Origin of the sequence: Flavobacterium aestuarii (assembly GCF_040049115.1) — a bacterium.
In the GTDB taxonomy this organism is placed as follows: Bacteria; Bacteroidota; Bacteroidia; order Flavobacteriales; family Flavobacteriaceae; genus Flavobacterium; species Flavobacterium aestuarii.
This window is the reverse complement of the sequence record NZ_JBDLZZ010000009.1, coordinates 1-115,343: the sequence shown is the minus strand read 5'-3', so window position 1 is coordinate 115,343 and position 115,343 is coordinate 1. Positions and strand designations below refer to the sequence as shown.

Genomic DNA, 115,343 nt, shown 5'->3' with positions numbered 1-115,343 from the left:
TTTCTCCTTTTATTTCCTTAATAATATGAGGCGTGTAATAATAGCCGTGATTGGCCACAGTTGCCATCATATTGGCTAATTGAATAGGAGTTACCAATACTTCCCCTTGGCCTATAGCGTTAGAAATAATCGTTTTCCCGCTATAACCCCATCCTGGATACATTCTTTTATAGGTTTTGGAAGTCGGGATTTTTCCTCTTCTGCCCGTTGGCAAATCATATCCCATAAACTCCCCGAGCCCAAAACTTTTAATATGATTACTCCATACATCCACAGAGTAAGGGGTGCTTTTATATTTTCCAATCGTCCTCAAATACACGTTCGAAAAATAGGCATTGCACGATTTATAAATTCCCACATGAAGATCCAATACACCGCCACCGCAATGACAACGCTGAAATCGGCCAGGAGCATAAGAAAAACCGTGATTACATACAAATTTAGTCTCTTCGTCTACGACTCCCTCTTGCAATCCAACAAGACCAGTCATTATTTTAAAAGGAGAGCCTGGCGGATATTCTGCCAATAACCCTCTATCATAAAGTGGTTTTGCAATAGAGTCACGATATAATTTGGTGTAATTCTTAGAACGCTGTCTGCCTACCAAAATTCCAGGATCATAGGAAGGAGCCGTAACAAGTGCTAAAATTTCTCCACTTTGAGGCTCAATAGCAACTATTCCTCCACGTTTATTTATCATTAACTGCTCGCCATATTTTTGAATTTCGGCATCAATGGTAAGATTTATATCCTCACCTGGTTTTGCAATTGTATCATATTTCCCCTCTTTGTAGGAACCTATTTCTCTATTAAATTTATCTTTTTGAAAATATTTAACTCCTTTAATTCCACGAAGAATTTCCTCGTAACTTTCTTCTACCCCTTGTCTTCCAATCAAATCTCCACTTTTATAATAGTGATTTTTTTCAATCTGCTTATCATTAACCTGAGTAATAGATCCAAAAATGTTGGCTCCAAAATTCACCTCATAATCACGCAAAGAACGCTTTTGAAAATAAAATCCCTCAAATTTTCTGATTTTTTCCTGAAAGGCCGCAAACTCAGTCTTATTTAATTGTGCCAAAAATACTGAGGGCAATCTTGGACTATATACTTTGGCTTTTTCTATCCTTTTGATAAAATCGTCTTTGGTAATATTCAATAATTTACAAAACTCAAGCGTATCTGTTTTATTTAATTCCCTCGGAATAACCATGATATCATAAGAAGGCTGATTGGCTACTAACAACACGCCATTTCTGTCATAAATATAACCTCTCTCGGGATAATCATATTTTATTTTTATGGCATTATTTTCTGATTTCAGTTTAAACGAATCATCAATAATCTGCAAATAAAAGACACGTATGATTAACAAAGATGCACCAATAATAATTAAAGCTGGCAACAAGACTTTTCTCATCGTTTATTTGGCTTTATAAGATAAATAAGAATAATACAGATTAAAATGGTAAATAATGTACTTAAAAGTGTCCTAAGCAAAACATCCAAGATAAAAGAGATCTGAAAAGATTCCAGTAAAAACATTGTGCTGTTATGCGTTACAACTGCTAACAAAATAAAAGTGAATCGCTCTGGCGTTAACACATCATTTAATTTAACAGTCTGATACTCATAACTGAGCCCGAATGAAAATTTAAAAAAAGAAGGTCTTAAGTAAGCCAAAAGAACACAGGCAGCAGCATGAACACCACCAGAATTACAGAACAAATCCATTATCAGGCCTAAAAAAAAACTGGCAATCAAAAGATTGAACTTATTGCCATTTACTGGATATAGAATTATAAAAAGGATATATGGAAATGCACTTACATAGCCTCCAAAATTCATATTATTAAAAACTAGAATCTGCAAAGCCAATAAGAGCACAAACCGAAAAATATTCACCAACAACGTGCTATTCATCTTTTCTCTGGTTTTCTAAATTTTTAATTTCTTCGCTGTTTTCCGTCTTAATGATGTATACATGACCTAGATTAGTCATATCATTAAATAATTTTACATTTATTCTGTAATAATGATTTTTATCACTTGGAATATATATTTTATCGATGACTCCTATACCAATGTTTTCCGGAAAAATAACTGATTGTCCGCCAGTAACAATGGTATCCCCTTTTTTGATACTAGCTAATCTTGGCACATCAATAAGCTGTACAAAACCTGCATTTTTTCCATCCCAATTCAAGGTTCCAAAATGATCTGAATTTTTAATTTTTGCATTTATCTGCGACTGTGTATTAAGAATACTTATTACTGTTGCATAATTAGCAGAAACATTATCTATAATCCCAACAATTCCTAAACTATTAATCACTCCCATATCAGGCTTGACTCCAAGCTTAGATCCAGAATTAATAGTCAAGAAATTCTCATGTACGTTATACGAATTACGAATTACTTTAGATACAATGATATCTTTTGGCAAAACTCCTTTGAGGCTATCAAGATTAGGAATTTTAGCAGAATCCTGCATTTTGAACAGCAGGCTTTTTAAGTTGGCATTCTCTCTGGCAAGCTCGTCATTCTGCTCTCTTAAATGCAGATATTCCTCAACCGAATTAATTTTTTCGTAAACATTTCCACTTAAAAAATTAGCTGAACTAATTATTTTGCTCCTATGAAAAGAATGGGATTGAATAGTAAGAGATAATGAAATACCCAAAAGCAGCAAAAACAGTATTCGATTACTGTTTTTTATAATAAAAGAAAATATTTGCTGCATTTCTTATCTGTATAATAAATGTTAAATAATCGCAAGATCCCGTTTATTGGAATATTACTTGATTAATATATTTTTAAATTTTGAAATGTTTTTTAGAGCCATTCCAGTTCCTCTTACAACCGCTCTCAATGGATCCTCAGCAATATAAACTGGCAAATCTGTTTTTTGAGAAATTCTTTTGTCCAGTCCTCTTAACATAGATCCACCACCTGCAAGATAGATACCCGTATTATAAATATCTGCCGCTAATTCGGGAGGAGTCTGCGACAACGTTTCCATTACAGCATCTTCAATACGCTGAATTGATTTATCCAGCGCTTTAGCAATCTCTCTATAAGATACTTCTACTTGTTTTGGCTTACCTGTCAATAAATCTCTTCCTTGAACAGACATATCTTCTGGAGGAGTTTCTAAATTTTCGATAGCGGCACCAATTTGGATTTTTATTTTTTCTGCTGTACTTTCTCCAACAAATAGGTTATGCTGGGTACGCATGTAGTAAACTATATCATTTGTAAAAACATCCCCTGCAATTTTAACCGATTTATCACAAACAATTCCGCCCAAAGCAATTACAGCAATTTCGGTAGTACCACCACCTATATCCACAATCATGTTTCCTTTTGGCTGCATGATATCGATTCCGATACCGATAGCAGATGCCATAGGTTCATGAATTAAGTATACTTCTTTTCCGTTTACTCTTTCACAAGACTCTTTTACCGCTCTCATCTCTACTTCGGTAATACCTGATGGAATACAAACTACCATTCGCAGAGCAGGTGTAAACATTCTTTTTTTCAATGCCGGAATGCTTTTGATAAACATATTTATCATTTTCTCAGAAGCATCAAAGTCAGCAATTACACCATCTTTCAAAGGCCTGATAGTTTTTATGTTTTCATGCGTCTTTCCCTGCATCATATTGGCTTCCTTGCCAACTGCAATAATCTTGCCTGATATTCTATCACGCGCAACTATAGACGGACTGTCAATTACGACTTTGTCATTGTGAATGATTAAAGTGTTTGCTGTACCAAGGTCTATCGCAATATCCTCAGTCATGAAATCAAAAAATCCCATATGCCTTTTAAGGGTTAAAAAGTTATAAATAAATTACGCACAAAGTTAAACAAATTAATGTTTAAAATGACGAGTTCCTGTAAATACCATTGCAAGATTGTTTTCGTTGCAATAATTAATGCTCAATTCGTCTTTGATTGATCCTCCAGGCTGAATTACAGCGGTTATTCCTGCCTTATCTGCTAATTCTACACAGTCTGGAAAGGGGAAAAAAGCATCACTTGCCATTGAAGCTCCTTCTAGACTAAATCCAAAGGCTTTTGCTTTTTCAACGGCTTGCATTAATGCATCTACTCTCGATGTCTGTCCTGTTCCAGAAGAAATCAAGGTTCCATTTTTTGCAAAAACAATTGTGTTAGATTTGGTGTTTTTACAAATCTTTGAAGCAAAAATCAAATCATCAATTTCCTGCTCTGTAGGTGCTTTAAGGGTAACGGTTTTTAAGTCGGCTTTAGTATCTGTAATGTTGTTTCTTTCTTGAATTAACAAACCATTAAGACAAGTCCTGACTTGTTTTTGAGGCAATTCGACCTCGTTTTGAATTAATATAATTCTATTTTTCTTTTCCTGTAAAATTGCAATTGCTTCAGCATCATACGACGGAGCAATAACTACCTCACAAAATAATTTATTGATTTCAGCTGCAGTTGCAGTATCAATTGTAGTATTAGCTATCAATACCCCTCCAAAAGCAGATGTTGGATCACACGCCAATGCAGCATTATAAGCTTCACAGATTGTTTTTCTTGTTGCCAATCCGCATGCATTATTGTGTTTCAGAATAGCAAATGTTGGACCGTCATTTTTGAATTCATGTATTAAATTAACTGCAGCATCAACATCAAGCAAATTGTTGTATGACAATTCTTTTCCGTGAACCTTAGTAAACATTGCTTCAAAATCACCAAAATAGAATCCTTTCTGGTGTGGGTTTTCACCATATCTTAATACTTGACCGTTTTCAATGCTTGCTTTATAGATAGTCTCATCAGTATTAAAATAGTTAAAAATTGCTCCATCATAATGTGAAGAAACATGAAACGCTTTAGTAGCTAATAATTTTCTATCAGCCAATGTTGTAGCACCGTTTTGAGCAGAAATCAAATCTAAAAACAAACCATATTGATCCATTGAAGAAACAATGACAGTGTCTTTGAAATTTTTTGCAGCAGCACGGATTAATGAAATACCGCCAATATCTATTTTTTCGATAATATCTTCTTCACTTGCTCCAGATGCTACCGTTTTTTCAAAAGGATATAAATCAACAATTACCAAATCAATCTGCGGAATATCATATTCCTTCATTTGCTGTACATCGCTTTCGTTGTCTTGACGATTCAGGATTCCTCCAAAAACTTTCGGGTGCAATGTTTTTACTCTTCCTCCAAGAATAGATGGATAAGAAGTAACATCTTCAACTGGAATTACAGGGAAACCTAATTTTTTAATGAATTCTTCAGTGCCTCCTGTAGAATAAAAAGTCACATTTTGCTCGTGCAATTTTCTAACAATTGGCTCAAGACCATCTTTTGAAAAGACTGAAATTAATGCTGATTGGATTGTTTTTGTTGTGCTCATTGGGTAGTTATTGTTTTTAAAGTGCAAAAGTAGTTTTTTTTGATTATATAATTCAATAAAAAAGATGTAACAATCTCTTAAAATATCATACCTATTGTTAAATATTTTTTTTTAGGATTTTGAAATTAAAAGATCGAATTTTACAGTAATACAAATTTTAAAAATATGCTAGTTTACCTACGGTTATTAAAAGAAAGCTTTGGTTTTGCCATGAATGCTTTACGAAGCAATAAATTAAGAACATTTCTTTCTTTACTGGGTGTAACTATTGGTATATTCTCAATTATAGCAGTACTTGCAGCGGTTGATTCTTTAGATAAAAAAATCTCAAAAGATTTGAGCAGCATGGACAAAAACACAATCTATTTACTGAAATTCCCTTTTGGTCCATCTGACATTCCTCAATGGAAAAGAGAACAGTTCCCTAATGTAAAATATTCCGAATATATTTATCTGAAAGATGCCATGACTAATACAGATGAATTGGGATACCGCATATTTACCCGAAGCGAATCTATAAAATATGGCGCTAATATTGTAAGTGATGTACAGATAATGCCCGTTTCGCATGAATTTATAGACATTGAAGGGCTGACATTTGCCGAAGGAAGATTCTATAATGAGTCCGAAGCAAATTCTGGCGCAGCGGTAATTGTTTTAGGTGATGATATTGCGAAATCCCTTTTTGAAGGCACAGAAGCTATCGGCAAAAATGTGAGGTTATACGGCCAGCGGTTTACCGTTATTGGAGTCTTGAAAAAAGAAGGATCTACTTTTGGAGGAAGTAATGACTCAGCTGCTTATATTCCCGTTAATTTTGTCCGCAAAATGTACGGAGACAACAATCCAAACTTGACAAATGTTATCATATTTAAACCCGAAAAAGGCGTGGATATGGAAGAATATAAAGGTGAAATTTCACAAAAACTAAGGAACTTCAGAGGATTGAAAGCTGGAGAAATCGATAATTTTTTTATTAATGTATTTGCTGGATTCCTGGATTTTATAGATGAGATTTTGGGTTCACTCCGCATTGGAGGAATTTTTATAAGTTTCTTTTCTTTTCTGGTAGGCGGTTTTGGTGTTGCCAATATTATGTTTGTTTCTGTAAAGGAAAGAACAAATCTAATTGGAATCCAGAAATCATTAGGAGCCAAAAACCGATTCATATTGTTTCAGTTTTTGTTTGAAGCCATAATCCTTTGTGTAATAGGCGGTTCAATAGGACTTTTTATGGTTTGGATTATATCCATAATTCTAACAAATATATTGGAATTTGAATTTGTATTAAGTTTCTGGAATATTGTAATTGGTTCCGGATTATCGATTATTGTAGGTGTAGTATCTGGCATTATACCAGCGATTACTGCTTCTAAGCTGGATCCGGTAGAAGCTATCAGGACTGGAATGTAATTTTTGCTATATTATGCAACTGTTATTTTAGTGTAAATTTGGAAGGGTATAAATATTTAATTAGTTTTGGGTAAATATCCCAATAATTAAACCTTTTTAGATGAGCTTTATTTTAAAAAATGTAGATATTGTTGACTATATTACAAGAGAAGATTTTAAAAAAAACTATTTAGACAAAAAAAAACCTCTAATCATAAAAGGTCTGACAAAAGATTGGCCAGCCCGAGAAAAATGGTCAACTGATTATTTCAAAGAGATAGCAGGCAATATAGAAGTAAAGCTGGTAGATAATTCCAAGGCAGATCCTACCAAAGTAATTAATGCATCGATTGCCAGCATGAAGTTTGGCGAATACTTGGATTTAATAAAAAGAGAACCCACAGATCTTCGTATATTTTTCTTTAACCTTTTCAAGCACAGGCCAGAATTAGTTAATGATGTGAAAGTTCCCAAGGATTTAATGGGAGGTTTTATAGAAAGTATGCCAGCCATGTTTTTTGGCGGATCCAAAGCAATTACATTTCTTCATTACGATATTGATCTGCCACATCTTTTCCATACTCATTTTGGAGGCCGAAAACACATTATATTATTTGATTATAAGTGGAAAAAAAGACTGTATTGTGTCCCCAATACTACTTATGCCCTAGAAGACTATGATGTTACCAATCCCGATTTTGAAAAATTCCCAGCCCTTAAAGGAGTTGAAGGTTATGAGGTTTTTCTGGAGCACGGTGATACTTTGTTTATGCCAGCAGGAATGTGGCACTGGATGCGATATATAGATGGTTCCTTTTCGTTGACACTACGCGCATGGGATCAATCCATTTCCAGAAAAATAGCCAGTGTCTGGAGCCTGTTTATGCATGGTGCTGTTGACAGTGCTATCAAAGTAATTTTCAGGGAACGATATGCCAAATGGCGAGAAAAATTAGTTTTTAAAATTGCTGAAAGAGAACTCAAAAAAGGAAAGCCTAACAATTAAAGAAGATTGTATAACAAAAAAATCCCGATTGCTCGGGATTTTTATTTATCTAATAGGATTATTTTGAATCAAATCAAGATATAAATTAATCTTATCTTTTAACTCCTTTCTTGGTGTAATAAAGTCTAAGAAACCATGTTCAAGCAAGAACTCGGCGGTTTGAAATCCTTCTGGCAAATCTTTACCAGTCGTATCTCTTACTACACGTGGTCCGGCGAATCCAATTAATGCGCCTGGTTCAGAAATATTGATATCTCCTAACATTGCATAAGATGCTGTAGTTCCTCCTGTTGTCGGGTCGGTACAAAGAGAAATATAAGGAAGTTTTGCCTCAGATAGCTGGGCTAATTTTACAGATGTTTTTGCTAACTGCATCAAAGAATAAGCAGCTTCCATCATTCTCGCTCCACCAGATTTGGAAATCATCACAAAAGGCAATCTGTTTTTGATTGCAAAATCAATTCCTCTTGCTATTTTTTCTCCAACTACTGCTCCCATTGATCCACCAATGAAAGCAAAATCCATACAGCAGATCACAACTTCTTTTCCTTTGGATTTTCCAACTCCTGTACGCACAGCGTCTTTGAGTTTTGTTTTTTCCATTACTTCTTTCAATCGGTCTGCATATTTTTTTGTATCTACAAAATGCAAAGGATCTTTTGAAGTCATGTTTTTGTCTAATTCGACAAACTCATTATTGTCAAATAAAATATCAAAATAAGCTTCACTTCCAATTCTAACATGGAAACCATCTTCGGGACTTACAAATAAATTACGAGCCAATTCTTCAGCATCAATAATTTTTCCTGTAGGTGATTTGTACCAAAGTCCTTTTGGAATATCCATTTTGTCTTCGGTAGCCGTTGTGATTCCTTTTTCTTTTCTTTTAAACCAAGCCATTTTTTTGTAATTATGAATTATAAATTATGAATTATGAGTTGAACCCATAATTCATAATTGGTAATTTGAAATTTGAAATTTACAATGTATTCACATTGTTCAGGTCAGCAAATGCCTGCTCAAGTCTTGCTGTGAAAGTTACTTCACCTTCACGAAGCCATTTTCTTGGATCATAGAATTTTTTGTTTGGAGCATCAGCACCAGTTGGGTTACCGATTTGAGTTTTAAGGTATTCAATATTGTTTACCATAAAATCGCGGATACCTTCAGTGAAAGCAAACTGTAAGTCAGTATCGATATTCATTTTCACAACACCATAGCTGATTCCTTCTCTGATTTCTTCTAGTGTAGAACCAGATCCTCCGTGGAATACAAAGTCAACTGGATTATTTCCTGTATTGAATTTAGCTTGTACGTAATCTTGAGAATTTTTTAAGATTTTTGGAGTCAATTTTACGTTCCCTGGTTTGTATACACCGTGTACGTTTCCAAAAGCAGCAGCAATTGTGAATTTTGGACTCACTTTAGAAAGTTCTTCATAAGCATAAGCTACTTCTTCTGGCTGAGTGTATAATTTTGAACTATCAACATCAGAGTTATCTACACCATCCTCTTCACCACCAGTGATTCCAAGTTCGATCTCCAGAGTCATTCCCATTTTACTCATTCTTTCTAAATATCCTTTGCAGATTTCGATATTTTCTTCGATTGGCTCTTCAGATAAATCAATCATGTGTGAAGAGAATAATGGTTTTCCAGTAGCTGCAAAATGTTCTTCTGAAGCGTCTAGTAATCCATCAATCCAAGGTAATAATTTTTTTGCGCAGTGGTCAGTATGCAAAATAACAGTTGCTCCGTATGCTTCTGCTAATGTATGAATGTGTTTTGCTCCAGCAATACCACCAGCAATAGCAGCTTTTTCTCCAGCATTAGAAAGTCCTTTTCCTGCATTAAATTGTGCCCCTCCGTTTGAAAATTGAATAATAACCGGTGCGTTTAGCTTAGCAGCAGTTTCTAGTACCCCGTTAATTGTGTCAGATCCTATAACATTTACAGCAGGAAGTGCAAAACCTTTTTCTTTTGCATAATTGAAGATTTCCTGTACTTGATCGCCTGTAGCTACTCCGGGTTTAATATTGTGTGCCATTGTAATTTTCTTTTAATTGTTTTTTTTTTAGTTTATAGATTATAATCTGCAAAAATAAGAATTAATTAGCATTTAAAAAGGGTAATTGATACCAAAATTATATACAACGTTTGCGAAGTTATATTGCTTAAACCATCTTTCACCTATTTCCTTAGCAGGATTATAGGTTTTAAATCCTAAGTCCAATCGTATTACAAAAAAACTTAAATCATATCTTATTCCAAATCCGGTGCCCAGTGCTATTTCACTCAAGTCTTTTATGTCATCAAATTTTGCTGGTTCGTAGGTAACAGCATCCAGGACATTCCAAATATTTCCAGCATCTGCAAAAAGAGCCCCGCCCCATTTGCCAAAAATTGGGAAGCGGTATTCTCCACTAATGGCAATTTTCATGTTTGCTTCGTTAAAATCATTTGAAAAAGAACTGCTTCCTGGCCCAAGATTATATGGCTGCCATGCGCGATTATCATTTGATCCCCCAGCAAAGTAACTCTTAGAAAAAGGGATAGAATTTGAATTTCCGTATGGTATTGCAATCCCAAAAAACGATCTCATAGCAAATATTCCAGATTTGCCAACACTCCAATGCTTTATAAAATCAAATTCTGTTTTAATATATTCTGAGTATTCGAGATTAAAAATCTCATAATTTCCGTTCTGGTTTTTAGGGATATTTCCAATTGCAGATACAGCTGACAGTACAGTTCCTGCCGATTCAAGCTTGGTTCTAAAAGTATAAAAGTCATTATCCTGCAAATCCCTTCTGCTTGTTTTGGTAAAATTAAAATTGGTTGCTAAAATAAAATCATTATCCGACAACCTGATTCTCTGCTGTTCAATACTATTAACATCTTGAAATTCGGAATCCTCTGGCCTCAAGTCAGTCTTGAATGTTAAAACATCATTTGTAAATCCTGTTGTACCGCTTTCTATAATCAGATCCCCTGTTGAAGTATCTACATATGACGGTTCCTTATTATGAGTTTTGGCAATATCATTTAAGGCGTCATAAGAACTGGTATAAACATTGAAATAATTACTAGGATTTAAATTGCGGACAAATTGAAAATTTAAAAGATCCAATCGGGTTGTTGTATTTCTCTTTGGTGTCCAATTGTATGAAAAAGAACCAGTGAAATTTTCTTTATCCAATCCAATATTGGTTTGTTTTGAAAGACCCAGGCTCACAACTGTAGAAGGAATCATACTTTTGGGAATTATTTTTTCTGTCTTGAAAGGAAATAACACACGAGGAAAATTCAGTTTAGCATCTACTCCATATTCTGAAACATTAAAAAAACTATCATTCGAATTAGCAATATCATTGGAAGCCCCAATGTTTCCTCTTGCAGAGATTTCCAATGTTTCGGCACCATTAAATACATTTCGCACGGTCTCAGTAATGCTTGCAGTAATACCAAAATCTTCAATATTTGAATGTGTAAAATCCAGAGTGTAGCCAAAACTGTATTTTTTTCGAGGAGTCAGATAAATTTTGGCCACTAATGACTGATCTGTTGTATCTTTTTTATCAATTTCATATTGTATGGCTGGATAATTAAATGTTTTTAAATTATTTAAATATCTAGTAGACAATACCGTCCGAGTATCACTGAATAATTCTCCTTTAGTAAGAAATATAGCATCTGTTATTGCATGTGGAGTATACTTTATTTTTTGAAAACCATACAAGGTCATGTTGTTGTAGGTCACACTATCCTTGATGGCTTTATTGTGATTTGCAGTCGAATAATCCGTATAAATTTTAATATCACTTATTTTGTACAGCTTAAAAGGCTCTGTTTTAGTAGAGTCATTTTCCAGATAAGAATATTTTTCAATATTTAAAACTACTGTTGCCTTGTCTTTTTTATTAATTGTATCTATATCAAAATTAATATAATTGGGCTGGAAGCGATAAGCGCCATGATTTCGAAAATAAGTACTGATATGGCTTTTTTCATTCTCAAAATCCTCCAGTTTGTATTGTTTTCCAACAACTAATTCCGACTTGAGTTTTTTGTAAAGTGAGTCTAATGCAGGGCTTTTTATATTTGTCCTGACAGAATCAATAAAAAAAGGATTTCCTGTCGTCAAGAAGTATTTCATCTGAGCTTTTTTTGGTGCCAAAGAATCTATCTGAAACGATGCTTTAACATTAAAATAACCATTATTAAAATAATAGCTCCTGAGTCTAACCAAAGATTTTTTTGCTTTTAACGTATCGGCAATAACTGGAGCCTCCCCTGTTTCTTTTAAAAATTGATGAATACCATAATACCAGAATGATTTACGGAGTCCTTGAACCTGTTTTGCCGAAAGCCATTTGACTTCTCTATCGTACTTTTTCTGGTTGTTTAAATATTTTAGGTTAAAAGTAGAATCAGGGTTAGGATTCGCTATGCTATAAATATTTAACAGCATGCGGTAACCTAAGATACTGCTGTTGGGCTGCTGATATAACTGATCATATATGGTTTGATTCTTGAGCAGTTTATCATTCTCAAAAATCTCGTTTTTAACAAGGAGCTGTTTTCTAGGAGGAATTCTTTTTTCTGAATTACAGGCATAGAAAAAAACGCTAATTAGGATAAATACAGCTATTTTTGCAGCATTCTTTTTCCCTTTAAAAAATATAGACCGACTATATTCAGCAAAACTATTTTTTATTTTAAAAGGAAAAAAAAAATTATACATGTGGAAATTCGTGTTATGGAATATTTAATTCAAAAATACATTTTTTTATGCTTAGTAAAAACCAAATAAAACTTATATCCAGCTTACAACAAAAAAAATATCGTTTTGCTAATCAATTGTTTTTTGCCGAAGGTGTAAAAGTAATTCAAGAATTAGTAAAATCAAATTTTGAACTGGAGCATCTTTATACGACTAAAGAAGATTTTAATGAAATTGACTCCCTCAAAAAAACACTTATTACCGAAAATGAATTAAAAAAAATAAGCGCTCTGGCTACGCCCAATACCTGTTTAGCCGTATTTAAAATCCCTACAGAAATCCCAATAATTGAATCAGGGCTGGTTGTCGCTCTCGATTCTATTAGAGATCCCGGCAATATGGGAACCATCCTTAGACTATGCGATTGGTTTGGAATTCAGCAGTTAGTATGTTCAAAAGAAACTGTTGATGTTTTCAACCCAAAAGTTGTTCAGGCCACAATGGGATCTATTACTAGAGTAAACGTTAATTATGTCGATTTAGTTTCTTTCCTCCAAAAAACTACACTTCCAGTTTTTGGAACTTTTATGGATAGTAACAATATTTACAAAACAAAACTGCCTCAGGAAGGAATTATTGTTATGGGAAATGAAGCAAATGGAATCTCTGAAGATATAGAAAAACTGATTTCAAAAAGAATCACTATCCCCCGTTTTGGAGAAATTCAGATTACGGAAAGCTTAAATGTAGCTACCGCTGCCGCTATTATTTTGAGCGAATTTAGAAGACAGAATTAAAACTTTTAATGAAAAGTAAAATTAATTAAAAAGCCTCTTGATTTCATAGATTCTATATTGCCAGTCCAAGGACTGTTTGGATCTTTATCACGGATTAACTCATCCGAAATTCCAAATTGTCCTCTTATAGAAGGCGAGAATATAAAATATTCTGAAAAAATATCAATCCCAAAACCTATTTCATAATTAGTCGTCCAGGTTTTTACTCTAAATCGTTCTTCAAGATTATCATCAAAGGATTTTGCGTTGCTTGACAAATTTAAATTTGCCGACAGCCCGCCTAATAAATATGGACGTATATTGCCTGTCCTTAAAGCCGAAAACTTTAATAATAGCGGAAAATTTACATACGTACTGTTAACTTCTCTGACAGCATCACTGGGAGAATTAAAAGCTGCATTTGGAGGATAATGCAGTGTTCTGTCTGAATAATAAAGCCCTGGCTCAAACCTTAAATCTAAATATTCCTGTAATCTAAAGTTAGTTACCAAGCCCACATTGAAACCTCCAGATTTATCTACTTGTATATCTGGACCTACAGTTTTATAATCAATTTTGAAATCATAAGAGTTAAACCCTAAGAAAAAACCAAAATAGAGTTTTTTCTTTTGCCAATTTTCCAAGTTGATTATTGGATCCTTACTGAAAATACTTTTAGAATTCTGCGCGTTCCCTTTTACAGCAATACTCAATAGAATCAATACAATTATTTTTTTCATATTATGCTGCATATTTCAATATTACTTTTTCGAAGCTGTATAAATTGTTGCAACGCCAAATGTCTGAGGCAGTGCTTTTACTGATATAAACCCAGTTTTTCTTAAAATATTGTTTAACGCTTCACCATATGGAAAAGCCGCAGCAGATTCAGATAAATATCCATATGCCACATCATCTTTCGAAAATATTTTTCCAATTAAAGGCAGAATATTTTTAGTATAAAAATTATAGCCCTGCTTGTAAGGAGTTTTATCCGGTACCGATGTCTCTAGAATAACAAATATTCCGCCAGGTTTTAAAACCCTCAAGATCTCTGAAAGCCCTTTTTCAAGATGCTCAAAATTCCTGACACCAAATGCCACCGTTATTGCATCAAAATAACCATCTTCAAAAGGCATGCTCTCGGAGTCTCCCAACACCATTTCGATAGTTTTCGCAAGATTTTTTTCTTGGATTTTCTTTGTGCCTATTTCCAGCATTCCTGCAGAGATATCTAGTCCAATAATTTTTTCTGCCTTGGTTTGCGCCATCAAAATAGCCAGATCTCCAGTTCCTGTAGCAATATCTAATATAGTTTTAGGATTAGTTTCTGCAACCAGTTTCAAAACTTTTTTTCTCCATTTGACATCAATTCCAAACGAAATAACTCTATTCAGGCTATCGTAGTTTCCTGAAATAGTATCAAACATTTGGGCAACCTGTTCTTTTTTACTGAGAGAAGAATCTTTATAAGGGGTGATTTCTTTTGGCATTTTTTTAATTTCTACAAATATAAACAAACTGCATAAACTATAAATGCGTTTTTTTATACCAGGCAAAATTTTATCCAAATTGAATGATTATAGAACAATTTCAGAATTATCTGTGTTTTTTGAGTGAAAATAATTGAAATATCACTAAAAGTGGGTATTGTGGAAACTGTTTTTATTACTGATGTTTGTACTTTAAAATTTAAATATTTTTAAAATGATTAGACGGGAACTAATGACCCAAACCAAATGGATGCTTCTTGCGCTATTTATCTCATTTGTTCTTGTACTGTTTTTTGAAGGTACTATCACTAGTGGTAGTATTATTTTAAAAGCGCAAAATACGTTCTTAGGATTAAATTTGTTTTTGGAAATTTTAATTTTCTTCACCTTTAGTACCTTTGTGGTATTTGGTACTAAAGGTTTTTTTGAGTTGTACTCTCAAAAATTATCAAATTATATTGTCCTCATATCGGGGGTAATATTGATATTTGTGATTTGTATATTATGTTATCAAATCGTAGTACAGGAATAGGTCATTCCGCTAATCATTTAAAAAAAGCATCCTAGTTATAGGATGCTTTTTTTATTTTTCAGCGAATTTGAAAATATCGTTTTTGAAATAAATACAGCGTTATACTTTTACAAACGTCTGGTACGTATAATCAAATTGATGCTTATCATCTTTTGGATTAAACTCGGATTGAATTTCGGTCCAATCATCAGGGTTGATTTCTGGAAAAAAAGCATCAGCTTCAAAACTATGATGTACTCTAGTAATTTCGAGCTTATCTGCAAACGGAAGCCCCAAATTATAGATTTCTCCTCCACCAATTATAAATGAGGTTTTATTTTCCGGACACACTTCAATAGCTTTTTCAATACTATCCACTACAATGCATCCTTCGGGCTGGTAATCTTTTTGCCGAGTTATAACAACGTGAGTCCTATTTGGCAGAGGCCTGGGGAAACTCTCAAATGTTTTTCTTCCCATTATTATATGATGGCCGGTTGTTAAGGATTTAAATCTCTTAAAATCATTTGGCAGATGCCAAACCAATTCATTATTCTTTCCCAAAGCGCTGTTTTCTGCAACTGCAGCAATCATAATAATCATAGAATCAAGTTTATATGGAGTTATTGTTATCAATTTTGGACTGCAGCTGGGCTATCTTTTTCTGCTGAAGCCCCACAAGCCTGTCTATTTGGCTTCGTTCCCAGTTTTTATTCATAAACCTGTCGGTAATAAAAACCTTTATGAAGTGCATTACAAAAATGAATAACCAAATAGTGATTATCCAGATACTCCATTTTAATTCTATTCCTGTTTCAAAAAAATATACAGCAGTAAATAAAAAAATACTGCACAATGTAAAGAAAACAAAATGATAATATAATCTTTTTTTCTGTCTTATGCGGTTTCTGGCATATTCATATTGTTCATGCAGTTCTTTTTCCATAATGTAGAATTTTGCTTATAAAGATAAAATTTATTTTCAAAAGTAACTATTCTGATTGTTGAATATTTAACGAGAAATCGTTTTCCTGATTTGAAATTAATATTTAATAGAAGCATTTTTTTTAATGATAAAAAAAAACCATCGTTTTTTTGCTATTATACTAAAAATGAGGGGATTTGCTCAAACTCCAGATTATTTTGCTTACTTTGTTATAATCTTAAAAATTAAAGAGTTATGTCAGTAAAAAAACAATTTATAAAAACGAAACCTGTTTGTAAAGTTACTTTTTCAGTTGAAGCAAAAGAAGCAAATCAAGTATCAGTAATTGGCGACTTTAACGATTGGAAGATTGAAGAGGGCGTTTTAAGCAAGTTAAAAAACGGAACTTTTAAAGGAACGTTCGAAGTAAGCAAAGACGCAGAATATGAATTCAAATATGTAATTGATGGCACATATCAAAATGAGCCAGAAGCCGATTCATATAAATGGAATGACTTTGCAGGTGCAGAAAACAGTGTGCTGTCAGTATAAAAAATAGAAAATCCGCTTTTACGAGCGGATTTTTGCGTTCTATACTGCTACATTTCCTTTAATAAGGGCATGCGGCTCATATCCTTCTAATGTAAAATCATCAAAATCAAAATCGAAGATGTTTTTTATATTAGGATTTAATATCATTTTTGGCAATGGTTTTGGCTCACGGCTAAGCTGCAGTTCCAGCTGTTCAAAATGATTGCTGTAAATATGGGCATCTCCAAAAGTGTGAATAAACTCACCTGCTTCAAGATCGCAGACTTGCGCAATCATCATTGTCAGCAATGCATAAGATGCAATATTAAAAGGAACTCCTAGAAATATATCTGCACTTCGCTGATACAATTGACAGGAAAGCTTTCCTTTGGTTTCTCCTTTTGAAGCATCTGGCGAAGCGACATAAAATTGAAAAAAAGCATGACATGGAGGCAAGGCCGCTTTATTATTGGCAACATTTTCTTCAAATGACTTAGCTGTATCAGGCAATACCGATGGATTCCAAGCCGACACAAGCATTCTGCGGCTATTGGGGTTTGTTTTCAATTCAGATATAAGTTCCGAAATCTGATCAATTTCTTCGCTATTCCAATTACGCCATTGATGACCGTAAACTGGACCTAAATCGCCATTGCTGTCTGCCCATGCATCCCATATTTTTACGCCGTTTTCCTGAAGGTATTTTATATTTGTATCGCCTTTTAAAAACCAAAGCAGCTCATATATAATAGATTTGAGGTGCAATTTTTTGGTGGTTACCATTGGAAAACCCTCACTTAAATCAAACCTCATCTGATAGCCAAATACGCTTTTGGTTCCAGTTCCTGTCCGATCACCTTTTTCATTCCCGTTTTCTAAAACGTGCTTTACTAAGTCTAGGTATTGCTTCATTTTTTTGGGCTTTATGCTCTATGCTCTATGCTTTAAGCGTATTGCCTAATGCTTATTGCCTAATGCCTTTAATATTATCTTTTTGAAATTTCGTCCCGGATTTTGGCAGCTTTTTCGTAATCTTCATGCTCAACGGCTTGTGCCAACAATTCGTTTAATTCCTGTAAGCTATGATTGGAATAAGTATTGCCTGATTCGTTGCTCTCGGCACTGCCAAAAGTTTCAGGATTAGAAAGAATATCTTCTATTTCATTAGCCGTTTCACTTTCAAGAGGATTTGCTTTCAAATAAATACCAGCCTTGTCCAGTATGTTTTTATAGGTAAAAATAGGCGCACTAAAACGAATTGCCAATGCAATAGCATCTGAAGTCCTCGCATCAATTATCTCTTCAATTTTATCTCTTTCGCAAATGATGCTGGAATAAAAAACGCCATCAACCAGTTTGTGAATAATTACCTGTTTTACAATAATATCAAACCGTTCTGCAAAATTCTTGAATAAATCATGCGTTAAGGGACGAGGTGGCTTAATCTCCTTTTCTAAGGCAATCGCGATAGACTGAGCTTCGAAAGCTCCAATGACGATAGGCAATTTCCTTTCTCCGTCTACCTCATTTAAAATCAGCGCATAAGCGCCATTTTGAGTCTGACTGTATGAAATCCCTTTTATAGATAGTTTAACTAAGCTCATGTTGGTGTAATGACAAGTACAAAGTACTCTATTAATTGTCTTATTTTTCGTTTTTAAATAAAGTGCAATTTTAATCAAAATTTATGGAACAAAAAAACTGCCTAAAGCAAAGATACGATTATCTTATTTTGAGGCAGCTTAATTTGTAAGAGAAATTAAATTCAGGAATGCTGTTCTTTGAACGCTTTGAATTTAGCGATTAATTGAGGTACAATCTCGAATGCATCGCCTACAACTCCATAATCGGCTACTTTAAAGAAAGGAGCTTCGGGATCGCTGTTGATAACTACTTTTACTTTAGAGGAATTTACACCTGCTATATGCTGTATTGCTCCCGATATTCCGACTGCAATGTATAAATTAGTAGCTACTGGTTTACCTGTCTGGCCTACGTGCTCTCCGTGAGGTCTCCATCCAAGATCCGATACTGGTTTAGAACAAGCTGTTGCTGCTCCAAGAACTCCTGCTAATTCTTCAATCATTCCCCAGTTTTCGGGACCTTTAAGACCACGTCCGCCAGAAACTACGATATCGGCATCAGCAATAGAAACTTTTCCAGAAACTTTTTCTACAGAGGCAACTTTTACTCCAAAATCACCATCTCCAATTGCTGGACTAAAATCTTCCTCTGTTAATGAAACTGCGCTTTCAAAAATTCCATACGAGTTTTTACCGATAGACAATACTTTTACATCGGTACTGATTTCTGTAATATTGAATGCTTTGTTTGAAAAAGCGGTTCTTTTTACCTGAAATGGCGAAGTGCTTACCGGCAAGCCTACAACATTCGAAGCATAACCAGCATCTAGCGCTACAGCAACTAATGACGCTAAGTAAATACTGTCTGTTGTAGAAGACAGTAAAACTATTTTGGAAGCTTCTTTCTGCGCAGCCTGCTTGATAACATCAGCATAGGCTTTGGCAGTAAAACCATTTAATTTGTCATTGCTCACTTTTAGGACTTTATCAACTCCGTATTTTGACAATTCAGAAACATCTCCTGCATTTACAGTTACAGCAGTCACGGTTGTTCCTAATGATTCGGCTATTTTTTTTGCATAAGATGCTAATTCTAATGCTGCTTTTTTAAATTTTCCTTCTGCAGATTCTGCATATATTAATATTGACATGATGATTTGTGATTTTAGATTTTAGACTTGTAATTTTAGATTTTAGAACTCCGATTAAAAATTTTAGATTTTTTTGCCATCAGCAATTAAAAATCATTAATCTTCAATCAGCAGTCCAATTCTTAAATTACTTTTGCTTCGTTGTGCAGTAAATTAATTAATTCATCCAGATTATCTGCAGCGACTAATTTCACAGCCGATTTTGGAGCTGGTTTTTCAAATTTTACAGCTTTTGTATTTACTGGAGCATCAACTGGTTCTAGAATTGTTAATGCTTTTGTTCTGGCAGCCATGATTCCTCTCATGTTTGGAATACGCAGATCTTTTTCTTCAACAATCCCTTTTTGGGCACCAATAATAATAGGTAATGCTGTGTTTACAGTTTCTTTTCCGCCGTCTATTTCGCGAACAGCAGTTACATTTGTTCCATCAACAGTGATTGCTGTACAAGAATTCAAGAAGTTATAACCTAGTATTCCGGCAATCATGCCAGGAACCATTCCGCCATTGTAATCCAAAGATTCTTTTCCTGCAATTACAACATCATATCCTCCATTTTTAATTACTTCAGCCAATTGTTTTGCTACAAAAAAACCATCTGTTGGATTTGCATTAACACGGATAGCTTCATTGGCACCAATGGCTAATGCTTTTCTTAAAGTAGATTCTGTATCTGGTCCGCCAACATTAACAATAGTAACCGTTGCCCCTTGCTGTTCTTGGAACCAGATAGCACGAGTTAACCCAAATTCATCATTTGGATTAATTACATATTGAACTCCATTGGTATCAAACTCAGCATCACCATTCGTGAAGTTGATCTTTGATGTAGTATCAGGAACATGACTGATGCAAACTAATATTTTCATAATTATATATATTAAAATTCTTTTTTTTCTCAGACAAATTTAAAATAATAAATCGAATAATTTACTATGCATGCATAACATTTATCGCAACTATTACGATTTCGTTATTTAAATTACTGATTGATTTCAATAAAATTACAATTTATACAAAAAACAATAAAAAAGTTGTGAATTCCATCAGGCCTGTATAATGTGAGACTCATATTCTAAATCACTATTTATGATGATTGATGGTACATTTTCCTACTATATTTTTGTGTCCGATACAAAAAAATTAAAAACTAATCCAGTAATGAAAAAAATAATACTCGTTTGCGTTATTCTATTTAAAACAACACTCTATTCTCAGTTTACTGACATTCCAGATTTAAATTTTGAAAAAAAATTAATATCATTAGGTATCGACAGCGGAGAACCGGATGGAAAAGCCTCAACTGCAAGCATTGCCGCCGTTACCGTACTGCGAATTGACAACTCCAATATATCTGATTTGACAGGAATACAGGATTTCGCAGAGTTAAAAGAATTGTATTGTTATTTCAACAGCTTGACATCTGCAAATTTTTCTAAGAATGATAACTTAACAATTCTGCAATGCTACAATAATACATTAACAAGCCTGGACATTTCCAAAAATCATAATTTAGAATATCTAGACTGTTCCAATAGCCAATTAACAAGTTTAGACCTGTCCTCCAGCTCTGGCTTAAAAACACTTATTTGTCTTTCCAGCCAATTGAGTACATTAGACTTATCCAAAAATCATTTGCTGGAAAAATTATACATTCATAAAAACAGGCTAAGCGAATTAAACGTCTCAAATAATACCAAACTTAATGATTTTTCATGTTACGATAATTTCATGATAAACTTGGATCTATCAAACAATATAGAACTTAAACGTTTAGATTGTTCTAGAAATAGGCTCACCAGCTTGGATGTTTCCCAGAGCCTTCTGCTGGACTATTTAGTTTTTGGCAGCAATGGATTGGCGTCTATTGATATTTCTAAAAACAGGAACTTAACTTATTTGAGCGCATCAAATAATCAATTAACGGTTTTGGATGTTTCAAAAAATGTGCTTTTAAAAAATATTTCTTGTTCGTCTAATCAAATTTCGACTATGGATATTTCTAATAATACGGTATTAGAAAATTTTATCTGCAGTTCCAATTTATTAAAAAATCTCAGCCTTGGGTCAAACACAGCATTAATCAATCTAATTGTTTCAAACAATCAGCTGATGAGCCTGGATGTTTCGGGACAAACAGCATTAAACCGATTGGAGTGCGATAATAACCAGTTAAGCAGCTTGGATGTTTCCCACAATACCGCTCTTGAATTCTTTCGATGTGATAACAACAAATTACTGAGCCTGAATTTAAAAAATGGAAATAATGCCAAACTTGCCTTTAACTTTTCAAGTTACCCTAATTTTAAAGAAAATCCAGATTTGAGCTGTATCATGATAGACGATTTCTCTTATGCAGATACAAATTGGAAACGCAAAAAAGATGATTTTGCAAGTTATGCTGAAAACTGTAACCTTGGCATTAAAGATTCCTTTCAAAAAACCATCACAATGTATCCTAACCCTACAGACGGTGTTTTGAATATTGCTGATACTCCTCTAGAAAAAGCGACTGTATATGATGTTTCGGGGAATATTATAAATTCATTTTTATTTCAGGACAATCTGAAAAACAACAGTCTGGATTTATCCAATCTATCAAAAGGCGTTTATTTTGTCTTGCTAGAAAGCCTCGAAAAAACTTATTCACAAAAAGTGATACTGGAGTAATCTCTTTCGGAAATTGAGTTTTTGAAAAAACCATAAAACAGAAAAAGTTTTTTTTAAATATCCGCAAGAATATTAAATCTTATAAAAAAGAGATAAAAATCGAATCAGACACCTTGAAGTATTTAATCCTATAAATAACTGAAATTAAATAAGATACATACAGCTAAATAATTTAATGTTTAAAATAAAGCAAATATAAAGCAGGGTATTATACTACAAATCTGTTATCATGTATATAACAGAGTGATAGAACAAAGCCACAATGCAATAATAACATCTTTAATTAAACTAAAAAAATTAAACAACTAAGGTAAAAACCAAACCCATTATGAAAAACTTAAAAACTATTTTACTAGCGCTAGTCATTTTGACCAGCTGTTCTAATGATGATAATCAACCAAACAACAATGAAGCTGCCTTAAAAGATATTTATTTCTGCGGTTATGAAAGTAACGGTAATGATGGCATCTCTAAATACTGGATCAACGATGTATCAACATCTCTTGCCGATGGCACTGCTACAGCCATAACAGTGGATGGAAACGATATCTATGTGGCAGGGTATGAAAACAATGGCATTGACTATTTTCCATTATACTGGAAAAATGGTGTCGCCGTACCGCTTTCTGGCAATAAAGAATACGCTTATACAAGTGCCATAGCTGTGAAAGGAAATGATGTCTATGTAGTAGGTTATCAAAGAGATGACTCAGCCCCATTTAATATCGTTGCCAAATGCTGGAAAAATGGAGTAGCTGCATCTCTTTCAGACGGTAAAACAAATGCTTTTGCCAATGCTATTACTATAGCAGGAAATGATGTATATATTGCAGGATATCAAGACGATGAAAAATATATAGGAATTGCCAAATACTGGAAAAACGGAAAAGCTATAACACTTACTGACGGTAAAAAACATGCGGAAGCAAATTCAATAACTGTAGCAGGGAATGATGTTTATGTCGCAGGGAGTGAAAATGCTGTTGCTAAATACTGGAAAAATGGAGCAGCTATACCACTTACCAAGAATGGGAGTTTTGCAGTAGCGGAAGATATAGTAGTAGTTGGGTCTGATGTACATGTTGCAGGATATGTAAAAAATTACTCAGCCATAGCTGTTGCCACACACTGGAAAAATGGAATCGAAACATCATTAACTGACGGCTCAAAATATACCACAGTTTCTGGTTTAGCAGTAGTAGGCAATGATGTATATGTAGCAGGACACGAGATTGGCAGCGAAGGAATTATTGTTTCCAAATACTGGAAAAACGGTGTCGCTGCAGTTATTAAAAATGGTGCAAAATATTCAACAGTAACAGGGATGTTCATTACCACAAAGTAATAGAATATGTTTTAGAGAATTAAATGATAAAAAGTTAGTCTAACAACCCATATTCTATAGCATATTTAACTAAGCCCGCCGTATTTTTTACATTGACTTTTGACAATAAATTTTTACGGTGGGTATTTACAGTATTAAGGCTGATATTGACTTTCTCGGCAATTTCATTGCCTGTAAAACCTTGTGCTATTAAAACTAAAATTTCCTCCTCTCTATTGCTCAGCTGTGTAATTTGTAAATTTTCACTTTTTATTTTATAATTGTTGTCTTCATTTTTTTGGCTTACATCTTTAGAAAAGTAGGTCTCTCCTCTTTTGAGTATATTTATAGCATGCAGAAGTTCTTTTTTTTCTGCATTTTTTAGCAGATAGCCGTCCACTCCTATCCGGATGAGTTTCGCAATCATCTGTACATTGCTATGTGTGCTAAGAATTAATATTTTGACAGAAGAAAACTGCTGTTTAATAAATTTAGTAACTTCAATCCCATCCATTTCCGGCATGCTGATATCAAGTAAAATAACATCCGGCACAGTAGTCTCCAGAATTTTACAGACTTCTTTGCCATTTTGAGCTTTCCCTATAATACTTATATTTTCTTCATTTTCAAGCAAGGAAACGATACCCTGAAGAAACATAGTATGATCATCGGCAATTATAATTCTTATATTTTCCATACTTATTTTTCAGTTTTAAAATCGAACTCATTCAATAAAATATCAATATTGACGATTGTTCCCCTATTTAGAATCGAATCAATTTCCATCGATCCAGAAATTGATCCTAATCGGCCTATAATGTTTTTGAAACCTATCCCCTTTTCTTTTGTTCCAGGATCGAAACCAATTCCATTATCCTCAAATAGAATATTGAGATTGTCCTCAATGCAATTAAGCTGCAAATCAATAGCTGTTGCTTTGGCATGCTTCAGTGTATTGGTAACCAGCTCCTGTATAATTTTATAAATTTCTATTTGCAGATTCTCAGCAATCGAATCAATTTTATGCCTCGGAAAAGCTGTAAAAGAAGTTTTCAAATGATCAATTTCGGCCAGATTTTTCAGGTATTCCTCTAATAAAGCTGAGAAATTATTTTTGCTGAATTTTTCCGGAATCAAATCATGAGACAAATCCCGGACTTGCTGATAAGTTTCATCTAATTGTTTTTGAATGCCATGAACCGTTTCAGGTTTTGATGCAATTGAATTAAGCTGCAATTTTATGGCCGCAAGATTACCGCCAATACTGTCATGAAGCTCTTTGGCAATTTTGACCCTAGCCTCATCATGACCTTTTATAGAGGCCTTGATTAAGGTTAATTCTTGTTCTTTTACAAGTGCCATTATTTTTTGCTCATTAATAATTTTTTCATTCGAGTTGAGCAGCCGCTGTGTTTTCAGTCTTTGATAATATAGAAATAGTAAACCCATAATTGGGAGCAATATTGCTAAAAAAGAATAAAATGTTATTTTTTTTGTTGCTTTCTGCCAATTGATTTCAGCCATTTTCAAAATCTGATCTTTCTTGAGTGACGTGATTTCGCTGGCTTTTTTTTGCGAAATATTATTTAGGGTTAAAATTTTATTTTCGTTCTTCTTCCTATTAATTTCTTTCTGAAGATTAAGGAACGTGAGCGCTTCCTCTTTATTTTGAAGCTCAAGGATATTGGCTTTATTTTCTATCTGCAATAGGCTGATTTCTTTTTCTTTCTGCCATGTTTTAAACTTTACTTCCAGCTCATTAATTTCCTTATCCTTTTGAAGATGTGCAATAGAATCTTTTACTTTAGCAGATTTACTGGCGAAGGCATAAGCACTTTTATAATCATTTTGTGTCAGGGAAATTTCTTTTAAATTGTCATAAATATTGCCTTGTTCAGTAAGATAGCCCAGCTTTATTGCATCATTCAAAGCATCGTTAAAAATATTCTTTGCTTCATTTATCTTTTTCTTTTCTAGAAATATGTTAGCAACACTAAGCCGGGCGTTGATTGCTATTTGAGGCATTTCGTTTTTATCGGCAATTTCAATAGATTCATTATATAGAGCAATCGCTTCATCTATTTTATCCTGGTATTGATAATTGGCTCCCAGATTATATGCAATAACAGCTTTGGCTTGATAATCATTGCCTTTTTCGCAAAGCGTTTTTACTTTGTTCAAATACCAATTAGACTTTTCATATTCTTTTAAGATGCTATAAATATCGCCAATATTGATGTAGCTCCCAATGATTATTTCTTCGCTCTGTTTATAATTAAGACATTGCTTAAACAGTTTTAATGCATTTGAATAATCCCCTAATTCACTATAGGTCAAAGCCAGACCATGCACATGGGTATAATACAATTCGGTTTCTTTAAATTTCTGGGAAATATCGATCCCTTTGATGTGCCATTTTTTGCTTTCCTCAAGAAGGCCTCTTTTTTTATTGTTTATTGCCAATAAATTATATCCCAAGGAATACAGACGACACGTTAAGGAATCATTTGCAGAGGCATTAAGCTTTAAGACTTGATGGGTGTAAAAAAGAGAGGAATCTATTAGCGATCGCTTGTTAAAGTAGTTTGCCAAAAGCAGATTAGAATTCGTCAAAGTAGATTTTGCCTTAGATGACTTCAGGAATTTATGGGCAATCTTATAGGCCTTTTTATCTTCATTTTTATTTAATAAATTAAAAGCATCAGCAATTATCCTCTTTTCCTGCAGCTCAAGAGGTTCACTTTTTGGTGATGTCATTTTTTTTGAGTCTACTGCTTGTGCATTGGCAGCATAAGCAGTAATCAAAAGACATGCAAAAACAATTCTTTTAATCATTTGGGGCATAAGCAAATATATTCATTTTTTATTTTAAAGTTAAAATGATACATTCAATAAAAAAATCCGGCGCTGAATAATTGCTTTTTTTGAACAAAATATGTACCCATTGTTTAATTATACCAAGAGCAGATTTTAAACACAAATTCGCTTAGTAATCGCCTAGTTTCTAGCCCAGATAGCAGCGGCATCCTTCATGTGGCTGTGTTAGCCACATGAAGATATAGCGGATAGCTGGAAATAGCTCCTAAAAAAAACAATAGTATAAAACCTTGTTATTTTAAAGGCTTTTATGCTTTTAAGTAATTTAAAATAATTATTTTTGCATTTCTAAAAATTACACACAGACTATATAAATATGAGAACGATACAATTTAGAGAGGCCATTTGTGAAGCGATGAGTGAAGAAATGCGTCGCGATGAGTCCATATACTTAATGGGTGAAGAGGTTGCAGAATATAATGGAGCCTACAAAGCATCTAAAGGAATGCTTGCCGAATTTGGTGAAAAAAGAGTAATCGATACGCCAATTGCTGAGCTTGGTTTTACTGGAATTGCTGTAGGATCGGCAATGAATGGATGCCGCCCGATTGTTGAGTATATGACTTTCAACTTTTGTTTAGTTGGAATTGACCAGATTATAAATAATGCGGCCAAAATGCGCCAGATGACAGGTGGTCAGTTTAATGTACCTATCGTTTTCCGTGGGCCAACCGCTTCTGCTGGGCAATTGGGAGCGACACACTCTCAAGCTATCGAGAACTGGTTTGCCAATACTCCAGGTCTTAAAGTTGTGGTTCCATCAAATGTTTATGACGCCAAAGGTTTATTGAAATCGGCTATCCGTGATAATGACCCGGTTATTTTCATGGAATCTGAGCAGATGTACGGTGATAAAGGTGAAGTGCCAGATGGTGAATATACTATTCCAATTGGAGTTGCCGATATCAAAAGAGAAGGAACTGATGTAACAATTGTTTCTTTCGGAAAAATCATCAAAGAAGCTTACATCGCAGCTGATGAATTAGCAAAAGAAGGAATCTCTTGTGAAATTATCGACTTGAGAACAGTTCGTCCAATGGATAATGAAGCGATTTTAACTTCTGTTAGAAAAACAAACAGATTGGTAATTCTTGAAGAAGCCTGGCCTTTTGCGAGTGTATCTTCAGAGATTGCTTACCTGGTTCAGGAACAGGCTTTTGATTTCCTTGATGCGCCAATCCAGCGTATTACTACCGCTGATACTCCAGCACCATACTCTCCAGTATTATTGAAAGAATGGCTGCCAAATGCTGGCGATGTTGTAAAAGCTGTTAAGAAAGTATTATACAAATAATTTGCATATAACTATTTAAAAAGCTTCATCAATTGTAATTTTGATGAAGCTTTTTTTTATATATCATGAAGAAAATATTAGCCGTTATCATATTGACTTTTATTGCAATCAACTCTGCTTTTGGACAGACAAAAGTGAGTGGTATTGTTGTAGATAAGCTCAAACAGCCTATCCCTTATGCAAATGTTGTTTTCAAAAACTCCAGTATAGGAACTGTAACTAATGAAGACGGAAGGTTTTACATGGAATCTCCAAACACTTATACAACCTTATTAATCACTTCAATTGGTTTTTCGGATAAGGAAATCACGCTTGCCAAAGCTGTAAATTATAATTTCACAATTGAAATGAGCGAGCAGCAGGCCTTAAAAGAGGTAATAGTGTTTACTGGGAAAACTTCCAAAAAAAATAATCCAGCGCTTGACATTCTGCGGAAAATCTGGGAGAAAAAGAAAAAGAATGGTTTGTACCAGTTTGCCCAATACCAGATGGAAAAATATGAAAAAGTAGAGTTTGATATTAATTCCATTGATAGTGCTTATAGAAAACAAAGGATTTTCAAAGGCATGGAATTTATTTTTGACCATGTGGACACCTCTAGAGTAACGGGAAAAACCTATCTGCCAATTTTTATCAATGAAGCCTTGGTAGATGTGTATGGAGACAATAAAATACCAAAAGTAAAAGAAATTACAAAAGCGAATAAAACTTCGGGATATGATGGAAATCAGCAGATTTTATCATTTATAAAAGACTTATATTCAGACTACAACATATACAACAATTACATTGCCTTGTTTGACAAAACCTTTACCAGCCCTCTTTCCAGAACTGGAATTGATGTTTATAATTATGTATTAAAGGACAGTGCTTATATTGACAAGAAATGGTGCTACAATATTGTTTTTTATCCAAGGCGAAAAAATGAGCTGACTTTCAAAGGAGATTTTTGGGTAAATGATACCACATTTGCTATAAAAAAAATCAATATGGCAGTTACCAAAAGTGCTAATATCAACTGGGTCAAAGATATTTATGTTGAGCAGGAATTTGAAGTCTTGAATGATTCTGTCTTTCTTTTGACCAAAGATTATCTGATGTCTGATTTTGCTCTTAACAAAAAGGAAAAATCAAAAGGGGTTTATGGTAAGCGAACAACGTATTATCAAAACCATAAATTCAATATTGAGAAACCTGAGAAATTCTACAAAGAAGAAGTCAATTTTGTTGACAATGAAATTTATAAAAAAAGCGATGAATATTGGGAAGAGCATCGTTTTGAGAAACTAAGCAAAGACGAGCTGGGCGTTTACAAGATGCTCGACACTTTGAAAAATGTACAAGCCTTTAAGCAGATTACCAGCTTGGTAACCATGCTGGCGAGTGGCTACGTCAATTATGGCAATTATGATTTTGGACCTATTTTTTCCACTTTTGGCTATAACGAAGTCGAAGGATTTAAAACCCGATTGGGTGCAAGAACTTATTTTGGCCCAAATGACCCTTGGCGTGTACAGGCTTTTACCGCCTATGGTTTCAAGGATCAGAAGTTTAAATATGGCTTTGCAGGAAAATGGATGATTGACAAAAAAAACCGAATCATCATTTCGGGGGGCAACAGGCGGGATATAGAACAATTAGGCTCACAATTGACTACAACCAATGATATTTTGGCTAGAAATTATGGTTCATCAGCCTTTTTTACCACAGGATCTAATGGGAAATTAACCAATATAGGTTTGACAAACGCTTATATTGCCATAGAACCCATAAAAAACCTGACTTTTCAAGCTGGAGTTTCATACAAGACACTAGAATCGGCATCTCCGGTTTTTAGCTTGGATTATTATACTACACTGCCTACAGCTGCAGATCCAGCCGGGGTTGTAAAAAGCACCACAACCCAATCTGAATTTAATATTCAGGCCGAATATACTCCAAACCGAAGAACCATTGCTTATGGCGTAGAAAGAAGTATTGCCAACAGCCCTTACACAACTCTTTTTGTTAATTACAGCCAAGGCTACAAAGGAATCATGAACAGTGATTTCAATTATAAAAAACTCGAAATTTATTATAAACAGCCTATAACTATAGGCCCATTGGGACGCACAGATCTGATTCTTGAACTTGGAAAAACATTTGGCACCATTCCACTAGGCTTAATGAGCATAGTACCTGGTAACCAGACTTTTTTTACCATCGAAAACACTTTCAGTAATCTTAATTATTATGAATTTGTCACCGATAAATATGCTACTTTACAATGGTATCACAATTTTAATGGTCGATTGTTTGCTAGAGTTCCATTTTTGCGCAAACTCAATTGGAGAGAAATCGTAGGCGTTAAAGGTGCTTATGGAACAGTTAGCGATGCCAACAAGGCTATAAACGCTTCGGGCTTAGAGTATGTTGCTCCTGAGGATATCTATTGGGAATACAACGCAGGTATTGGGAATATTTTCAAGGTATTACGTGTAGATTTCTCTTGGAGAGGCGGTTATCTTGATGTACCAAATGCAAACAAATTTGCAGTAAAAGCATCCTTTGGATTCTATTTTTAAGATCTGAATCCTTGTACGGATTAGAACTTACCCAAAAACTGCTATTTTTGTAAAAAGTAAAAAAGAGCTTCAATTTGATCGCTTCTTGCTTTCAAAAAAAGCAGCAGTTTTTTTTCATAAGGCTTTTCATTTAACACGAGTGAAGCGAACTGGACTAAAAAAAATCAGACCATGCAGGAAGCAATCGACTATCTATTTCAAAAAGATCCTATATTCCAGCAAATAATTGATACCTACGGATTGCCGGTAATTCCAAGAAGACCTCAGGGATTTGAAACACTGGTGCTGTTAATTCTAGAACAGCAGGTTTCCATAGATTCAGCCAAAGCCACTTTCTTAAAAATAAAAGCACACACTGAGTGCAGCCCCGAAGCATTATCGGTTTTGCCTGACGAAGAGTTTAGAGTTTTGGGAGTCAGCCGGCAGAAGACTAGTTATATAAAAATATTAGCCCACGCCGTTCTTGACAAGGACCTTGATATTGAAAGTTTAGCAGCCAAATCAGCACAGCAGGTCCGGGAAGAATTAATCCGATTAAAAGGAATCGGAAACTGGACTATCGATATTTATCTGATGTTTTGCCTGCAGGAACCAGATTTAATTCCGCTGGGCGATATAGCAGTCGTTAATACAATCAAAGAACTGCTTGACATTCATGACAGGAAAGAAATGGAAATTCACACAGAGAAATGGAGTCCATACCGCTCATATGCAACATTTTTGCTTTGGCATTATTATTTAAGAAAACGAAAAAGGACAATTATGTATTAAATTGTTAATTAACAAAAACTTTATAGTCATTCTTGTCTTTTTTTATTGCAAAAAAGTATTGTTTGATTACTTTTGCACTCGTTAATAAATTAAGAAAAGACAAAAAAAATAATGACTGCAGACAAATTAAAAACTTTTGATGTATTAATTGAAATACCAAGAGGAAGTAGAAATAAATACGAGTACGATTTTGCAATAAAAAGAATGCGTTTTGACAGAATGTTATTCTCGTCAATGATGTATCCAGCTGATTACGGATTCATTCCAGAAACTTTAGCTTTAGACGGTGACCCGTTAGATGTTTTGGTTTTGATAAACGAACCTACTTTTCCTGGCTGCGTAATTGAAGTAAAACCTATTGGAGTTTTCCATATGGCAGATGACAAGGGACCAGACGAAAAAATTATCTGTGTACCAGTTTCTGATCCAATCTGGAATTCATTAGAAAATTTATCAGATATCAATCCCCACTTATTGAAAGAGATTGAACATTTCTTCCAGGTTTACAAAGATCTTGAACACAAACAAGTAGATGTAGAAGGATGGGGAGATGTAAATGAAGCATTTGATATCATCAAAGAATGTACACAGCGTTTTAATGATATTCCAAATAAAGAAGAAGGATTATTCAGTATTAAATAATTTTTACACTTTGAATTTATAAAAAAAGCAATACTCTGCAAAGAGTCTTGCTTTTTTTTGTTAAATTGCTATCCATTACATTTTTTATTATTAACCGAATCAAAAAAAATATTTATGGATTCAATTATGATTTATGTGCCAATTGTCATGGCAATAGTAGGACTTATTTTTATGGCTGTCAAAAAATCTTGGGTGTTAAAACAAGATCCTGGAGATGGCAAAATGAAGGAGATATCAGATTATATATATGAAGGAGCTTTGGCTTTCTTAAAAGCAGAATACCGGTTACTAGCTGTCTTTGTATTAATCGCAAGTATTGTATTGGCAGGAATCACTTTTATCCCCGGGGTTAAAACCAACATATTAATAGTAATCGCATTTGTGTTCGGAGCATTTTTCTCAGCATTGGCAGGAAATATGGGAATGAAAATCGCAACAAAAACCAATGTTAGAACTACTCAAGCCGCCCGCACAAGTTTACCGCAGGCTTTGAAAGTATCTTTTGGCGGAGGAACTGTAATGGGATTAGGCGTAGCCGGTTTAGCTGTTTTAGGTTTAACCGGTTTTTTTATTCTTTTTTTCAGAATATTTATGAACGGTGAATGGACTTCAACTGAAGACATGACTGTTGTTCTGGAAACTTTGGCAGGTTTTTCTCTTGGAGCTGAATCTATTGCACTGTTTGCACGTGTTGGCGGAGGAATCTACACCAAGGCAGCCGATGTTGGAGCTGATTTAGTTGGTAAAGTCGAAGCAGGAATACCAGAAGACGATCCTCGTAATCCTGCTACTATTGCAGATAATGTAGGGGACAATGTTGGAGACGTTGCAGGAATGGGTGCCGATTTATTTGGGTCGTATGTAGCAACTGTTTTAGCTGCAATGGTTCTTGGAAATTATGTAATAAAAGATATGGGGGGTAACATCCAAGATGCTTTTGGCGGTATTGGACCAATTTTATTACCGATGGCAATTGCAGGTTTTGGAATTCTATTTTCTATAATCGGAACTATGCTCGTTAAAATAACGGACGAAAATGCTAAAGAAGCTCAAGTTCAAAAAGCATTAAATATTGGAAACTGGGTATCTATTGTGTTGACAGCAATCGCTTGTAAATTTTTAGTGCAATACATGCTTCCAGAAACCATGAGCATGACTTTCTTTGGTGAAGGTTCTAAAGATATTTCATCAATGCATGTTTTCTATGCAACGCTGATAGGTTTAGTTGTAGGCGGTGCCATTTCATCGGTAACCGAATATTACACAGGCTTAGGGACAAAACCAGTAATGGCTATTGTTCAAAAATCAAGTACAGGAGCAGGAACCAACGTAATTGCAGGTTTGGCAACAGGAATGATTTCAACTTTCCCAACAGTTTTATTGTTTGCTGCAGCTATTTGGGCTTCTTATGCTTTGGCTGGATTTTATGGAGTGGCTTTAGCAGCTTCAGCAATGATGGCAACAACAGCAATGCAATTGGCTATTGATGCTTTTGGCCCAATATCAGATAACGCAGGAGGAATAGCCGAAATGAGCGAACTGCCAAAAGAAGTCCGTACCAGAACCGATATTTTGGACTCAGTAGGAAATACGACAGCTGCAACAGGTAAAGGTTTTGCTATTGCTTCGGCAGCATTGACCTCTTTGGCTTTATTTGCAGCTTATGTAACGTTTACAGGAATTGATGGAATTAATATTTTCAAAGCTCCTGTCTTAGCAATGTTATTTGTTGGAGGTATGATACCAGTTGTTTTCTCGGCCTTAGCGATGAATTCCGTTGGGAAAGCAGCTATGGATATGGTGTATGAAGTTCGCCGTCAGTTCAAGGAAATTTCAGGAATCATGGAAGGAACTGGAAAACCGGAATATGCAAAATGTGTAGATATTTCGACTAAAGCAGCTTTGCGCGAAATGATGCTGCCTGGTATTTTGACTATTGGTTTTCCAATTGCAATTGTTCTTATAGGGAAATTAGTATACGGAGATAATAATCAGTTAATTGCTGAAATGCTGGGTGGTTATATGGCTGGAGTTACAGTTTCGGGAGTGCTTTGGGCAGTTTTTCAAAATAATGCCGGAGGTGCTTGGGACAATGCCAAAAAATCGTTTGAGGCTGGTGTTATGATTAATGGTGAAATGACCTATAAAGGATCTGATGCGCATAAAGCGGCGGTTACTGGAGATACTGTTGGAGATCCTTTTAAAGATACATCTGGACCGTCTATGAATATTTTAATCAAATTGACTTGTTTAATTGGACTGGTTATGGCTCCTATTTTAGGAAACGGAAGCAGTACTATTGGAACTGACAGCTGCTGTGCAAAGAAAGAAATCAAAATGGAAAAATGCACCATGCATGAAGGAGATATGGGAAAATGCGACATGGCTAAATGCGCTAAAATGACTAAAGAAGAGTGCGCTAAAATGTGTGACAGCCTGAAATGTACTCCTGAACAAAAAGAAATGTGCCTGTCTCATTATGATAAAGATGGCAAATTTATTGCTCCAGAAGGAAAAGCTTGCTGTGCCAAAAAACCAGTATCTATGCAGAGTGAAATTAGAATCGAGAAAAAAGACATTAATGGAAAAGTAAGTGCAACTGTCACATCAACTGTTAATGGAACTGTAGTTGTAAAACAATTTCAAGGCACAGATGCTGAAGTTCAAGCTCAGATCGATGCAATAAAATAAGCCATTGGTTAAAATAAAATAATACTAGAATAAAAAAGGGCTTCGATTATATCGAAGCCCTTTTTTATAGACATTTTGAACAAATAGTAATTAATATGAATTGCACAAAATATCTTGGCTTATTTATGTTTTTACTAGTTTTCTTTTTTTATCACTTGGGATATTGTTTTTAACAATCGATTTAATTTGTAAATCGTCCAGCACATTTAGGGCTTCCTCAATATAAATGTCTTTTGATAAGCTTTCGTGCCACCTATCTCTTTTTTCTTTGAGAATGGGATCTTTAGCAAATTCTTCAATTTCATTTGGCAATGACATGAATTTTAAATTATTCTGATAATCAAAAATCGGTTTGAATTTTTTGGCCGTTTCTTCAATATGATTTTGAGCCACTTTAAATTTATCCATGTGAAGACTATAAGTATTTTCAGTACTCCTGCTGTCGATCCATTTAGCATTTTCTTCAATCAGCTGAAATTGAAGGTTATTTTCAATTCTTTTTTTACTATTAATTATAGCCTGGTTAAACCTGGATGTATCATTCCATAAGGTGTAAGAAGCTGGATTAATTTTATCCCATGGCATTGCATTTTCCTCATCTCTTTCGCCCATTTTTAAATAGGCATACCGATCTGGCATTACAATATCGCTGCTAACACCCTCAAGCTGGGTTGATCCGCCATTTATTCTATAAAATTTTTGAATGGTAGTTTTTAATGCCCCTATATCTCCAAAGGTACTGCTGCGGACAAATGGATTCAAATCAATTACCTTTTGGACAGTCCCCTTGCCATATGTCTGTTTACTGCCCATAATAATTCCTCTTTTGTAATCTTGAATGGCTGCCGCCAAAATTTCGGAAGCCGAAGCCGAAAACTCATTTACCATTATTACCAGCGGTCCATCCCATGCGATTTTTTTATCGGTATCATACAAAATTTCTTTTTCCTTTCTTGGTGATTTAACTTGGACTATCGGTCCATTTTGTATAAACAATCCAGCAATATCAACGACTGTCGAAAGCGACCCTCCACCATCATCACGAACATCTAAAACAATGCCATTTACACCTGCTTTTTTCAAACGATCTACTTCAAGCGCTATGTCTTTTCCAGCATCTCTCCCATCCTTATTTTCAAAATCAATATAAAACTTTGGCAAATAAATAACTCCGTATTTTAAGCCATTCTTTTCAACCACACTCGATTTAGCATACGTTTCTTCAATCTCGACAATATCTCTAATTATAGAAATAACATGAATTGTTCCATCTGTCTTTTTAACAGTAAGCCTCACTTCCGAACCTTTCGGCCCTTTTACTTTTTTCACAACTTCTTTTAAACGCATTCCAACAACATCCACTGGAACACCATTGCCTTGGGCAACTTTCAGTACTAAATCACCCTTTTCCAGCTGTTTGCCTCTCCATGCTGGTCCTCCTGAAATAAGTTCTGATATTTCAATCTGATCATTTTTTTTCAGCAATAAGGCACCAATACCTTGAAGTTTGCCACTTATGCCAACATCAAAACGTTCTTTTTCATCTGGAGCAAAATATGTGGTATGCGGATCAAATTGAGACATAATAGAATTGATATACAAAGTAAACCAATCGTCTCTTTTCAATTCACTCATAAATCCAAAAGAATCATTTAATGAAGCCAAGGAGCTTTCTCTGGTTTCAGCTTCCAGCACAGCATCAGTTTTTATGACATATTTTGGATCATTCAGCTTCTTCTCTTCTTCTATTTTTTTCTTATCTGTAAAAGAGGACAGTGTAGATAATTTAATTTGTTTTCTCCATTTTTCTTTTAACTCAGAACTGTTTTTAGCATACGGCGTTTTGTCATAATCTATGCTGAAACTCTCATCAATAGTATAATCAAACCTTTTGCTTAAAATATCTTTAAACACTTTTTTGCTTTCATTCATTCGAAGCATTAAGCGGTCATATGTAAGATTAAAAAAGGTTAAATCTCTGCTGTTTAATTGATCATCTAGTTCCAGTTCAAATTTCGAAAATTCATTAATATCGGATTGCAGAAAAAAACGCTTAGAAGGATCTAAGGCTTCAATATAATTCTTGTAAACTCCTTTCGAAAAATTATCATCAATTGCAGCTGGATTGTAATGTCCTTTCTCGAGTACAAAAGTCAATAATTCCAACAGCAGCTTGTCTTTTTCTGGATCCATTGCCTTTTTTGGATTACTAGAAAAGGAAAATAAAGTAACCGAAAGGCTTACCGCTGCTATGAGTATTAAATATATTTTTTTCATAAAGTTCTAAAAATAGAATTTGTCAAATATATTTAAATTACTCTAAAATCAAAATCATTTGTCAAGGCTATTGCAAACTGTTTTGTTAAATATATAAAACTGATTTTTTTAACAGAAAAGCACTGATGAAAATCTAAATGATACACTAAGGAATATTCTGCTTTTTCGATATTTTTAAATCTGTCATAAAAAAAGCTCCATTCTTATTGGAGCTTTTGATACATCTTTTTTAAGGATATTGATTTTTTATGATTTAACTAATTTTCCTTTTTTATCACCTGGAATAGGGCTTTTCACAATAGATTTTGCCTGAAGATCATCCAATACATTCAGCGCCTCTTCAACATAAATATCTTTAGACAAACTTTCGTGCCATCTATCTCTCTTTTCCTTGAGAACCGGGTCTTTAGTAAATTCTTCTAATTCATATGGCAATGAAGTGAATTTCAGATTATTTTGATACTCAAGTATTGGCTTGAATTTTTTCGCAGCTTCTTCTATTTGATTTTGAGCTACTTTAAATTTGTCAATATTCAAGCTATAAGTATTCTCATTGCTTCTGCTATCAATCCATTTGGCGTTTTCTTCAACCAATTGGAATTGAACATTTTTCTCAATTCTTTGTTTGCTATTTGCGATTGCCTGATCAAATTTTGAATTTTTATTCCAAACAGTATATGGAGCTGGATCAATTTTGTCCCATTTCATTGCATTCTCTTCATCTCTTTCGCCCATTTTTAAATAGGCATAACGATCTGGCATTACAATATCACTGCTTACGCCTTCAAGCTGAGTTGATCCTCCATTTATTCTATAAAATTTCTGGGTAGTTGTTTTCAACGCACCTAAATCTCCAGCTGAACTGTTACGAACGAATTGGTTCAAATCAATTACGTTTTGAACCGTTCCTTTACCATAGGTTTGCTTGCTGCCAATAATGATTCCTCTTTTATAGTCTTGAATTGCAGCTGCCAAAATCTCTGATGCTGAAGCTGAAAATTCATTTACCATTATTACCAATGGCCCATCCCATTCTATTTTTTTATCAGTATCATATAAAATTTCTTTTTTCTTGCCTGCTGATTTTATCTGGACAATTGGACCTTGCTCAATAAATAAACCTGCAATATCAACAACAGTAGACAACGATCCTCCCCCATCATCACGCACGTCCAAAACGATACCATTAACACCTGCTTTTTTCAAACGGTCAACCTCCAGCGCAATATCTTTTCCAGCATCTCTGCCGTCTTTGTTTTCAAAATCAATGTAAAATTTAGGAAGATAAATCACTCCATATTTATTACCATTCTTTTCAACTATACTTGATTTGGCATAGGTTTCTTCGATTTCGACAATATCTCTTATTATAGAAATGACATGAATAGTTCCATCCACTTTTTTAACAGTCAAGCGAACTTCAGAACCTTTTGGCCCTTTAATTTTTTTCACGACATCATCTAAACGCATTCCAACAACATCCACAGGCACACCATTTCCTTGTGCTACTTTCATCACTAAATCTCCCGCCTCAAGTTTTTTGCCTCTCCAGGCTGGCCCTCCCGAAATTAATTCGGAAATTTCGGTATAGTCATTTTTCTTTTGCAATCTAGCTCCAATCCCTTCAAGCTTACCGCTCATGCTTACATCAAATCTTTCCTTTTCTTCTGGAGCAAAATAAGTTGTATGAGGATCAAAACGTGACATGATTGAATTGATATATAATGTAAACCAATCATCTCTTTTCAGCTCACTCATAAACCCAAAAGAATCATTCAATGAACTCAATGAGCCTTCTCTGGTTTCGGCTTCCAGTGCAGCATCTGTTTTCATTACATACTGTGGATCTTTCAGTTTCTTGTCCTCTTCCATTTTTTTCTTATCTGTAAAAGATGAAAGAGTCGATAATTTAATTTGTTTTCTCCATCTCTCTTTGAGTTCAGCAGTATTCTTCGCGTATGGCGCTTTATCATAATCTACATTAAAACTCTCATCAATGCTATAGTCAAATGGCTTGCTCAAAATACTTTTAAATATTTTTTTGCTTTCGTCCATACGAAGCATTAAACGATCATAAGTCAGGTTAAAAAAAGTCAGGTCTTTATTATTTAACTGATCATCTAGTTCCAATTCAAATTTGGAAAATTCAATAATATCCGATTGCAGGAAAAAACGCTTAGAAGGATCTAAGGCTGCTATATAATCCTTGTAGACACCTTTAGAAAAATTATCATCAACAACGGCTGGACTGTAATGTCCTTTCTCTATTACAAATGACAGCAACTCCAACAACAGCTTATCTCTTTCTGGATCGATAGCTTTTTTTGAATTTATATTAAACGCAAATAAGGTCACCGAAAGGCATACCACAGCTATGACTAATTTATAATTTCTTTTCATAAAGCTTACAATAGAATTCATCAATTTTTTAAACTAAGTTACATTAAAAACCATGCCAACCCCTTACAACACTACATAATTTTTTGTTAAAGGTATAAAATACATTTTTCAGTTTTAAAAAAAACATCCCAAAAAAATATATTTTATTTGTTCGCAATATAAGATTTTGTGTTAGTACATTTGTTTTCCAATACAATTTTTATCAAAAAATTATTCTTTTTAACATCCCTCGAATGAAAAATGAAAGGCCTTTAATACTAATTACAAATGACGATGGAGTATCGGCACCAGGAATTCGAACCTTAATCGAAGTAATGACAACAATAGGAGATGTTGTCGTTGTCGCTCCTGATAAACCACAAAGCGCAATGGGTCATGCAATTACCATAAATGACACGCTATACCTCAATAAAATTTCAAAAGATACAGATTCAGTAACAGAATACAGCTGTTCTGGAACACCCGTAGACTGCGTAAAAATTGCTGTTCACGAAATTCTGAAGAGAAAACCGGATCTTTGTGTCTCCGGCATTAACCATGGATCCAATTCCTCCATAAATGTTATTTATTCCGGAACAATGAGTGCTGCTGTCGAAGCCGGTATTGAAGGTATACAAGCCATTGGCTTTTCATTATTAGACTACGATTGGAATGCCGATTTCGGACAGATCAAATCTTTTGTCAAATCCATTACGCTCGAAGTTTTAAAAAACAAGCTTCCAGAAGGCGTTATTCTGAATGTTAATTTCCCAAAATTAAAAGAAAAAGAAATCAAAGGAATTAAAATCTGCCGTCAGGCGAATGCAATTTGGACCGAAAAATTCGACAAACGAAAAACGCCCCAAGGCAAAGATTATTATTGGCTTACCGGAGAATTCATTAACCAGGACAAAGGAGAAGACACAGATGAGTGGGCATTGCAGAACGGCTTTATTTCTATCGTTCCAGTACAATTTGACTTAACAGCACATCATAGCATGCAACAGCTCAATACTTGGAAGTGGGAGTAAATGAGCTTATTAAACACAAATTATTGCAAAAAACTGGAGAACCATTTTTTCTGAATAAAACAAAAAATAGCTGCATATGAAAAAAACAGACTTACTCATTGGATTTATTATTGGAATCATTGCCTCTATGTTAGGAATGTTTCTTTACATTACACTTGTGACACATAACGATTTTTTGGTCGGAATGCAGCTCATGAAAAACGAAGGCAACCTAGGCAAAATAGTCACTCTAGGCTCAATTCTCGATTTAATCGCTTTTGGAGTTTTACTAAAAATGAATAAGGAACTTATGGCAAGGGGTGTTGTTTTGTCCGTTATTGCATTGACCATTGTCACTATATTTCTTTAAAAAAATCCCTAAGCTCTTAGATGCTAAGATTCTAAGTTTTCTATATCCTTTTAATCTTAGTAACTTAGAAACTTAGAATCTCAGTATCTTTACCAAAAAAAATCAAAAAATGAAATACTATATTATTGCAGGAGAAGCTTCGGGAGATTTGCACGGATCTAATTTAATGAAAGCAATCTATGAAGAAGATTCACAGGCCGATATCCGTTTCTGGGGTGGCGATCTAATGCAGAATGTAGGCGGAACTTTAGTGAAACACTATAGAGATTTAGCCTTTATGGGTTTTGTCGAAGTGCTATTCAACCTGAAAACCGTATTGAATAATATTGAAATCTGCAAAAAAGACATTGCGCAATTCAATCCTGATGTGATTATATATATTGATTATCCAGGCTTTAATATGCGAATTGCCAAATGGGCTAAACCCCTTGGGTACAAAAACCATTATTATATTTCGCCACAAATCTGGGCTTGGAAAGAAAACCGAATCAAGGCTATTAAACACGATATGGACAAAATGTATGTGATTTTGCCTTTCGAAAAAGATTTCTATGAAGTAAAGCATAAATTTCCTGTCGAATTCGTAGGACACCCGCTAATAGACGCCATTCACAATCAATCAAGCATTGACACCAATGCTTTTAGAGCCGAAAATCAATTGTCCGAAAAGCCAATTATCGCCATATTGCCTGGAAGCCGAAAACAGGAAATCAGCAAAATGCTTTCGGTAATGTTAAGCGTGGTCAAAGATTTTCCCGATTATCAGTTTGTAATTGCAGGAGCTCCAAGTCAGGATTTTACATTTTATCAGCAATTCATCTCCAGCGAAAACATAAAATTCGTTTCCAATAAAACCTATGCTTTGCTGCGAAATTCATCCGCTGCATTGGTAACATCGGGTACCGCAACGCTGGAAACAGCACTTTTCAAAGTTCCCGAAGTAGTTTGCTACAAAGGCAGCTGGGCTTCGTACCAAATTGCTAAGCGCATCATTACACTCAAATATATTTCGCTCGTTAATCTGATTATGGACCAGGAAGTGGTGACCGAATTAATTCAAGATGACTGCTCCACCAAACGCATCCGCGAAGAATTAACCAAAATCCTTGAACCAAATTACCGTAAAATATTACTAGAAAACTACGATTTACTTGAGCAGAAACTAGGCGGAATAGGCGCCAGCAAAAAAACGGCACATTTAATTGTTGATTCGATAAAATAATTTCAATCTCATTTGGGTGTTTCCCAACATCCCGATAAGAGGGCTACCTTACTTTGCGAGTTTACACCCTCTTATCAGGATGTTGTCAAGGTCTATGCGCCTACTTCCGAAACTTAATTTTAAAACATGGCAAACTTATTATCTGTCAATTAAGCTAAATTGCCAGTTTTATTGATAGTAAGTTTTCCATGTTCTACAAGCCCATTTCGCCATTTTGTCTTGATGCTTTCTCAAAACAATTGGACTCCATTCAGTGTAATTTAATTCGGAGTTACTCATCTTGAAAGAAGATGATTTATACAAAAGAAGTTTTTCTGAAAATTCTTTGTCTCCCGCTTTTCTATTCAAAGTTTCTTCTAGTAAAGTATAATTACCTATCAAATAAATATATTCGTCTTGTTCATCAGCGGGAAAATTTGTTTCCCATTGATTTGTGGGATTTTCAGGCAAAATATGTTCAATTGTTGATGTAGCATCTTCAAATTGATTTGAAGTTCCTGAAATTGTATTTTCTAATTCGACCAAAATATATTTGACAAGATTTTTATTGCGTCTTGTACTTAATAACTTTGTTGAAAACGCTTGTGCAAAACTTTCATCTGCTACATAAATTGATTTTAAAACTTCAAATGCCTGTGAAGCTTTCGTTACTTCATTTTTAAATATTTTTACTGAAAGTTTGTTAAATACTTGCTCAATTTCGTTAGTGTGTAAGCTTGAAATAACATTGTATCTAAAAGTTATGACATTTAATTCATGTAAAAGTTTGGTAAACTCGTCTTCTGCAAATTTTTGTTTAGCAATTAACATTAAAGAATACCATGTGGATACACCAAAAAGATTCATTGAACGAATAAATCCTCTTTGGTCTTTATTCCACATCGGATCAGCTGGATTTTCAAAAGCTGAATAAACTGGAGCTAATTGTTCCAGTTCATTTAATAAATCAAATACTTCTTTAGGAGTTTGAATAAAAGATTTGATAGAGCGATAAAGATTAGATATCCTTACCAAATCATATCTTGAATTCCAATAATGCCTTAAAAATGTTGGCAAATCAGATTTCCCTAAAAAATCATTGATACTTTGCCATCTGCGCTCAGTTTCTTCTAATTCAGAACTACTTGATTCGAAAGCTTTTGAAAACAAATAATTTTTCAACAAATCTGATGGAGACAATTTCACTCCTCTAGCATTAAGCGTTTCGAAAACCTTATAAGCATTTAAATCATCACTTACATTTATAGTAGTAAAAATTAACGAATTTGAAATTTCATCATCAATCAACATTGCTAATTCTTCTCCTGATTTTGAACTTATTTTTTCTTTCAAAACTTGATAAAAAAATTCATATGCATTCCACAATCTTCTTTGTGAAGGCTTTAATTTACCAATAGCTGGTGGTTTTCTGTGATTTAATAAATAACTTTTATAAAAATCATCGTTATTTTTATTTAAGATTAGCTTCGGTGTAATCGTCAGTTTCGATGTAGAAAAATTTCCTAGAAATTTTTCAGTAAGTTTATTTATTCTAGTTTCGTTGCTTTCTGAATCAATTCCTGATGCTACCCATTCTTTTAATAATCTAATTGCTGAAAGACATAAAATACTTAAGGTTGTGAATCGCTGTTGACCATCAATTATGTAAGAGGTTTTTGTTTTAGATGTATCCTCTTGAAAAACTAAATACCCCATATAATGATATTTTTCTTTTGGTAAATCTAAAATATCCATCCACAAATCTTCCCAATATTCCCTTTCCCATGAATAATCTCTTTGATAAGGTGGCACATGGAATGTTCTACCATTGGCTATTAAGTCATTATAAGTAGCTGTTCCAGTATTTAAAAGTATAGTTGCCATATTCTCTTTTTTGCATTGTAATATTACGACAATATTCTTCGATGACAAAATCGATTACTCATGCAAAAAATCATTTTGTTTTTTTTTAAATTTATCGAATTCTATTATCTTACTTAGATTTTTCCCCTAATGTCTTACAAAACATTTTGAAAAAGAATTTTTTCTTACAAAATAATTGTATTTTTAAAAACTGATGAAATCATCCTGGTTTCAAAAAAAACAGTTTTACGAATGAAAACATTACAATTCCCACTTGTACGAATCACAATTGCCTTTATTTTAGGAATACTGTTTTCTTATTTCGTCAAACCAATTCTTCCTCTTATATTCATTATTCTTGTTATAAGCTGTGTGTTTTTTATTAGAATCTATTATGCATTCAAAGCAGATACAAAACCGTATTTCCTTTTTGGAATAGCAACTTATCTCCTGGCTTTTTTCATTGGAGCCACCACACAAACTGTTCATACCGAAGCTCTGCAGCCAAACAATTACACCCATTGCAAACACATCTTTGACAATGACCATACTTTTACACTTACTCTAAGAGAAAAATTAAAAAATACCATTTATAATGAACGGTATATTGCACAGCTTAACTCAATTGATGGAGAAAAAACCTCTGGCAAAATCCTGCTGAACATCCGTAAAGACAGTCTGGCGCATTCCTTCATCATAGGAAATCAGTTAAAAATAAATTCATCCATAAATAAAAATACATCTCAAAAAAATCCAAATCAATTTGATTACGCAAAATATCTGGAAAACAAACAAATCTATGCCCAGCTCTATGCAGAACCTAATGAAATCCAGATTGGTTCTATAATTGAGAAAGATATTTGGTACTATACCGCCGCATTACGAACCAGAATCATTCAAAATCTGGAAAAAAGCCAATTCCAAACTAAAGAACTCAATGTTGCTATAGCCTTAATAATGGGACAGCAGCAAGATATAGATCCCGAAATTGTTCAAGATTATCAATACGCTGGGGCAGTTCATATTTTATCGGTTTCAGGATTGCATATTGGATTTATACTCTTTTTTGTAACCTTTATACTCAAACCCTTTCCAAATACCAAAAAAGGTTTGTTTATCAAATTACTAATTGCAGTAGCTTCGTTGTGGCTCTTTGGTGTTATGGCAGGATTAGCACCTTCGGTTGTTCGATCTGTAACGATGTTTTCGTTTGTGGCTATTGGTCAATATTTACGAAGAAGCACCAATATTTATCATACATTACTCATTTCTGTTCTGCTGATTTTATTGTTTCAGCCATCATTTTTATTCGATGTGGGTTTTCAGCTCAGTTATGCAGCATTATTTTTTATTATCTGGCTTCAGCCTTTGTTTGCCAATCTTTGGAAACCAAAAAACAAAATCATCCGTTACTTTTGGAATATACTCACTGTTTCTTTCGCAGCACAAATTGGCACTTTGCCACTCAGTATTTATTACTTTCATCAATTTCCGGGATTATTCTTCATTACGAATATAATTGTGATTCCGTTTCTAGGTCTCATAATGAGTTTGGGAGTTCTTGTTATGCTGTTGGCAGCTTTCGGCTGGGTTCCTTATTATCCTGCAAAAACATTGGAGCTGAGCATTTATTTTATGGACAAGTTCATTGGTTTCATTGCCTCATTAGAACAATTTATTCTAAAAAACATTCCATTAAATACGCCACAATTGATATGCAGTTATTTGGTAATTATTACGATTATTATTGCCTTTCAGCATAAAAATATAAAAACCACATGGGCAGCATTGTTATCTATTGTGATGTTGCAGCTATCATTAATTGCTGCTAAATGGCAAGTCCAACATCAAACTGAATTTATAGTATTAAATACTTCTAAAAAAACACAGCTCATAGAACGCAATGGAGCTATAGCAACAGTATATTCAAATGATTCCATTTGCAAAGAAACTAAAACCAGCAGTCTTTTAGCATCTTATCTCACGGCAAATTTCAGCTCTTTAAAAAATCAGTCTCATCTGAAGAACCTCTTTTACTTTAAAGGAAACAAAATCCTTTTGATAGACAGTTCAATGGTAATTCCTAAGGATATCCATCCTGATGTCTTAGTGCTTACCCAATCTCCAAAACTCAATCTTGAACGATTGCTGCAAAGCATAAAACCTAAAATTATTGTTGCAGATGCCTCTAATTATAAATCAGTTCAAAAAAAATGGGCGATAACCTGCACACAGCAAAAAATCCCTTTCCATTCAACGAATGAAAAGGGATTCTTCCAAATTAACTAGTATTTTCTTTATGCTTTTTTAGTTTTTGCTACAGCAGGTTTCTTTACAAAAGGATCTGCGGCAGCAATCCAGGAAACGGGGCCTCCAGCAACATAACCTGTGCTTCCTAAACCTTCAAAATTCACTTTCCCCTCTTTATTAACTTTTGCATTTGCAAAATAAATCGTTGGAAAACCCTGGATTCCAAATACTTGCTGCAATTCATTGTTTTGTACCTTGATTGCTTCTGGCTGCTCGGTTCTCCTAGGAAAATCGAGTTCTACAAGAATTACATTTTCACTAGCCCAAGTACTGAATTCAGGCGTTTTCAATACTTCATTCTGCAAACGGATACACCAGCCACACCAGTCACTTCCTGTAAAAAACAGCATTAAAGGCTTTTTCTTTTTATTCGAAACTTTGACAGCCTCTTTTACATCTGTGTACCATTTTAATTCCTTCCCCTCTTTGTTATCGGCTGGGTTCTGTGCTTGAGAAACACTCATCCCAATTAAAAAGAATGCGATTAAAGCTATTTTTTTCATCACTTGTTTATTTTTTAGTCCACTCTTATTTCTAAAATTAAACTTTATTAATCTAATTTTTGCTCACAAATTTATACAAAATAAAAGAAAAGCAATAAACTACTTTACTTCTTGCATTAATTTTTTAATTAAAGGCGAAATAGCAATCAAAATCAATCCAGCAGCCAATGAATAAATAGCCAATTGGTAATATCCATCCGTGTACGACTGAAGTTTAGACATTAAAGAAGTTCCTGTATTCGATTTAGAGATTTCGGCACCCAGTTTTCCAGCAAATAACTGCCCAAATGCGGTGGCCAGAAACCATAGCCCCATCATCATTCCGAAGAGTCTTTTTGGCGAAAGCTTAGTTATAATGGACATCCCAATTGGTCCCAGGCAAAGTTCCCCTAGAGTAGTTACCAAATAAGCAAATGTGAATACATTTAATGATGTAACTCCATTTGCATCGGCGAAGAATTTAGTGTAATAAAAAATATAAAAAGAAGCTGCTAAAAATAAAAATCCAATCCCAAATTTAATCAAGGTGTTTGGCTCCAGTTTTATTTTGGCCAGCCACAGCCAAAGCAGTCCAACTAAAGGACTGAACGCAACAACAAACAAAGTATTGGAACTATTATTTACTGCATTGGGATCAACATTAAATCCAAGTAAATCATAACTCAGGTTGTCTTTGGCAAAGAGAGACAATGAGCCGCCACTCTGTTCAAAAATTGCATTAAATACTAAATAAAAGAAAATAAATGTAAATGCCGCAATCATCTTTTTCTGCATTTTGATATCTGCAAGCTTAACCACCTCATAAACAAAGTAAAGAAGAGCAACTATACCAATTGTATACATGAAATAATCGGTGTAGTCTGTATTTTTTACCATTATAAAAATAAAAGGGATACTCAATAATGATCCAAGATAAACCGCTATTTCCTTAAACTTTCTTTTATTAGGTTCCAAATGCAGCAATGGAGAATTTCCAATTGGCCCAAGATGCTTTTTGGTAAACAAAAAAGTCAGCAGCCCAAAAGCCATAACAATAGCAGCAGAAAGAAAGCATAATTGCCAAGAATAATATTTTCCTAAATAAATACACAGGATACCGCCAAAAAAACCCCCAATATTAATTCCTGCATAAAACATTCCGTATCCCGCATCTCTTCTGTGGTCGCTTTCATGATAAAGTTCTCCGACCATCGAAGAAATATTTGGTTTAAAAAAACCAGTCCCAATTATAGAAAATGCCAAACCATAATAAAACATTTCCTGCGGAGCAAATGCAATAAGCAGATTGCCTAAAATCATTACAATTCCTCCAAAAAAAAGCGATTTTTTGAAACCTAAAACCTTATCTGCAAAAATACCTCCAATAAATGTAAAAGCATACACAAATGCCTGGATAGCTCCATACTGTAAACTAGCAGCTACTTCTTTTAGCAAAAGCTGATCTACCATAAAAAAAGTTAAAACACCACGCATTCCGTAAAAGCAGAACCGCTCCCACATTTCTACAGTAAACAAATACCACAATTGCTTAGGATATTTTCCTTTAAAATTTTGTATTTGCTCTAAAGTTAAATTTTGTTCCATTATAAATTTTGTTATTAGTATGTAAATAAAAAACATCATCTCTTTGATTGAATCAAAAAGATGATGTTCTAAGTATATTTTATTTCATTAAATTATCTGACACCGTGCATCATTTTTTTCAAAAATGGCGTCAATGCAAATAATAATAACGCGGCAAGTCCAGTGAGAACAACAAATACCATAAAAAATTCATATAAGTTGTGAATTTCAAATCCTGCAAAAAAGTGATTGGCAGCACTGATTTGATTCTTCTCTAAAAGAGCCAACTGATCAGCAGTCGGCGTTATCGTTTTGTTTAAAACTGCCTGAAGATCGATACCTAATTCTTTTGCTTTTGCAAATTTATCTCCTGTAGCTGGCAAAATTGAGCCTAAAGTTCCTCCCAAAGCATAACCTGAAGCATTTGACAGGAAAAACACGCCATATAATAAAGAAGCAAAACGCTTAGGAGATAATTTACCTACCAATGATAAACCAATCGGAGATAAACATAACTCAGCGCAGGTGTTTAAGAAATATAACAAAATCAGCCATTTAACCAAAAGCAGACCAGAAGTTCCGATGTAAGAAACCTGAGTTGCAATCATAAAGAAACTGATAGAAATAACCACTAAACCAATAGCTAGCTTGACAGGAGAAATTGGCTCTTTTCCTTTCGCTCTCAAGGTATCCCACAATACACTAAAAGGAACAGCCAGCAAGACAACGAATAATCCATTAAAAATCTGAACCATTGATGCTGGCATCTGAAAACCAAAGAAGTTTCTGTCTGTCTGATTATCTGCAATAAAAGTTAATGAAGAACCTGCCTGCTCAAACGCAGCCCAGAAGAAAATAATGAAAAAGGAAACAATATAGATTACAATAATTCTGTCTCTTTCAACTTTTGTCAGCGATGAATCCGAAATAATTAATCCAGCCAAAGACAAACCACTGGAATAAATCAATGTATAAATTAAATTCTGTCCTGCAACATAATGGAAAAACAATCCCAATAATAAGAACGCAACACCCGCAATAGACAACGCTTTACTAGAAAAATTAGCTTTTTGAGCTTCACCTTCTTCAAAATCTGAAGCAGTATTTTTGGAAGGCAAGCCGCCTAATGGTCTTCCTTCTGGAGTTACTACATATTTATTCTTTAAAAAATAAAACAGTAAAGTTCCTAATAGCATTGCTGTAGATGCTGCCAAAAATCCCCATTTGAATGCATGAATATCTCTCACTCCACCAGCATCTTTAACATCTCCTAAGATTGGACATATTGACTGGCCCAAAAAAGCTCCAATATTAATCCCCATATAAAAGATTGTAAAAGCGGTATCCAATTTAGTTTTTTCCTGTTTTGGATACAGACTTCCCACCATGCTTGAAATATTTGGCTTAAAAAAACCGTTTCCAAAAACGATTACACCTAATCCGCAATACATGATTGTTTTTGCCAAGCCTAAGTTTGCTTCAAATACACTGCCACTGGTAAACAGCAGCAATTGTCCGATGGCCATCATAATACCGCCTAGTAAAATACAGTTTCTGTTTCCAAAAAAACGATCAGCAATAAAACCTCCTAACATGGGTGTTAAATAACAAAGTCCTAGAAATCCACCATAAATTAAGGATGCTTCTTCTTCCTTCATTAATAATGAATTTACAAGGAATAAAGTCAGTAATGCCCGCATTCCATAGAAATTGAAACGCTCCCACATTTCGGTTCCAAATAGCACCCAGAGTCCTTTCGGATGTGCTGTATTCGTTTTGTTTTCAGTCATTTTTTTTGGTATTTATGATTTGTATTTAGGGTTTTGGTTATAAATTTTCCTTTATAAAGTTAGTCATTTTATTGTACAATTGGATTCTTGTTTTTCCTCCATAAATTCCATGATCCTTATCTGGATATATCTGAGAATCAAATTGTTTATCTCCTTGTATCAGAGCTTCCATCATCTGCATCGTATTTTGTACATGTACATTATCATCCGCAGAACCATGAATCAATAAAAACTTTCCTTTTAATTTGCTCACGTGATTTATTGGAGAATTCTGATCGTATCCATTGGCATTTTCCTGTGGAGTCTGCATGTATCTTTCGGTATAAATGCTGTCATAAAAACGCCAGTTGGTAACTGGTGCTACGGCAATTGCCATTTTAAAAACATCTGCTCCCTGAAAAATACAGTTTGAAGCCATAAACCCTCCATAAGACCAGCCAAAAATACCAATTCTTGATGCATCTACATAAGGATAATTCCCCAATACTTTAGCAGCATCAATTTGATCTTCTACTTCATATTTTCCTAATTGCAATTGTGTTGCTTTTTTGAAATCGGCTCCCTTAAAACCTGTTCCTCTTCCATCCACACATGCTACAATATAGCCTTGCTGTGTAAGCATCATAAACCAATAATCATTAGCGCTGCTCCACGCATTGGCAACCTGCTGCGATCCTGGTCCCGAATATTGAAACATGAAAACAGGATATTTTTTTGATGCATCAAAATTCTTTGGCTTCATGATCCAGGCGTTCAGCTCATTTCCTTTGGCAGTCTTTAAAACAAAAAACTCTTTGGAAGGCAAATTATATACGGTTAATTTTGAAGCAAGCTCCTGGTTGTTTTCGATAACTTTGATTTCTTTCCCCGATTTTGCTTCATTTAAAGTATAAATCGCAGGCTGAACAGCACTGGAAAAAGCAGTAATGCAGAATTGGAAATTAGGACTGAAAGTTGCAGTGTTAGTTCCTGTATTTTTAGACAAGCGTATTTTATTTTTCCCATCTAACCCAATACGGTATATATCTCTGTTAATAGAACCATTTTCTGTAGATTGATAAAAAATGTTTTTTGTTTTTTCGTCGAAACCGTAGTATGAAGTAATTTCCCAGTTTCCTTTTGTAACCTGATTTTTAAGTTTTCCCGTTTTATCATATACATAAATATGATTAAAACCATCTTTTTCACTTGTCCAGATAAAACTGTTGTCCTGCAAAAAAGTCAAATCATCAGTTACATCAACATAGGCTTTATCTTTTTCGTTCAAAATTACTTTTGCCACAGCTGTGGTCCCGTCAATAAATAATAAATCCAGATTATTCTGATGACGGTTTAAAACCTGAGCAGATAATACATTACTGTCATTTGTCCATTTCAGTCTGGCTATATAAAAATCCTTATAATTTTCTAAATCAACTTTTTTATCAGTGTTAGCCGATACATCATAAATATGCAATGAAACTAACGAATTTTTTTCTCCTGCTTTAGGATATTTGAAAGTCTGCATCTCTGGATACAGGCTTTTCTTAAAAATAGACATCGAAAATTCTGGAACTTCGCTTTCATCAAAACGGATATAACCTATTTTCCTGCTGTCCTTACTCCAGTCAAATGCCCGGACAAAAGCAAATTCTTCTTCGTAAACCCAATCCGTAATACCGTTGATTACCGCATTTTTCTTGCCATCAGCCGTTATCGCAACAGATTTTTTGGAAGCTATATCATAAACGTATAAATTGTTTTCTCTGGCATAAGCAATTTTAGTTCCATCTGGAGAAAACGTAGGCTCTTGTACCTTAAAATCAAAAAGCTTAGTCAGTGTTTTAGCTTCTAGATCATATAAAAAATAATCGGCAGCAAAAGAATGCCTGAAAATTTTATCCTTGTGGCAAGCGATTAATATCTTTTTTTCCGAAGCATCAAAAGTGTAGCTGTCTATTCCTCCTGCAAGTTCTTTGAAGTTTTTAGTATCTATTAAGTTTGATACTTTTTTTAATGTAGCAAAATCATAAAGATCGATCTGCATACTTTTGGTTGACCTATCCGAATTCAATACAGTGTATTGATTTGTATTATGCAATGCTTCCAATGCATCCATTCCTTTAGCACGAAAAGCTCCTGTAAAAATTTCATCAACGGTAATTTGCTGCTGGCCAAATACACTCAAACACAAAAAGAAAAGTAACGTGGTAATTTTATTCGAATTCATATATGGATTAAGTTATAAAAGCAACAATTTTAGTGATTATTTTACAAATAAAACACTTTTACGCTGTTAAATGTTATAAAACAATGTTTTTAACAATCAATATGAATGTTTTTCAACAATTGCACAAATACTAACCATTCTTTCCAATAAATATGCAATATTTAAAATTTCACATAAAACCAGAATAAAAATGATTATTTATTTCCAATATAAAATATGTACAAAACTGAGTGAAATTATTAAAAAAATACTGCTTATTTTTCATCAGGCATGCTTTGAATTTTCCTGTAACGCCATATAAAATCAATTCGAAAATAAAATAAATGAATGTGTATCTTTGTTGCTGGAACACCATAATCTATACCCCTATGAATAACGCAGTTGCTGGATTTTCTAAATTATCCAAAGAAGAAAAAATACACTGGATTGCCAATCACTATTTTTCGACTCCGGGTGATGCTGTCACTTTGCTTAAAAATTATTGGAATGCCGATGAAAAACTACAAAAACTGCATGACGAATTCATAGAGAACACTATTTCTAACTTTTACATTCCGCTAGGAGTTGCGCCAAATTTTCTCATAAACGGAAAATATCATACCATTCCAATGGCTATAGAGGAAAGCTCAGTGGTTGCCGCAGCATCCAAAGCCGCTAAATTCTGGTCAACACGTGGTGGCTTCAAGGCGACTGTAATCAACACCGAAAAAATTGGACAGGTTCATTTTATCTACAAAGGAGATACTTCAAAATTAACTTTATTCTTTACCCGATTAAAATCGAAGCTTTTCGATTCTACCGAAAACATCACCAAAAATATGCAGAAACGTGGTGGCGGAATTTTAGATATTGTCCTAAAAGACAAAACCAATTTACTGCCCAATTACCATCAGCTTCATGCTACATTTGAGACCAAAGACAGCATGGGAGCCAACTTTATTAACTCTTGCCTTGAAGTTTTTGCCAAAACATTAAAAGAAGAAGCTTTGGCTTTTGAGTTATTTTCGGAAGATGAAAAAAACATCGAAGTCGTTATGAGCATCCTTTCCAATTATGTTCCAGATTGTATTGTACGAGCCGAAGTTTCATGCCCAGTTGAAGATTTAGCAGAAAAACATATCGAAGATCCAGTGGAATTTGCTTCCAAATTTATACAAGCCGTTAAAATTGCCGAGATAGAACCATTCCGCGCTGTAACTCATAATAAAGGGATCATGAACGGAATTGATGCCGTTGTACTTGCAACTGGAAACGATTTTAGAGCCATCGAAGCAGGAATTCATGCATATGCTTCAAAAAACGGGCAGTATTCCAGCTTGTCTCACGCCAGTATAGAAAATGGAGTTTTCAATTTCTGGATGGAAATTCCGTTGGCTTTAGGAACAGTTGGCGGATTGACATCATTGCATCCTTTAGTAAAACTGTCATTGGAAATGCTGGAAAAACCATCAGCCAAAGAATTAATGCAGATTGTTGCTGTCGCAGGCCTGGCACAAAACTTTGCCGCACTCCGCTCCCTGACCACAACTGGCATTCAGGAAGGCCACATGAAAATGCATTTAAACAACATCCTAAATCAGTTTGATACTAATGAGGATGAACGTCATCTGATTAAAAAACATTTTAAACACCACGTTGTTTCCCACAGTGCAGTTGTTGATTACATTGAAAATTTAAGAAAATAAGTTTTTTAGAAACTATAAAAAACAGAATTTTAGTTTCAAGAATCATTTTAAGCCGACTTTAAACACTAATCCCTAAACTTTTAAACCTCTCTCCTTTTCAAAATGAAAACTACTTTTTACAGTAACGGAAAACTTTTAATAACAGGAGAATATCTGGTTCTGGATGGTGCAAAAGCATTGGCTCTGCCAACAAAGTATGGTCAAAACCTTGCAGTTGAAAAAATCAATAACCAAGAAATAAAATGGACAAGTTATGATGCCGATGGAAGCATCTGGTTTGATGAGACAATTTTACTTACTGAAATTATTGACACAGCCCCATTTGAAACAGAATCTGTAAAAAATACATTAATCACTATTTTAAGAGAAGCCTATAAACTCAATCCAAACGAAACATTAATTTCGAGCGGTTATAATGTTACTACACAATTGACTTTTCCAAGAAAATGGGGATTAGGAACTTCTTCGACCTTAATAAACAACATTGCGCAATGGTTTGATGTTGATGCTTTTACATTGCTCAAAAACAGTTTTGGCGGAAGCGGTTACGATATTGCCTGTGCCCAAAACAGCTCACCTCTTTTATATCATCTCGAAAACGGCAGTCCTATCGTCGAAACGGTTATATTCGACCCAGTGTTTGCAGAAAATCTATATTTTGTATACCTCAATCAAAAACAAAACAGCAAAAGTGCGATAGCATCTTATAAAGAGAAAAAAAACAATTTAGAACCCCAAAAAGAAGCTGTAAATCAAATTACTCAAAAGATTTTGAATATTGAGAACGTAACCGTATTTGCGCAGGCTTTAGATAATCACGAAGAAATCCTAAGCTCAATTCTTGAGACTAAGACGGTTAAAGAATCATTATTTCCAGACTTTAACGGAACTATAAAAAGCCTTGGAGCGTGGGGTGGCGACTTTGTATTGGCAATATCCAATGAAAATCCTAAAACATACTTTGGGAACAAAGGTTATGAAACCATTATTGAATATCATGACATGATATTGTAACGAGACTTATAAACTTTAATTTGCTTTTTTGCTCTTATTGTATTTTGCAGTCTGTATAAGCTGGATGGTATGATCGGCCTGCTCATTAGATTCAATAAGTGTATTGTGCAAGCGCTCGGCCATCTTTTCTATACTGGCTGTAATAGAATCACAAACTAATTCCATTCTGCGGTGTTTTTCTTCTTTTACAGCTCTCAAAACATCATCGACAAAAATTTTATCATATTTTTCGGCAACAGAATCACGTGTATTTGTCAACCTGATAACAGCATCATTACTGAATATAGTAACCCTGAAATGCTGTTCTTCGTTGCTTAAATAGTATTTACCTCCTAATTCGTCACAATTTATGTCAGTAGCGCCAAGTTTCAACAACTCAGTAATTATTCCATAAATATGACTCTCAATTTTGGAATATACTTTTGGCTTTTTTCTAAAAAAACTAAACATATAAATTATTATTAATTAAAAATATTCAAGTAAAACATTTGTTTTTAAGAACCTCAAAATTATTTATATAGAAATAAATTCTCTCAAATTGAATGGACAAATTAATAGTATTTTTTTCAATAACACAAATTGTTTAGATTATATGCCAAAATAAACTTTTAACTGCAAAAAAACACCACAAAATTCCCAAACTAACAAATAAAAAGAAATATTGACAAACCCTATTTTTATGCAATCGGTATCTATTAAGCCTGATTATTCAATAAATTTTTAAAAAATAAAAAGCCCGATACTTGCAGTTTAAAAGTATCGGGCTTTTATTATATTTATTAATTTCTACATTCTCTAGTAATTAAAATCTTTTCTGTTGTCTTTAATATCGGCACCTTCTTTTAAAGCTGGCAATACTCTATTAGATTCGGAAGCACTCTGAGCTTTTAACTTTGCAACATTCTCAGCATAGCTTTTTAAAGCAGGCGCTTTTACTGTGCTGATGTTTTTTACCACATAAACTCCAGTCACACCTTCGATTGGCGCAGAGATTTTATTTGGTGCTAATGCAAATGCATTTCCAACTACTTTGGCTTCTTGTCCAACTCCACCAGGAAGTACTGGGTTTTCCAAAGTAACGTCAGCAGCTTTTTGAACAGTCGAACCTGCTGCTTTTGCAATTGCTTCCAAAGAACTTCCAGACATTTTAGCTTTCAGAATTTCAGCTTTCTTCTTATTTTTAAGAATAGACTCAACATAAGGTCTTGCTTGTGCCACTGGAACTAAACCTGAATTATCAATAGACTTAAGCTTAGCAATTACATGACCTAGGTTAGCTACTTCAAATCTTTTAACAGCTCCTTCTTTAGTATCGTTTTCAAAAGCCCATCTCACAATGGTTCTCTGAGCTCCTAGAGGGCCAAAGTTTTCATCCATTGCTTTAACTGAAACTGCTGGTGATACAATAAGTCCCATATCTTTGGCAACTTTATTAAAATCTTTATCAGCTACATCCATTTCAAATTTAGTTGCCTGCTCAAACACTTTATCCGAAGTAGCTTCTGAAGCTTCAATTTTTTGAGCAACAGTTGCTAAGCGAACACCGTCTTGTTTATCTGTAACTTTAATAATATGGAAACCAAATGGAGTTTCAACCAATCCAACTTTACCAATCCCGTTATTGAAAACAAAGTCATTAAAAGGTTTTACCATTTGACCTTGTCCAAAATATCCTAAATCGCCTCCTTGCTGAGAAGAAGAATCATCAGACGCTGTGAAAGCCAGCATCATGAAACTGTCAGGATTTGCAGTTACTTGAGCTAAGATAGCCTCGGCTTTAGCTTTAGCTTCTTCTTTAGTTCTTTTCTCTTTTTTATTAGGAACTTGAGTTCCTTCATAACTGATAAGAATATGGCTTGCCTTTGCATTTACACCAGATTTTCTTCCCAATGATTTAGAAATACAGTAGTATTTGCCAAAAACATAAGGACCATACACTTCTCCTGGAGCTAAATTGTATAATTTATCAGCATCAACAGCTGGTAAATCTTTTTTGGCTACATAAGATGAATCATAAGGCACATCTGAGTTTGAATTTACAAATTCAGCAATATTTTGAGTAGTTTTAAATCCTGCCAAAGTATCGTTCTTGCGAGTTGCCTGATTGTAAACTACGCTTCCTGACAATAATGAAGTCAGCTTAGTCTTAACATCGGCAATATCTGCTGGCGAAGCTTTATCTTCAACCAGAACATACTCCACATTACGAGTTTCTTCTGATTTGAATTTTTTAGGATTTGCTTTCATGTATTCCAATACATCAGCATCTGTAACTTTAACTTCGCTGTCTTTGATTGTTGAAAATAAACCAGCTACATATTCGAAATTTACTTTGTTCGCCCCCAATTCATAGCTGAATTTTCCTTCGCTTTCAGTTGTATAAATTCCAGCTTTGATTAAAGTATTATAGATTTGAAATTTAGCGTTCAATTCAGCATCTTTTTCTCTATCCTTCAAATATTGAGCCTGCTCTGGATTTGATTTAAAAAATTCCTTGAATTTTGCTATATCAAACATGCCTGCAGCATTCAAAAACATTGGGTTTTTACCAATATTCTGATCAGCAGTAAGAATATCCATAATATGCTTCTCTCCTACTCTCAATCCTAATTTATCAAATTCAGCAGAAAGCAAGGCGATAGTCACCTCTTGATCCCATACTCTTCTGGAAGCTTCTGTTGAAGAAATTCCCTGCCCACTTTTCTCTACATTGCTTACTTTAATCCTAAAGTCCTCAAATGCGATATCTTTTCCATTGATACTTCCAACATCCTTTTTGCTGCTACCAAAACTTCCTTTTGTAAAAAGGTCTTGTATGATAAATGAGAATAATGCCAGAGCAATAACTCCAATCATTATAGCGGAATGTTGTCTAATTTTTGATAAAACTGCCATTGTATATTATTGTTTATTTTAAAATTTTGTTTGCGAAAATACAATTATCTAATTAATAATTATAGAACTACTGTTTTTTTTTTGTTTTTTTTTAAATTAAAAAAGTAATCTTAGTCATGGATTGTCATTTTAATCAATTCAATCTTCTTATTTGTTGCTTCTTCAATAACAAAATGATATTTCCCTATGGTAATTTCTTCATTTTTTTGAGGAATTTCTTTTGTGAAATTCACAATAAATCCGCCAAGTGTACTATAAGAATCACTTTCTGGAATTGCTAATTTATATGTCTGATTCAGATACTCCACATCCAAGCGCGTGGAAAATAAAAAAGAAGCATCATCTAATACTTTTTCAATTAATTCTTCATCTAGATCATGCTCGTCTTCTATTTCCCCAAAAAGCTCTTCAACAATATCCTCAATTGTAATAATTCCAGATGTGCCTCCATATTCATCCAATACAACCGCAACACTTTTTCTTTTTTTAGTCAATAAATTCATAGCGTCTTTTACAAAAATGGTTTCTGGAATAAACTCTACCGGGATTACAATCTCATTTATGCTGGAAGGTTTTTTAAACAGATCAAAAGAATGCACATAACCAATGATATCATCTAATAGATTTTGATATATTACCATTTTGGAATAGCCTGTTTCTATAAATAATGCTTTTAGGCTGTCGATCGATTCGCTTGCATCAATGGCAACAATCTCTGTACGCGGGGTCATTATATCTCTTGCTTTTACTGCTGAAAATTCCAATGCATTCCTGAAAATCTGTATCTCCGAATCTACTTCCTCATTATCTTCTACTGCACTCATCTGCTCGGTAATATAATTTCCTAATTCTACTTTGCTAAAATAAAGCTGTACTTGATCTCCTTCGGTTTTAAAAAATCTGCTCAGAACAAAATCTGAAATCCATATCAAAAAAGTAGATATCCAATAGAATAATTTATAAAAGAGATAAGCAGGTATAGCAAAAAACCTGATAAGTGAGTTGGCATAAATTTGAAAAAAAACCTTAGGAAGAAACTCAGCTGTTATTAAGACTATTAAAGTTGAAATACAGGTTTGAAGCAAAAGGCTGGCAATATCAGAAAAATGCAAGTCGAAAAACACCAGCAGCCTCATGAGCAATTCGCCCATAAAAAAACCATAGACTACCAATGCTATATTATTGCCAATAAGCATTGCTGCAATAAACTTGGATGGGTTTTCGGTAAGCCTGGTAAGGGTTTTAGAAACAAAATTATCCTGTTTTTTTTCTAACTCCAGGTAAATTTTATTTGAAGAGATAAAGGCTATCTCCATTCCTGAAAAAAAAGCACATAGTATTAAGCACAATATTATGATACTTATTTCCATTTTATCTAAGATTGTTTATTCCTGTCTTCAAATCTCTTAGCGAACCTTCTTCTAAAGAAAAACATAAATATGGCAAGTCCTCCAATAATAAAATTCAGCAAAGGGTTTTCATTAGCTGTCCATTGGGTGTAGCCTTCGTATAAAAAATAAAGTCCAAAAGCTAAATATAGATATGAGGTGTATTTTAAAAAATTCATTTGTTATTGTTTTTATTATTCTTTGGATTCGATTTCGCCTTGTATCCGCTGCGAATTGATGGTTTTAAAGTCTTTGCTGAAATCAATTCCTTGACCAGTTGAACTATTTGCTGCATCAGTTAATTTAAACTTTTTCTCGGTATAAAACCATTGGTTTTTCTGGTCAAAAAACAATTGTTCTGTTTCTAAAATCTGACCAGCCTCTGAAGTGATTTTTACTTTACCCTGTAAATCTATAATATTGGTCAGCTTATAGGAAATAGCATAATTAGATTTTATAAATGTCCTTTTCCCATTATTATCGTAGATTGTCACATCTACACCTTTTGGGAATTCTGTAAAAGCAAAATCAACATTGGAGTAATCAAACATTTTTGGACTTACCAATATTGATTTTATTTTCCCCGAATCAGTGTATTTTAAATTTACCTTATCTGCATCACCACTTGGAACAAACTCTGAATAATCATTTTTATGAACCTCTTTAAAATTGCTTTCACAGCCCAAAACCATGCTAGTAATAATTAACAGCGAAAGAAACGGAATATATTTTTTAAAGAAAATCATAAACATAATAAGGAAATCAATTAAGAAACTGAATTTTTTTTACTTCTAGACTAGTCGATTCCTCGCTTTCTGAACCATTTATCATTAAGAGAAAAACTCAGCGCAAGAGTAAAATAATTTTCCTGAATCAATCCATGAGAAGTTGTTCCTCTCTGGCCATATTCCAGACCTACATTTATATTAGAAAGGCTTGAAATGACAGGCAAAGCCATACCAAAAGTAATTGCCTTTTCATCAATCTCTTCCGAATTGATTATTGTCCCTGTTTTGGCATATTTTAAACCTCCTCGGTAAACAATTTTCTGATAATATTTAGAGAAAACATTATTATTAGGCACATAAAATCCCCCTATACTATAGCTCGAATATCTATCATAAGTAACATTTTCCATAGCATTATAATCATCAGTAAGTTTTCCAACATTTTGAAAAACCATTTGCGTTCCTAATAGCCATTTTTTTGTTTCCCCTACTCCAAAGCCAAAAGAAATTTTTGAAGGGATTTTCAAATCAGTCCTAATAACCTTTTCTGCTAAAGCGTCATAAACTGCAACATCATAATTTGAATTATAGGTTACAGCCGAAATAGTCTTAGTATTTGTAGATGACAATGTTGCTTGCGGAGTATATGTAAAACTGCTGTAAAAATTTGTCTTTTTATAGATTTTATGTTTATACATTGCACCAAAATTTGTTGAGAGCCCGTTCAGATCAGCTTTGTTCTTTTCTTCAGTGCCAATTAATACTCCAGTCAAAAATTCTAAATTTGAATTATTGATTCTTCCAAAATTATACTGCACATCAGCACCGATCACTAAATTTGGCATAACTGTGTATCCTAAAGAGAAAAAAGCTTTATTTAAGCCCCCTGTCCCTTTTAATACATTATTAACCCCATCAGGCGCAGGATTTGTCGATTCGATATTATATCCTACCGAGGTATATGGTATCAATCCGAATCCAACTCCAACTTTACCTAGAGGCAAAGCCACTGCAAGGAAATCAATTGCTGTTCTTTGTGCGTTATTGCTTTTGGATTCCGTTTGCAGTTTGGTTGATGTATAATTTCCACCAATCGTAAAAGCTGTAAACCTAATCGCAGCAAAACTTGCTGGGTTCAAAATATTAATATGAAGACTGTCCTGTTCGATATTAAGTCCTGCCATGGAACGGTTTTCAAGATTTCCTTTAAATCTAGTTTCCCCAATTCCGAAAAAAGAATAAGGAGAAGCAGTACCAGTTTGTGCATTTGTCATTAGCGACATAAAGAAACATCCAATAACAATAATTTTTTTAATCATTTTCTATTTTATATTGAAAAATTTGGCTCAAACTCTCTAATAGGAAATTTGAATTGGCAAATATGGTATTTTTTAATCGTTTAGCCAAAAAAACTGCATCTCCGCCCGTTAAAATTATTATAAAATTTGGGTATAATGCCTTATATTCATCTATAAAACCATCTATTTCATAGACCAATCCGTTTACAACACCCGAATGTATTGATCCAGATGTAGATTTGCCTATGAAATGTTCAGGATTATCCAGTTCCAGCAAAGGCAGCTTAGCTGTAAAATTATGCAATGCATTATACCTCAACTGAAGTCCAGGAGAAATTGCTCCTCCTTGATAATTATTTGAACTATCAATAAAATCGTAAGTAATACACGTTCCAGCATCGATGACGAGCCTATTTTGATCTGGATACTGAAGTGTTGCTCCACTGGCCAGTACCATCCTGTCAACCCCTAAAGTATGAGGAGTTTTATAACGGTTAATAAATGGGAAGGAATCATTATGAGAAACAAAATGAACATCCGCAAGGTCTGCAAAAGCTGAAAACGACTTTTTTTCAATATCCGAAACCGAAGAAACAACCAGATGGGTTACTTTTTTATACTTTTTTAAAATATCCTGAATATTTTTTTCAAGATCTATTTTAAAAAAAATAAAGCTCTCCAAAATGGCAGTACCCTCAAATACAGCAGATTTAATTCTGGTATTTCCAACATCAATGGCTAAAATCATAATTTATTTTTAACAATGCGAAGATACGAATTGATTTTTTTTAAAATTTCTTTTGGATAAATTAAAAATGGTTCTATATTTGCACCCGCATTAGCACGGTACCTTAGCTCAGATGGTAGAGCAATGGACTGAAAATCCATGTGTCCCTGGTTCGATCCCTGGAGGTACCACCAAAAGGCTGTCTTTTTACTAGACAGCCTTTTTTTATTCCCCACTGTACAAGCGTTTTTTTCTAAATTCACAATCCAAAAAAATTAATTTTCAGCGCTTTAACACAATCCTTTTTTTTCTGTTTACTTTTTTTAAATAAAAAAAATGGATACATTATTTTTTTAAAAAGCATCAGAAAAAACTACAATTCTTAAAAAATCTGATATAATTTTCATAAATTCATACCCCTAAACGTATATTCTCAATATATAATGAAATCTAATATTCCATTAAATTCATTCTATTTGACACCGCCTATTTTAAGTTCTACACCTGTTGTAGTCCTTTTAATAATAGTTTTATATATTATAGCTGGCAGTTTAAGTTTTCTTATTCCTGTTGATTCTGAATATGTGAGTCCAATATTTCTGCCCGCTGGAATTGCCTTAGCATCAATCATTATTTTCGGGAAAAGGGCTTTATGGGGAATCTGGATTGGGTCTTTTTTATTGAATATTTTTCATGGAATTATTAATGAAAATTTTAGCGGAAATCATTTTTTTCCCCAGCTCATCATTGGAGCTGTTATTGCTCTTGGGACGGTGATGGGTTCAATTGCTGGCCAATTTGTAATCACGCGTGCCAGTAATGGCCTGCACCCTTTTCATAATGTACCCACAGTTTTAATTTTACTTTTCCTTGGACCTATTACATTTTCAACAACTACATCCTTAATTGGGATAATCTGTTTAAAATTCAGCAGTAATATAGAAACAGCTGATATTTGGCTGGCTTTTCAAACTTGGTGGCTTGGAGATTTAATTGGAATCGTTTTGATCACTCCGTTAATATTATCCTTGTTTTTAAAAGACAATTTTGGCAGCAGCAAAATTAATTTTATTGAAATATTACTATTTGGATTAACAACTCTCATTCTTTGTTATACCGTATTTTTTTTTCAAAATGGCTTAAAATATCTAATCATTCCTCAATTATTCTGGTCTGTCTATAGATTCGGGGCACGAACAACCACAGCAGCAATTAACATTATAGCTTTATTTGCAATACTAACTGCTGTACATGGAATTGGCCCTTTTCTTCAAGAGAATGTAAATAATTCCATTTTATTTTTAGATCTGTTTTTGTACGTAATTTCAATTTGCAGCTTTTTTTTGCTAACCATTTTATCAGAACGCGAAAGAGCCGATGACACAACAAAAATCAGCAAAAAGAAACTTAGAAAAAATGAAACCATACTGGAAGCGATCATTGAAAGTCCAAGAGATGTAAGTATTTATTCTATTGGCCGAAATTATGAATATTTAAATTTCAACAGCCTGCATAGCGCTAATATGAAGGAAATGAATAACATTGACATCACATTAGGAATGACACTCCAGACATGCCTCGAAAATAAAGCCGAACTTGAAGAAGCAATAATGGTTCTGGATAAAGTTTTTTTAGGCGAAAGCATTACAACTATAAAGCTTTTCAAGGCCAATAATACTTATTGGGAATTAAGGACGAGCCCTATTGTTAATGCAGAAAAAGAAATTATTGGAGCAACCGTAATATCAACTAATATTACCGGAAAACTGAAAATTGAGGAAGCACTAAGGCAAAGCGAAGAGAAATATAGAGAAATATTCACCAATATACAGGATGTTCTTTTTCAGATAGATCTCAATGGTGTATTTATAAATGTAAGCCCTTCTGTCAAAGAATTTACAGGATATGCCCCTGAGGAATTAATTGGCCAGCATTCCCGTTTCCTAAGCCCTAATGATGAGAATGACGATTTGGTTTATTATATGATTAACCAAAAGAAAGATCTTGTCAATCACGAAAATATAATTAAAACCAAATCAGGTTTATTAAAACCTATTTCATTAAATGCAAAGCTGATTTATGACAAAAATGGCAATCCGAATCACGTAGATGCAATTGCTCAAGACATAACTGAAAGAAAAGAAAATGAGCAAAAAATTGAAGAGCAAAACCAAAAATTACAGATTCAGAATAAGGAATTAGAACAATTTGTATACATAACTTCGCATGATCTGCATGAGCCTCTCCTTACTTTAAAATATTTCACAGAAATTCTCCAGCAAAATAATTCAATTAGAGATAATGACGAAGAACAACAGTATCTGAATTTTATTTTTGAATCTTCGGACAGAATGCAAAAGCTGGTCAAAGGACTTCTGGATTATTCAAGAATAGGAAAACAAGTAGAAATTACAAAAGAAGATTGCAATGAAATAGTTGAAAATGCAATATCTGCTTTATCACAAAGCATCAAAACGGCAGAGGCTATAATACAGGTTGATAAACTGCCAATTATAAATGGCTATTGTGTAGAATTAATAGAATTATTTAAACATTTAATATCGAACTCCATTGTGTTTAGGAAGAAAGACGTTCCAATAAAAATCAATATCAGTGCAACACGGTTAAATAAAAATTGGCTATTTGCTGTAGAAGACAATGGTATTGGAATTGAAGAACATAATCTCGAAAAAGTATTCATAATTTTTAAACGTCTCAATAACAGAGAAGAGTATCCTGGAATAGGAATAAGCCTAGCAATTTGCAAAAAAATCGTTAGCTTGCATGGAGGTAATATCTGGGTAGAATCTTCATTTGGACATGGCACCACCATATATTTTACTATACCTGAAACTACCATTAATTAACAAGATTTCATATGAAACCACAATAATGCTTATGAAAAAATTAAATACTGTACTACTGATCGATGATGATAAGACCACTAATTTTATCACCAAAATGCTTATCAATAAAGCAGAAATAACTGATCGTATCGAAACTGTTTTAAATGGTCAAGAGGCATTAGATTATTTAACAAACACAGGAAAATATGAAAAATCCGATAATACATATCCTCGGCCTATGCTGATCTTTCTTGATATCAATATGCCAGTTATGGATGGATGGGAATTTGCAGAAGCTTATCATAAATTAACACCAGAGCAGAAAGGAGATTCAAAAATCATAATGTTAACAAGCTCTCTTAATCCCGATGACAAAGAAAGAGCCTTAAAACTTCCTGCAATTTCAGGCTTTCAAAGCAAAATCCTTACTATGGAGAGCCTGACATATATTATGAATGAGTATTTTGCAGATTAACTAATTGATGTCATACTGTTTAAAAAAAAAGACGTAAAAAAACCTTTCTTATTTATCAATTAATTGTTCTAAACACACTAAAATATAACAAATAACAAAAAAATATTTTTTTTTGTTATTTGTTATATTTTTTTATATATATTTATCAGATAATCGTTAAAAAAATGCATTTTATCGGTTATTTAAAATTAATGCAAATAAAAAAATTACTTGATAAACGATAAAAGTATGACCCCCATATTACTTAATCAACTTCGAGGTATCATCACTTCGCCATTAATTTCAATGTTTTGTAAAAAATTTGAAGAGAATGAAAATTTATTAAAAAGAGCAATCGATACAAGTATATGTACTGTACTCATTGGACTTGATAATTTATTAGATAATACACTTCTATATAATAAAGTCATTGAATCCATAACACTGACTGAATTCTATAAATCTACAGAATACGATAATGGCAAATTATCCTCACTGACCTTCTCATTCGAACACGAAGGTTTTACACCTTTGAATTTAATTTTTTCGGCAAAAAAAGGACGTATTTCCGAAATGATATCGAATGAAATTGGAGTCAAGAGTGAAACGGCGGGAGCAATTTTAAATTTTGCTGTTATGCTGATATTATCGCATTTTAAGAATGAACAGGAAAAAGGAAATACAATACAAAATGATTTAAATTCTGAAATAAAAGCAATTCTTAATGCTGTTCCAGAAGGCATTCGAGTCATTCTTGGATATACCAATTTTGAATGTGACAGTTACACGGGAACTGAAACCTTAATAAAAACAAATTTGAAACCTCATTTTTTTACCAAAATTTTTAAGTTATAGAATTAATTTCTTTGTGAATATAAAAAAGGATAACAGTTACAAAGCTGTTATCCTTTTTTATTGCTTACTTCTCTTCAATCCAAGAATCGATTTTCTTTTCCAGCAAAGCTAATGGCAGAACACCTGACTCTAAAACTTTTTCATGAAATTTTTTAATATCAAATTTGGATCCCATTTTACCTTTTGCACTTTTTCGAAGTTCTAAAAATTTAAGCTGTCCAATTTTGTATGACAAAGCTTGTCCAGGAATCGCCATATAACGTTCAATTTCAACAGTAATTCCCGCTTCGCTTTCAGCTTCGTTCTGCAGAGAATATTTAATTGCCTGCTCTCTTGTCCAGCCTTTGCTGTGCAGTCCTGTATCGACTACTAAACGCACTGCTCTGTGCATTTCATTACCCAGCATTCCAAAATATTGATAAGGATTTTGATACAAACCTAATTCCTTGCCCAAGCTCTCAGTATATAATGCCCAGCCTTCACCGTAAGCACCAAACCAATTGAATTTTCTAAAATCTGGGAGAGCAGTATTCTCCTGCTGTAATGAAATTTGAAAATGGTGGCCCGGAATAGCTTCATGCAGAAATAGATCTTCATCACCATATACATTATATTCTTTTACATCTGGAATGGGAACATAAAAAATACCTGGACGAGAACCATCAGCTGTTCCCTGCAGATATTCTGCACTGGCAGTTTTTTCTCGGAAAGCTTCTGTTCTTCTAATCTCAAATTTTGTTTTTGGCTGTAATGAGAATAATTTATCGACATTTGGTTTTATGACACTATAAATCCTTTCAAAATTAGCGATTACTTCTTCAGGTTTTTTGAATGGCTTTAATTCAGGTTTATTTCTTACGTATTCGAAAAATTCAAGAAGCGTTCCCTTAAATCCAACTTGGTTTTTCACTTTCTCCATTTCGGCATTTATACGGGCTACCTCTTTTAATCCTAATTCATGAATCTCTTCCGGACTCATTTCAGTAGTCGTCCATTGTTTTACATAAATTGCATATAAATCTTTCCCAAAAGGCAGACTTCCAATTCCGCTGGTAGCTCTTGATGCAGGCAGGTATTCGTTTTTAAGAAAATCTGCCATTTTTTTATACTTCGGTATCAGTTTTTCATTGATTACAGCAGTGTATTTAGCGGTTAAATCTTTTTTTACCTCATCAGAAAATGTGGCTGGCATCAGCTTAATAGAAGAATAAAACAAGTTGTCTTCAATCTTTGCAGTAGGCATATCAGCAAACTGAGGAATTACTTTTACTGTCAATGATTTAGGCAAAACGATTCCTTTTTCAATCCCTTTCTTCATATATACCAAAGCAGAATCAATCCAAGTACTGTATTTGTCCATTCTTTTCAAGAAATCAGTATAATCCTTTTCCGTTTTAAAAGGCTGTGCACTTGTACCTCCAGCAAATTGCCCCATAGTTAAATGAGTACCCCAAAACTGATGAATCGGCATTAGGTTTGTAGGCTGTTCCAGTAGCTTTTTACCAATTTCAACTTCCCATTTTATAATTTCATAACTGGTTTTCTCTTCTTCGGAAAGCTGTTTTTCATCAAAAGTTTTCAAGCCAGATTCATATTTATTAAAAAAATCAAGCTGTTTTTTTCTAAAACTGTCTGTCATTTCAAACTGCAACTGATCATTATATTGGTTTTGACCGTTTTGTGTAGCTCCTAAAGGATCTAATGCATTCTTGTCATCAAAATATCCTTTTGTAAATAATGAAAAATCTTGTTTTTTCTCATTATTCTTACAGCTCATTAAAATTATTGAAACAAAAAGCATGGTTAAAAAAAATGTAATTCTTCTCATATTTGTTATATTTAGGTAAATATAAAACTAATTATTATTACGAACATAACTGTTAATTTCTTCCTAAAAACAGTCTCGTTTTACAAGTCTAAAACCAAATTTTATACTCTTGTAAAAATAAAACCCCAACTATGGCATTATTTTAAACGAAAAATCCCTTCCACATAAAATGAAAGGGATTTGAAAATATATTTTTTTGAAAAATTACATGTTTTTCAAATTGATAACTTCCTGGTCTGTAAGCAGTCTCCAATTTCCTCTTGGTAAATTTTTCTTGGTTAAACCAGCAAAAGCTACACGATCAACTCTGAGAACATTATATTCAAAATGCTCAAATATAGCACGAACCACTTTTATGTTGGAAGATTTTAACTGAATACCGATTTCATTTTTGGATTCTCCTTCAATATAACTTACCTCATCTACAGTAACTCTATGTCCGTCTAATACCAATCCTTTACTGATTTTTTCTAAATCTTCAAATTTTAAATTTTTATCTAAAGAAACCTGATATATTTTAGATGATTTTTGGTTTGGCAATGTGAACTTACGAATCATATCGGTATCATTAGTAAAAACTAACAAACCTGTTGTATTCTTGTCCATTCTTCCTATAGGACCAACTTTTGAAGTTGTTGAACCTTTTATCAGCTCCAAAACATTTCGGTATTCCTGACCTTCATCCAATGCTGTGGTGAAGTTTTTAGGCTTGTTCAACAAGATGTATACTTTTTTCTCTGGAGTTAAAACTACGCCGTCAAAATTCACTACATCTCCTGGTTTTACCATATACCCCATTTCGGTAACAGGAACTCCGTTTACTTTTACATTTCCTGATTGTATATAAATATCGGCATCGCGTCTTGAACAGGTTCCTGAGTTTGAGATGTACTTATTCAAACGAATTTCATCTTTTACTTTTGGTCTCTTAGGCGCTTGATTTGGCTTTTTTTGTACTTTGTTAGCCTCAGCTTCGGCTACTTTGGTATTTACTTTTACTTTTTTTGGCCCCTGAGCCCTTTTTGGCAGTGCAGGTTTTGGCTTATTGGAACTTGGTCTGGAGCTGTTTGATCTTCCATTGCTTCCTCTATTATTGCCTCCCTTATTGTTCATAATATTCTATAATTTGGTGCAAAGATAGTATTTATATCATTGGGAAACGATTTTTGACAATTAGAAAACGTTAACTGCTTAATTTAATGATTTTTAAAAATTTCTTGTTTTCGTCTTTGCTCTCTTAAAGACGGGTTTGAAACCCGTCTCTACAAAAAATTGTAACAAATAACGGAAACCTTATTTCATGAAAATGCCTAATGTTACTGTTTTAAAAAATCATTATCCCCTAAATTGTCATCAGCACTTTTTTCCCATGCCAAAGAACACTTGGATTTATGAGTACGATGCAAAAAACTCCAGCTACAATAAGGAACTTCAGCATGTTGTGAAGCATTATATATTGTTCTTTTGTCTGCCATTTCCATAAATACAACAAGAAAAAAATCAAAACTATAAAGCCGAAATAAAAGTAAATATCCATGTATCCGACATCGTAGACATTAATTAAAAAATAAACAGGCAGAATAGTTAATATGGTCAATCCCGTAATTATTTTTTTAGACATTTCTTCCCCATAAATAATTGGAATCGTTTTATAATTATTAGCGAAATCACCTTTTAAATTTTCTAAATCTTTTATCATTTCCCTGATTAAGATTAACAGAAACAAAAATGCTCCATGCGAAAGGATAACTGCAAGTTTACCGCCATTGTTTTCGATTTCATACAAAGGCATTTTTAAATAGTAATACAATAGGATTCCGAAAAAAGGCAGAACAGCTAAAAATCCCGCCATTAGATTCCCAACCAGAGCGTACCTTTTGATTTTATGGGAATAAAACCAGATCAAAAAGATATAAGCCGAGTAAAATAAAACGGCTCTGAAAGAAACGAAAAATGCGATGAGAGCAACAAAAAGGTTGAGACCAAAATAAACCTGCAGTTTCGTTTTTTGACTCACCAAACGATCCAATTGTGATTTATTTGGGCGGTTTATCAAATCCTTTTGACTGTCATAAAAACTATTGATAATATAACCTGAAGCTATAGTCAGACTCGAACACAGTACAATAATAAAAAGATGAAAATCCAACAAAACAGATAAAGCTCTCTGCTCTGGAGCCAATATAAAAATAGCTGATAAATATTGAGCTAAAGCTATAATGGGAATATTATAACCTCTAACGACAGAGAATAAACTGATGATTTTCCATATAAAAAGTTTATGCTTTCTGCTTAACATGAAGTTTATTTAGAATTATAACGGCGCTTATTGGTTTTTCTTACCCTAAAATATTAAAACTGATAAACAACTTCCAATTTAAAATCTTTCAATGATACTTTTGCTTTCTCTAAATCTTCGGTAAATCCTAAAATGTAACCGCCTCCTCCAGATCCGCATAATTTTAAGTAATAATCATTTGAGTCGATTCCTTCCTGCCAGATTCCATGAAACTGTTCCGGAATCATTGGTTTAAAATTATTAAGCACTACTTTGGACAATTGCTTTGTGTTTTCAAACAATGATTTGATATCACCGCCAAGAAAGTTTTCTACACAAGCGTCTGTGTATTTTACAAACTGATTTTTCAGCATGGTACGGAAACCTTGGTCTTTCAGGTTTTCCATGAAGATATTTACCATCGGAGCTGTTTCGCCCACAATTCCTGAGTCTAATAAAAATACGGCTCTTTTCCCGTCAAGGCTTTGAGTTGGAATTCCTGTCGCCTCGATATTATCTTTCGAATTAATCAAAATTGGAATGCTCAAATAACTGTTCAATGGATCAAGTCCAGAACTTTTTCCGTGAAAGAAACTCTCCATTTGGGAAAAAATCGTTTTTAGAGTCAATAATTTTTCACGCGTTAAATTCTCTAAAACGGTGATTTTATTTTGTGCATATTTATCATAAATAGCTGCAACTAATGCCCCACTGCTACCTACTCCATATCCCTGCGGAATACTGGAATCAAAGTACATTCCGGTCTGAACGTCATTATTTAAAGTCTCTAAATCGAATGTAACTAAATCCGGCTGTTCTTCTTGCAATTGCTCTAAATAGACAGCATAACGCTTTAAATGTCCATTTGACTGTATCGCTTCAGCAGAAGGATCAGCATTTTTCTTTAAGGCTCCATTATAAAAATTATACGGAATTGACAGCCCCTTGGAATCACGAATAATTCCGTATTCTCCAAAGAGTAATATTTTTGAGTAAAATAAAGGTCCTTTCATAGGGATATTTATTGTATTTTCTTAATTTTTGCTGGGTTTTGTCTTGTGTCGAATAATGACAAAACTCTTATTTCCTTAGCATTATATCTGTAATAAATTGTTGTCTGCTTTGATATCACACATCTATGCTGGGATTTATTTATTTGGGATTTTGGAAAAATTTCGGGATCTTTTTGAATTAAGTAAATTAACTTATCTAGGTTTAAAATAAATTTCTCCTTAACTCTTATCGACCATTTAAATTCTAAATATTCCAATAAATCAATTAAACTTTTTTCGGCATTTTTTGAAAAGATAATTTCTCTTTTCATCTACCTGTACTTTTTCATCAAATCTTCATAAAGCACAAACTCACCTCTTTCAATTTGTCTTTCCCCTTCTTCAATTTCATCCTTCTGTTCTTGAGTCAGCTCGTCCCAAAAGTCTTTCTTTTCCGATTTGAAAATTTTCTTTATTGCTTTAATTATTGAGATATCATTGGTCTCTTCCAACTTTTTCATCAATTCTGATTTTTCAAATTGTATGTCCATGATTCTAAAATTTTATAATTTGGAAATCATTCTTTCAAAAATCGACTACATCTCCACGATTTTCATTTTGTATTCCTATATTTATTTCTTCCTGCTGTTCGGGGGTTAATTCTTCCCAGACTTTTTTTTCTTTGTCTTCAAAAATTGCTCTTATCTTTTTCAGAATGGCAATATCATCAGTTTCTAAAACTTTCCTGATCAATTCTAATTTTTCGGCATTCAAGTCCATAATTACAATCAATTAAGAACTAAAGATACAAAAAAAAGGTTTTAACCTTGCAAAGCTCCGTTTCCTATTTCGTCGCAAAGATACTGACCATTTTGGCAATAGCCAACTAATTCTGCCTGAATAAACTGCAGTACTTTCTCTTTGACATTAATTGGGTACAAAACATGAACATTGGCGCCTGCATCTAAGGTAAAACAAATCGGAATTTTAGTTTCATTTCTAAATTTCCAAATTGCATTTATAATCTGCAGTGTATTTGGTTTCATCAAGATAAAATAAGGCAATGAAGTCATCATCATCGCGTGCAGAGTCAGAGCTTCGCTTTCTACAATTTTGATAAATTCCTCCAATTCTCCATTTTCAAAAACAGGAATCAGTCTGTCCAGATTTTCATGTGCCTGTGCAAAACGCCTTTCGGCAAATGGGTGGCCGTGCATTAAATCATGGCCAACTGTGCTAGAAACTTGTTTTTCGCCTTTATCAACAAGCAGAATAGTATCTTGAAAATCTTTGAAAATAGGATGAATTTCATACGGATATTCTACTCCGTACAAATCGGTGCTTCCTTTTATATTCGCCTGATTTCCCCAAACAACTAGCTGACCTTTTACGCTTCGGCAGGCACTTCCTGAGCCCAATCGTGCCAAAAATGAAGCTTTAGCAAGAAAATATTCTTCAGTCATTGCTGGATTTAAAGTTTTTTCCAGACTCATAAAATTCATTGCCAAAGCCGCCATTCCTGATGCAGATGAAGCAATTCCGGAACTGTGCGGAAACGTATTTTGGGTGTCAATTGTAAAATGATAATCTTTCAAAAAAGGCAGATATACCTCAACTCTTTCTAGAAATTTTTGAATTTTTGGTTTGAAATCTTCTTTTGGTTTTCCTTCAAATAATAAATCGAAAGAGAAATTACCGTCGTTTTGTTTTTTGGCGAAAGCCAAAGACGTAATCGTTTTGCAATTGTTCAGTGTAAAACTAACGGATGGATTGGCGGGAATCTGCTTGTCTTTTTTGCCCCAATATTTTACCAAAGCAATATTGCTCGGCGCACTCCAGCAAAAATTTCCCTGATCAATTGAATGGCTATATTTAGATGGAATAAAATCGTCAGCTTCAAACATAAATAATAATTTTCGGCAAAGATACTTTTTTTGAGGAAACCGTTTATTTCTCCACTCCGATTTCCTTCGGATTTTTTGAGTATTTTTGAACTTTCAAAAACATAAAAATGAATAAGATTGCCAAAATATTATTGATTGTTATTATTTGTCTTGCTGTAGGCTACTTTTCTGGAATAGAAACTAAATCGGCAATTCTGGAGTGGTATCCTACTTTAATCAAACCAAGTTTCAATCCTCCTAATTGGGTATTTGCTCCAGTGTGGAGTATGCTTTATATTATGATGGGAATTGCGGCAGGGTTAGTTTGGGACAGAATTGATTTTGATAAAGAAATCGTTAAAAAAGCTTTGCAGTTCTTTGCAATCCAATTAGCATTGAATGCAATATGGTCTTATTTGTTTTTTGGTTTAAAAAATCCTATGCTGGCAGGAGTGGAAATAATTATCCTTTGGCTGATGATTTACGAAACTTACTTTCTATTTGCAAAAATCAACAAAATTTCAGGTTATTTGATGATTCCCTATCTGCTTTGGGTGGGTTTTGCAACTATTTTGAACGGAAGTATCTGGTGGCTGAATAGATAAGTATTTAATTTTTTAACTTTTGAAATTCAATATTCTTGGCAATTAAAAAATCCATCATGCTTAGCACATTGTTATGCTCCATTATTTTTTTTGATTTAGGATCTAAATCGCAAAATTGAAGAAAAAGATCAATCTCTTCCGGTTTTAATTTTAAAGTTTCAAGATAAAATTTTAGATCACAGGTGTTTTTTGCTAGTACAGCAAATTCAATTTCTGGCGAAGATTCCTTTTCTGGTTCTTTTTCTTTTGAGAATAGTTGTAAAAGCTTTTTGCCAATTGCAACAAAATTTAATCCGTTAACAAAAGTCCCTCTTCTCATAGCCTGATATCCCTCTCTATTGTCGAATTTTTCTGTAGCATACTCATCAAGTTTACTTTGCTCGTATTTTTTGTCTTTGCTTAATGTTATATTTTGTTTTTTTTCAACTACCACTTCCTCTAATTGTTCGGCCTTTTTGAGCATTTCAACTTGCAGATATCCGAACTCAATTTGTTTTGAAGCTATTTTCAGTCTTTTTAAATTAAAATCTTTTATATAAAAAAGCAGGCTGTCATTAGGCTTAACTGCAATTATAAATTCACCCTTATCATCTGTTTTGGTGCTTTTTTGAGAAGTTTTATTAATAACATCCACATTATATAGCAAAAAATTCTCTGAAGACACAACGCCTTTAAGAAGTTTTTCTGTTTGTGAAAAGCCGAATTGGCATACAATCAATGATAATGCAATAAGTAATTTTACTTTCATTTATAAGAATTTATCGAAAGTAAATAAATATATCTCAATAGTACCTAAGAAAAACTTATAATTGATGTAATTTTTTGTTAATTAAACTTAAACTGCAATTAAATTTTACCTGCAAATCTCGCAAGCTCGCCTTTATTTATTAAAACAGGACCATGACCAAAACATATGACTTTTGGTTTTAAAGAAACTAATTTTTTTATCGAATCTCTATTTTGTTCTTGGTCGGTTGTAAATAGGTTTGGAGGTTCATTCAACCCAACAATAGTAGTTAATAGATTCATATTTGTAAGGGTGTCACCGGCTATCAAAACACCGTCATTTTCTCTAAAAAACGAAAGATGTCCTCTGGAATGTCCAGGTGTTTCTATTACGGTAAAACCTCCAACTCTATCACCTTCTTTGAGAGTTTCTGAAACCTTGAAGCCTTCACCCGCCCAGAATTTTTGCTGGAATTTAGAAATCAAGTGATTCGGATTTGGGTATTCTATAGTTACAGAGCCATTTTCTGCATTTTCTTTTTCTAATGCACTGCACAACAAAGGAATTTTTAGTGTGTCGCAAATAATACTGCTGCTTCCCTGATGGTCTGCATGTGCATGAGTAAGCACATGTTTGCTTAAAGTTCTGTCTTTTACCGCATTCAAAATTCGTGTGGCAGAACTTCTTATGCCGGCATCAATCAGTACATCTTCAATCAAATAACAATTAATGCTGTTTCTAGGCATCAATGGAATTTGATAAACATCTTTAGCTATTTTTTTCATCTTTGTTGAATTAATTACTATTCACAAAGATTAAAAATCAGCTATCCAATCTTCTTGACAAATGTTAAGAAATGCTCTGACGAATACGACTTAACGATTCGGGAGTAATTCCCAAATAGGAAGCAATATAAATCAAAGGCGTTCGCTGAATGATTTTCGGATGAGCTGTCTGTAAAAAAGTAAGGTATTTTTCCTTGGCAGGAATCATTTGAAGTTTTAATAATCGATCTGCCATGCAGAGGTAATTTTGCTCTGCCAATATTCTTCCAACCCTTTCCCAATTAGGGATTTCAGCATATAGCTTTTGCATTTTTGCATAACTAATGGAAAGCGTTTCGCATTCCTCAATGCATTGTATATTTTCAAAAGAATGCGTTTGGTTTATAAAGCTGGAATAGGAAGCAATAAACCCATCATCTGCACTTAGATAAGTCGTGATTTCTTTGCCATTTTTCAAATAATAAACGCGTGCTAGCCCATTAATGATAAAATAAATTTCGCTGCTGATTTTTCCAATTGTTGCCAGATATTCTTTGGGCTTAAATCTTGCATACTCAAAAGAAGAGACAATCTTTTCAATTTCGTTTTCAGTAAACGGCGCTATGGCTAAAATCTGTTTTTTCAACGAAATTGAGTACATTTTTTAATTTTTAGAATTAACTGATTTACTGAAACTTCTTTTTTTATATGGCATTCGCCAAAATAAACCCACTTGTCCAAGCATTTTGGAAATTAAATCCTCCTGTAATGGCGTCGATATTCATGATTTCCCCTGCAAAATAAAGATTCTCGTGAAGTTTACTTTCCATGGTTTTAAAGTTGATTTCTTTTAAATCGATTCCGCCGGCGGTTACGAATTCTTCTTTGAAAGTGCTTTTGCCATTTACCTGAAAAGTACCATTCGTTAATTGATTTACCAAGTTTTGTAATTGGTTTTTGGACAAATCAGCCCATTTTGTATCGGTGGGAATTCCCGAAGCCAATACTAAACTTTCCCAAAGACGATTGGTTAAATCAACAGCCGATTTTTTGGAGACCGATTTTTTGGCGTGTTCCTGTTTTGTGGTTTTTAAGATTTTCTCAGCATCTTCGGCATCAAGATCGTTTAACCAATTCACATAAATGGTAAACTGATAATTCTTGTAATGTAAAATCCGCGCTCCCCAAGCCGATAATTTCAAGATTGCAGGACCGCTCATTCCCCAATGTGTAATTAATAACGGCCCTGTTGAAGTCAGCTTTGTGTCTTTTACTTTTACGATAACTTGGGCTGACACTCCCGGTAATTCCTTGATTCGAGGGTCTTTTATATTGAAGGTAAATAACGAAGGAACCGGACTCACAATTGCGTGTCCTTGTTTTTGCAACATTTCCCAAATTTTAGGATTACTGCCTGTAGCAAGAACTAATTTTTCGGCAATGTAATTTTCATTTTGCGTTTCTACTTTCCAAAAATTGTCTTTTTTGAAAATGGACTGCACACTTTGCCCTGTGAAAATTTTGATTCCGAGTTTTTGGGTGGCTTTTACAAAACAATCAATGATGGTTTGCGAGGAATTTGAAACCGGAAACATACGGCCGTCTTCTTCTATTTTCAACTCTACTCCGTGTTTTTCGAACCATTCAATAGTATCACCCGAACAAAATTGATGAAAAGGCCCACGCAGTTCTTTTTCTCCACGGGGATAAAATTTGACCAACTCATTTGGCTCGAAACAGGCATGCGTCACATTACAGCGACCGCCTCCGGAAACACGGACTTTTGCCAACACTTCTGCTCCTCGTTCGAGAATGGCAACTTTCATTTTCGGGTTTTTCTCTACGATATTGATAGCTGTAAAAAAGCCTGCAGCGCCACCACCAACAACGAGTATGTCAAAATTTTGAATCATGTTTTTGCGAAGAAATTAAAGTGCAAATGTAAACATTAAAAAAAATAAACACGAATTACACTAATTGCCACGAATTAAACCTTTTTTTAAATTACACGAATTAAAATTTATAAAACTAAATTTCAATTTTAAACATAATTAGTGCCAATTAGTGTAATTCGTGTTTGACATTTTAAACCCTATCCAAAAAATCAGTGATGATACCATCCACTTTGAACGATTTCATCTTTTGAATATCATCTGTTTCATTTACTGTCCATGGAAAAACAAGAATTCCTTTCTCCTGAATTTTAGTGGTATATTCATTGGTCAATAATTGAAAATCGGGGTGTAGGGCTTCGGCTTTCATGAATCGGGCGAAAGAAATGGCTAAATCCAAATCAGTTTCGGTTAAGACGCCTACTCGGATATTTTCATTTAAAAAACGGACTTGTTGCAGGGCATTCCAATCGAAACTGGAGACTATAAAATCTTCTTTTTTCCACTTTTTTTCTGAAATATAATGTTCTATCAATTGAGCCACTTTCTCAGCCGTATCCTGATTCTTTAATTCGATATTTACAAAACATCTTTGGTTAACCAAATCCAAAACCTCATCCAATGTTGGAATTGTATATTCGCCATTGATTGTAAAAGATTTTAGTTCCTGTAATGTCAATTGGTTCACAATTCCCTTGCCATTGGTTGTCCTGTCGATGGTTTCGTCATGGATTACAATCAAATGTCCTTCTAGGCTAAGATGCACATCCAATTCGATTCCGTCAGCACCCATTGCAATTGCTTTTTCGAATGAAATTAAAGTATTTTCAGGTTCGTATCCTTTGGCTCCTCGGTGTCCTATTTTTAGCATTTTTTTCATCTTACTAAAATAAAAAATGCCTTTATTTTTAACCACATAGAAACATAGAATTTCAAATGATTTGAAAAAGATTTTGATAGATGTTTCACTTCTCACATAGATTAACTATGTGAAAAATATAAATATTTCTATTTATTCTATAGTGATGAACTAAAAATCTATGTTTCTATGTGGTTAATTTTGTACTAGTAAAAAACTAAATGTTTCTGCTCCAAAAAATGAAAAATTTCTTTATTTCATTAATTCCAACAAAACAATGTCAAAGTCGCTTTCAACTGTAACTTTCCCTTTCAAAACGGTTGCTGTTTTTCCGGAATAAGCATCCCTAACTTTGGCTCCTTCCTTGAAGGCTGAACCCACAGGAATTTCTTTTTTCCCAGAAGCCAAATCCAACCCAATTACGACTGTGTCTGTATATTTCTCTTTGGTAAAAGTTCGTGAACACACATACGGTTTTGTCGAAATTTCGGTATTTACACCAGCTCCAACTGATGGATGATTCTTTCTGAACTGACCCAATTTTTGCCAATGCAACAACACTTTTTGGGTTTCGGGATTTGTTTTTACATCGTTCCAATTCATTAACGAACGCAATGTGGCATCGCCCTGAGTACCTTCGACCACAAGGGAACGAGCCGATTCGTCACCGTAGTAAACCTGAGCAATTCCAGGGCTTAACAATAATTTTGTTCCGCTTTCGATGCTTTTGGTACGTTTTGCATCAAAAGGTCCGCCATCGTCGTGAGAAGACAAATAATTCAACACGCTGTGTCCTTTCAGTTGATTGTTCAGCAAATCCGAATATTTTGTGAATAAAGCAGAATAGTCTTTTTGGGCATCACTTTTGAATTCAAAATTGATCATCGCCGTAAAACCATTCTCATAATAATTTACTTTTTTGTCTCCAAAATCGAATATTTGTCCATTGCTGATGTTGTAATTATAAACTTCGGCAATGGTGTAAAACGGGTTATTATCCAAAACCTTGGTCGGATTATTTTTTTTCCATTCGGCGAAAGCATAATCACATTGAGTTTTGAAATCGGCCCAAACGCTTTCGTCTGTGTGCTTCACCGTATCGGCACGGTAACCGTCAATTCCGAACTCAGTAATATAATCCGTCAGCCATTTTATGATGTAATATTTTGGGGTTCTTGGGTAGCCCGTTCTTTTGAAAAAAGCGTCCAATGAAGCTACTTCTTTATCGTATCTTCCTTCGGCTTTCCATTTTTCGACCAAAAAAGGAGGCAGTGAAACTTCAACTTTACTTTCGGTTTTTATATCCGGTAAATTGGATACCAACGTACAAGCAGTAGTATTTTCAAAATTACTGTATTTGCAATTTGGTCCCGTACGAACCCAATCTTCGGGCCAAACAGTATCGACAGGCGTAACCGGTCCGGTATGATTGATTACACCGTCAAGCATGATTCGGATGCCTTTGACATGGGCTTTTTTGACCAATTCGGCTAAGTCTTTTTTGGTTCCAAAATTAGGATCCAAAGCCGTCCAATCTCTTGTCCAATAGCCGTGAAATCCATAACTAAAACCGGTTCCTTCATCGACTCCATCATGAATTTGTTCGACCATAGGTGTGAACCAAATCACGTTGATTCCCAATTTTGTAAAATAACCTTCGTCTATTTTTTGAATAATCCCTTTAAGGTCTCCGCCTTCAAAACCACGAAGTTTTCCGGTGGTTTTAGTTCTGTTATAATTTATATCATTCGATTTATCGCCATTGTTAAAACGGTCGGTCATCAAAAAATATAAATTAGCTCCTTCCCAAACGAAAGGTGTTTTTTCTGTTTTTGCGACAGCGCTTTTTTTCGCTTGTGCAAATGCTAAAGTAGTTACTAGCAAAATGGACAGTGATAGTGTTATTTTTCTAATCATTTTATAGCTGTATTTTGATTTCGTTATCTAATCCTTTTTTCAATACTACCGAAATTTCAAGTATGGGAGCATTGGTTTTAAAATCTACGTTCGCTCCGTTAACGGTAACTTTCGTTGGTTTTGCACTGATGTTGTGAACCAATAATGTTACATTTTTATCGCCACTTGCAAATGCTTTTCCAATTGTAGTGTTGATTTTCAATGTGATAACTTTTGCGGAAGTGTTGCTTGAAAAATTCAATATTTCATAGGCTCCTTTTTCGAAAGCATTTGGAGTCAATCCATCGTCATTGTACAATTTACCTGCGCTTGAAGTTACTTTTTCATCAAAATAAAAATGCAGATCAAAGTTAGCCAACGAATATTTCGTCGTGTTTTGAATTGTTTTAATCATCGGAATAAAAGCCCCTCCACGAACAAAAACCGGGATATTATCAGCTGAAACTGCAATGTTCTCCGTATTTCCGCCTTCGTGTTTTTGCCCTGTATAAAAATCAAACCAATTGCTGTTTTTCGGGAAATAAACAGTCGTATTAGTAACTCCTGCTTTAGTAATTGGTGTCACCAAAAAATCATTTCCCCACAAATACGAATCACAGGAATTCAGTAATTTTTCATTATCTGGCTCTTCAAAAAATAAAGGACGCATTAATGGTAAACCTTTGGTGTTATTTTCAAAAGCCAAAGTGTAATTGTACGGCAACATTTGGTAACGCAACTCAATTTGTTTTTTGACTTTAGCTTTGGTCAAAATGTCTTTATTAACAGGCTCTGAAGCTACTTCTTCCTGCGCGTGCGGACGATAAACCGGCTGAAATACGCCGTACTGCAACCAGCGAACATATAATTCATTATCAAAATAATCTCCGGCAAATCCTCCCAAATCCGAGTGCATATACGCCATTCCCTGCATTCCCATCTGCAATGCAATTTCGGGTTGTGACTGTAATCCTTCCCAAGAACGGCTTACATCGCCAGACCACGGAATCATTCCATAATGCTGTGAACCGGAATATCCGGCGCGCATTAAAATGAATGGACGCACATTTGGGAAATCTTTTGCGTAACCATCATTAATCATTTTCGCCCAAGTATGTCCGTAAACATTATGTACTTCATCAGCTTTTCCCTGAGCTGTAAACGACGCTGACGGAAATACTTCGGGTTCTCCCAAATCACCCCACCAACCACCTACGCCTTGGTTGATTAAATTTTTATAAATGTTCCAAAACCAAGTTTTCCCTTCGGGTTTAAACACATCCACAAGTCCGGTATTCCCGAAAAAGAAATCATATTTAAACGGATTTCCGGCATTGTCTGTTGCCAAAACTTTCTTATCGACCGCATCTTGCCATCTACTTGAAGTTGTCAATATAAAAGGCTCGGTAATCAATACGGTTTTGACTCCTTTACCGTTCAAATCGCTTATCATTTTCTTTGGATCAGAGAAATTGTCTTTGTCCCAATCCAAATTCCCCATCGTTCCCGTAACCGTTTTCCCGAACCAATACAAATCAAGGATTATGGCATCTACAGGGATTTCATCTTTCAAATATTTATCAATGGTTTTGGTTACTTCTTCCTGCGAATGGTATCCAAATCTACTAGAGAAATTCCCTAGAACCCAACGAGGAACAAGTGGTTGTCTTCCTGTCAAAGCTGTATAATTTGAAGTCAAATCAACCCATGAATCCCCGGCAATTACCTGATAGGTTTTTCTTCCGGAGATGGTTTCATAAACCAAAGTATTGTCTTTTTTGCTGTCCAAATCCAACCAGCCAATGGTTCCATTATCAAAATGAACCGCATAAATTTTGGACGACATTACCAGCGGAATCGAGAAATTCATTTTTTTGGAATGTGTTCCGTATCCATAATCGGCTTGGTTGTACAATTCCAAACGGTTTCCGCGACGGTTCATTCCTAATGCGCGCGCTCCAGCTCCGTAAAGCGCTTCGGTTCCGTCTACATTAAATTCCAATGTTTCCTGTGGTTGCTCTTTACTGTTTACGCTTCTTTTTACATAACCGTTTTTCTCCGAAATCAGTTCTTTGTTTTTGTACAAATAAGTGATTTGAAAAGGACTTTTTGTAATGGAAACCGCAATTCCATTGGAAGAAAAAACCAATCCGTTTGAGGTTTGTTTTACTTTAAAAGTCGATTTCTCAGGAGTTAAAACTACTGCATGGGAATTCGGATTCGATTTTTCGCCTGTCGGCAAAAATGTGGTTTCAACTATTTTATCAGAATAGGGTTTGATTAAATACTGCCCATCCGATGTTTTTATTTCCAAAGTATTTTGGACAACCTTATAACTTTCAAATTTTCTGTTTGCATTTTGTGCAAAGGAAAAACTTGAAATTAAAAGGAATAGAATTATTTTTTTCATAATTGAAGAATTTATTTGTCAGCGATAAAGCCCTGTGACCCACACTTGTCATGCTGACGTAGGAAGCATCCCCGCCTGATATTCCGCAAAGAAAAAACAATACTATGCGGAGTTTCTTGTGGAGATCCCTCGTTCCTCGGGATGACAATATTGGGGATAATCGTTGTGCCTTAACCCAATTCCTTATATGGTTTAAATTTTTTTTATTTTAATTCCAAAAGCAGAACTGATTTTCCTTCAATAGAAATATCATTTTTCAAGTCGATAGAATTTCCTGAAAGCACATCGTTTCCGGTTTTATAATTGACAATGCTTTCCTCAAAACGTTTGGTCGGGAAAGTCTGTTTTTCCTTGCTGTTATTGATAACCACCATAACCGATTTAGAATCGGTATATCTGAAATAAACATAGACGTTGTTCTCCGGAATATAATGTTTCATCTTCCCGAAATGCACAGCGTCATTCGTTTTTCTCCAATTGAATAATTTTGATGAAAAATCGAAAAACTGTTGCTGCTCGGGCGTTCTTCCCTCTTTTGCAAAAGCGTTATTGGCATCACCAGCCCAACCTCCAGGGAAATCCTGACGAATAGCGGCATCGCCGTCTTTATCTTTACTTCCTGCCATTCCAATCTCGGAACCATAATAAATCTGCGGAATTCCTCGAACGGTTGCCAGCAAAGTCATTGCCATTTTGTATTTGGACAAATCTTTTTGGTAAATTTCGTTGAAACGGTTTGTGTCATGATTTTCGGCAAAAATCATAATGCTGTTGATATTTGGATACAGAAAATCATTGGTGAAATTTTCATAAATATTGACCATGCCTTCATTCCATTTTCCATTATCCTGATTGAAAACATTGTCCATCGTTTCCATCAGCGTGAAATCCATTACCGAAGGCAAATAGGAATTATAATTTTGTATGGCTGCTATCTTACTGTCTTTTTGCCAATACGCCATCTGCGCCTGATCATGCATCCATACTTCACCAACAATATTAAAATTTGGATATTCATCAGTAACAGCTTTTGTCCATTCGGCGATTCCTTTTTTGTCACAATACGAATAGGTATCGACGCGGAAACCGTCCAGATTGGCATATTCAATCCACCAAATGGCGTTTTGTTTCAAATAGGTATTCACCAATGGATTCGACTGATTCAAGTCGGGCATTGATTTCACAAACCAGCCGTCCATACACATTTTGGCATCAATCTGAGATGCATTTGGATCAAACTGAGTGGTCATTCGGTAATTCGTTTGGGCATAACCTGGAAACTGGTGAATCCATTCATAAGTTGGCAAATCTTTCATCATCCAGTGTTCTGCTCCCCAATGATTCGTCACATAATCCATGATAAGTTTCATATCGCGCTTGTGCAGTTCAGCCGAAAGCTGTACATACTCTTCATTGGTTCCAAAACGAGGATCAATTTTGTAAACATCAGACTGTCCGTAAGTATGGTAAGAATAAGCTTTGTCATTGTCTTCGCAAAGCGGTGTCGGCCAAAGTGCCGTCGCTCCCAATTCTTTGATGTAATCCAAATGCTGCATCATACCGGCAATGTCACCGCCGTGTCTTCCGCCTGGGAGTGCTCTGTTTCCTTTTTCAGTAACTGATTTATCGCTGTCGTTTTTAGGATTTCCATTCGCAAAACGGTCAGACATTATCAGATAAATCAAGTCGGAGGCATCATAGCTTTTTCTGGAAGCCGAATTTTCTCTTCTTTGTTTCAGACTGTATTTTTTGGTAAAAACGGCTTTTTTGTTTTTCGAAAATGTAAAAACCAAATCCTGCGCCGTCACATTTTTTGTATCGATGGTAACAAAAAGATAATTTGGGTTTTCGGTCTTTTTTACTTCTTTGATTACAATATTATTAGAAACCGTCACTTCATTTTCGGCAATATTTTTGCCGTAAAACATAATCTGCAGTTCTGGATTATGCATTCCTGCATACCAAAACGGAGGTTCAACTCTGTCAATTTGTCCAAAAACGGATGCTGATATAAGACACATGAGAATAATTGCTTTTTTCATTACTGCTATAATTTTAAAACCCTTTCGAAGTAATACTAGGAAAGGGTTTGTTTAGTGATTTATTTTAATGATTTGGCTGAACCAAAACGGCTTTGCCATTTACATAAACAGTTAATTCTGTTGTTCCTTCCAAAGTGAATTTAGTATCCTTGTGATCCACTGCAATTTTCAGAATTTGGTTTCGGAAATTGATTTTAAAAGTATAGCCTTTCCATTCTTTTGGAATTTTTGGAGAGAAATGAAGTGCATCATTTTTCACCCTCATTCCACCAAATCCTTCAACGATACTCATCCAGGTTCCGGCCATAGATGTGATGTGACAGCCTTCTTCAACCTCTTTGTTGTAATCGTCAAGATCCAAACGGGAAGTTCTTAAATAGAAAGCGTAAGCCATATCCATTTTGTCTAATAAAGCGGCCTGAATCGAGTGTACACAAGGCGAAAGCGAACTTTCATGCACTGTAAATGATTCGTAGAAATCGAAATTACGTTCCAATTCCTCTTTAGAAAAATGATCTTCGAAGAAATAGAAACACTGCAATACGTCAGCCTGTTTGATGTAAGGTGAACGCAAAACTCTGTCCCAAGACCATTTCTGATTGATCGGTCTTTGTGAACGGTCTAAATCTTTTACACGAACCAAATCTTTATCCAAGAAACCGTCCTGCTGCAGGTAAATCCCCATTTCTTCTGATCTTGGGAAATACATATTGCTCGAAACTTTATTCCATTCCTGTAACTCAGCATCCGAAAGTTTTACTTTTTCGATAATGCGTTTATGGTCTGCAGGATATTCTAAAGATACTTTTTGAATTTGCTCTGTGGCATAATCAATACACCATTTTGCAATATAATTGGTATAGAAATTATTGTTGATGTTGTTTTCGTATTCGTTTGGACCAGTTACACCCAAAATCATGTACTGATTTTTGTTTTTAGAAAAAGAAGCTCTTTGGTGCCAAAAACGGGCGATACCAATTAAAACTTCTAATCCTTTCTCTGGAATATACGAGTAGTCGCCTGTAAAACGGTGGTAATTGTAAATTGCAAAAGCAATCGCACCATTTCTATGGATTTCTTCGTGAGTGATTTCCCATTCGTTGTGACATTCTTCTCCGTTCATAGTAACCATTGGGTACAAAGCTGCACCGTCTTTGAAACCTAAATTATCTTTAGCATTTTCAATGGCTTTATCTAATTGGTTGTAACGGTAGGTCAATAAATTACGGGCAACCTGCTGGTCTTTTGTAGCCATATAAAAAGGAATACAATAGGCCTCAGTGTCCCAATAAGTAGATCCGCCGTATTTTTCTCCGGTGAATCCTTTTGGTCCAATATTCAAACGGGAATCTTTTCCTAAATAGGTTTGATTCAATTGGAAAATATTAAAACGAATTCCTTGTTGTGCTTTTACGTCCCCTTCAATTGTAATGTCAGACATTTCCCAAATCTTTGCCCAAGCATCAATTTGGTCTTGCAGTAATTGGTCGTAACCTTTTGCTAAAGCTGAGTGAATAACATTCTCTGCTGCCGAAACGGTATCAGTGTGATTTAACGAAACGGTATAACCTCCAATTTTTTGGATTCCGGATTTTTCTCCTTTTGCTGCAATAACATCGTAGTAAAATAATATTTTATCAGCAGTTGTATCAACAGAAATTGGAGATAAATTTTGTTTTTCACCTTTTGCAAAAATCGTATTCTGCATAAAGGTTGTTACTTTAAAATGCGTTTTGAAAGTCTGCGCTGTAACAAAAGCTTCGTTCCCTGATTTTTTAACATCCAAAGGCTCCCAGAATTTCTCTTCCCAGTTAGCATCTTCATTGGTTACACCGGCATCGATGTAAGGTTTATAGATGATTTTGGCGTCTTTGTTCAAAGGAGTGATTTCATAGTTGATTACTCCGACTTCGTCTAAATCAAGTGATAGAAAACGACGGACATTCACCGATACTTCAGTGCCATTTTTAAGTGTCGCCTGAAATGAACGGTTGTACCAGCCTTCTTTCATATTGAGCTCGCGACGGTAGTTTGACACTTGGGTACAGGTATTCAAATCAAAGTTTTCACCGTTAATTTCGATATCAATTCCTATCCAGTTTGGAGCATTCAATACTTTAGCGAAATATTTTGGGTAACCGTTTTTCCACCAGCCCACTTTAGTTTTGTCCGGATAATAAATTCCGGCAATATAACTTCCCTGAAAAGTTTCTCCTGAATAATTTTCTTCAAAATTGGCTCTCTGACCCATAGCACCGTTACCGATGCTGAATAAACTTTCGGAAGACTTAACTTGCTCTTTATCAAATCCTTCTTCGATGATAGACCAATTATCTGGTTTTATATAATCTTGATTCATTTTTTTAATGTGTTAATGTGAAAAATTAAACTCTTTGTGAATTATCTAATTTTCACATTTTCTGATTGACTAATTATTTATTAATTAATAATTCCAAAAAAGTGGAATTCATTTCGGTAAAATCTTTAAAATTGTATTGCGCTTCATGCAGTGTTTCTTCATGACCTATGCCAATACTCATCATCTTGGCAATATTTGCGGCTTGAATTCCTGCTACAGAATCTTCAAAAACGATAGAGTCTTCATTGGTTACATTCAATAAGCTTGCGGCATGAAGAAAAACTTCGGGATCTGGTTTTGCATTCACCACATCATTTCCATCAACTATAGCGTCAAAAAAAGGCAGAACTCCAGTTTTTTCAAGAATAGGTCTTGCATTTTTACTAGCTGATCCCAAAGCAATTGGCTGATTATTCGCTTTTAAAAACTTTAAAACTTTCATGACTCCAGGCAAAATTTCAGTCTCATTCATATCAACCAGATACGAAAGATAGTCTTCGTTTTTTTGGATTAACCATTTGTCTTTTTGCTCCTGAGAAGCTTCAACATTCCCTAATTCCAAAATGATATCTAAGGAACGAACCCGGCTCACTCCTTTTAATAATTCATTGTGTTCTAATGTGAAATCAATTCCTAATCCACTCGCGATTTTTTTCCACGCTAAGAAATGATATTTGGCAGTGTCAACAATTACACCGTCTAAATCAAAAATAAATCCTTTTCTCTTTTCCATTATTCTGCTTATTATTTTTTATTTTATTCCTGCACTTTTTCTTTAACGAAAAACACAGCCAGACCAGCAATCAGCAGAGATATTCCTGCTATTACAATTATCGCCATTGGTTCTCCTCCAAAGAGCATGATTATAGTACTTCCTAATAATCCTGCTGTAATTTGCGGCAGCGTTATCGTGGCATTAAACAATCCCATATATACCCCCATTTTTTCGGCAGGCAATGACCCTGAAAGCATTGCATATGGCATTGCCAGGATAGCTGCCCAAGCCAATCCTACTCCTGAAATAGAAAGCAGTAACATGTTTTTGTCTTCGACTACAAACATTGATATTAGCCCCAATCCTCCCATAAATAAAGAGAAGCTATAGGTTTTTTTTCTTCCGATTGATTTGGCGATCGATGGGATTAAAAGTGAGAACAATGCTGCAACACCACTGTAAAATGCAAACATTACGCCTGTCCAGTCTCCTGCTTCATTAAATCCAACTGATTTAGCATCGAGAGCGGCTGATCCCCACACCTGATTGGCAATAGCCCGTGTGGTATAAACCCACATTAAAAACAATGCAAACCAGGAAAAAAACTGAACAATGCCAAGCTGCCAAAATATTTTAGGAGCATTGCCTATCAGCTTGAAAATATTTTCTTTTGGCTTATCTTCAGCAGTATTCAAATCAATATTATTATATTCAGCATGTTCTTTCGGCGCATATTCTCTTGTTCTAAAAACGGTCCAAAGCACTGTTCCCAATAATATTGCTCCTCCAATGTAAAAAGACCAGATTACAGATTCCGCCACTTTTTCGCCAGCAGCCGGGACGTTTGACAATCCTGTTTTAACTAAAATCCAAGGCAATAATGATCCAAAAACAGCACCAAAATTAATTAACGCGCTTTGCAGTGAATAGCCTAGATTTCGCTGTTCATCATTTACCATATCACCCACCAGCGCTCTAAATGGCTGCATGGTAACATTAAATGATGTATCCATAAGCAATAGCATCACGGCTCCAAAAGCCAGAGGTGGCAATAGATAAGTGAAATATTCAGCATTGGGCATAAAAAACATTGCCAGTGCCGAGACGATTGCTCCGAATAATATAAATGGGATTCGGCGGCCTAATCTGGTCCAGGTTTTATCGCTTGAAAGACCAATAATAGGCTGTACAATTAAACCAGCCAGCGGCGCCGCTAACCAAAAGTACCCAATGCTGTGAACATCGGCACCTAGTGCTTCTAATATTCTACTTGTGTTTCCATTTTGCAAAGAATATCCGATTTGAACTCCCAAGAATCCAAAACTTAAATTCCAAATTTGCCAAAAACTTAAATTTGGTTTTCCCATTATTAAAAAATTTACATATTTATTTACTAAACAAACAGTTGTTCTGTATTCTTGATCAAAACTGACTATAATTTATTAATGAAAATACAAATAATACAAAATGAAATTGAGTTCAAATTAATACTCTCAAATCAACTTTTAAACACAATATTGTTTAGCGCTTCTTTTCAAAACAGCAAACTTTGGCATTTTGGAAAAAGACTAAACTTTTATTCATTTCTGAATTCAGCATGTTTTTAATAAAAATTGTTATGGGCAGCATATGTACAGTTAAATAAATATCCCTAAAGGAACTCTCACTTTAATAATTAACTGTGCTCTTGTAAAAATTCATTAAATCATTATACAATTTATGAATCTTTTTTTAAAAGATTTATCGTGCCTTAAAAAATTATAACACGAAATTTATCGTTATAAAAAAACTCATCTTATTTTTCGAAGTAAAAGAAAAGTTATAAACGTGGAGTAAATGTATAAAATTCTTTTTAGTAATTATTTAATAAAATTCAAAAATCATCATTTTTTTTCACTACAAGGTTGTAGTAATTAATAAATTACATATTTTCTTTGCAAAATTTTTAGAATTAATAGATTGCCATAAAAAAATCGAATGGGTTTTATCCATTCGATTTCAATTTTTAAAAACTATATTTTATCTAAAAATATTCTTTTGCTTCGTCTGATTTGCAGTCTGCTGCTAATTGGTAGATTCTCTTTCGACTAAATAGGTTTCAATAACTTCGGTAATGTAATTTTCTTCCTCCGATTCATCTTCCGATTCCAGCCGGTCGATGATTATTTTGGCAGCGCGGTTTCCCATCTTAACACCGCTTTGGCTCACAGTAGTAATTGTTGGGGTAGAATATTTGGAAATCATTCCGTCTGTAAAGGCGATTACTGCAAGATCTTTTGGAACATTTAATCCTATTTTATTAGCCGCTTTGATGCAGGTCACAGCAAAAATTTCATTTACAGCAAAAACGGCATCAATAGCTTCATCCTCCAAAAGTTTGCCAATAATAATTTCGCAGGTATCTATATCCTCAATTTTTATAATCAGGTGTTCATCAAAAGGCAGATTATTGTCCAGCAGTGCTTTTACGTATCCATCAGTTCTTAATTTGCCAACACTTACATAATCGACGGTGGTTACAAGAGCAATCTTTTTCCGGCCTTTATCAATCAGGCTCTGAACGGCTTCATAGGCGGCCTGCTTGTCATCAATAATTACTTTGTCACACAATACTTCATTGGTAACACGGTCAAACATGACCACAGGCATTCCCTGATTAATCACTTCGGTAATATGATGGAAATCTCCTTTAAACTGGGTTTCTTTAGACAAGGACATGATAAAACCGTCAATACTGCCATTAGCCAAAAGTTCCATATTGAGTACTTCTTTATCAAAGGAATCATCGGAGAGACAAATGACTACACTGTATCCGTTTTCATTGGCAATCTGTTCGATTCCATTAATTACTGTAGAGAAAAAATGGTGTACAATTTCGGGGATAATTATTCCTATTGTTTTAGTTTTCCTGTTTTTAAGGCTGAGCGCAATATTATTGGGTTTATAATGATAAAATTTTGCAAATGCCTGAACTTTCAGCCTGGTTTCCTCTCCAATTTCGGGACTGTTTCTAAGTGATTTTGAAACCGTGGAAATTGAGACATCCAATTCTTTGGCAATTTGCTTTAGCGTTATTTTTTTCTTCATCTTAAAGTGGCATTACTTGATTGAACTATTCGATTCGTAATAAAGGTAACATAATTTTTTATTTATTGTAAATATTCATGCAAAAATGAATATAAAAAGCAAAGTTTTCAACACTATCACGTTTTCGTAAGCCTCTATCGTTTTCGTCATGTTGAGCGTGTTAATTAATTCTTAATTTTGAAATTCGAAGTAAAGAAAACTTAAACAAAAAACTTAACCAAAAAAACAATTAATTTAAACAAAAAGTATGAAAACAATTTACAAAAAGTTGTTATTTTTATTACTCCTGCTTCCGTTTTGTGCAATAGCCCAGAACAAAGTTGAAGGAACGGTACTTGATAATGTATCAGGTCAGCCCATTCCGGGAGTAAATGTAAAAATAGAAGGAGGCACCTCTGGTGTATCAACTGATTTTGATGGTAAATTCCAGTTAACCAATGTAAAACCTACGGATGTATTAAACATATCCTACATGGGTTATACAACTAGAACCGTAACCGTTGGAAATCAAAAGTCATTAATAATTAAACTTCAAGAAGATTCTAATCAGTTATAAAGAAGTTGTAGTACAGGTTGGATACGGTTCTGTTAAGAAAAAAGATGCTACTGGAGCCGTTACTGTATTATCAACTAAAGATTTTAACAAAGGCCAAAATGTTACTGCAGAAAACTTGATTACTGGTAGAGTAGCAGGTGTAAGTGTTACTGGAGGAGGTGCTCCAGGTATTTTGAAAAACACTAGTTTTGAGAGAACAACCACTTCATTGTCTCTGAATCCAGTGCTTTTAGATAATCACTTAAAAATTGATATCAATGGTAATTTATCATTTGGTAAAAATCAGTTTCAAGACCAAGGTAATGTAATCGGAAGTGCAGTAGGATTTGACCCAACACAATCGGTATATCAGGCAGATTCTCGTTATGGTGGTTATTTTGAATGGTTGGAAGCTAATGGCGATGTAAATTTACTTGCTGCTAAGAATCCAGTTGCCCGCATTAATCAAAATAACAGAAGATCTACTTCTACAAGAAAATGGGGTAATGCAAGATTTGATTATAAAATGCACTTTTTAGAAGAGCTGAGAGCAGTTGCTGAAATAGGAATTGACAAATTTGATAGTGATGGATTTGAAGAAACCAGTATAAATAGTGTAAGCGGTTATCAACCAAAAACTTTTTCTTCTGGTCAATGGACAAACCTAGGCAACTATAGAGAATATTCAGATTCTCGACAAAACAAAAACTTAAATGCTTATTTAAATTATGTAAAAGAATTTGGTAAATTCAAAGTAGATGCTACAGGAGGTTACAATTACCAATTATTTGAAAGAGAAGCATATACAACTGGAGAGATCAGACAGCCAAACCCAGCTGAAGATGTAACTACAGATCCAGATATTAATTTACAATCTTATTTTGGACGAGTAAACCTCGGATTTGATAGTAGATATTTACTAACTATTAATTATAGAAGAGATGGAACTTCTCGTTTTTCGGAAGAAAATCGTTGGGGCGATTTTGGAGGAGCTGCATTTGCTTGGAATATAGCTGAAGAATCTTTTTTGAAAGACAATAAAACCATTTCTGCATTAAAATTGAGAGTTGGGTACGGTACTACTGGTCAACAGGATATTTCGGCTTCTTATGATTATTTAAGAAGAGTAACATTAGGAACTGTAAATTCAAATTATGTTTTTGGAAACAAAGCTTACCAAGTTGCTAGAACTGAAGGATATAATAAAGATATCAAATGGGAAACATCTACAGAATTTAACTTAGGTGTAGATTTTGGTTTCTTAGAAAACAGAATTAATGGATCTCTTAATTATTTTAATAAAGTAGCTTCCGACCTCTTGGCAGATATTGCTTATCCTGATGGTGCTAATTTAAGAAACTCTGGTTTTTCTAACATTGGAAGTGTTACAACTCAAGGTATTGAATTCAATGTTAATGTTGATGTTCTTAAAAAAGACAATTTAAATTGGAATGTTGGTTTTAACATGGCTTATCTTGACCAAGAAATTACTGACTTAGGCACAACTGTTCCTGGCTTTCAAGGGTATATGACAGGTGATAATATTGCTGGAGGTAGTAATAATAGAATTAAAATTAACACAGTAGGTTTCAATCCAAGTTCTTTTTATGTATATGAGCAGCTTTACGATGCCAACAAGAAACCTATTCAAGGCGCTTACGTTGATAGAAATGGTGACGGTAAAAGAGATGCGAATGATTTATATAGATTCCATAAGCCAAATGCCGATTATACTTTTGGATTATTTAGTAATTTCAATTACAAAAAATTTGATTTCGCTATGAGCTGGAGAGCTAGTTTAGGTAATTATATTTTTGATAATATTAGTTCTGACAGAGGATATTTGCAAGCTGCTTTACGAAGAGATACTGATTTGGCAAATATTACTCCTGATTATTATGAAACTGGTTTTACATTTGAAGACAATGGAACACAACGTTACTTATCTGACTATTTTGTAAAAGACGCCTCTTTTATTAAATTAGATAATATATCTGTAGGTTATACTATGGACAAATCGGTTCTTAAACTGGCAAGTTTACGTTTCTCTTTAGGAGTACAAAATGCGCTTGTTTTTAGTAAATACAACGGAATAGATCCTGAAAGTTTTTCAGGTGTAGATGGGGCAGTTTATCCAAGAGCCAGAACATTTATGTTTGGTGTAAATGCTAATTTCTAATCATAATTTTAAATACAATAAAATGAAAATATCATTTAAAAAAATAGCTTATTTATTCCTTTTGCTTATTGGAATGAATATGGTTTTTACTTCTTGTACTGACGACTTGAATGTGACTCCAGAAGATGATGACGAATTTCTTTCAGAAGATTTTTATAAAAATCCAGATTCTTATAAACAAGTTTTAGCTAAATTATATGCTGGATTATATGTAGGAGGAAATGATGGTGACGGTAGAGGTGACATCTCTGGAATTGGGGGGGACTTCAGTAGTTACTTAAGACTTCTTTTTGTATGCCAGGAATTCACTACTGACGAAGCCATAATTGCTTGGGCTGATGGTTCTTTACCAACGATGAATACACAAACTTGGAGTCCTTCAAATGAGTTTTTGTACGGCACTTACTCAAGATCTTTTTATCAAATTAGTATTGCTAATGAGTTCTTAAGAGAAACCACGGACGAAAAATTGATTGCTAGAGGTGTTGACGCTGCTTTGAAAACTGAAATAGCTGCCTTTAGAGCAGAAGCCCGTTTCTTAAGAGCGTTTGATTATGTTCAATTAATGGATTTATTTGGTAATGTGCCAATTACCACAGAAGCCGATCCAGTAGGATTCTATAATCCAGTTCAAAAATCAAGAGCCGAAGTTTTTGCTTTTGTTGAAAAAGAATTGAAAGAGTTGGATTCAAGTTTAAAAGCTTCTAAAGCAAATGAATATGGACGAGTGGATAAAACTGCTGCCAAATTCTTATTAGCTAAAATTTATCTAAATGCCAAAGTATATACTGGTACAGCCAAAAACACCGAGTGCATCACGGCTTGTAAAGAAGTAATTGCTTCGGGATATTCTTTTGCAAATGTGCCTTACTTCCATTTATTCTCTGCTGACAACAATGTCAATGGAGCACAAAATGAGATTATTTTCCCTGTGGTAAGTGACGGAAATTTAATCAGAGCTACCGGAGCTGGAATGAGTTTTATCATGCATGCATCAATAGGTGGATCGATGAATGCTAGTGATAGAGGTATGGATGGTGGATGGCAAGGAATCAGAACAAGAAAAGAGTTTGTTCAATCCTTCCCAGACGAAAACGGAGTTGGTGACAAAAGAGGCAGCTTTTATAAAAATGGACAATCTTTAGACATTAATTCTATTGGAACTTTTACTGACGGTTATGCTGTTACAAAATTTATCAATAAAAAAGCTGATGGTAGTGCCGCTCAAAGAAACGATATTCCTGACACTGATTTTCCAATGTTTAGAATAGCAGATGTTTATTTGATGTATGCTGAAGCTGTACTAAGAGGAGGAACTGGCGGAGATATTGCTACAGCTGTTGGTTATGTTAATCAAATAAGATCAAGAGCAGGAGCAACTGCAGTTACTGCTACAGATTTGACTCTTGATTTTATCCTTGCCGAAAGAGGTAGAGAATTATTCTGGGAATGTCATAGAAGAACAGATTTGGTTCGTTTCGATAAATTTACTGGTTCTAGTAAAATATGGCAGTGGAAAGGTGGCGTTAAAAACGGTACTTCAACAGAATCATACAGAAACCTTATGCCAATACCAGCAACCGCTATTCAAGCAAACCCAACTTTAATGCAAAATCCTGGATACTAATCAAATTAAAAAAATATAAAAAATGAAAAATCTAAATAAAATTTTAATCGCTTTTATAAGCGTACTTGCTATATCTTGCTCAGGTGACGATGTTGAAAACAGACCTGTAATTGTAAAAGGAACCGAACCTGTTCTACTGTCACCTAAATCTGATTTCAACATGGTGTTGTTAAAGTCCGAAGAAACTAAATTAGCTACTACATTCGTTTGGGAAAAAGCAACTTATCAGGGAGACCCAACGGTAATTAATTATACTATAGAATTTGCAAAAAAAGGAACAAATTTTGCGACTCCTTTTGCAGCTTCTACTTCAACTAGTACTTTTAAAGACTTTACCGTTGCTGAACTTAATTCTGCATTAATTAATGCAGGTTTCCCAGCAAAGGTTGAATCTGAAATTGACATTCGTATCAAATCAACTTTAGGTGGTGTTAGTTCAACTCCACAAATTTCTAACTCATTTACAATTAAAGCTACTCCATATCGTGTACCATTAACAAGCTCTCATTGGTTAGTTGGTGCTGCTACTCCAGGCGGATGGACATGGGATGGTGATGCTGAAACAGAATTTCCTTTGATTATTGGAAGAACTGATGCTTATCAAGTTGCAGTTGTATTAAAGAGCGGAGAAGCTTTTAGAGAATTTTTAGGTAACAATTACACAAGTAATGGCAACTGGGATGCATCTCATAATTATACATATTTTGCAAGTAATGGCTTTACAATCGATTCAGAATTGGAAAATGCTGGAGATGGTGACAGTAACTTTAAGTATACAGGACCTACTGCTGAAAGAGTTTTGACAATTGATTATGCTGCCAAAACAATTACATTAGATTAATACAATTAATCTTTAAAATGATTAATTAAAATAAGGGACTGTTTTGAACAGTCCCTTTCTTTGTATATACATAAAGAGCAACAATGCGACTTCATTAAACGGCAGTCGTATTGTTGCTCTTTTGTATTGAAAACTAATCACATAACTATTAATTACAATCCAAAAACACACATAATGTTTGTAGTACTTTTTTTATCAACACTATATCGTTGTAGTAATTTATTAATAATTACCATATGTTATATTATAAGATATATTTTATATTTTTAATAGTAGCTACATTTTTAGCCGTTACTTATTTTGATTTAATATTCTGGAGTGTTTATAGTTGCAAATATGAGCAATCGGAATTTAGATAAGGTTGCGCAACCTGAGACCGAACCCGAGATTAATGTCTTTAAAATATGACTTTAAAATTAAAAAGCGGAAGCCGAAAAGCTAATGAGTAGGCAGAGAAATTTTAACTTTATTAAAATGAAAAAAGATTTTTTAAGTAAAATTAAAGGCGAAATATTAAACGCAAATGAGGCAAAAATGATTCAAGGTGGGTATTCTTATAATCCTGAATGCAATGCGCCTAAATGTCCTACAGGTGGATTTGCTCCTAATGGCTTTTGGCTAACATGCAATGGATCATACACTTACTTCTATTGGAATTACAATACGGGTAGTGCATGTCGAGCATAATTAATTAAAAAAGTTATAGAGAGAATGCTAAAAACATTCTCTCTAAATTACAAAATAGACTATGAAAATAATCCAAAGTTTCTGGACAAAACCATCTACATTTATTTCAGATGATCAAAACGCAAGATATAATGGTGGCTGGCTTCAACAAAAATATGCATTTTATAGTTATGCCTTAAGCGCTTTGACTATAAGCAAACATTATGACAACTTAGAGTTATACACTGATGATTTTGGATTGGAGCTATTTAAAAATGTTTTGCAACTTCCTTATACTAAAATTCATTTAAATCTAAATTCATTAGACAATTACAATCCCAAATTATGGGCTATTGGTAAGTTAGTTGCATGCTCAGTTCAAGAAGAACCTTTTATGCATTTAGACAACGACATATTTTTGTGGAAGAAAATTAATTACAATGAAGAGCAATATGATTTAATCTCACAAAATTTAGAAGTCGATTATCCAAACTACTCACAAGCATTCAATCATATTTTAGAAAATTTTGAATGGATTCCTGATGAACTAATAGAAACGAATCAAAAGCACAATAAAATCTTAGCTTATAATGCTGGCGTGATTGGAGGGCGAAATTTAAACTTTTTTAAAGATTTAAAAATTAAAGCTTTTAAATTTATCGACAGCAATGAAAATTGTATGGAGAATCTTGATCTTGGTATATTCAATACAATATTTGAACAGCAATTAGGTTATGCTTTGGCAGAAAAAAAAAAATTAGACATTCAGTTTTTGTTTAACAATGTAAGTCCTAATTTCGAGCAAGTATTAGACTTTTTTTCGGTCCCTGCTTACTCCAAATATATTCACTGTGTAGGTTATGCAAAGAAATCTATTTTTGCAACAGAACAAGTCGAAGCAAGATTAGCCTATCATTTTCCAGAATATTATAAAGCACTGAATTTAAGATTAAACACTTTTTTTAATTCTCAAGAATATACCAAAAGTTCAATATCAATAGAAAGAATGGCCTTTTTATCTAACCATTATAAATTACTTGATAATCTTAGCATTGAAGAAATATTTAGCTTAAAATTTAGAATTAACGATAAATGCAAAATCGAAATAGATGAAAAAGGAAATGCTCATATTGAATTTATAGTTCCTCAATTATGTAAAATTGAAAAAGAAATATTATCTGGCTGGAGTACAATTCTTTTGTATTTTAAAGATCCCGTAACTATAAAGGATCTCTACGAAGAATTAATTACCGACACTGATTTCATGAATAATTTTGAAGATTTCGAAGTATTCAAAATGAAATTAATCTCTTTTATCTTGGAAAAAACCCTTGTCTTAGAAATCTTAAAACCTCAATTAAATTAATAATATCATAAAGAGTTTTCAAAAAATTCAAAATAAATTAATTTAAAATGAATAATTTCAAATACATCAAAAAATATTTAAGAGAGAATCAATATTACAACCTAGAAGATGGGTTTCATATGCAATTAGAATCTCATCCTAATTTCCCGAGTCTGTATGCGATAATAGATACACTTAGTTTTTTTGAAGTTGAGAATCTTGCTGCAAAAATTGAAAAAGAAGAATTGGAAAACCTTCCCCATTCTTTCCTTTCTGTAGTAGATTCAGACTCAGGAAAGGAGATTGTATTTACAGAAAAAAATAAAACCAACATAACTATAGAGTTTTCAAACGGTTTCAAAAAAAAGATTTCCAAAGAAGAATATTTAAAAATTTGGACCGGAATAATTGTCGCTATTGAAGCTAATCCAATTAACAAAAATCAATTATTTTCTTCAAACAAAAAGTACAATGTAATAATTGGGGGTATTTTTGTACTCTCAACAATTTTATTGTTTTTAATAAATAATAAAGACTTGATTACAGGGATATTTTATTATTTACTCTTGCTAACTGGTTTGATTATTAGTTATTTTTTAGTGCGGGAAGAGATGGGCTTATATAATGATTCCATTTCAAAAATATGCAATGCAACAGAAAAAACAAGCTGTAAAGATGTGATGTCATCCAATGGTGCCAAAATTTTTAAAAACGTAAGCCTAAGTGACATTTCTATACTTTATTTTAGTTCACTGACATTGTTTTTTGTTCTTACTCCTTTTGATTCAAATTGTTTTATTTATTCAATTATTGGAATTTTTAGCGTTCCTATTATTCTATACTCAATCTATTATCAAGGATTTATTGTAAAAAAATGGTGTCTTCTTTGTTTAGGCATCGATGCAGTACTACTATTGCAACTAATAGTAATATCGTTCAATTTCTCTCTAGAACTGGATTCAACTGCTATTATTTCCTTTATTTCTGGAATATTGATAGTTACCTTATTTTATTACTTGGGTTATGAATTAAAAAAAAGAATACTAAAAATAAGTAAAGATGAAATTACTGAATTAGAATATCAAAAATTAAAACGAAGCTATTTTGTTTTTATGGCATTATTAAAAAACAATCCGAAAATAGATGAAGACTCTTTAAAAAAATTAAGCACCATCATAATAGGCGAAGGCGACTCGCCAATAACTTTGTTTTTGGTTTTAAGTGCATCCTGCGGACATTGTCATACCGCTTACGAGGATGCGATAAAATTGCTAAAAAAAAATTCAAATGAAATAAAAATCAAATTACTTTTTAATATAAATATTGAGAATACGGAAAATCCAACAAATTTAGTTTACAAACAAGCCTCAAGCTATTATGGGTCTGGAGAAATTAATAAAGCTATAGACTCATTAAGCGATTGGCATATTGAAAAACTAAATATAGAAAAATGGAAATCCAAATGGGAGAACGAAGATTTAAAATACTCCTCTATAATAATTCCAAATCAATACAAATGGTGTTTGGAAAATAACATTCATTATACACCTGCCATTATTCTTAACGGACATATTATGCCCAAAGAATACCAAATTAATGAACTCAATTATTTTATCGATGAATTAATTGAAGAAAAAACACTAGTACTTTGATAATAAAAAACTTCCCTTTCTACAAACAACCCGATTCCAAAGATTGTGGACCAACTTGTTTGCGTATTGTGGCCAAATATTACGGAAAAGTTATTGAATTGCAACAAATTCGAAATCTTTCAGAAACTACTCGTGAAGGGAGTAGCTTACTAGGGCTAAGTTATGCAGCAGAAGCTTTAGGATTTCGAACTATTGGCATAAAAATAAACTACGAGACATTACAAAATGAATCTCCTCTTCCATGTATTATTCATTGGAACAACCAACATTTTGTAGTTGTTTATAAAATCAAGAAAAACATAATCTATATATCAGACCCTAGCCATGGCTTAATAACTTATTCTAAAGAGGATTTTATTAAATTTTGGATTGGCAAGAATGCCCATGAAAAAACAGAAGAAGGCATTGCTCTTTTACTGGAGCCAACACCGGAGTTTCATAAAAATGAGTGGGATACGGAGAATTATAAGCAAAGTTTTGGTTACTTAACTAAGTATTTATTTCGTTATAAAGGCCTAGTAATACAGCTATTTGTAGGCTTAGCTGCGGCGAGTTTATTCTCATTATTATTTCCGTTTCTTACTCAAAGTATTGTAGATATTGGAATTCAAACCCAAGATTTAAATTTTATTTATTTAATGCTTTTGGCACAATTAATGCTTTTTGCCGGACAAACTTCAATCGAAGTCCTTCGATCTTGGATAATGTTGCATTTGAGTACCCGCATTCATATTTCTCTAGTTTCGGATTTTTTTATAAAATTAATGAAATTACCCATTAGCTATTTCGATAGCCGCATGACTGGTGATATTATGCAACGCATTGGGGATAACCATAGAATCGAACAATTACTTACAGGTAGTTCACTCAATGTAATGTTTTCATTCGTAAACTTAATAGTATTCAGTTTTGTCCTTGCTTTTTATAACATTCAACTATTCTTTATTTTTCTTATAGGAAGTGTCATTTATCTCGGTTGGATATTGTTTTTCTTAAAAAAGAGAAAAGAATTGGATTACAAGCGTTTCTCTCAGGTCTCTAGTGAACAATCCAAAGTGATGGAGCTAATTAACGGAATGCAGGAAATAAAAATGCATAATGCCGAAAAGCAAAAACGCTGGGGTTGGGAATTTGTACAAATCCGACTTTTTAAGGTCAGTATGCAATCTCTTACTTTAGAACAATGGCAATCTGTAGGCTCAAATTTCATTAATCATCTTAAAGATTTGTTGATTACGTTTTTCTCAGCAACATTAGTGGTAAAAGGAGAATTAACACTTGGTATGATGCTTTCGGTACAGTATATAATTGGCCAATTGAATAGCCCGTTGATGCAGATGGTAGATTTTGTGCGTTCACTCCAAGATGCAAAAATAAGTCTGGAAAGACTAGGGGAAATTCACGATAAAGAAGACGAAGAGGATGCCCTAAATCCAAAAATTCAAGATTTGCAACATTCGGATATCTATATAAAAAACTTATCTTTTCGATATACAGGAAATCCAGATTATGTATTAGAAAATTTGAATTTACATATCCCAAAACAAAAAATAACTGCTATTGTAGGCACAAGCGGAAGCGGAAAAACAACCTTGTTAAAACTCATGATGAAATTTTATAAACCGAATAATGGAGAAATCACTCTGGGAAACATCAAATTTGACAACATCTCGCCTAGTGCCTGGAGATCAAATAGCGGTGTTGTAATGCAGGAAGGATTCATTTTTAATGATACTATCGCAAATAATATTGCCGTGGGAGACGATTACATTAATAAAACTAAACTTTTACATGCTGTTGAAACTGCAAATATTAAGGAATTTATAGAAACCTTACCATTGTCTTATAATACTAAAATAGGAAATGAAGGAACTGGTATTTCCGGCGGTCAAAAACAACGTCTACTGATAGCTAGAGCAGTTTATAAAAACCCCAATTATTTATTTTTTGATGAAGCTACTTCCTCTCTCGATGCCAATAATGAAAAGGTAATTATGGAAAACCTGAATCAATTCCTAAAAGGAAAAACGGCAGTTATTATAGCGCATCGCCTTTCTACCGTAAAAAATGCTGATCAAATTGTAGTTTTAGAGAAAGGAAAAATAGTAGAAATAGGAACGCATAAAGAATTAATTCTCCTGAAAAGAAACTACTTTGAGTTAGTAAAAAATCAATTAGAATTAGGAAATTAATCATTTAATAAAAGAAAAATGGCAAATAAAAATGTTTTAGAAGACATCGAATTACGTTCGGAATCTGTACAGGAAGTATTGTCAAATCCACCTGCATGGATTATACGATATGGAATTTCCATTATCTTTATAATAATACTATTTACACTTATTGGCTCTTGGTTTGTAAAATATCCCGACATTATTACTGCAAAAGCTGTTATAACTTCTCTAGATCCGCCCGAAAGATTAGAATCAAAAGTTGACTCTCGTATTGTTAAATTATATGTTACTAATTCTGAAAAAGTCAAAAAAGGAGAAATACTAGCAATCTTGGAGAGTACAGCAAATTATCAAGATGTACTAACGTTAACAAACGCAATCAACAATATCAACAACAATTATCGGAACTTTAACTTCCCTTTTGACAAATTGAAAAACCTAGAACTTGGAGAAATTCAAACGGCCTATATTCAATTCCATAAAGCTTACATTGATAATCAATTAAACCAAAAATTAAAACCTTACTCTGAGGAAATTAATGCCGGACTAAGTTCGCAGAATGAAAACAGCAATAGACTGTCCTCTCTTTATGCGCAGCAAAAGTTAGAGTTTGCAAAATTATCCTTAAGCAATCAACAATTTAAGCGCGCTCAACAACTTTACGACAAAGGGGTAATTTCAGGCTATGATTTGGAAATTCAGAAACTAAATAACTTACAGGCAAAACAAAATTATGACCAAACCAATTTAGCTATTTCGCAGCAAAAAGAGGCAGTCAACCAAACGCATAAACAAATTGTAGCCAATCAGATATCTCAGGAAAAAGCAGACATTACTAATTTAAGCTCTGTTTACCAAGCCCTAGATGAATTAAAAAAAAACATTCACATTTGGCAACAAAATTACCAATTTATTGCTAATTATGATGGAATTTTTCAATTTCAAAACTCATGGAAAGAAAACCAACTAATTAAAACAGGAGATTTATTAGCCACAATTTTACCAGAAAACCAGCAACAATTTTTAGGAAACTTAATCGTCCAATCTCAGAATTCGGGAAAGATAAAGCAAAACCAGAAAGTACTAATTAAACTGGATAATTTTCCATATCAGGAATATGGTATGCTAGAAGGTAAAATTCAAACCATGTCAACTGTTACAAATAAGGATGGTCACTATTTTATAGAAATTACAATTCCTAATGGATTGAAAACTAATTTTAATAAAAAATTAAAATTTGATAAAGAGCTAACTGGACAAGCTGAAATTATTACAGACGAGATGCGCTTAATTGAACGTATTTTTTATCAATTTAGAAAATTAACTACTAGATAAGAAAATCAAAATTGAAGCAGATAATTTTTACTTATGCGAAAAAACATCCTAAAAAAACAAAGTTTTTAACACTACAACGTTATCGTAAATTGTTTGTTACTAGCTCTAAATTATAGTATTATCTTTATAATAAATCAAAAACTAAAATAGAATTATTAAAATTATGAAAAAAACTATACTTTTATTATTGCTCTTTGTCTCGTTGGGGAGTGTGGCTCAACAGCAAACTCTTACTTATTCTATAAGTCCAGCAACATTTGAGGAAACAACATCCATTACAATTACCATTAATGGAAATAGTATCAATGAAGCAACTTGGGGTGTAACTGGAAATGCACTTTATTTATGGGCTTGGGCTTTTGATTTAGATGATACAACCCAAAAAGGAACTCCTCTTAACGGTGCTTGGGAAGCATCTAATGAAGCCAGTAAATTCAATTACAATTCTGGAAATGACACTTATACAAAAACATTTGTACCTACTACATACTATAACATAACCAATATTGGAAAAATAGGATTTTTAATAAAAGCCAAAAATGGAACAGGAGATAAAAAATCACAAGACATACTTGCTGAAGTAGGCTCTTTTCAAGTTAATCTTACTTCTCCAGCTACAAACAGTACAACTATTTTAACTTCTGGTGGAAGCCTTTCAATTACCGCTACGAATACAAATGGTGCTGCAAGTTATAATTTAAAATCGAATGGAATTAGCATCAATACCAATGCGAGTAGTTCAAATTACAACTACAATCACACCAACATTACTCAAAATCAAAATTACGAATTGGAAGTGACTCAAGGTGCAACTACGATAACTAAAAAGTTTAATGTAGTTATAAATCCAAATACAATTTCCGAAACGATTCCAACTGGTTTAGTTGATGGAATCAATTACAATCCAACAGATGCTACCAAAGCAACTTTAGTTCTTGACGCTCCTTTGAAGGATTTTGTTTACGTAGCTGGAAGTTTTAACAACTGGCAGCCAAGCAGTGTCTATGCCATGAAAAAAGATGCAACCTCAGGCTCAACAAAATTTTGGTTAGAACTGACCGGACTTGTATCTGGAACAAATTATACCTATCAGTATTGGGTAGGAGAATCAACTCCAATTGCCAATTCTCCAGCACTGGTAAAAACAGCCGATCCTTATTCAACTTTAGTATTATCACCTTATGATGATCCTTATATTCCTGCAAGCAGTTATCCTAATATGCCTGTATATCCAACTGGGCAGGATAAAGAAGTAACCGTTTTACAAACAGGACAAACCCCTTATGCTTGGAGTACAGCAACAACAAATTTTATTAAGCCCGAAAAAGACAAATTGGTAGTATATGAAGTATTAGTAAGAGATTTTGATGCAAACAGAAATTATCAAGATTTAATTAATCGCATTGATTATTTTAAAAATTTAAAAATTAATGCTATTCAATTAATGCCTGTAATGGAGTTTGAAGGCAATGAAAGCTGGGGTTATAACACCTCTTATCACATGGCATTAGATAAGTTTTATGGAACTTCGGCCAAATTAAAAGAATTAATCGACTTATGCCATCAAAACGGTATTGCCGTAATTCTGGATGTTGCCCTAAATCATGCCTTCGGAAGAAACCCAATGGTTCGCATGTGGATGAATGATCCAGATGGAGATGGTTTTGGTTCTCCAACAGCCGAAAATCCTTATTTCAATACCGTTGCCAAGCATGCTTATAGCGTAGGAGAAGATTTTAATCACTCATCTGCCTATACCAAAAACTATGTAAAAAGAGTCATCAAACAATGGATAGAGGAATATAAAATTGATGGTTTCCGCTGGGATTTAACCAAAGGTTTTACCCAGAACTGTACCGCCAGTAATGAGACTTGCACAGGAACCTACCAACAGGACAGAGTTGATATTTTAAAGGAGTATGCTGATTATTCCTGGTCATTAGATCCAACACACTATACTATTTTTGAACATTTAGGAGGAAATCTAGAAGAACAACAATGGGCAAATTATAGAATTACAGAAACACCAAGTAAAGGTGTAATGATGTGGGGAAATATGAATGGCGAATATGGCAAACTCTCTAAAGGTTATTCTGGAAATATTTCAGGCATGACTAGCTCTAGTCGTGGATTTACCACAAATAGATTAATCGGATATCCTGAGAGTCATGATGAAGAGCGATTAATGTATTACAACAAAAATGCTGGAAATAGTACAAATCCTGCTCACAATGTAAAAACACTTAGTGTAGCCTTGTCAAGAATGTCAGCAATTGGTGCAGTGTCTTTATTAATACCAGGTCCAAAAATGATATGGCATTTTGGAGAACTAGGATGGGATTCCTCAATTTACACCTGTACTGATGGCATTGTAAACGATAATTCTGGAACAATAGCGGGCGATTGTAAATTGTCTACCAAACCACAGCCCCAATGGACTAATAATTGGTTAGCCGATAACTCAAGAAATAAAATCTATACCGATTGGGCAAGAATGATTGCTCTAAAAACAACCGAACCAGTTTTTATGGGTACAGCGACAATCCCAGCGACAACAACTTTAACACCAAATATTAAAATAACTAATAGTAATTTAACGAGTACCGATCTAAAAGATGTCCTTATTATTGCTAATCTTGATGTTACTGCCAAAAATGTTGCTACTGGCTTTCCATATACTGGGTCATGGTATAACTTAATGGATAATTCACCATATACAGTTACCGATGTCAATGCAGCAATTAACCTGCAGCCTGGCGAATTCAGAATCTATGGAAATAAATCGACTGTATTGGCTACTGCTGATTTTGAGATGATGAAAGATATTTTTATTTCACCAAACCCAGCTTCCAATTACTTTTCATTAAATACAGATACTGCCAAAATTCAAATTTACTCTATATCAGGGCAATTAATCAAAACGTTTAACAAACCTCATGGCAAAGACTATCAATATAGTATAAGCGACTTAAGTACTGGACTGTATTTTGTTAAAATATATAACAATGACAATCAAATCAAGGTAATGAAATTCATTAAGCAATAAATATTTTGAGTTAGTTAGTATATAATTGGCCATCAGATTAATTTTTGATGGCTTTTTTTATTATCCAGAATTATAAAAAATTATCAGGGCATGTCCCAAGGGCCTGGCTGTCCATTATATCTTTTGTTCTGCTGGAGAAGAAAACAATAGTATGCCATTTCCATCCATCATGCAGCTGCGTTTTCAAAAAAACATTATTTGCTTTAAAACAAGAAAAACAGCCCCCAAAGAGCTGTTTCTCCAAAAATACAAGACTTACTTAACCAAAAAATCCTATCTGTTCTTAATTAGCAGTTGCTACATTATCGCTTTTCATTTTAAAGCCTCCTTTGTATACCTCTGCCACAGATTTTCTCGATAAGGTAGAAGCCGCATCCGTTACCACAATCTCATGAGTAACTTTTTTCAGGCTGGTTTCCACTGTCAGGAAATAAACCCCTTCAGGGAATTCCTGAAGACTGTAGGCTCTGGAGATCCCCTCTTTGCCCGATACAGTTTCACTGTAGATCACATTATGGGATTCGTCATAGATCGTCACAGTTGCTTTCTGGATCTGATTTACCGAAAAGCTGATCTCTTTCCCTTCAGCATTTTTTACATTCAATAAAAAATCATCATTGATTGCATACGTATTAAGGCTAACCATAGCTGTCAATACTGCTAAACTAAATTTTAAAATCGTTTTCATAATACAGTCGTTTTAAATTAGTAATTTTAATCTATTGCTAAAGTAGCCTCATAATTTCTATTAAAACGCAACTGTATTTTCTGATATCGCTGTTATTTTAACCTCACGAAAACGATACATGGATGCCTACAGCAATACAGCATAGCTTTGGGTTAAAATACCAAAGCCCTTATAAGCATAAAGCAGATAATTTGCTGACAATTACCAAAACGAATCCAGTACAAAAATCCTCAGTTTTAATTCTATAGACTATTGTATTTCAGCAGATTTATTTTTAATCCAATATACTGCAGCTGAAGTCCATTTTTCAGCACATCATATTCAGCAGTCAATAATTGATTTTTAACCGAAGAGTATAAAATTGCTTCTACTTTTCCATTGATAAATTTGGCTTGCGTGGTGGTTAGAGATGCTTTGGCATATTTTTGCTTATCATTCAGCTTCTTCTGGAGCTCCATATAATTGTTTCTGTTTTGTTCTTCAATGGCAACTTGTTTTTCTAACTCTTGTTTTTCCTGTTCTATAAGCTGTTTTGATTTTTCGCTTTCAATTTTTGAAGCATCTATTTTTTTGTTGTTTCTAAATCCGTTAAAAATGGGAACATTCATCTGGATTCCCACTTGCTGGGTTTTATTGTTCTGCAACTGATCTTTAAAACTATCCTTATTTGCTGCAGGTTCATTCAAAATAGAATAATAAAAAGTCGAAAATCCATAGTAAGCAGAAACTACAGGCAGATTATTAGCTCTTTCTACACTTATCGATTTCAAGCTGTTTTGATACTGCAGTTCGGCTCGTTTTATTTTAGGACTATTAAGCGTATTTTCCGTTTCACTAGCTTTACTTTCATTAAAGACATTTTCCAATACAACATCTTTAGTTACAATGTCTGTTATATTCATCAATTGGAATAATTGCAGTTTTTTGATTCCATACAGCTGTTCCGATTCCAGATTCCTGTTTTCCTCTTCTGCAAAACTCAGTTGCATATCATACAGATCACTTTGAGGTTTGCTTCCAATAGCCACTTCTTTTGTTACTCTTTCCAAGTTAAAAATCGCCTGTTTGAATTGCTCTTTCTGAATTTTTAATAATTCCTGAGTATACAATGTCTGATAAAAACTTTCCAGAATCTGTAATTTGTATTCGTTTTCAATCACTTCTTTATCAGCTTTGGCGATTTCAATATTGATTTTATCTTTTTTGGCATTGGCGAAAGCGCTAAAATCAATCAAATTTGTCCGTGCATTCAGGTAGAAATTATCATTCTGAATATTGGAACTTACCCTCCCATTTGATGCAGGATCTATGGTTGAACCAAAATTATAACTTTGTTCTCCAGATAAACCAGCAATAGGCAGCATTCGATTCAAAACAGAATTCTGTGATTTCTGAGTTCTTTTTATTTCCAGCTGTCTTATTTTGATTTCGATATTATTCTGCAAAGCGGCCTCCATGCATTTAGTAAGCGACCAGGAATTTTCCTGGCCATTTACTAAAACAAAAAATAAAAAAAAGATAATCGTTACAATTCGTTTCTTATTCATATTTCAGGTATTTCAAAACATCCATCCGTGTCGCCTGATATGCTCTTGAGAGAACCACCAAAAGTGTTAAAAACAATAAAGCAATAAAGCCGATTATAAAAGGATAAATAGAGATGTCTATCCTATTTGCAAAATTTTCCAGCCATTTATTAAGTAAGTAATATGCCGGAAACAGAGCTGTCAAAAATCCGATTATACTGAAAATGATGTATTGCTTTGAAAGTTCTTTAAGCAAAACATTCGTTTCGGCACCAAGTGTTTTTCGAATAGCAATTTCTTTCATGCGTCTTTCGATAGAATAAGAAGCCAAAGCAAATAACCCGAAAAGAGCAATAAGGATCACAATTCCATTTAGCAATGAAAAAAGATTTTTCTGTTTCACATAAGCTTTATACGTTCTCATATAGCTTTTATCAATAAAATCATATTGAAAAGGATAATCGGAATCGACATTTTTAATCCAGAACTTTTCAATATCGGCAATAGTCTGTTCCATATTTTCGGATTTCACTTTTACATAGATATGCTGAATATTCCCGATAGTCCATGGCACAGTTTTGAAGTGGAAAAAAACCATTGGAGGCACTTTTCCCTGAGGGCTGAAAAGATTAAAATCCTTGACAACTCCTATAATTTTCAGCTTGTGATCATTCCAGTCGACAATTTTACCAATTGGATTTTTCTCGTTCATTATTTTCAAAGCAGTCTCATTGACCATCATGGCATTTATTGTATCGGAAGCTATTTTGGGATCCAGAAACCGACCTTGAACCATTTCGATTTTCATCATTTCGAGCATACCAAAATCGATAGGCAGATTCTGGCCTTGGATATTAATGCCTTTATAACTAAAGCTCGAAGAAGAATCATTGCCTCCGCCAAATTTAAATGCTCCGGTAGTTACCTGCTCTACTCCTTTTATTTTTGAGAGTTCATTTTTGACCGTTATGTACCGGTTAAATATCAGCTGTTCCGGGTTTTTGGTTTTAAAAATGGATTCTGGCTTGAAATAAAAAATTTCTAAAACCTGCTCGCCCGAAAAACCAAGATTTTTGTTTGCAAGATAGCGTACCTGCTCATATACAATATAAGAGCCAACAATAAAGAAAGAGGCAATGGCAAATTGCAGAATCAGCATTCCGTTTCTAAGCCACACTCCGCTTTTATTTCTTCCAAAATTTCCTTTCAGCACTTTTAAAGTTTCAAAATTGGATACATAGATCGCTGGAAAAACACCTGCAAAAATCACAGTAACTATAAAAATCAATATAATTTGTCCGTAAAACTGACCTTCATAAATGATTAATTCTTTGTCCAGAAACTCATTATAGTAAGGCAAGGACAACTCAACGATCGTTAATGCCAATAAAATAGAAATCAGAACCGTAATAATTGTTTCAAATAAAAACTGCCTGATTATATCCGGTTTTGAAGCTCCAACAATTTTTCGGACGCCTACTTCTTTGGCCCGGCGAATAGCATTTGCTGTTGCCAGATTGATATAGTTGACGATTGACAAGATCAAAATCAAAACTGACAATCCTGTCATGATAAGCAAAAATTGATAATTTCCTTTTCCCTCTGGAGAACCCTGTCCTTGGCTATGCAGTCTAGAAAGAGAAAGCGGCTCTAAAATATAAGTAAATGTTCCGTATTTTGACACAAATTCTTTTGGGCTGATTCCTTCGGATTTTGCGTCTTTAATTGTTTTATTCTGGTAATAGATTGCATTTAGTTTTTTAGAAAGCTCATCTGTTTTAGAGGGGTCTTTTAATTTAATATACCAGCCATTATTAAAATTTCCCCAAGAGTTTTTATCGCGATCTAGCCTTTCTTTCATGTTATTTACAACCGCATCTGGTGCAATAGATGAATTTCCTGTAATTTTATATACAGCCGTTACCGTTAGGAATTTATCTTCATATTGAATTTGTTTTCCTATAGGATTTTCAGTTCCAAAAAAAAGTGCTGCAGTTTCCTGTTTCATCGCAATACTATTTTCGTTCTGCAATGCAGTTTTTGGATTTCCCTGCACAAATTCAAAAGGAAAAAAATCAAAGAAATTATTTTGAGTATTAAATAACTTTTTAATAATTATTTTTTTGCCATTGTATTTGTAAAGCGGTGATTCATACCAGTTTTCGCAGTACAGCATTTTCTCAATATTGGGGTCACCCTTTAGGAATGGATCAAACGTTACAGGGGCATTTGACCAGATTCTATCCTCTCCTATGTCTACCAAAACCTGAAAGACATTATCCTTCTCAGGATTCCAATCGTTGTAGCTCTGTTCGTCATTCCAATAAAGGGTTGCAAAAATTAAACCTGCTATGCCAATAGATAATCCCAAAACATTCAAAGCTGTAAAAAGCTTATTATTTTTAAGATGATAGATAAATATATTTGTCCAATTTTTTAACATGTGATTCTGATTTTTTTGATTGATTGATGTTTAACAAACTATCTCATTCAATAGTTCAATTAAGGCGGTAAGGATTGTGATAATGATTTTTAGAATCATTTTTTATACTTTAAAAACATCTACATTTCTATGATTCAGTTTTTCCGAAAGTACTATTCCGTCTTTCATCAAAATTGTTTTCTGCGAAAATGATGCATCATAATCAGAGTGTGTTACCATTAGGATTGTTGCACCATTAGCATGCAGATCCGTTAATAACTCCATCACTTCGTTTCCGTTTTTACTATCCAGATTTCCTGTAGGCTCATCGGCAAGAATGATTTTCGGATCGTTTATTAATGCTCTTGCAACGGCTACACGCTGTTGCTGTCCTCCCGAAAGCTGCTGCGGATAATGTTTCAATCGATGCGAAATATTCAGTTTTTCGGCAATTGCTTCTACTTTTTGTTTTCTTAACGATGAGGGGACATTATTGTAAATCAGAGGCAATTCGATATTATCATACACTGATAATTCATCTATTAGATTGAAATTCTGGAAAATAAAACCAATATTTTCCTTTCTCACTTTCGATTTAGCTTTCTCTTTCAGCCCAATCATTTCCTGATTCAGTAATTGGTAACTGCCTCCCGATGCACTGTCCAGTAAACCGATAATATTTAATAATGTTGATTTTCCACTTCCCGAAGGTCCCATAATAGAAACAAACTCACCCTGATTAATGGTTAACGAAACTTCGCTTAATGCTTTGGTTTCAATTTCTTCGGTTCTAAAAATTTTCGAAAGATTTTTGATTTTGATCATGATTATTGTTCGTTTTTTGATTGATGTTCTTTTATGTTATTTATAGCAGTTTTATTCTTTTAAACACATAGAGACATAGATTAAAATAGAAAATAAAAGATGCTTCGCTTAAGATAGTTTTCATAGTGCTATGTGTAAAAATGTATTTTCTTAAACAATCTAATTCACTTTATTCAATTCTATGTTTCTATGTGGTTCAGCTTTTCATCTTTGCTCTTGATTCTTTACCCTATTTTCTTGACTCTTATTCTAAATTCAAAACTTCTGCTAATTTATAATCTTTATAAGAGGAGGTTATTACTTTTTCGCCTGCTTTCAATCCGCTTATGACTTCGTAATATAATGGATTTTCACGTCCCAATTTGATTTGTCTTCTTTCGGCTTTATTTCCTTTTACGACAAATATCCATTTTCCACTTGTTTCTTCATTAAAACTCCCTTTTGAAAGTACCGTAGTTTTCATTTTTTCGGATAAATTTAATTTTACGCCAAAACTTAAACCTTGTTTTAAGTCTAATTTTTCTGATGAAACAAAGTCCAGTTCTACCTGAAATCTTCCGTTTTTAACCTCAGGAATAACTTTTGTTATTTGAACTTCGATGGCTTTATTTTCAAAATCAACCGTTCCTTTTTGTTTTTCCGAAATTCGATCCAAATAAAACTCATCTACATCAGCAACTAATTTATAGCCTTTTTGGTCGTCTATAAAACCAATACTGGTATTTTGTGCATAGGTTTTTCCAAGTATTGGTTCAAATGACGAAAGCCTGCCGGAAATTGGTGCTGTGACTAAAAAATTCTTTTTATTAGTTCTCAGTATTCCAAGGCTTTTATTCATAATTCCAATCGATTGATTAAGCTGCCCAATCTGAATTTGATTTGCCTGTTTTTCCTTGCTCACGCTTTGCTTGATAATATTCATCCGCTCTTTCTGAAAGCGATAATTTTCTTTGGTTTTTTCCCATTCGCTTTTAGCGAGAATCTCCTGTTCAAAAAGTTTTTTGTTGGTGTCCAATAAATTTTTTGCATCCAGATAATCATGTTCTATCGCGATCAGATCTTTGCCTAAATTCAACTCCTGATTTCTTAAATCCAGTTTGGCTTTCTCCAGATTATTTATTTGTTCGATAATAGCCGTTTCCTGCTGCATGTATGCCAATTCTGCATTCGGATTGTAGAGTCTCGCCAGCGATTGCCCTTTTGTAACCATATCGCCGTTCTCGACAAATATTTCCTGTACCGCACCGCCTTCAATAATATTAATGAGCATTGAATTTACAGGAATTGCTTTGGCCTGAAAAGACATAAAATCTTCAAAGAAATTATCTTCAACCGTTTTAATCGTAATTTCTTCCTTTTTTACATTCAAGCTTCTTTTTTTGGTAGCCGATGCAAAAGCGATATAACCCAAAACCAGGATAATGGGCAATGCAATTATTAAATACTTTTTTTTGTTATTTTTACTTTTGATTATGGTGTCCATTGTTGCTTATTTGTTGTAACTAAAGTGATTATCGTGCCAAAAGAATTAAAATTTACAAACGCCTTATTTTTAAGGTTTTATTTTTAACAGAATTTTCGAGCTGTCCATTATCGGACATCTTTTGTCCGCAACCGAACAGTAATGAAAAAAACAAACGCATCCATTTTAATCATAGACGATCAGGAAGACATTCTTTTTGCCTCCAAAATGTTTCTGAAAAAGCATTTTGAAAACATTTTTACACTGAATAATCCAAAATTGGTAGTCGAATTATTGGCAAAAAACACTGTAGATGTCGTTTTACTGGACATGAATTACCGGATAGGTTTTGAAGATGGCAGAGAAGGATTGTATTTACTGAAAGAAATAAAAACGCTTTCGCCAAAAACAGTTGTTATTTTGATGACAGCTTTTGGCAAAGTCGAAACTGCTGTTGAGGGCCTAAAATCGGGCGCTTTTGATTATATTCTAAAGCCTTGGGAGAATGAAAAATTACTAAGCGTTGTAAAACAGGCAGTCGATATAAGCCGGAAAGAACAGAAAAAATCAAATTCTGCTGAACCTTTACATACTTTTTTCATCGGCAATTCGGATGCGATAAAGAAAGCCTATTCATTGGCTGATAAAGTAGCCAAAACGGATGCAAATGTTCTGATACTCGGCGAAAATGGCACAGGAAAATTTGTTTTGGCTTATCATATTTTCAATCAATCCGAGCGAAAAAATGCTCCTTTTATCCATGTCGATTTAGGTTCCTTAAATTCAAATATCTTCGAGAGTGAATTATTCGGCTATGCCAAAGGTGCTTTTACAGATGCTAAAACAGATACTCCCGGACGTTTTGAAATGGCTCAGAACGGAACCATTTTTTTAGACGAAATAGGAAATGTTCCGTTGCATCTGCAATCCAAACTTTTGCAGATTATTCAGACCAAAACCGTTACCAGATTAGGTGAATCGAAACCAAGAACTCTGAATGTACGTATTATTACAGCAACAAATCTGAATTTAAAACAAGAGGTGGCCGATAAAAACTTTAGAGAGGATCTTTACTATCGCATCAACACAATGGAAATAGTATTGCCCCCTTTGCGGGAACGCAACGAAGATAAAGTACCATTAGCCGAATATCTTTTGCAAAAAATGATTGCTAAATACGAGCGTGACGAAATCATTTTTGACAAAAAAGTGATTGAACATATAGAAAAACACGCATGGAATGGTAACATCCGCGAAATGGAAAACCGAATTGAGCGTGCTGTGATTCTTTGCGAAAACAATCATATTACAATTTCCGATCTGGATTTGGACGAAATAACTGTTTATGACGAAAATCACGAAGACATCCAGCTTTCATCCATCGAAAAAGCAACTGTCGAAAGAGCGCTTTTTAAAAACAATAATAATATCAGCAAAACAGCTGAAGAATTAGGGTTGTCCAGAGGTGCCTTGTATAGACGCTTAGAAAAATATAATATCAGCACTAACTGATGCATCAGCTTTTCAAAATATACAACCAGATTTTTATTCGACTCATTATTATTCTTTTGGGTACATGTTTTGCGATTTTTATTTTTCAAAATGGATTGATTTTCAGTTCATTATTCATTTTTTTTATAGATGCCATGCTTATTGTAGAAATGCATTTTTTTGTCAAAAATGTGTTTTCCATTTATGATAAAACAATTAGTTCAATCCTGCAGAATGATTTTACTGCCGATTATTCGAAACACAGATTATATAACATCTACCCCGATTTGTTTCATTTGTATGAAAATTTGAAAAACAAGGAAAAAGAGCGGGTTTCAAAAGATATTGTTTATCGTTCGATTCTAAACAATATTGAAAGCGGAATTATCATTCTTCAAAAAAAGGAAAATGACTGGGATATCTTTTTAATGAATAATTATTTCTCAAAGCATTTTAATGTTCCAAAAGTTTCAAAATGGAAATACCTGAAAAACCAGCTGCCTTCATTATGTGCAATAATTGAAGAACAGAATTTCCAGGAAATAAAAACAGCATTAGAAATTCGTGTGAATCAGCAGGACAATCAGACTTTTGCTTTGCAGACTTCCAGGAGCGAGATTTACAATCAGGATTATTTTATTGTTTTGCTGGATTCAATTCAGAATGTAATTGAGAAAAAAGAAAAAGAAGCGTGGATAAATTTGATGAAAGTGATTTCACATGAACTTTTAAATTCCATAACTCCTATTCGATCGCTTTCGCAAAATCTGCAGGATCTGGTACAGCAGGAAACAATTTCGGAAGATGATTTGGATGACATGAAAAATAGTGTTGCTGCAATGCTGAGACGGAGCGATCATTTACAGCAATTTGTAGAAAGCTATCGAAAACTGGCTATGCTGCCTTCGCCAAAAAAAGAAAAAGTAAGCCTGCAGCAATTGATTGAAAACAGTTTCCAGATTATGAATCCTTTATTCAAAGAGGAGCAAATTGATGTTATAAATACAGTTTCTTTTAATCATTGGCTCCAGATAGATGCCCAGCAGATAGAACAGGTTTTAATTAATCTTTTTACGAATTGCATTTTTGCGCTGAAACAAATTTCAAAAAAAGAGATTACAATTTCGGCAGAAGTCAAAGAAAAAAGGATCTTCATCCAAATTTCAGATAATGGAAAAGGAATCGAAAAAGAAATTGAAAGCAAAATATTCCTGCCTTTTTTTACAACCCGCAAAGAGGGAGCTGGAATTGGCTTGACTTTATCCAAAAATATTACCGAATCACATGGCGGTTATCTTGCTTATCGAAAAGATGAAAATGGCAAAACTACTTTCGTAATTTGTTTAATTGATTAGTAATTCTTCCTCTTCAGATTATCTAATCTTTTTGACTGATACCTAGTTTTGCACTTGATCCAGCACCAATGCATCAGCGGAATCTTTCAATGCCAAAATAAAAGCGTTTAGAAGCCAGTTCAGAGGAGTAAGAAAAGT

At 34.0% G+C, this 115,343-nt stretch carries 90 protein-coding genes, 1 tRNA gene and 1 pseudogene (1 of these 92 running past the window's edge); 35 read left to right on the top strand and 57 right to left on the bottom strand.

The annotated features are described in order from the left end of the window. The 5 genes in view from mrdA to purH are tightly spaced (at most 54 nt apart) and all read right to left on the bottom strand, a layout consistent with a single transcriptional unit that may run on beyond the window. Positions 1–1,423, bottom strand: the 5' portion of a protein-coding gene (mrdA, locus tag ABEG11_RS11520; protein ID WP_348824322.1) for a penicillin-binding protein 2. Its footprint begins 515 nt before the window's first position; only the first 1,423 of its 1,938 coding nucleotides appear in the window; its start codon is at positions 1,421–1,423; its stop codon lies beyond the left edge, outside the window. Then, positions 1,420–1,926, bottom strand: a complete 507-nt coding sequence (locus tag ABEG11_RS11515; RefSeq protein ID WP_348824321.1) for a rod shape-determining protein MreD — start codon at positions 1,924–1,926, stop codon at positions 1,420–1,422. The genes mrdA and ABEG11_RS11515 overlap by 4 nt, the downstream gene beginning before the upstream one ends. After that, the gene (gene mreC, locus ABEG11_RS11510; protein ID WP_348824320.1) at positions 1,919–2,746 is read right to left on the bottom strand and encodes a rod shape-determining protein MreC; all 828 of its coding nucleotides are present in this window, start codon (positions 2,744–2,746) and stop codon (positions 1,919–1,921) included. The genes ABEG11_RS11515 and mreC overlap by 8 nt, the downstream gene beginning before the upstream one ends. 54 nt (positions 2,747–2,800) lie before the next feature. Beyond that, on the bottom strand, positions 2,801–3,829 hold the full coding sequence (locus ABEG11_RS11505) for a rod shape-determining protein (protein WP_348824319.1): 1,029 nt from the start codon (positions 3,827–3,829) through the stop codon (positions 2,801–2,803). Positions 3,830–3,883: 54 nt separating this feature from the next. Next, entirely contained in the window at positions 3,884–5,410 is a 1,527-nt protein-coding gene (purH, locus tag ABEG11_RS11500) for a bifunctional phosphoribosylaminoimidazolecarboxamide formyltransferase/IMP cyclohydrolase (protein WP_348824318.1), read from the bottom strand. Positions 5,411–5,575: 165 nt separating this feature from the next. On the opposite strand from purH, the gene ABEG11_RS11495 reads away from it, so the two are divergent. Both ABEG11_RS11495 and ABEG11_RS11490 read left to right on the top strand, forming a co-directional pair. Then, positions 5,576–6,823, top strand: coding sequence for an ABC transporter permease (locus tag ABEG11_RS11495; RefSeq protein ID WP_348824317.1), 1,248 nt, complete (start codon positions 5,576–5,578; stop codon positions 6,821–6,823). A gap of 100 nt (positions 6,824–6,923) precedes the next feature. Continuing rightward, positions 6,924–7,808 (top strand): cupin-like domain-containing protein, encoded by an 885-nt coding sequence (locus ABEG11_RS11490; RefSeq protein ID WP_348824316.1) that lies wholly within the window; start codon positions 6,924–6,926, stop codon positions 7,806–7,808. A 45-nt stretch (positions 7,809–7,853) separates the two neighbouring features. Here the strand turns inward: ABEG11_RS11490 and accD are convergent, their stop codons facing one another. The 3 genes from accD to tamL all read right to left on the bottom strand — a co-directional run bounded on the left by accD (position 7,854) and on the right by tamL (position 12,552). After that, complete coding sequence (gene accD / locus ABEG11_RS11485) at positions 7,854–8,708, bottom strand: acetyl-CoA carboxylase, carboxyltransferase subunit beta (protein WP_348824315.1); 855 nt, start codon at positions 8,706–8,708, stop codon at positions 7,854–7,856. Between the two features lie 79 nt (positions 8,709–8,787). Then, complete coding sequence (gene fbaA, locus ABEG11_RS11480) at positions 8,788–9,855, bottom strand: class II fructose-bisphosphate aldolase (RefSeq protein ID WP_348824314.1); 1,068 nt, start codon at positions 9,853–9,855, stop codon at positions 8,788–8,790. Between the two features lie 72 nt (positions 9,856–9,927). Continuing rightward, positions 9,928–12,552, bottom strand: coding sequence for a translocation and assembly module lipoprotein TamL (gene tamL, locus ABEG11_RS11475; RefSeq protein WP_348824313.1), 2,625 nt, complete (start codon positions 12,550–12,552; stop codon positions 9,928–9,930). 47 nt (positions 12,553–12,599) lie between these two features. On the opposite strand from tamL, the gene ABEG11_RS11470 reads away from it, so the two are divergent. After that, a complete protein-coding gene (locus tag ABEG11_RS11470; RefSeq protein ID WP_348824312.1) occupies positions 12,600–13,328 on the top strand; it encodes a TrmH family RNA methyltransferase in 729 nt (242 codons plus the stop codon). A 5-nt stretch (positions 13,329–13,333) separates the two neighbouring features. On the opposite strand, the gene porT is transcribed toward ABEG11_RS11470, so the two are convergent. The 4 genes from porT to ABEG11_RS11450 form a co-directional block, all read right to left on the bottom strand. Beyond that, positions 13,334–14,047, bottom strand: coding sequence for a type IX secretion/gliding motility protein PorT/SprT (gene porT / locus ABEG11_RS11465; protein WP_348824311.1), 714 nt, complete (start codon positions 14,045–14,047; stop codon positions 13,334–13,336). 21 nt (positions 14,048–14,068) lie between these two features. Beyond that, positions 14,069–14,800, bottom strand: coding sequence for a bifunctional demethylmenaquinone methyltransferase/2-methoxy-6-polyprenyl-1,4-benzoquinol methylase UbiE (gene ubiE, locus ABEG11_RS11460; RefSeq protein ID WP_348824310.1), 732 nt, complete (start codon positions 14,798–14,800; stop codon positions 14,069–14,071). 631 nt (positions 14,801–15,431) lie between these two features. Then, complete coding sequence (locus ABEG11_RS11455; RefSeq protein ID WP_348824368.1) at positions 15,432–15,914, bottom strand: dihydrofolate reductase; 483 nt, start codon at positions 15,912–15,914, stop codon at positions 15,432–15,434. A 10-nt stretch (positions 15,915–15,924) separates the two neighbouring features. Next, positions 15,925–16,257 (bottom strand): 2TM domain-containing protein, encoded by a 333-nt coding sequence (locus ABEG11_RS11450; protein ID WP_348824309.1) that lies wholly within the window; start codon positions 16,255–16,257, stop codon positions 15,925–15,927. Positions 16,258–16,491: 234 nt separating this feature from the next. On the opposite strand from ABEG11_RS11450, the gene ABEG11_RS11445 reads away from it, so the two are divergent. Further along, positions 16,492–16,788: an isoamylase early set domain-containing protein gene (locus ABEG11_RS11445; RefSeq protein WP_348824308.1), complete on the top strand. Its 297-nt coding sequence runs from the start codon at positions 16,492–16,494 to the stop codon at positions 16,786–16,788. Positions 16,789–16,827: 39 nt separating this feature from the next. Here the strand turns inward: ABEG11_RS11445 and ABEG11_RS11440 are convergent, their stop codons facing one another. The 4 genes from ABEG11_RS11440 to ABEG11_RS11425 all read right to left on the bottom strand — a co-directional run bounded on the left by ABEG11_RS11440 (position 16,828) and on the right by ABEG11_RS11425 (position 20,370). Beyond that, positions 16,828–17,679, bottom strand: a complete 852-nt coding sequence (locus ABEG11_RS11440) for a thymidylate synthase (RefSeq protein ID WP_348824307.1) — start codon at positions 17,677–17,679, stop codon at positions 16,828–16,830. A 74-nt stretch (positions 17,680–17,753) separates the two neighbouring features. Then, positions 17,754–18,371 carry a bifunctional nuclease domain-containing protein gene (locus ABEG11_RS11435; RefSeq protein WP_348824306.1) on the bottom strand — a complete coding sequence of 206 codons (618 nt, stop codon included), beginning with the start codon at positions 18,369–18,371 and terminating at the stop codon, positions 17,754–17,756. A gap of 161 nt (positions 18,372–18,532) precedes the next feature. Continuing rightward, positions 18,533–19,501, bottom strand: a complete 969-nt coding sequence (locus ABEG11_RS11430) for an electron transfer flavoprotein subunit alpha/FixB family protein (RefSeq protein ID WP_348824305.1) — start codon at positions 19,499–19,501, stop codon at positions 18,533–18,535. 122 nt (positions 19,502–19,623) lie between these two features. After that, positions 19,624–20,370, bottom strand: a complete 747-nt coding sequence (locus tag ABEG11_RS11425; RefSeq protein ID WP_348824304.1) for an electron transfer flavoprotein subunit beta/FixA family protein — start codon at positions 20,368–20,370, stop codon at positions 19,624–19,626. A 292-nt stretch (positions 20,371–20,662) separates the two neighbouring features. On the opposite strand from ABEG11_RS11425, the gene ABEG11_RS11420 reads away from it, so the two are divergent. Together ABEG11_RS11420 and ABEG11_RS11415 are read left to right on the top strand one after the other, a co-directional pair. Further along, a complete protein-coding gene (locus ABEG11_RS11420) occupies positions 20,663–22,171 on the top strand; it encodes a T9SS type A sorting domain-containing protein (RefSeq protein WP_348824303.1) in 1,509 nt (502 codons plus the stop codon). A 328-nt stretch (positions 22,172–22,499) separates the two neighbouring features. Next, complete coding sequence (locus tag ABEG11_RS11415) at positions 22,500–23,516, top strand: hypothetical protein (protein WP_348824302.1); 1,017 nt, start codon at positions 22,500–22,502, stop codon at positions 23,514–23,516. Between the two features lie 34 nt (positions 23,517–23,550). Here the strand turns inward: ABEG11_RS11415 and ABEG11_RS11410 are convergent, their stop codons facing one another. Both ABEG11_RS11410 and ABEG11_RS11405 read right to left on the bottom strand, forming a co-directional pair. Further along, on the bottom strand, positions 23,551–24,192 hold the full coding sequence (locus ABEG11_RS11410; protein ID WP_348824301.1) for a response regulator: 642 nt from the start codon (positions 24,190–24,192) through the stop codon (positions 23,551–23,553). A 2-nt stretch (positions 24,193–24,194) separates the two neighbouring features. Beyond that, positions 24,195–26,330, bottom strand: coding sequence for a tetratricopeptide repeat-containing sensor histidine kinase (locus tag ABEG11_RS11405; protein WP_348824300.1), 2,136 nt, complete (start codon positions 26,328–26,330; stop codon positions 24,195–24,197). 358 nt (positions 26,331–26,688) lie between these two features. Here ABEG11_RS11405 and ABEG11_RS11400 point away from each other — a divergent pair, with 358 nt between their 5' ends. The 5 genes from ABEG11_RS11400 to ABEG11_RS11380 all read left to right on the top strand — a co-directional run bounded on the left by ABEG11_RS11400 (position 26,689) and on the right by ABEG11_RS11380 (position 34,334). Continuing rightward, positions 26,689–27,666 (top strand): pyruvate dehydrogenase complex E1 component subunit beta, encoded by a 978-nt coding sequence (locus ABEG11_RS11400; protein ID WP_348824299.1) that lies wholly within the window; start codon positions 26,689–26,691, stop codon positions 27,664–27,666. Between the two features lie 65 nt (positions 27,667–27,731). Beyond that, a complete protein-coding gene (locus tag ABEG11_RS11395; RefSeq protein WP_348824298.1) occupies positions 27,732–30,230 on the top strand; it encodes a DUF5686 and carboxypeptidase-like regulatory domain-containing protein in 2,499 nt (832 codons plus the stop codon). A gap of 171 nt (positions 30,231–30,401) precedes the next feature. After that, positions 30,402–31,001 (top strand): DNA-3-methyladenine glycosylase family protein, encoded by a 600-nt coding sequence (locus ABEG11_RS11390; RefSeq protein ID WP_348824297.1) that lies wholly within the window; start codon positions 30,402–30,404, stop codon positions 30,999–31,001. A gap of 111 nt (positions 31,002–31,112) precedes the next feature. Further along, entirely contained in the window at positions 31,113–31,643 is a 531-nt protein-coding gene (locus ABEG11_RS11385) for an inorganic diphosphatase (protein ID WP_348824296.1), read from the top strand. A gap of 114 nt (positions 31,644–31,757) precedes the next feature. After that, positions 31,758–34,334: a sodium-translocating pyrophosphatase gene (locus tag ABEG11_RS11380; protein ID WP_348824295.1), complete on the top strand. Its 2,577-nt coding sequence runs from the start codon at positions 31,758–31,760 to the stop codon at positions 34,332–34,334. 123 nt (positions 34,335–34,457) lie between these two features. On the opposite strand, the gene ABEG11_RS11375 is transcribed toward ABEG11_RS11380, so the two are convergent. Both ABEG11_RS11375 and ABEG11_RS11370 read right to left on the bottom strand, forming a co-directional pair. Beyond that, a complete protein-coding gene (locus ABEG11_RS11375) occupies positions 34,458–36,611 on the bottom strand; it encodes a carboxy terminal-processing peptidase (RefSeq protein ID WP_348824294.1) in 2,154 nt (717 codons plus the stop codon). Positions 36,612–36,857: 246 nt separating this feature from the next. Beyond that, on the bottom strand, positions 36,858–39,032 hold the full coding sequence (locus tag ABEG11_RS11370; protein WP_348824293.1) for a carboxy terminal-processing peptidase: 2,175 nt from the start codon (positions 39,030–39,032) through the stop codon (positions 36,858–36,860). Positions 39,033–39,244: 212 nt separating this feature from the next. Here ABEG11_RS11370 and surE point away from each other — a divergent pair, with 212 nt between their 5' ends. The 3 genes from surE (at position 39,245) to lpxB (ending at position 41,592) form a co-directional block, all read left to right on the top strand. Further along, positions 39,245–40,021, top strand: a complete 777-nt coding sequence (gene surE / locus ABEG11_RS11365) for a 5'/3'-nucleotidase SurE (protein WP_348824292.1) — start codon at positions 39,245–39,247, stop codon at positions 40,019–40,021. 76 nt (positions 40,022–40,097) lie between these two features. Then, entirely contained in the window at positions 40,098–40,370 is a 273-nt protein-coding gene (locus ABEG11_RS11360; protein ID WP_348824291.1) for a hypothetical protein, read from the top strand. Positions 40,371–40,479: 109 nt separating this feature from the next. Continuing rightward, on the top strand, positions 40,480–41,592 hold the full coding sequence (gene lpxB / locus ABEG11_RS11355; RefSeq protein ID WP_348824290.1) for a lipid-A-disaccharide synthase: 1,113 nt from the start codon (positions 40,480–40,482) through the stop codon (positions 41,590–41,592). Between the two features lie 168 nt (positions 41,593–41,760). Here the strand turns inward: lpxB and ABEG11_RS11350 are convergent, their stop codons facing one another. Next, on the bottom strand, positions 41,761–43,455 hold the full coding sequence (locus ABEG11_RS11350) for a DUF262 domain-containing protein (RefSeq protein ID WP_348824289.1): 1,695 nt from the start codon (positions 43,453–43,455) through the stop codon (positions 41,761–41,763). Between the two features lie 231 nt (positions 43,456–43,686). Here ABEG11_RS11350 and ABEG11_RS11345 point away from each other — a divergent pair, with 231 nt between their 5' ends. Next, the gene (locus ABEG11_RS11345; protein WP_348824288.1) at positions 43,687–45,723 is read left to right on the top strand and encodes a ComEC/Rec2 family competence protein; all 2,037 of its coding nucleotides are present in this window, start codon (positions 43,687–43,689) and stop codon (positions 45,721–45,723) included. Positions 45,724–45,731: 8 nt separating this feature from the next. Here the strand turns inward: ABEG11_RS11345 and ABEG11_RS11340 are convergent, their stop codons facing one another. The 4 genes from ABEG11_RS11340 to ABEG11_RS11325 all read right to left on the bottom strand — a co-directional run bounded on the left by ABEG11_RS11340 (position 45,732) and on the right by ABEG11_RS11325 (position 51,809). After that, positions 45,732–46,247: a thioredoxin family protein gene (locus ABEG11_RS11340; protein WP_348824287.1), complete on the bottom strand. Its 516-nt coding sequence runs from the start codon at positions 46,245–46,247 to the stop codon at positions 45,732–45,734. A 99-nt stretch (positions 46,248–46,346) separates the two neighbouring features. Then, positions 46,347–47,831, bottom strand: coding sequence for a peptide MFS transporter (locus ABEG11_RS11335; protein WP_348824286.1), 1,485 nt, complete (start codon positions 47,829–47,831; stop codon positions 46,347–46,349). A 92-nt stretch (positions 47,832–47,923) separates the two neighbouring features. Further along, a complete protein-coding gene (locus ABEG11_RS11330) occupies positions 47,924–49,600 on the bottom strand; it encodes a peptide MFS transporter (RefSeq protein WP_348824285.1) in 1,677 nt (558 codons plus the stop codon). A gap of 37 nt (positions 49,601–49,637) precedes the next feature. Further along, positions 49,638–51,809 (bottom strand): S9 family peptidase, encoded by a 2,172-nt coding sequence (locus tag ABEG11_RS11325; protein ID WP_348824284.1) that lies wholly within the window; start codon positions 51,807–51,809, stop codon positions 49,638–49,640. A 368-nt stretch (positions 51,810–52,177) separates the two neighbouring features. Here ABEG11_RS11325 and ABEG11_RS11320 point away from each other — a divergent pair, with 368 nt between their 5' ends. Further along, positions 52,178–53,494, top strand: coding sequence for a hydroxymethylglutaryl-CoA reductase, degradative (locus tag ABEG11_RS11320; RefSeq protein ID WP_348824283.1), 1,317 nt, complete (start codon positions 52,178–52,180; stop codon positions 53,492–53,494). A gap of 102 nt (positions 53,495–53,596) precedes the next feature. Continuing rightward, entirely contained in the window at positions 53,597–54,508 is a 912-nt protein-coding gene (locus ABEG11_RS11315) for a GYDIA family GHMP kinase (RefSeq protein ID WP_348824282.1), read from the top strand. Between the two features lie 15 nt (positions 54,509–54,523). Here ABEG11_RS11315 and ABEG11_RS11310 read toward each other — a convergent pair whose 3' ends face one another. From ABEG11_RS11310 to ABEG11_RS11280, 7 genes are all read right to left on the bottom strand, one after another. Beyond that, positions 54,524–54,958, bottom strand: coding sequence for a hypothetical protein (locus ABEG11_RS11310; RefSeq protein WP_348824281.1), 435 nt, complete (start codon positions 54,956–54,958; stop codon positions 54,524–54,526). 345 nt (positions 54,959–55,303) lie between these two features. Beyond that, positions 55,304–57,403, bottom strand: a complete 2,100-nt coding sequence (locus ABEG11_RS11305) for a peptidylprolyl isomerase (RefSeq protein ID WP_348824280.1) — start codon at positions 57,401–57,403, stop codon at positions 55,304–55,306. A gap of 110 nt (positions 57,404–57,513) precedes the next feature. Then, positions 57,514–58,773 (bottom strand): hemolysin family protein, encoded by a 1,260-nt coding sequence (locus tag ABEG11_RS11300; protein ID WP_348824279.1) that lies wholly within the window; start codon positions 58,771–58,773, stop codon positions 57,514–57,516. Positions 58,774–58,778: 5 nt separating this feature from the next. Then, positions 58,779–58,970 carry a hypothetical protein gene (locus ABEG11_RS11295; RefSeq protein WP_348824278.1) on the bottom strand — a complete coding sequence of 64 codons (192 nt, stop codon included), beginning with the start codon at positions 58,968–58,970 and terminating at the stop codon, positions 58,779–58,781. A gap of 15 nt (positions 58,971–58,985) precedes the next feature. Continuing rightward, on the bottom strand, positions 58,986–59,537 hold the full coding sequence (gene lptC, locus ABEG11_RS11290) for an LPS export ABC transporter periplasmic protein LptC (protein WP_348824367.1): 552 nt from the start codon (positions 59,535–59,537) through the stop codon (positions 58,986–58,988). 50 nt (positions 59,538–59,587) lie between these two features. Then, on the bottom strand, positions 59,588–60,838 hold the full coding sequence (gene bamG / locus ABEG11_RS11285; protein ID WP_348824277.1) for a BamG family beta-barrel-assembly machinery protein: 1,251 nt from the start codon (positions 60,836–60,838) through the stop codon (positions 59,588–59,590). Then, on the bottom strand, positions 60,831–61,565 hold the full coding sequence (locus tag ABEG11_RS11280; protein WP_348824276.1) for a type III pantothenate kinase: 735 nt from the start codon (positions 61,563–61,565) through the stop codon (positions 60,831–60,833). Before ABEG11_RS11280 ends, bamG begins: the two co-directional genes overlap by 8 nt. Before the next feature lie 97 nt (positions 61,566–61,662). On the opposite strand from ABEG11_RS11280, the gene ABEG11_RS11275 reads away from it, so the two are divergent. The 4 genes from ABEG11_RS11275 to ABEG11_RS11260 all read left to right on the top strand — a co-directional run bounded on the left by ABEG11_RS11275 (position 61,663) and on the right by ABEG11_RS11260 (position 65,699). Beyond that, a tRNA-Phe gene (locus ABEG11_RS11275) sits at positions 61,663–61,738 on the top strand. A gap of 249 nt (positions 61,739–61,987) precedes the next feature. Further along, the gene (locus tag ABEG11_RS11270; protein WP_348824275.1) at positions 61,988–64,411 is read left to right on the top strand and encodes an MASE1 domain-containing protein; all 2,424 of its coding nucleotides are present in this window, start codon (positions 61,988–61,990) and stop codon (positions 64,409–64,411) included. A gap of 31 nt (positions 64,412–64,442) precedes the next feature. After that, positions 64,443–64,865 carry a response regulator gene (locus tag ABEG11_RS11265; RefSeq protein WP_348824274.1) on the top strand — a complete coding sequence of 141 codons (423 nt, stop codon included), beginning with the start codon at positions 64,443–64,445 and terminating at the stop codon, positions 64,863–64,865. Between the two features lie 228 nt (positions 64,866–65,093). Then, a complete protein-coding gene (locus ABEG11_RS11260; protein ID WP_348824273.1) occupies positions 65,094–65,699 on the top strand; it encodes a hypothetical protein in 606 nt (201 codons plus the stop codon). 64 nt (positions 65,700–65,763) lie between these two features. Here ABEG11_RS11260 and ABEG11_RS11255 read toward each other — a convergent pair whose 3' ends face one another. From ABEG11_RS11255 to ABEG11_RS11220, 8 genes are all read right to left on the bottom strand, one after another. After that, positions 65,764–67,527 carry a DUF885 domain-containing protein gene (locus tag ABEG11_RS11255; protein WP_348824272.1) on the bottom strand — a complete coding sequence of 588 codons (1,764 nt, stop codon included), beginning with the start codon at positions 67,525–67,527 and terminating at the stop codon, positions 65,764–65,766. Between the two features lie 204 nt (positions 67,528–67,731). Further along, complete coding sequence (locus ABEG11_RS11250; RefSeq protein WP_348824271.1) at positions 67,732–68,640, bottom strand: pseudouridine synthase; 909 nt, start codon at positions 68,638–68,640, stop codon at positions 67,732–67,734. A 229-nt stretch (positions 68,641–68,869) separates the two neighbouring features. Next, positions 68,870–69,826: a geranylgeranylglycerol-phosphate geranylgeranyltransferase gene (locus ABEG11_RS11245; protein WP_348824270.1), complete on the bottom strand. Its 957-nt coding sequence runs from the start codon at positions 69,824–69,826 to the stop codon at positions 68,870–68,872. A gap of 53 nt (positions 69,827–69,879) precedes the next feature. Then, positions 69,880–70,818, bottom strand: coding sequence for a mevalonate kinase family protein (locus ABEG11_RS11240; RefSeq protein ID WP_348824268.1), 939 nt, complete (start codon positions 70,816–70,818; stop codon positions 69,880–69,882). An 8-nt stretch (positions 70,819–70,826) separates the two neighbouring features. Beyond that, positions 70,827–71,129, bottom strand: a complete 303-nt coding sequence (locus ABEG11_RS11235) for a type II toxin-antitoxin system RelE/ParE family toxin (RefSeq protein WP_348824267.1) — start codon at positions 71,127–71,129, stop codon at positions 70,827–70,829. Next, on the bottom strand, positions 71,130–71,348 hold the full coding sequence (locus tag ABEG11_RS11230; protein ID WP_348824266.1) for a hypothetical protein: 219 nt from the start codon (positions 71,346–71,348) through the stop codon (positions 71,130–71,132). A gap of 34 nt (positions 71,349–71,382) precedes the next feature. After that, a complete protein-coding gene (locus ABEG11_RS11225) occupies positions 71,383–71,577 on the bottom strand; it encodes a hypothetical protein (protein ID WP_348824265.1) in 195 nt (64 codons plus the stop codon). 41 nt (positions 71,578–71,618) lie between these two features. Continuing rightward, the gene (locus ABEG11_RS11220) at positions 71,619–72,701 is read right to left on the bottom strand and encodes a diphosphomevalonate decarboxylase (RefSeq protein ID WP_348824264.1); all 1,083 of its coding nucleotides are present in this window, start codon (positions 72,699–72,701) and stop codon (positions 71,619–71,621) included. Positions 72,702–72,808: 107 nt separating this feature from the next. Between ABEG11_RS11220 and ABEG11_RS11215 the strand changes: the two genes are divergently transcribed. Beyond that, the gene (locus tag ABEG11_RS11215; protein ID WP_348824263.1) at positions 72,809–73,285 is read left to right on the top strand and encodes a TspO/MBR family protein; all 477 of its coding nucleotides are present in this window, start codon (positions 72,809–72,811) and stop codon (positions 73,283–73,285) included. Positions 73,286–73,289: 4 nt separating this feature from the next. Here the strand turns inward: ABEG11_RS11215 and ABEG11_RS11210 are convergent, their stop codons facing one another. From ABEG11_RS11210 to ABEG11_RS11155, 12 genes are all read right to left on the bottom strand, one after another. Next, the gene (locus ABEG11_RS11210; protein WP_348824262.1) at positions 73,290–74,033 is read right to left on the bottom strand and encodes a BamP family beta-assembly machinery protein; all 744 of its coding nucleotides are present in this window, start codon (positions 74,031–74,033) and stop codon (positions 73,290–73,292) included. A 98-nt stretch (positions 74,034–74,131) separates the two neighbouring features. Then, complete coding sequence (locus tag ABEG11_RS11205) at positions 74,132–74,797, bottom strand: MBL fold metallo-hydrolase (RefSeq protein ID WP_348824261.1); 666 nt, start codon at positions 74,795–74,797, stop codon at positions 74,132–74,134. 64 nt (positions 74,798–74,861) lie between these two features. After that, complete coding sequence (locus ABEG11_RS11200) at positions 74,862–75,437, bottom strand: Crp/Fnr family transcriptional regulator (RefSeq protein WP_348824260.1); 576 nt, start codon at positions 75,435–75,437, stop codon at positions 74,862–74,864. A gap of 43 nt (positions 75,438–75,480) precedes the next feature. Then, positions 75,481–76,689: a BaiN/RdsA family NAD(P)/FAD-dependent oxidoreductase gene (locus ABEG11_RS11195; RefSeq protein ID WP_348824259.1), complete on the bottom strand. Its 1,209-nt coding sequence runs from the start codon at positions 76,687–76,689 to the stop codon at positions 75,481–75,483. Positions 76,690–76,861: 172 nt separating this feature from the next. Then, positions 76,862–77,539 (bottom strand): glycerophosphodiester phosphodiesterase, encoded by a 678-nt coding sequence (locus tag ABEG11_RS11190; RefSeq protein WP_348824258.1) that lies wholly within the window; start codon positions 77,537–77,539, stop codon positions 76,862–76,864. Between the two features lie 240 nt (positions 77,540–77,779). Beyond that, entirely contained in the window at positions 77,780–79,444 is a 1,665-nt protein-coding gene (locus tag ABEG11_RS11185) for an alpha-amylase family glycosyl hydrolase (RefSeq protein ID WP_348824257.1), read from the bottom strand. 1 nt (position 79,445) lies between these two features. Beyond that, on the bottom strand, positions 79,446–81,833 hold the full coding sequence (locus tag ABEG11_RS11180) for a glycoside hydrolase family 31 protein (RefSeq protein WP_348824256.1): 2,388 nt from the start codon (positions 81,831–81,833) through the stop codon (positions 79,446–79,448). A 203-nt stretch (positions 81,834–82,036) separates the two neighbouring features. Further along, entirely contained in the window at positions 82,037–83,875 is a 1,839-nt protein-coding gene (locus ABEG11_RS11175) for a glycoside hydrolase family 13 protein (RefSeq protein ID WP_348824255.1), read from the bottom strand. A gap of 64 nt (positions 83,876–83,939) precedes the next feature. Next, complete coding sequence (locus tag ABEG11_RS11170) at positions 83,940–86,234, bottom strand: glycoside hydrolase family 65 protein (protein ID WP_348824254.1); 2,295 nt, start codon at positions 86,232–86,234, stop codon at positions 83,940–83,942. Positions 86,235–86,307: 73 nt separating this feature from the next. Next, positions 86,308–86,967 (bottom strand): beta-phosphoglucomutase, encoded by a 660-nt coding sequence (gene pgmB, locus ABEG11_RS11165; RefSeq protein ID WP_348824253.1) that lies wholly within the window; start codon positions 86,965–86,967, stop codon positions 86,308–86,310. A gap of 23 nt (positions 86,968–86,990) precedes the next feature. After that, a complete protein-coding gene (locus ABEG11_RS11160) occupies positions 86,991–88,316 on the bottom strand; it encodes an MFS transporter (protein ID WP_348824252.1) in 1,326 nt (441 codons plus the stop codon). 697 nt (positions 88,317–89,013) lie between these two features. Next, positions 89,014–90,036 (bottom strand): LacI family DNA-binding transcriptional regulator, encoded by a 1,023-nt coding sequence (locus tag ABEG11_RS11155; protein ID WP_348824251.1) that lies wholly within the window; start codon positions 90,034–90,036, stop codon positions 89,014–89,016. Between the two features lie 247 nt (positions 90,037–90,283). Here ABEG11_RS11155 and ABEG11_RS11150 point away from each other — a divergent pair, with 247 nt between their 5' ends. The 10 genes from ABEG11_RS11150 (at position 90,284) to ABEG11_RS11105 (ending at position 105,436) form a co-directional block, all read left to right on the top strand. After that, positions 90,284–90,592 (top strand): carboxypeptidase-like regulatory domain-containing protein, encoded by a 309-nt coding sequence (locus tag ABEG11_RS11150; protein WP_348824250.1) that lies wholly within the window; start codon positions 90,284–90,286, stop codon positions 90,590–90,592. A 115-nt stretch (positions 90,593–90,707) separates the two neighbouring features. Next, positions 90,708–92,750: a SusC/RagA family TonB-linked outer membrane protein gene (locus tag ABEG11_RS11145; protein WP_348824249.1), complete on the top strand. Its 2,043-nt coding sequence runs from the start codon at positions 90,708–90,710 to the stop codon at positions 92,748–92,750. Positions 92,751–92,772: 22 nt separating this feature from the next. Beyond that, complete coding sequence (locus ABEG11_RS11140) at positions 92,773–94,377, top strand: RagB/SusD family nutrient uptake outer membrane protein (protein ID WP_348824248.1); 1,605 nt, start codon at positions 92,773–92,775, stop codon at positions 94,375–94,377. A 22-nt stretch (positions 94,378–94,399) separates the two neighbouring features. Then, on the top strand, positions 94,400–95,218 hold the full coding sequence (locus ABEG11_RS11135; RefSeq protein ID WP_348824247.1) for a SusE domain-containing protein: 819 nt from the start codon (positions 94,400–94,402) through the stop codon (positions 95,216–95,218). A 474-nt stretch (positions 95,219–95,692) separates the two neighbouring features. Continuing rightward, on the top strand, positions 95,693–95,905 hold the full coding sequence (locus ABEG11_RS11130) for a hypothetical protein (RefSeq protein WP_348824246.1): 213 nt from the start codon (positions 95,693–95,695) through the stop codon (positions 95,903–95,905). A gap of 61 nt (positions 95,906–95,966) precedes the next feature. Continuing rightward, positions 95,967–97,250, top strand: a complete 1,284-nt coding sequence (locus ABEG11_RS11125; RefSeq protein WP_348824245.1) for a DUF6734 family protein — start codon at positions 95,967–95,969, stop codon at positions 97,248–97,250. A gap of 47 nt (positions 97,251–97,297) precedes the next feature. Next, a complete protein-coding gene (locus tag ABEG11_RS11120; RefSeq protein ID WP_348824244.1) occupies positions 97,298–98,881 on the top strand; it encodes a vitamin K epoxide reductase family protein in 1,584 nt (527 codons plus the stop codon). Positions 98,882–98,883: 2 nt separating this feature from the next. Continuing rightward, positions 98,884–101,073 carry a peptidase domain-containing ABC transporter gene (locus tag ABEG11_RS11115; protein ID WP_348824366.1) on the top strand — a complete coding sequence of 730 codons (2,190 nt, stop codon included), beginning with the start codon at positions 98,884–98,886 and terminating at the stop codon, positions 101,071–101,073. A gap of 18 nt (positions 101,074–101,091) precedes the next feature. Further along, positions 101,092–102,390 carry an HlyD family secretion protein gene (locus ABEG11_RS11110; RefSeq protein ID WP_348824243.1) on the top strand — a complete coding sequence of 433 codons (1,299 nt, stop codon included), beginning with the start codon at positions 101,092–101,094 and terminating at the stop codon, positions 102,388–102,390. A gap of 163 nt (positions 102,391–102,553) precedes the next feature. Next, a complete protein-coding gene (locus tag ABEG11_RS11105) occupies positions 102,554–105,436 on the top strand; it encodes an alpha-amylase family glycosyl hydrolase (RefSeq protein WP_348824242.1) in 2,883 nt (960 codons plus the stop codon). A 283-nt stretch (positions 105,437–105,719) separates the two neighbouring features. Here ABEG11_RS11105 and ABEG11_RS11100 read toward each other — a convergent pair whose 3' ends face one another. The 5 genes from ABEG11_RS11100 to ABEG11_RS11080 all read right to left on the bottom strand — a co-directional run bounded on the left by ABEG11_RS11100 (position 105,720) and on the right by ABEG11_RS11080 (position 112,380). Then, positions 105,720–106,124 carry a T9SS type A sorting domain-containing protein gene (locus ABEG11_RS11100; RefSeq protein ID WP_348824241.1) on the bottom strand — a complete coding sequence of 135 codons (405 nt, stop codon included), beginning with the start codon at positions 106,122–106,124 and terminating at the stop codon, positions 105,720–105,722. A 242-nt stretch (positions 106,125–106,366) separates the two neighbouring features. Continuing rightward, on the bottom strand, positions 106,367–107,671 hold the full coding sequence (locus ABEG11_RS11095; protein ID WP_348824240.1) for a TolC family protein: 1,305 nt from the start codon (positions 107,669–107,671) through the stop codon (positions 106,367–106,369). Continuing rightward, positions 107,664–110,093, bottom strand: a complete 2,430-nt coding sequence (locus ABEG11_RS11090) for an ABC transporter permease (protein ID WP_348824239.1) — start codon at positions 110,091–110,093, stop codon at positions 107,664–107,666. Before ABEG11_RS11090 ends, ABEG11_RS11095 begins: the two co-directional genes overlap by 8 nt. A 102-nt stretch (positions 110,094–110,195) precedes the next feature. Beyond that, a complete protein-coding gene (locus tag ABEG11_RS11085; protein ID WP_348824238.1) occupies positions 110,196–110,897 on the bottom strand; it encodes an ABC transporter ATP-binding protein in 702 nt (233 codons plus the stop codon). Positions 110,898–111,141: 244 nt separating this feature from the next. Beyond that, positions 111,142–112,380, bottom strand: a complete 1,239-nt coding sequence (locus ABEG11_RS11080; protein ID WP_348824237.1) for an efflux RND transporter periplasmic adaptor subunit — start codon at positions 112,378–112,380, stop codon at positions 111,142–111,144. Positions 112,381–112,521: 141 nt separating this feature from the next. On the opposite strand from ABEG11_RS11080, the gene ABEG11_RS11075 reads away from it, so the two are divergent. From ABEG11_RS11075 to ABEG11_RS19100, 3 genes and pseudogenes are all read left to right on the top strand, one after another. Continuing rightward, positions 112,522–113,871: a sigma-54-dependent transcriptional regulator gene (locus ABEG11_RS11075; protein ID WP_348824236.1), complete on the top strand. Its 1,350-nt coding sequence runs from the start codon at positions 112,522–112,524 to the stop codon at positions 113,869–113,871. A gap of 134 nt (positions 113,872–114,005) precedes the next feature. Next, on the top strand, positions 114,006–115,205 hold the full coding sequence (locus tag ABEG11_RS11070) for a sensor histidine kinase (RefSeq protein WP_348824235.1): 1,200 nt from the start codon (positions 114,006–114,008) through the stop codon (positions 115,203–115,205). 61 nt (positions 115,206–115,266) lie between these two features. After that, positions 115,267–115,343, top strand: a pseudogene (locus tag ABEG11_RS19100) (transposase); the annotation flags it as partial.

Coding starts and splice junctions, on each gene's coding strand:
- ABEG11_RS11400 (WP_348824299.1), top strand. CDS start 26,689: ATGAGAACGATACAATTTAGAGAGGCCATTTGTGAAGCGATGAGTGAA.
- ABEG11_RS11415 (WP_348824302.1), top strand. CDS start 22,500: ATGAAAAACTTAAAAACTATTTTACTAGCGCTAGTCATTTTGACCAGC.
- ABEG11_RS11335 (WP_348824286.1), bottom strand. CDS start 47,831: ATGGAACAAAATTTAACTTTAGAGCAAATACAAAATTTTAAAGGAAAA.
- ABEG11_RS11310 (WP_348824281.1), bottom strand. CDS start 54,958: ATGTTTAGTTTTTTTAGAAAAAAGCCAAAAGTATATTCCAAAATTGAG.
- ABEG11_RS11320 (WP_348824283.1), top strand. CDS start 52,178: ATGAATAACGCAGTTGCTGGATTTTCTAAATTATCCAAAGAAGAAAAA.
- ABEG11_RS11200 (WP_348824260.1), bottom strand. CDS start 75,437: ATGTACTCAATTTCGTTGAAAAAACAGATTTTAGCCATAGCGCCGTTT.
- ABEG11_RS11075 (WP_348824236.1), top strand. CDS start 112,522: ATGAAAAAAACAAACGCATCCATTTTAATCATAGACGATCAGGAAGAC.
- fbaA (WP_348824314.1), bottom strand. CDS start 9,855: ATGGCACACAATATTAAACCCGGAGTAGCTACAGGCGATCAAGTACAG.
- ABEG11_RS11140 (WP_348824248.1), top strand. CDS start 92,773: ATGAAAATATCATTTAAAAAAATAGCTTATTTATTCCTTTTGCTTATT.
- ABEG11_RS11215 (WP_348824263.1), top strand. CDS start 72,809: ATGAATAAGATTGCCAAAATATTATTGATTGTTATTATTTGTCTTGCT.
- ubiE (WP_348824310.1), bottom strand. CDS start 14,800: ATGCCAAAAGAAATCACCCCTTATAAAGATTCTTCTCTCAGTAAAAAA.
- ABEG11_RS11380 (WP_348824295.1), top strand. CDS start 31,758: ATGGATTCAATTATGATTTATGTGCCAATTGTCATGGCAATAGTAGGA.
- ABEG11_RS11190 (WP_348824258.1), bottom strand. CDS start 77,539: ATGCTAAAAATAGGACACCGAGGAGCCAAAGGATACGAACCTGAAAAT.
- ABEG11_RS11300 (WP_348824279.1), bottom strand. CDS start 58,773: ATGGAAATAAGTATCATAATATTGTGCTTAATACTATGTGCTTTTTTT.
- ABEG11_RS11255 (WP_348824272.1), bottom strand. CDS start 67,527: ATGAGAAGAATTACATTTTTTTTAACCATGCTTTTTGTTTCAATAATT.
- ABEG11_RS11240 (WP_348824268.1), bottom strand. CDS start 70,818: ATGAAAGGACCTTTATTTTACTCAAAAATATTACTCTTTGGAGAATAC.
- ABEG11_RS11155 (WP_348824251.1), bottom strand. CDS start 90,036: ATGAAGAAAAAAATAACGCTAAAGCAAATTGCCAAAGAATTGGATGTC.
- ABEG11_RS11445 (WP_348824308.1), top strand. CDS start 16,492: ATGTCAGTAAAAAAACAATTTATAAAAACGAAACCTGTTTGTAAAGTT.
- ABEG11_RS11315 (WP_348824282.1), top strand. CDS start 53,597: ATGAAAACTACTTTTTACAGTAACGGAAAACTTTTAATAACAGGAGAA.
- ABEG11_RS11185 (WP_348824257.1), bottom strand. CDS start 79,444: ATGATTAGAAAAATAACACTATCACTGTCCATTTTGCTAGTAACTACT.
- ABEG11_RS11175 (WP_348824255.1), bottom strand. CDS start 83,875: ATGAAAAAAGCAATTATTCTCATGTGTCTTATATCAGCATCCGTTTTT.
- ABEG11_RS11370 (WP_348824293.1), bottom strand. CDS start 39,032: ATGAATTCTATTGTAAGCTTTATGAAAAGAAATTATAAATTAGTCATA.
- ABEG11_RS11230 (WP_348824266.1), bottom strand. CDS start 71,348: ATGGACATACAATTTGAAAAATCAGAATTGATGAAAAAGTTGGAAGAG.
- surE (WP_348824292.1), top strand. CDS start 39,245: ATGAAAAATGAAAGGCCTTTAATACTAATTACAAATGACGATGGAGTA.
- ABEG11_RS11085 (WP_348824238.1), bottom strand. CDS start 110,897: ATGATCAAAATCAAAAATCTTTCGAAAATTTTTAGAACCGAAGAAATT.
- ABEG11_RS11270 (WP_348824275.1), top strand. CDS start 61,988: ATGAAATCTAATATTCCATTAAATTCATTCTATTTGACACCGCCTATT.
- ABEG11_RS11120 (WP_348824244.1), top strand. CDS start 97,298: ATGAATAATTTCAAATACATCAAAAAATATTTAAGAGAGAATCAATAT.
- ABEG11_RS11375 (WP_348824294.1), bottom strand. CDS start 36,611: ATGAAAAAAATATATTTAATACTCATAGCAGCGGTAAGCCTTTCGGTT.
- ABEG11_RS11110 (WP_348824243.1), top strand. CDS start 101,092: ATGGCAAATAAAAATGTTTTAGAAGACATCGAATTACGTTCGGAATCT.
- ABEG11_RS11495 (WP_348824317.1), top strand. CDS start 5,576: ATGCTAGTTTACCTACGGTTATTAAAAGAAAGCTTTGGTTTTGCCATG.
- ABEG11_RS11305 (WP_348824280.1), bottom strand. CDS start 57,403: ATGGCAGTTTTATCAAAAATTAGACAACATTCCGCTATAATGATTGGA.
- ABEG11_RS11280 (WP_348824276.1), bottom strand. CDS start 61,565: ATGATTTTAGCCATTGATGTTGGAAATACCAGAATTAAATCTGCTGTA.
- ABEG11_RS11385 (WP_348824296.1), top strand. CDS start 31,113: ATGACTGCAGACAAATTAAAAACTTTTGATGTATTAATTGAAATACCA.
- lptC (WP_348824367.1), bottom strand. CDS start 59,537: ATGATTTTCTTTAAAAAATATATTCCGTTTCTTTCGCTGTTAATTATT.
- ABEG11_RS11360 (WP_348824291.1), top strand. CDS start 40,098: ATGAAAAAAACAGACTTACTCATTGGATTTATTATTGGAATCATTGCC.
- accD (WP_348824315.1), bottom strand. CDS start 8,708: ATGGCTTGGTTTAAAAGAAAAGAAAAAGGAATCACAACGGCTACCGAA.
- ABEG11_RS11210 (WP_348824262.1), bottom strand. CDS start 74,033: ATGAAAGTAAAATTACTTATTGCATTATCATTGATTGTATGCCAATTC.
- ABEG11_RS11350 (WP_348824289.1), bottom strand. CDS start 43,455: ATGGCAACTATACTTTTAAATACTGGAACAGCTACTTATAATGACTTA.
- ABEG11_RS11260 (WP_348824273.1), top strand. CDS start 65,094: ATGACCCCCATATTACTTAATCAACTTCGAGGTATCATCACTTCGCCA.
- ABEG11_RS11150 (WP_348824250.1), top strand. CDS start 90,284: ATGAAAACAATTTACAAAAAGTTGTTATTTTTATTACTCCTGCTTCCG.
- ABEG11_RS11160 (WP_348824252.1), bottom strand. CDS start 88,316: ATGGGAAAACCAAATTTAAGTTTTTGGCAAATTTGGAATTTAAGTTTT.
- ABEG11_RS11340 (WP_348824287.1), bottom strand. CDS start 46,247: ATGAAAAAAATAGCTTTAATCGCATTCTTTTTAATTGGGATGAGTGTT.
- ABEG11_RS11430 (WP_348824305.1), bottom strand. CDS start 19,501: ATGTCAATATTAATATATGCAGAATCTGCAGAAGGAAAATTTAAAAAA.
- ABEG11_RS11100 (WP_348824241.1), bottom strand. CDS start 106,124: ATGAAAACGATTTTAAAATTTAGTTTAGCAGTATTGACAGCTATGGTT.
- ABEG11_RS11390 (WP_348824297.1), top strand. CDS start 30,402: ATGCAGGAAGCAATCGACTATCTATTTCAAAAAGATCCTATATTCCAG.
- purH (WP_348824318.1), bottom strand. CDS start 5,410: ATGAGCACAACAAAAACAATCCAATCAGCATTAATTTCAGTCTTTTCA.
- ABEG11_RS11080 (WP_348824237.1), bottom strand. CDS start 112,380: ATGGACACCATAATCAAAAGTAAAAATAACAAAAAAAAGTATTTAATA.
- ABEG11_RS11435 (WP_348824306.1), bottom strand. CDS start 18,371: ATGAGCTTAGTTAAACTATCTATAAAAGGGATTTCATACAGTCAGACT.
- ABEG11_RS11420 (WP_348824303.1), top strand. CDS start 20,663: ATGAAAAAAATAATACTCGTTTGCGTTATTCTATTTAAAACAACACTC.
- ABEG11_RS11515 (WP_348824321.1), bottom strand. CDS start 1,926: ATGAATAGCACGTTGTTGGTGAATATTTTTCGGTTTGTGCTCTTATTG.
- ABEG11_RS11325 (WP_348824284.1), bottom strand. CDS start 51,809: ATGAATTCGAATAAAATTACCACGTTACTTTTCTTTTTGTGTTTGAGT.
- pgmB (WP_348824253.1), bottom strand. CDS start 86,967: ATGGAAAAGAGAAAAGGATTTATTTTTGATTTAGACGGTGTAATTGTT.
- ABEG11_RS11170 (WP_348824254.1), bottom strand. CDS start 86,234: ATGAATCAAGATTATATAAAACCAGATAATTGGTCTATCATCGAAGAA.
- ABEG11_RS11220 (WP_348824264.1), bottom strand. CDS start 72,701: ATGTTTGAAGCTGACGATTTTATTCCATCTAAATATAGCCATTCAATT.
- ABEG11_RS11245 (WP_348824270.1), bottom strand. CDS start 69,826: ATGTTAAGCAGAAAGCATAAACTTTTTATATGGAAAATCATCAGTTTA.
- ABEG11_RS11440 (WP_348824307.1), bottom strand. CDS start 17,679: ATGAAGCAATACCTAGACTTAGTAAAGCACGTTTTAGAAAACGGGAAT.
- ABEG11_RS11425 (WP_348824304.1), bottom strand. CDS start 20,370: ATGAAAATATTAGTTTGCATCAGTCATGTTCCTGATACTACATCAAAG.
- ABEG11_RS11295 (WP_348824278.1), bottom strand. CDS start 58,970: ATGAATTTTTTAAAATACACCTCATATCTATATTTAGCTTTTGGACTT.
- ABEG11_RS11470 (WP_348824312.1), top strand. CDS start 12,600: ATGCTTAGTAAAAACCAAATAAAACTTATATCCAGCTTACAACAAAAA.
- lpxB (WP_348824290.1), top strand. CDS start 40,480: ATGAAATACTATATTATTGCAGGAGAAGCTTCGGGAGATTTGCACGGA.
- ABEG11_RS11205 (WP_348824261.1), bottom strand. CDS start 74,797: ATGAAAAAAATAGCTAAAGATGTTTATCAAATTCCATTGATGCCTAGA.
- ABEG11_RS11090 (WP_348824239.1), bottom strand. CDS start 110,093: ATGTTAAAAAATTGGACAAATATATTTATCTATCATCTTAAAAATAAT.
- ABEG11_RS11235 (WP_348824267.1), bottom strand. CDS start 71,129: ATGAAAAGAGAAATTATCTTTTCAAAAAATGCCGAAAAAAGTTTAATT.
- mreC (WP_348824320.1), bottom strand. CDS start 2,746: ATGCAGCAAATATTTTCTTTTATTATAAAAAACAGTAATCGAATACTG.
- ABEG11_RS11330 (WP_348824285.1), bottom strand. CDS start 49,600: ATGACTGAAAACAAAACGAATACAGCACATCCGAAAGGACTCTGGGTG.
- ABEG11_RS11490 (WP_348824316.1), top strand. CDS start 6,924: ATGAGCTTTATTTTAAAAAATGTAGATATTGTTGACTATATTACAAGA.
- ABEG11_RS11395 (WP_348824298.1), top strand. CDS start 27,732: ATGAAGAAAATATTAGCCGTTATCATATTGACTTTTATTGCAATCAAC.
- ABEG11_RS11125 (WP_348824245.1), top strand. CDS start 95,967: ATGAAAATAATCCAAAGTTTCTGGACAAAACCATCTACATTTATTTCA.
- ABEG11_RS11450 (WP_348824309.1), bottom strand. CDS start 16,257: ATGGAAAAAGAACTGCATGAACAATATGAATATGCCAGAAACCGCATA.
- ABEG11_RS11135 (WP_348824247.1), top strand. CDS start 94,400: ATGAAAAATCTAAATAAAATTTTAATCGCTTTTATAAGCGTACTTGCT.
- ABEG11_RS11105 (WP_348824242.1), top strand. CDS start 102,554: ATGAAAAAAACTATACTTTTATTATTGCTCTTTGTCTCGTTGGGGAGT.
- ABEG11_RS11455 (WP_348824368.1), bottom strand. CDS start 15,914: ATGATTATTATGATTGCTGCAGTTGCAGAAAACAGCGCTTTGGGAAAG.
- ABEG11_RS11195 (WP_348824259.1), bottom strand. CDS start 76,689: ATGATTCAAAATTTTGACATACTCGTTGTTGGTGGTGGCGCTGCAGGC.
- bamG (WP_348824277.1), bottom strand. CDS start 60,838: ATGATTAAAAAAATTATTGTTATTGGATGTTTCTTTATGTCGCTAATG.
- porT (WP_348824311.1), bottom strand. CDS start 14,047: ATGAAAAAAATAATTGTATTGATTCTATTGAGTATTGCTGTAAAAGGG.
- ABEG11_RS11070 (WP_348824235.1), top strand. CDS start 114,006: ATGCTTATTGTAGAAATGCATTTTTTTGTCAAAAATGTGTTTTCCATT.
- ABEG11_RS11250 (WP_348824271.1), bottom strand. CDS start 68,640: ATGAACAATAAGGGAGGCAATAATAGAGGAAGCAATGGAAGATCAAAC.
- ABEG11_RS11265 (WP_348824274.1), top strand. CDS start 64,443: ATGAAAAAATTAAATACTGTACTACTGATCGATGATGATAAGACCACT.
- tamL (WP_348824313.1), bottom strand. CDS start 12,552: ATGTATAATTTTTTTTTTCCTTTTAAAATAAAAAATAGTTTTGCTGAA.
- ABEG11_RS11405 (WP_348824300.1), bottom strand. CDS start 26,330: ATGATTAAAAGAATTGTTTTTGCATGTCTTTTGATTACTGCTTATGCT.
- ABEG11_RS11180 (WP_348824256.1), bottom strand. CDS start 81,833: ATGAAAAAAATAATTCTATTCCTTTTAATTTCAAGTTTTTCCTTTGCA.
- ABEG11_RS11095 (WP_348824240.1), bottom strand. CDS start 107,671: ATGAATAAGAAACGAATTGTAACGATTATCTTTTTTTTATTTTTTGTT.
- ABEG11_RS11225 (WP_348824265.1), bottom strand. CDS start 71,577: ATGGACTTGAATGCCGAAAAATTAGAATTGATCAGGAAAGTTTTAGAA.
- ABEG11_RS11130 (WP_348824246.1), top strand. CDS start 95,693: ATGAAAAAAGATTTTTTAAGTAAAATTAAAGGCGAAATATTAAACGCA.
- ABEG11_RS11410 (WP_348824301.1), bottom strand. CDS start 24,192: ATGGAAAATATAAGAATTATAATTGCCGATGATCATACTATGTTTCTT.
- ABEG11_RS11505 (WP_348824319.1), bottom strand. CDS start 3,829: ATGGGATTTTTTGATTTCATGACTGAGGATATTGCGATAGACCTTGGT.
- ABEG11_RS11345 (WP_348824288.1), top strand. CDS start 43,687: ATGAAAACATTACAATTCCCACTTGTACGAATCACAATTGCCTTTATT.